101 protein-coding genes and 2 pseudogenes (1 of these 103 only partly in view) are annotated in these 115343 nt (G+C 48.8%); 60 read left to right on the forward strand and 43 right to left on the reverse strand.

The genetic code is table 11. From position 1 onward, the window contains the following. Positions 1 to 186, reverse strand: partial view of an FAD-binding domain-containing protein gene (locus tag IC617_RS04975; protein WP_191143882.1) — the start only. It extends 1275 nt beyond the left edge of the window; 186 of the gene's 1461 nt are visible here — the first part of the coding sequence; the start codon lies at positions 184 to 186; its stop codon lies off the left edge, out of view. Between the two features lie 142 nt (positions 187 to 328). Here IC617_RS04975 and IC617_RS04980 point away from each other — a divergent pair, with 142 nt between their 5' ends. Beyond that, on the forward strand, positions 329 to 1186 hold the full coding sequence (locus IC617_RS04980; protein WP_191143883.1) for a DMT family transporter: 858 nt from the start codon (positions 329 to 331) through the stop codon (positions 1184 to 1186). Positions 1187 to 1305: 119 nt separating this feature from the next. After that, complete coding sequence (locus IC617_RS04985; RefSeq protein WP_191143884.1) at positions 1306 to 2538, forward strand: AGE family epimerase/isomerase; 1233 nt, start codon at positions 1306 to 1308, stop codon at positions 2536 to 2538. A 49-nt stretch (positions 2539 to 2587) separates the two neighbouring features. Here the strand turns inward: IC617_RS04985 and IC617_RS04990 are convergent, their stop codons facing one another. From IC617_RS04990 to IC617_RS05020, 7 genes are all read right to left on the reverse strand, one after another. Then, the gene (locus tag IC617_RS04990) at positions 2588 to 5035 is read right to left on the reverse strand and encodes a glycoside hydrolase family 42 (protein WP_191143885.1); all 2448 of its coding nucleotides are present in this window, start codon (positions 5033 to 5035) and stop codon (positions 2588 to 2590) included. A 309-nt stretch (positions 5036 to 5344) separates the two neighbouring features. Continuing rightward, the gene (locus tag IC617_RS04995) at positions 5345 to 5794 is read right to left on the reverse strand and encodes an Hsp20 family protein (RefSeq protein ID WP_191143886.1); all 450 of its coding nucleotides are present in this window, start codon (positions 5792 to 5794) and stop codon (positions 5345 to 5347) included. Between the two features lie 168 nt (positions 5795 to 5962). Beyond that, positions 5963 to 6553 carry a GNAT family N-acetyltransferase gene (locus tag IC617_RS05000; RefSeq protein ID WP_191143887.1) on the reverse strand — a complete coding sequence of 197 codons (591 nt, stop codon included), beginning with the start codon at positions 6551 to 6553 and terminating at the stop codon, positions 5963 to 5965. Further along, positions 6554 to 7498: a hypothetical protein gene (locus IC617_RS05005; RefSeq protein ID WP_191143888.1), complete on the reverse strand. Its 945-nt coding sequence runs from the start codon at positions 7496 to 7498 to the stop codon at positions 6554 to 6556. It abuts the gene before it with no gap. Between the two features lie 181 nt (positions 7499 to 7679). Then, positions 7680 to 8243, reverse strand: coding sequence for a DUF3750 domain-containing protein (locus IC617_RS05010; RefSeq protein ID WP_191143997.1), 564 nt, complete (start codon positions 8241 to 8243; stop codon positions 7680 to 7682). Between the two features lie 116 nt (positions 8244 to 8359). Beyond that, positions 8360 to 9352: a glutathione S-transferase family protein gene (locus IC617_RS05015; protein ID WP_191143889.1), complete on the reverse strand. Its 993-nt coding sequence runs from the start codon at positions 9350 to 9352 to the stop codon at positions 8360 to 8362. A 27-nt stretch (positions 9353 to 9379) separates the two neighbouring features. Next, positions 9380 to 9823 carry a DoxX family protein gene (locus tag IC617_RS05020; RefSeq protein ID WP_191143890.1) on the reverse strand — a complete coding sequence of 148 codons (444 nt, stop codon included), beginning with the start codon at positions 9821 to 9823 and terminating at the stop codon, positions 9380 to 9382. A gap of 148 nt (positions 9824 to 9971) precedes the next feature. Here IC617_RS05020 and IC617_RS05025 point away from each other — a divergent pair, with 148 nt between their 5' ends. From IC617_RS05025 to IC617_RS05050, 6 genes are all read left to right on the forward strand, one after another. After that, entirely contained in the window at positions 9972 to 10865 is an 894-nt protein-coding gene (locus IC617_RS05025) for a LysR family transcriptional regulator (RefSeq protein ID WP_191143891.1), read from the forward strand. Positions 10866 to 11059: 194 nt separating this feature from the next. After that, on the forward strand, positions 11060 to 11815 hold the full coding sequence (locus IC617_RS05030) for a substrate-binding periplasmic protein (protein ID WP_191143892.1): 756 nt from the start codon (positions 11060 to 11062) through the stop codon (positions 11813 to 11815). 175 nt (positions 11816 to 11990) lie between these two features. Continuing rightward, complete coding sequence (locus tag IC617_RS05035; protein ID WP_224745806.1) at positions 11991 to 14438, forward strand: beta-galactosidase; 2448 nt, start codon at positions 11991 to 11993, stop codon at positions 14436 to 14438. 8 nt (positions 14439 to 14446) lie between these two features. Continuing rightward, positions 14447 to 16849 carry an alkaline phosphatase D family protein gene (locus IC617_RS05040; RefSeq protein ID WP_191143893.1) on the forward strand — a complete coding sequence of 801 codons (2403 nt, stop codon included), beginning with the start codon at positions 14447 to 14449 and terminating at the stop codon, positions 16847 to 16849. A 15-nt stretch (positions 16850 to 16864) separates the two neighbouring features. Continuing rightward, the gene (locus tag IC617_RS05045; RefSeq protein WP_224745807.1) at positions 16865 to 19078 is read left to right on the forward strand and encodes a glycoside hydrolase family 3 C-terminal domain-containing protein; all 2214 of its coding nucleotides are present in this window, start codon (positions 16865 to 16867) and stop codon (positions 19076 to 19078) included. A 236-nt stretch (positions 19079 to 19314) separates the two neighbouring features. Next, the gene (locus IC617_RS05050) at positions 19315 to 19971 is read left to right on the forward strand and encodes an NAD(P)H-dependent oxidoreductase (protein ID WP_191143894.1); all 657 of its coding nucleotides are present in this window, start codon (positions 19315 to 19317) and stop codon (positions 19969 to 19971) included. A gap of 67 nt (positions 19972 to 20038) precedes the next feature. Here the strand turns inward: IC617_RS05050 and IC617_RS05055 are convergent, their stop codons facing one another. Further along, entirely contained in the window at positions 20039 to 21871 is a 1833-nt protein-coding gene (locus tag IC617_RS05055) for a choice-of-anchor I family protein (protein WP_191143895.1), read from the reverse strand. A 158-nt stretch (positions 21872 to 22029) separates the two neighbouring features. On the opposite strand from IC617_RS05055, the gene IC617_RS05060 reads away from it, so the two are divergent. Beyond that, a complete protein-coding gene (locus IC617_RS05060) occupies positions 22030 to 22380 on the forward strand; it encodes a hypothetical protein (protein ID WP_191143896.1) in 351 nt (116 codons plus the stop codon). Positions 22381 to 22382: 2 nt separating this feature from the next. Here IC617_RS05060 and IC617_RS05065 read toward each other — a convergent pair whose 3' ends face one another. Beyond that, a complete protein-coding gene (locus IC617_RS05065) occupies positions 22383 to 23459 on the reverse strand; it encodes a PepSY-associated TM helix domain-containing protein (RefSeq protein ID WP_191143897.1) in 1077 nt (358 codons plus the stop codon). Positions 23460 to 23584: 125 nt separating this feature from the next. Beyond that, positions 23585 to 25714, reverse strand: a complete 2130-nt coding sequence (locus IC617_RS05070; RefSeq protein ID WP_191143898.1) for a TonB-dependent siderophore receptor — start codon at positions 25712 to 25714, stop codon at positions 23585 to 23587. Positions 25715 to 25979: 265 nt separating this feature from the next. On the opposite strand from IC617_RS05070, the gene IC617_RS05075 reads away from it, so the two are divergent. Then, the gene (locus tag IC617_RS05075) at positions 25980 to 26279 is read left to right on the forward strand and encodes an ArsR/SmtB family transcription factor (protein WP_191143899.1); all 300 of its coding nucleotides are present in this window, start codon (positions 25980 to 25982) and stop codon (positions 26277 to 26279) included. 61 nt (positions 26280 to 26340) lie between these two features. On the opposite strand, the gene IC617_RS05080 is transcribed toward IC617_RS05075, so the two are convergent. The 4 genes from IC617_RS05080 to ettA form a co-directional block, all read right to left on the reverse strand. Then, complete coding sequence (locus IC617_RS05080) at positions 26341 to 28500, reverse strand: hypothetical protein (protein ID WP_191143900.1); 2160 nt, start codon at positions 28498 to 28500, stop codon at positions 26341 to 26343. Positions 28501 to 28710: 210 nt separating this feature from the next. After that, positions 28711 to 29478, reverse strand: a complete 768-nt coding sequence (locus IC617_RS05085; RefSeq protein ID WP_191143901.1) for a CPBP family intramembrane glutamic endopeptidase — start codon at positions 29476 to 29478, stop codon at positions 28711 to 28713. A gap of 136 nt (positions 29479 to 29614) precedes the next feature. Beyond that, a complete protein-coding gene (locus tag IC617_RS05090; RefSeq protein ID WP_191143902.1) occupies positions 29615 to 29983 on the reverse strand; it encodes a PilZ domain-containing protein in 369 nt (122 codons plus the stop codon). 118 nt (positions 29984 to 30101) lie between these two features. Then, the gene (gene ettA, locus IC617_RS05095) at positions 30102 to 31769 is read right to left on the reverse strand and encodes an energy-dependent translational throttle protein EttA (protein ID WP_191143903.1); all 1668 of its coding nucleotides are present in this window, start codon (positions 31767 to 31769) and stop codon (positions 30102 to 30104) included. A gap of 309 nt (positions 31770 to 32078) precedes the next feature. On the opposite strand from ettA, the gene glyA reads away from it, so the two are divergent. From glyA to IC617_RS05140, 9 genes are all read left to right on the forward strand, one after another. Continuing rightward, complete coding sequence (gene glyA / locus IC617_RS05100; protein WP_191143904.1) at positions 32079 to 33332, forward strand: serine hydroxymethyltransferase; 1254 nt, start codon at positions 32079 to 32081, stop codon at positions 33330 to 33332. A 73-nt stretch (positions 33333 to 33405) separates the two neighbouring features. Then, positions 33406 to 33855, forward strand: coding sequence for a transcriptional regulator NrdR (gene nrdR / locus IC617_RS05105; RefSeq protein WP_191143905.1), 450 nt, complete (start codon positions 33406 to 33408; stop codon positions 33853 to 33855). A gap of 2 nt (positions 33856 to 33857) precedes the next feature. Next, complete coding sequence (ribD, locus tag IC617_RS05110; RefSeq protein WP_191143906.1) at positions 33858 to 34982, forward strand: bifunctional diaminohydroxyphosphoribosylaminopyrimidine deaminase/5-amino-6-(5-phosphoribosylamino)uracil reductase RibD; 1125 nt, start codon at positions 33858 to 33860, stop codon at positions 34980 to 34982. A gap of 8 nt (positions 34983 to 34990) precedes the next feature. Then, positions 34991 to 35647: a riboflavin synthase gene (locus IC617_RS05115; protein ID WP_191143907.1), complete on the forward strand. Its 657-nt coding sequence runs from the start codon at positions 34991 to 34993 to the stop codon at positions 35645 to 35647. 61 nt (positions 35648 to 35708) lie between these two features. Continuing rightward, positions 35709 to 36818, forward strand: a complete 1110-nt coding sequence (gene ribBA / locus IC617_RS05120) for a bifunctional 3,4-dihydroxy-2-butanone-4-phosphate synthase/GTP cyclohydrolase II (RefSeq protein ID WP_191143908.1) — start codon at positions 35709 to 35711, stop codon at positions 36816 to 36818. A 253-nt stretch (positions 36819 to 37071) separates the two neighbouring features. Then, positions 37072 to 37539, forward strand: coding sequence for a 6,7-dimethyl-8-ribityllumazine synthase (gene ribH / locus IC617_RS05125; RefSeq protein ID WP_087504995.1), 468 nt, complete (start codon positions 37072 to 37074; stop codon positions 37537 to 37539). A 13-nt stretch (positions 37540 to 37552) separates the two neighbouring features. Further along, positions 37553 to 37954 (forward strand): transcription antitermination factor NusB, encoded by a 402-nt coding sequence (gene nusB, locus IC617_RS05130; RefSeq protein WP_191143909.1) that lies wholly within the window; start codon positions 37553 to 37555, stop codon positions 37952 to 37954. Between the two features lie 35 nt (positions 37955 to 37989). Then, the gene (gene thiL, locus IC617_RS05135) at positions 37990 to 38964 is read left to right on the forward strand and encodes a thiamine-phosphate kinase (protein ID WP_191143910.1); all 975 of its coding nucleotides are present in this window, start codon (positions 37990 to 37992) and stop codon (positions 38962 to 38964) included. Further along, a complete protein-coding gene (locus IC617_RS05140) occupies positions 38961 to 39455 on the forward strand; it encodes a phosphatidylglycerophosphatase A family protein (RefSeq protein ID WP_191143911.1) in 495 nt (164 codons plus the stop codon). Before thiL ends, IC617_RS05140 begins: the two co-directional genes overlap by 4 nt. Before the next feature lie 79 nt (positions 39456 to 39534). Here the strand turns inward: IC617_RS05140 and dxs are convergent, their stop codons facing one another. From dxs to xseB, 3 genes are read right to left on the reverse strand one after another with little or no spacing between them, the layout of a single operon-like run. Beyond that, a complete protein-coding gene (gene dxs, locus IC617_RS05145) occupies positions 39535 to 41406 on the reverse strand; it encodes a 1-deoxy-D-xylulose-5-phosphate synthase (protein WP_191143912.1) in 1872 nt (623 codons plus the stop codon). A 42-nt stretch (positions 41407 to 41448) separates the two neighbouring features. Continuing rightward, positions 41449 to 42348: a (2E,6E)-farnesyl diphosphate synthase gene (gene ispA / locus IC617_RS05150; protein WP_369410364.1), complete on the reverse strand. Its 900-nt coding sequence runs from the start codon at positions 42346 to 42348 to the stop codon at positions 41449 to 41451. After that, positions 42345 to 42587 (reverse strand): exodeoxyribonuclease VII small subunit, encoded by a 243-nt coding sequence (gene xseB, locus IC617_RS05155; protein ID WP_191143913.1) that lies wholly within the window; start codon positions 42585 to 42587, stop codon positions 42345 to 42347. Before xseB ends, ispA begins: the two co-directional genes overlap by 4 nt. Positions 42588 to 42782: 195 nt before the next feature. Here xseB and pomA point away from each other — a divergent pair, with 195 nt between their 5' ends. The 3 genes from pomA (at position 42783) to thiI (ending at position 46075) form a co-directional block, all read left to right on the forward strand. Next, positions 42783 to 43547 (forward strand): flagellar motor protein PomA, encoded by a 765-nt coding sequence (gene pomA / locus IC617_RS05160; protein WP_191143914.1) that lies wholly within the window; start codon positions 42783 to 42785, stop codon positions 43545 to 43547. Between the two features lie 4 nt (positions 43548 to 43551). Then, positions 43552 to 44478: a flagellar motor protein MotB gene (locus IC617_RS05165; protein WP_191143915.1), complete on the forward strand. Its 927-nt coding sequence runs from the start codon at positions 43552 to 43554 to the stop codon at positions 44476 to 44478. Between the two features lie 142 nt (positions 44479 to 44620). Continuing rightward, on the forward strand, positions 44621 to 46075 hold the full coding sequence (thiI, locus tag IC617_RS05170; RefSeq protein WP_191143916.1) for a tRNA uracil 4-sulfurtransferase ThiI: 1455 nt from the start codon (positions 44621 to 44623) through the stop codon (positions 46073 to 46075). Between the two features lie 104 nt (positions 46076 to 46179). Here thiI and IC617_RS05175 read toward each other — a convergent pair whose 3' ends face one another. The 5 genes from IC617_RS05175 to IC617_RS05195 all read right to left on the reverse strand — a co-directional run bounded on the left by IC617_RS05175 (position 46180) and on the right by IC617_RS05195 (position 48898). Further along, positions 46180 to 46326 (reverse strand): DUF3012 domain-containing protein, encoded by a 147-nt coding sequence (locus IC617_RS05175; protein WP_191144001.1) that lies wholly within the window; start codon positions 46324 to 46326, stop codon positions 46180 to 46182. Between the two features lie 35 nt (positions 46327 to 46361). Then, positions 46362 to 47018 carry a DJ-1 family glyoxalase III gene (locus tag IC617_RS05180; protein ID WP_191143917.1) on the reverse strand — a complete coding sequence of 219 codons (657 nt, stop codon included), beginning with the start codon at positions 47016 to 47018 and terminating at the stop codon, positions 46362 to 46364. 14 nt (positions 47019 to 47032) lie between these two features. Beyond that, positions 47033 to 47911, reverse strand: coding sequence for a ketopantoate reductase family protein (locus IC617_RS05185; protein WP_191143918.1), 879 nt, complete (start codon positions 47909 to 47911; stop codon positions 47033 to 47035). Continuing rightward, positions 47908 to 48294 (reverse strand): VanZ family protein, encoded by a 387-nt coding sequence (locus IC617_RS05190; RefSeq protein WP_191143919.1) that lies wholly within the window; start codon positions 48292 to 48294, stop codon positions 47908 to 47910. Before IC617_RS05190 ends, IC617_RS05185 begins: the two co-directional genes overlap by 4 nt. Positions 48295 to 48358: 64 nt before the next feature. Beyond that, positions 48359 to 48898 carry a 3'-5' exonuclease family protein gene (locus tag IC617_RS05195; RefSeq protein WP_224745808.1) on the reverse strand — a complete coding sequence of 180 codons (540 nt, stop codon included), beginning with the start codon at positions 48896 to 48898 and terminating at the stop codon, positions 48359 to 48361. Between the two features lie 303 nt (positions 48899 to 49201). Between IC617_RS05195 and IC617_RS05200 the strand changes: the two genes are divergently transcribed. Next, the gene (locus IC617_RS05200; protein WP_191143920.1) at positions 49202 to 50497 is read left to right on the forward strand and encodes an AmpG family muropeptide MFS transporter; all 1296 of its coding nucleotides are present in this window, start codon (positions 49202 to 49204) and stop codon (positions 50495 to 50497) included. Here the strand turns inward: IC617_RS05200 and IC617_RS05205 are convergent. The 5 genes from IC617_RS05205 to IC617_RS05225 form a co-directional block, all read right to left on the reverse strand. Continuing rightward, on the reverse strand, positions 50494 to 50841 hold the full coding sequence (locus IC617_RS05205; protein WP_191143921.1) for a hypothetical protein: 348 nt from the start codon (positions 50839 to 50841) through the stop codon (positions 50494 to 50496). The genes IC617_RS05200 and IC617_RS05205 overlap by 4 nt on opposite strands. 27 nt (positions 50842 to 50868) lie before the next feature. Then, on the reverse strand, positions 50869 to 51438 hold the full coding sequence (locus tag IC617_RS05210) for a peptidylprolyl isomerase (RefSeq protein ID WP_191144003.1): 570 nt from the start codon (positions 51436 to 51438) through the stop codon (positions 50869 to 50871). Between the two features lie 58 nt (positions 51439 to 51496). Beyond that, a complete protein-coding gene (locus IC617_RS05215; protein WP_191143922.1) occupies positions 51497 to 52624 on the reverse strand; it encodes a methyltransferase in 1128 nt (375 codons plus the stop codon). A 78-nt stretch (positions 52625 to 52702) separates the two neighbouring features. Beyond that, entirely contained in the window at positions 52703 to 54202 is a 1500-nt protein-coding gene (locus IC617_RS05220) for an ATP-binding protein (protein WP_191143923.1), read from the reverse strand. Then, positions 54165 to 54890, reverse strand: coding sequence for a response regulator (locus IC617_RS05225; RefSeq protein ID WP_191143924.1), 726 nt, complete (start codon positions 54888 to 54890; stop codon positions 54165 to 54167). The genes IC617_RS05220 and IC617_RS05225 overlap by 38 nt, the downstream gene beginning before the upstream one ends. A gap of 152 nt (positions 54891 to 55042) precedes the next feature. On the opposite strand from IC617_RS05225, the gene IC617_RS05230 reads away from it, so the two are divergent. The 19 genes from IC617_RS05230 (at position 55043) to IC617_RS05320 (ending at position 70076) form a co-directional block, all read left to right on the forward strand. Further along, on the forward strand, positions 55043 to 55654 hold the full coding sequence (locus tag IC617_RS05230) for an alpha-ketoglutarate-dependent dioxygenase AlkB family protein (RefSeq protein WP_224745809.1): 612 nt from the start codon (positions 55043 to 55045) through the stop codon (positions 55652 to 55654). 46 nt (positions 55655 to 55700) lie between these two features. Next, entirely contained in the window at positions 55701 to 56009 is a 309-nt protein-coding gene (locus IC617_RS05235) for a BolA family protein (RefSeq protein ID WP_191143925.1), read from the forward strand. 228 nt (positions 56010 to 56237) lie between these two features. Beyond that, positions 56238 to 56747, forward strand: a complete 510-nt coding sequence (locus IC617_RS05240; RefSeq protein ID WP_191143926.1) for a TRAP transporter small permease subunit — start codon at positions 56238 to 56240, stop codon at positions 56745 to 56747. Further along, positions 56744 to 58117 carry a TRAP transporter large permease gene (locus IC617_RS05245; protein WP_191143927.1) on the forward strand — a complete coding sequence of 458 codons (1374 nt, stop codon included), beginning with the start codon at positions 56744 to 56746 and terminating at the stop codon, positions 58115 to 58117. The genes IC617_RS05240 and IC617_RS05245 overlap by 4 nt, the downstream gene beginning before the upstream one ends. Before the next feature lie 9 nt (positions 58118 to 58126). Next, positions 58127 to 59215, forward strand: a complete 1089-nt coding sequence (locus tag IC617_RS05250; protein WP_191143928.1) for a TRAP transporter substrate-binding protein — start codon at positions 58127 to 58129, stop codon at positions 59213 to 59215. 404 nt (positions 59216 to 59619) lie between these two features. Continuing rightward, the gene (locus tag IC617_RS05255) at positions 59620 to 60957 is read left to right on the forward strand and encodes a Na(+)-translocating NADH-quinone reductase subunit A (RefSeq protein WP_191143929.1); all 1338 of its coding nucleotides are present in this window, start codon (positions 59620 to 59622) and stop codon (positions 60955 to 60957) included. Next, on the forward strand, positions 60957 to 62165 hold the full coding sequence (locus tag IC617_RS05260; protein WP_191143930.1) for an NADH:ubiquinone reductase (Na(+)-transporting) subunit B: 1209 nt from the start codon (positions 60957 to 60959) through the stop codon (positions 62163 to 62165). The genes IC617_RS05255 and IC617_RS05260 overlap by 1 nt, the downstream gene beginning before the upstream one ends. Continuing rightward, positions 62158 to 62949, forward strand: a complete 792-nt coding sequence (locus IC617_RS05265; RefSeq protein WP_191143931.1) for a Na(+)-translocating NADH-quinone reductase subunit C — start codon at positions 62158 to 62160, stop codon at positions 62947 to 62949. Before IC617_RS05260 ends, IC617_RS05265 begins: the two co-directional genes overlap by 8 nt. Next, on the forward strand, positions 62942 to 63574 hold the full coding sequence (locus IC617_RS05270) for an NADH:ubiquinone reductase (Na(+)-transporting) subunit D (RefSeq protein WP_087504968.1): 633 nt from the start codon (positions 62942 to 62944) through the stop codon (positions 63572 to 63574). Before IC617_RS05265 ends, IC617_RS05270 begins: the two co-directional genes overlap by 8 nt. Next, positions 63574 to 64185 carry an NADH:ubiquinone reductase (Na(+)-transporting) subunit E gene (gene nqrE, locus IC617_RS05275; RefSeq protein ID WP_191143932.1) on the forward strand — a complete coding sequence of 204 codons (612 nt, stop codon included), beginning with the start codon at positions 63574 to 63576 and terminating at the stop codon, positions 64183 to 64185. Before IC617_RS05270 ends, nqrE begins: the two co-directional genes overlap by 1 nt. A gap of 29 nt (positions 64186 to 64214) precedes the next feature. After that, positions 64215 to 65441, forward strand: a complete 1227-nt coding sequence (nqrF, locus tag IC617_RS05280) for an NADH:ubiquinone reductase (Na(+)-transporting) subunit F (protein ID WP_191143933.1) — start codon at positions 64215 to 64217, stop codon at positions 65439 to 65441. Between the two features lie 9 nt (positions 65442 to 65450). After that, positions 65451 to 66479: an FAD:protein FMN transferase gene (locus IC617_RS05285; protein ID WP_191143934.1), complete on the forward strand. Its 1029-nt coding sequence runs from the start codon at positions 65451 to 65453 to the stop codon at positions 66477 to 66479. Between the two features lie 54 nt (positions 66480 to 66533). Further along, positions 66534 to 66758: a (Na+)-NQR maturation NqrM gene (gene nqrM, locus IC617_RS05290; protein ID WP_191143935.1), complete on the forward strand. Its 225-nt coding sequence runs from the start codon at positions 66534 to 66536 to the stop codon at positions 66756 to 66758. 143 nt (positions 66759 to 66901) lie between these two features. Continuing rightward, complete coding sequence (locus IC617_RS05295) at positions 66902 to 67939, forward strand: acyltransferase family protein (protein WP_191143936.1); 1038 nt, start codon at positions 66902 to 66904, stop codon at positions 67937 to 67939. A gap of 57 nt (positions 67940 to 67996) precedes the next feature. Further along, positions 67997 to 68482, forward strand: a complete 486-nt coding sequence (locus IC617_RS05300) for a DUF3429 domain-containing protein (protein WP_191143937.1) — start codon at positions 67997 to 67999, stop codon at positions 68480 to 68482. Further along, positions 68482 to 69195: an SDR family NAD(P)-dependent oxidoreductase gene (locus tag IC617_RS05305; protein WP_191143938.1), complete on the forward strand. Its 714-nt coding sequence runs from the start codon at positions 68482 to 68484 to the stop codon at positions 69193 to 69195. The genes IC617_RS05300 and IC617_RS05305 overlap by 1 nt, the downstream gene beginning before the upstream one ends. Positions 69196 to 69287: 92 nt before the next feature. Then, complete coding sequence (locus IC617_RS05310; protein ID WP_191143939.1) at positions 69288 to 69521, forward strand: hypothetical protein; 234 nt, start codon at positions 69288 to 69290, stop codon at positions 69519 to 69521. Between the two features lie 11 nt (positions 69522 to 69532). After that, on the forward strand, positions 69533 to 69727 hold the full coding sequence (locus IC617_RS05315; protein WP_191143940.1) for a hypothetical protein: 195 nt from the start codon (positions 69533 to 69535) through the stop codon (positions 69725 to 69727). Between the two features lie 61 nt (positions 69728 to 69788). Continuing rightward, positions 69789 to 70076: a peptidylprolyl isomerase gene (locus IC617_RS05320; protein WP_191143941.1), complete on the forward strand. Its 288-nt coding sequence runs from the start codon at positions 69789 to 69791 to the stop codon at positions 70074 to 70076. Here IC617_RS05320 and IC617_RS05325 read toward each other — a convergent pair. Then, complete coding sequence (locus IC617_RS05325) at positions 70051 to 70560, reverse strand: LEA/WHy family protein (protein WP_191143942.1); 510 nt, start codon at positions 70558 to 70560, stop codon at positions 70051 to 70053. The genes IC617_RS05320 and IC617_RS05325 overlap by 26 nt on opposite strands. Positions 70561 to 70957: 397 nt before the next feature. On the opposite strand from IC617_RS05325, the gene yfbR reads away from it, so the two are divergent. After that, positions 70958 to 71593, forward strand: coding sequence for a 5'-deoxynucleotidase (gene yfbR, locus IC617_RS05330; protein ID WP_191143943.1), 636 nt, complete (start codon positions 70958 to 70960; stop codon positions 71591 to 71593). A gap of 62 nt (positions 71594 to 71655) precedes the next feature. Here the strand turns inward: yfbR and IC617_RS05335 are convergent, their stop codons facing one another. Beyond that, positions 71656 to 71982: an isoamylase early set domain-containing protein gene (locus tag IC617_RS05335; RefSeq protein ID WP_191143944.1), complete on the reverse strand. Its 327-nt coding sequence runs from the start codon at positions 71980 to 71982 to the stop codon at positions 71656 to 71658. Between the two features lie 151 nt (positions 71983 to 72133). Further along, positions 72134 to 72802 carry a DNA mismatch repair endonuclease MutH gene (gene mutH / locus IC617_RS05340; protein ID WP_191143945.1) on the reverse strand — a complete coding sequence of 223 codons (669 nt, stop codon included), beginning with the start codon at positions 72800 to 72802 and terminating at the stop codon, positions 72134 to 72136. A 705-nt stretch (positions 72803 to 73507) separates the two neighbouring features. On the opposite strand from mutH, the gene rppH reads away from it, so the two are divergent. Together rppH and ptsP are read left to right on the forward strand one after the other, a co-directional pair. Next, a complete protein-coding gene (gene rppH, locus IC617_RS05345) occupies positions 73508 to 74050 on the forward strand; it encodes an RNA pyrophosphohydrolase (protein ID WP_191143946.1) in 543 nt (180 codons plus the stop codon). Further along, a complete protein-coding gene (gene ptsP, locus IC617_RS05350; protein ID WP_224745812.1) occupies positions 74040 to 76313 on the forward strand; it encodes a phosphoenolpyruvate--protein phosphotransferase in 2274 nt (757 codons plus the stop codon). Before rppH ends, ptsP begins: the two co-directional genes overlap by 11 nt. Before the next feature lie 54 nt (positions 76314 to 76367). On the opposite strand, the gene IC617_RS19145 is transcribed toward ptsP, so the two are convergent. Further along, positions 76368 to 76466: a hypothetical protein gene (locus tag IC617_RS19145; RefSeq protein WP_500793313.1), complete on the reverse strand. Its 99-nt coding sequence runs from the start codon at positions 76464 to 76466 to the stop codon at positions 76368 to 76370. Between IC617_RS19145 and lgt the strand changes: the two genes are divergently transcribed. Together lgt and IC617_RS05360 are read left to right on the forward strand one after the other, a co-directional pair. Further along, positions 76437 to 77258 carry a prolipoprotein diacylglyceryl transferase gene (lgt, locus tag IC617_RS05355; RefSeq protein WP_191143947.1) on the forward strand — a complete coding sequence of 274 codons (822 nt, stop codon included), beginning with the start codon at positions 76437 to 76439 and terminating at the stop codon, positions 77256 to 77258. The two genes, IC617_RS19145 and lgt, sit on opposite strands and share 30 nt — an antisense overlap. After that, positions 77255 to 77923: pseudogene (locus tag IC617_RS05360) on the forward strand (thymidylate synthase); the annotation flags it as partial. The gene lgt and the pseudogene IC617_RS05360, both read left to right, overlap by 4 nt. A 280-nt stretch (positions 77924 to 78203) precedes the next feature. Here the strand turns inward: IC617_RS05360 and IC617_RS05365 are convergent. Continuing rightward, positions 78204 to 78455: a helix-turn-helix domain-containing protein gene (locus tag IC617_RS05365; protein ID WP_191143949.1), complete on the reverse strand. Its 252-nt coding sequence runs from the start codon at positions 78453 to 78455 to the stop codon at positions 78204 to 78206. A gap of 196 nt (positions 78456 to 78651) precedes the next feature. Here IC617_RS05365 and IC617_RS05370 point away from each other — a divergent pair, with 196 nt between their 5' ends. The 8 genes from IC617_RS05370 (at position 78652) to IC617_RS05405 (ending at position 92515) form a co-directional block, all read left to right on the forward strand. Further along, positions 78652 to 79866 carry a hypothetical protein gene (locus IC617_RS05370; protein WP_191143950.1) on the forward strand — a complete coding sequence of 405 codons (1215 nt, stop codon included), beginning with the start codon at positions 78652 to 78654 and terminating at the stop codon, positions 79864 to 79866. Positions 79867 to 80427: 561 nt separating this feature from the next. Then, the gene (locus tag IC617_RS05375; protein ID WP_191143951.1) at positions 80428 to 80817 is read left to right on the forward strand and encodes a hypothetical protein; all 390 of its coding nucleotides are present in this window, start codon (positions 80428 to 80430) and stop codon (positions 80815 to 80817) included. A gap of 110 nt (positions 80818 to 80927) precedes the next feature. Then, positions 80928 to 81164 carry an HTH-like domain-containing protein gene (locus tag IC617_RS05380; protein ID WP_191143952.1) on the forward strand — a complete coding sequence of 79 codons (237 nt, stop codon included), beginning with the start codon at positions 80928 to 80930 and terminating at the stop codon, positions 81162 to 81164. Between the two features lie 2 nt (positions 81165 to 81166). Next, on the forward strand, positions 81167 to 84439 hold the full coding sequence (locus tag IC617_RS05385; RefSeq protein ID WP_191143953.1) for a helicase-related protein: 3273 nt from the start codon (positions 81167 to 81169) through the stop codon (positions 84437 to 84439). Positions 84440 to 84441: 2 nt separating this feature from the next. Further along, the gene (locus tag IC617_RS05390; RefSeq protein ID WP_191143954.1) at positions 84442 to 85230 is read left to right on the forward strand and encodes a DUF4391 domain-containing protein; all 789 of its coding nucleotides are present in this window, start codon (positions 84442 to 84444) and stop codon (positions 85228 to 85230) included. Positions 85231 to 85248: 18 nt separating this feature from the next. After that, positions 85249 to 87420 (forward strand): ATP-binding protein, encoded by a 2172-nt coding sequence (locus IC617_RS05395; RefSeq protein WP_191143955.1) that lies wholly within the window; start codon positions 85249 to 85251, stop codon positions 87418 to 87420. An 11-nt stretch (positions 87421 to 87431) separates the two neighbouring features. Then, complete coding sequence (locus IC617_RS05400) at positions 87432 to 89333, forward strand: site-specific DNA-methyltransferase (RefSeq protein ID WP_191143956.1); 1902 nt, start codon at positions 87432 to 87434, stop codon at positions 89331 to 89333. 8 nt (positions 89334 to 89341) lie between these two features. Then, positions 89342 to 92515 (forward strand): type III restriction-modification system endonuclease, encoded by a 3174-nt coding sequence (locus IC617_RS05405; RefSeq protein WP_191143957.1) that lies wholly within the window; start codon positions 89342 to 89344, stop codon positions 92513 to 92515. A 158-nt stretch (positions 92516 to 92673) separates the two neighbouring features. On the opposite strand, the gene IC617_RS05410 is transcribed toward IC617_RS05405, so the two are convergent. The 5 genes from IC617_RS05410 to IC617_RS05430 are packed head-to-tail and all read right to left on the reverse strand — an operon-like array spanning position 92674 to position 99053. After that, a complete protein-coding gene (locus tag IC617_RS05410) occupies positions 92674 to 93525 on the reverse strand; it encodes a thymidylate synthase (RefSeq protein WP_191143958.1) in 852 nt (283 codons plus the stop codon). Next, on the reverse strand, positions 93522 to 93962 hold the full coding sequence (locus IC617_RS05415; RefSeq protein WP_191143959.1) for a hypothetical protein: 441 nt from the start codon (positions 93960 to 93962) through the stop codon (positions 93522 to 93524). The genes IC617_RS05410 and IC617_RS05415 overlap by 4 nt, the downstream gene beginning before the upstream one ends. After that, complete coding sequence (locus IC617_RS05420; protein WP_191143960.1) at positions 93955 to 95817, reverse strand: site-specific integrase; 1863 nt, start codon at positions 95815 to 95817, stop codon at positions 93955 to 93957. Before IC617_RS05420 ends, IC617_RS05415 begins: the two co-directional genes overlap by 8 nt. Before the next feature lie 7 nt (positions 95818 to 95824). Then, on the reverse strand, positions 95825 to 97948 hold the full coding sequence (locus IC617_RS05425) for a site-specific integrase (protein ID WP_191143961.1): 2124 nt from the start codon (positions 97946 to 97948) through the stop codon (positions 95825 to 95827). Continuing rightward, entirely contained in the window at positions 97941 to 99053 is a 1113-nt protein-coding gene (locus tag IC617_RS05430) for a tyrosine-type recombinase/integrase (protein ID WP_191143962.1), read from the reverse strand. Before IC617_RS05430 ends, IC617_RS05425 begins: the two co-directional genes overlap by 8 nt. 241 nt (positions 99054 to 99294) lie before the next feature. Between IC617_RS05430 and IC617_RS05435 the strand changes: the two are divergent. After that, positions 99295 to 99486 (forward strand): annotated as a pseudogene (locus tag IC617_RS05435) (thymidylate synthase); the annotation flags it as partial. Positions 99487 to 99563: 77 nt separating this feature from the next. On the opposite strand, the gene IC617_RS19035 reads toward IC617_RS05435, so the two are convergent. Both IC617_RS19035 and IC617_RS05445 read right to left on the reverse strand, forming a co-directional pair. Beyond that, positions 99564 to 101150 (reverse strand): sulfotransferase, encoded by a 1587-nt coding sequence (locus IC617_RS19035; protein ID WP_191143963.1) that lies wholly within the window; start codon positions 101148 to 101150, stop codon positions 99564 to 99566. 95 nt (positions 101151 to 101245) lie between these two features. Next, entirely contained in the window at positions 101246 to 103615 is a 2370-nt protein-coding gene (locus IC617_RS05445) for a TonB-dependent receptor (RefSeq protein ID WP_224745813.1), read from the reverse strand. Between the two features lie 524 nt (positions 103616 to 104139). Between IC617_RS05445 and IC617_RS05450 the strand changes: the two genes are divergently transcribed. Then, entirely contained in the window at positions 104140 to 105453 is a 1314-nt protein-coding gene (locus IC617_RS05450) for a DUF1800 domain-containing protein (protein ID WP_224745814.1), read from the forward strand. A 2-nt stretch (positions 105454 to 105455) separates the two neighbouring features. After that, positions 105456 to 106610: a DUF1501 domain-containing protein gene (locus tag IC617_RS05455; protein WP_369410366.1), complete on the forward strand. Its 1155-nt coding sequence runs from the start codon at positions 105456 to 105458 to the stop codon at positions 106608 to 106610. On the opposite strand, the gene olsF is transcribed toward IC617_RS05455, so the two are convergent. The 3 genes from olsF to IC617_RS05470 all read right to left on the reverse strand — a co-directional run bounded on the left by olsF (position 106607) and on the right by IC617_RS05470 (position 110363). After that, the gene (olsF, locus tag IC617_RS05460; protein WP_191143966.1) at positions 106607 to 108337 is read right to left on the reverse strand and encodes a bifunctional ornithine lipid synthase OlsF; all 1731 of its coding nucleotides are present in this window, start codon (positions 108335 to 108337) and stop codon (positions 106607 to 106609) included. The genes IC617_RS05455 and olsF overlap by 4 nt on opposite strands. Positions 108338 to 108468: 131 nt before the next feature. Then, positions 108469 to 109473, reverse strand: a complete 1005-nt coding sequence (locus IC617_RS05465) for a helix-turn-helix domain-containing protein (RefSeq protein WP_191143967.1) — start codon at positions 109471 to 109473, stop codon at positions 108469 to 108471. Further along, positions 109467 to 110363: a diguanylate cyclase domain-containing protein gene (locus IC617_RS05470; RefSeq protein ID WP_191143968.1), complete on the reverse strand. Its 897-nt coding sequence runs from the start codon at positions 110361 to 110363 to the stop codon at positions 109467 to 109469. The genes IC617_RS05465 and IC617_RS05470 overlap by 7 nt, the downstream gene beginning before the upstream one ends. A gap of 278 nt (positions 110364 to 110641) precedes the next feature. On the opposite strand from IC617_RS05470, the gene IC617_RS05475 reads away from it, so the two are divergent. Continuing rightward, positions 110642 to 113191: a TonB-dependent receptor gene (locus IC617_RS05475; protein ID WP_191143969.1), complete on the forward strand. Its 2550-nt coding sequence runs from the start codon at positions 110642 to 110644 to the stop codon at positions 113189 to 113191. A gap of 12 nt (positions 113192 to 113203) precedes the next feature. Further along, positions 113204 to 115099 (forward strand): phytase, encoded by a 1896-nt coding sequence (locus IC617_RS05480; protein WP_191143970.1) that lies wholly within the window; start codon positions 113204 to 113206, stop codon positions 115097 to 115099. The last annotated feature ends 244 nt before the right edge of the window (positions 115100 to 115343 follow it).

Genomic DNA, 115343 nt, shown 5'->3' on the forward strand with positions numbered 1-115343 from the left:
GTCCATTAGAGACTGCCAGACAAAACGCCAATGGCGGCTGCTGTAATGGGGATCATCGAGTAGTTCCGGTTCGAAAATATAAACCAGCAGGGTGGGTAATTGGTGCTGTTGTGCGGTGTGTAGCACCGGATTATCAGCCAGCCTCAAATCCCGCTTGAACCAAACGATCTGGATGTCTTGCTTCACCTTGATTCACTCTATGGTTGTGACTTAACCACTCATTACGAAAACGGCGCGAGATTGGACTAGGCGCGAACGAATGCATTGCCACTCGCGGCAACTTTCTCTAGCCTGTGCAGGTGCCAATTGGCAACGCAAAGGAGCGCCAATGCGTTTGTTATTTTTGACTCTGGTTGCACTGATCGCCTTTGCTGCGAATTCGGTGTTGTGCCGCTTGGCGCTTGGCTCCGGCATTATCGATGCGAGTAGTTTTACCGCTATCCGGCTGTTCTCTGGTGCCGTCGTGTTGGCCTTGTTGCTCAGTTGGCGAGCAAGTCGCAGAGAGTGCTCCTCTGAACGTTTTCACCCTGCGGGAAGCTGGCGAGCAGCGATCTATCTATTTGTTTATGCGGCTGCATTTTCTTATGGCTATTTAACGTTAGATACCGGCAGCGGTGCACTCATCTTATTCGGTGCCGTGCAAGTCACCATGATTTTAGTGACGCTGGTCGATGGCAATAAGCTTACCGCAGCAGAATGGATTGGCGTGATTTGCGCGTTTACTGGATTTGTCTATCTGTTATGGCCGAATCTGGAGCTGCCATCATTGACCGGCTTCTTGCTCATGGCGGCAGCCGGCATTGCTTGGGGCCTGTACACCCTTACCGGCCGGCAATCTGAGAAACCGCTGAGCGATACCGCTTGGAATTTCATCCGTTCGCTGCCGTTGGTGATGTTGCTGGCGATTGCCGCTTTGCCGGCGGCGGCATGGTCTAATGCAGGGATCTGGTTAGCGGTTGCATCGGGAGCTTTGGCATCTGGCTTGGGATACGCCATCTGGTATCAAGCATTGAGTCAGTTAACGGCGACTCAAGCTGCAGTCTTGCAATTACTGGTGCCGGTGCTGGCAGCTCTCGGCGGGGTGTTATTTGTCGATGAGCAGATTTCGCTGCGATTGCTGATCGCCTCAGCAGTAGTGCTTGGCGGTATCTTGTTGGTGGTTCTCAGTAAGCAGCAGGCTCATTAGTGATGGCAACAGGAGCCCTTGATTCGCTATACCGAATGGTGTTTTTGTTACTCGCTGTTTTTCCGAGTCCATAGGGCCGATAAGCTAAGGCAATTTGGCGTGGTCGTAAGGAAAGGGAAATGGTTTGGCAATCACTATTGCTGGTGAGCATGTTGCTATGGTCGGGCTCGGTGCAATCGGCTCCGTTGGAGCAGCAAGCATCGGCCCACGTTGATCAGCTGTTAGCATTTCATACTGCTCACCCAGTTAACTGGCAACAACATCCGCAAGCGGTTGCTTACTTCTCCGAGTTGGATAATCAAGGTAAACCCATTTCCGATAAAGTCTATACCGTGGCATTAAGCCGGTTGATTTACGGCCTTGCCTATCAATCAGCAGATAATCCGGCCAATCTCGCTAAAGCCAAAGCGGCGGCGTCGTTCCAATTGCAACACATGCTTGGCGAGGATCGTCACGGCCAGTATTTTTTGTCATGGGTGAGTGAATCAGGGCAAGACAACAGTACGCGGCTAGATATCTGGCAGCAATCCTATGGTTTGTGTGGCTTAGTTGAGTTGTATCGGCAAACTGGCGATCAACAATTACTGCAAACCATTCATCGCTTACACGAAGCACTCGTCAGCCGTTTTCAAGATCAGCAATACGGTGGTTTTTGGGGCGCTTATGAGCTGATTGACGGACCTGAGAAAGGCTCTAAATCACTGCAATCCTTGATGTATCCGGTGACCGCCTATTTAGCCAATTTGTGGCTGGCCGATGCAGCCAATCGAGCATCTTACCAAGCGATTTTGCAACAGCACATTGAGCTGCTGGCTCAGATCGGCTGGAATCAGCAACAGCAGTGGGTCAATGTGGAGTTTGACGATCAGTGGCAGCCGTGTGAAAGCACCGAGGAGGCTGTTTGCAGTGCAGTCAGTCCCGGACACAATTTTCAGCTCGCGGCATTGTTGCTCCGAGCATCTGATTGGCCATTCATCGGCGCCTCACAACAGCTGCAATTGCGAAGCCGAGGCGATCGGATTATTACGGCAACGCTAGCCAAGCCTATCTACGGCCAAAATGGCATTGCTGGTGGTTTTGCTCGGTCTTTCGAGCCACTGAGTAATGAGGTTGTGGATTCAAGGAAGGCCTGGTGGCAGCACTGCGAAGCAATTATCGCGTTGAGCTTACTGCCAGCACAACGGGCGAATCGAGATCTGTTGTTGGCGTTCTTTTTGGCCCACTTTCAGGACCAACAATTCGGTGGTGAATACTTTTTTGTTGACGCGGATAATCAGCCAGTGACAAAGGAGCTAAAAGGCAGCATTGGCAAGTCGGCTTATCATTCGGTGGAAATGGTACGTTTTTTATGAAGTGATGGTGGCACCGAAACGAAATCCGGCACCACCAACGGGGGAGAGATTACTTAGGTACGACTTGCAATAACAGGACGCCCTCAGATTCCAGTTCAAACGAAGTCTGCACTGGGTTGCTGGTCATTAGATCGGTCATCGACGCAATGTCGCCATCAATCAGAGACAAGTCCAACTTCGCCGTGTCATGGCCAAGGTTGAAGATGTTGACCAAGTAGCTGCCATCGGCTTGCTTCACCGAGCGCCAGTGTGTGGTTTTGAACGGCTTGCCATTGTCTTCGGCAATGGTCACCGCAGGCATGCTGTCAGCAATTTCTGCCATTGCCACATCTTTGATTGCGGCGATATCAGAACCTTCTGGCATCACAATCAACTTACCTTTGCTAGCTGCCAGTTTGTCGGTGCGCGGCTGACCGTACTCATTCATCGACAAGCTGTATTCTGAATCGACAATCACCGTGCCGCCTTGATTCAAGAAGCTTTGCAGGGCAGCAAATTCGCTATCTTTAACATAGGGGTTGTTGTAAACCACCACAGTGTCCCATTTGCTGTTGTCTTGTTTCTCAATGATGTTCTGAGTGACAAAGCCCATTGGAAAGCCTTCAAAGAAGAACTGCTCGTAAAACTCAAAACCTTTGGTCATGTAATCTTTGGTGTTGATTGCCGTTGTCTCTGAGTAGAACAAACGCAGTGGTCGTTGTTGTTCACGCAGGGCAATAATTTCTTCTGAGAAGCTGTTGAGGTCATACATCACCTGAGTCACTTCATTAGTGACGTGTGGCTGCATGTTGTTAGAGCCAGCATACGCCCCGCCTAAGCCTGGATCGAAGAAGTCGAGTTCACCTTCTAAACGATCTTCTGGTGAGCCATCTGGATCGCGAGCCCAGAACCAGCCCATGTTGGCATCCATACCTTGTAGCGTTGCTAACCAGTAAACGTTACGGATATAGCTGGTGCGAGTATCGAGATCGCGCCATTGGCCTGATGATAGAAAGTGAGATTCCGAGTTGATGTTGATTTTCTCTGGTGCGACCGACTCCATGAAATCATGGAACATGCCAACGCCATCCCACTTATAAGCGTACTTTTTCAGCCACTCATTGGACTTACCTGGGCGGATGTTCGCGCTGCCGAAGGCTTTAGCATCGTGACCAACCATGGTGGTTAGCTCGGCCAATGCCTCAACATCAATACCGCCGGAGCGAGAGTTATACATAAACATCCGCGGCATGACTTTGATGTGGGTATCGGCATCTGGGTTCACTGCGTGCAGCTCGTTTTGCATGAAGGTGAACCAATCAGTACCACGGTCCATGTTGTAGCGCATCCAGTCATACCAAATTGGCTTGCCCTGCAACGCGGTGTTCATTGGGATCTCAACTTCAACCTTATCGAAGCTGGCGAACGAGGTACCCCAGTTGGCATTCAAGGTAGCCAGATCGCCTTGGTATTTGTTGTCCAACCAAGTTTGGAATTTAGCCAAGGTGTATGAGGAAATTTCATTCATTTCCTTAAAGTTATAGGTCCAGTGGCCTTTTTCTGAATACCAGTGCGGTTCGTTGGCCAGAACAAAACCAAGTTCGGTCACTTTTTTGCCTTTGGTCAGTTCGCCGGTGTGACGAATGATGCGGCTCCACAGGTCGCGAGCCGTTGGGTTATCGACGTCGAAGCCAGTAAACAAGGAGCGGCCTTTGCGCACTTCTGGCTCTAGCGCCTCAACCCACTCTGGAATACCCATGATCCAATACACCAAGAAACCAATGTTGGTGTCCGGAATATCAGTTAAGTTTTTGAGTAAATCTTCATCCCAAGTGCCGTCTTCTTTGATCAGGAAGGAGTTGATAGCGCGGTCATGATCCACTTCGTACAAGTGCTCACCGCCATGGTAGAGGGCACCCAAGTGGTCGTTGTAAATATCTTTATTGGTCAGCGGTTGGCCAACTGTTTTAGAGAAGTAGTCATACGGGAAAATTGGCTTACCGTTGCTGATAAACATGTTGTCAGCGGCTTTGGTGTTTTGCCAATCAACCTTATTAACTGGGCGACGTTTGATCTCACCGGCCAATTCTTTGCCTAGTTCAACAATACCTTTATCAAGGATCTCGATGACTTTGGTGCGCTCAAAATCGGGTAATTCGGCAGCTAAACGCTCTTTGTCATCGGCATAATAGCGCTCATAGCCAAAGGCCATTTCAATAGCTTTGGGGTTGGCTTCATCCCAATTGGCAAACTTCAGAAACTGCTCGGAAAACCACATGATGGTTTCTTCACGGGCAACATCAATACCTTTTGAGCGTGCGTCATCCATCATTCCTGCGAGCTTATCCATCTTGGCACGAGCTTCCTGCTCGAGCGGACTGACCGCGACTGCGGCAATTGGCGCTGCCGCTTGTTCGTTCACGGCAACGGTTTTGGTCGCGGGGCTATCTTGTTCTGAGCAGGCAGTTGCCAGCAAAACTAAAGGAGTGAGTGCTGCTCCTAAAAGGTGGCGTTTCATTGTCTTCTCTCATTGTGAAGGCAGATCTGTATGACAACAGAGTGAGCCTAGTTTACCGAATGTGGGTGTCTGAGTTGTTATCAAACGTTTAGCAGGATATTACAACAAAGAATGTGTGCAAACATCATATGTATAAAAATTTGTGAGCTATAGTCCGTTATCTGAACGCAGTGACCAAGATCACGATTTTCTGGGGGGGTAAACCGGCGGAATAAAGCAAAAAGGGCGAGCTAACCGCTCGCCAAATCAGAAAAGGGAGAATTCAAGGAATGGTTGCGCCCAGCGGGGGGAAGAAGGGCGCAATTGGCATTAATTGGCGCTGGTGTTTTCCAACAGGGCGCTGTTGCCAATGGCAATTTTCCTTGGTTTGAGTGCTTCGGGGATCTCCCGCTGCAGCTCGATATTCAGCATGCCGTGTTCAAGGTTGGCACCAATGACTTTGACATGATCACCGAGTTGGAATTTGCGCTGGAAGTTGCGTTCAGCAATGCCGCGGTAGAGGAATTTGGCTTCTTCCGCTTTCTCTGCTTTCTTACCGGTCACGATTAAGTGATTGTTGGCAAATTCAATATCCAATTCTTCTTCGACAAACCCTGCAACTGCCATCGAGATGCGGTAGTTGTCCTCGCTGAGTAATTCAATGTTGTAAGGAGGAAAAGAGGTTTGTTTACCGTTTTTAGCTGCCGCATCCATCAGCGATGCAAGGTGGTCAAAACCAATGAAAGAACGGTATAGCGGTGAAAAATCAATGTTAGTCATGGTTGCTTATCCTCAATCAAGCAATAAAAGGGTGCTGGCATTACGCCCAGCGATATCAGTTGTGCCGCAAGCGTTTGGCGGCGGTGCGGACCCTCTTAGAGGCCTCCGCTAAAATAGATATCGGGCAGCAAATCGGGAATTCAAGGCCATCCTTAAATTTTTTTTGGGCTAACCCCGAGTAGCGATTGCTTGTTTGGCTTTGACTGACAGCGGTAAGCACAGGTTACTGATTTGGGTTGGCGAACCGGACAGCGAGATGCCCTGCTCAAGGACGATGAAACCGGCAGGCAAAAATACCTTGTTAACCAGATCAGGGTTGGTTGACGACAACAGCCAATCAAATTGCTCAGCTCGGTAGTAATTGCTGGCATAGTGCAGCAAGGCGCTGCCGAGTTTTTGGGGTTTAGGGCCAATGGCGTATTGTTGGCCTCGATAGGGTTTTCGGACACATAGGGCGTTGAGACTAACCGAGCGACATCCGTTCAGTAGCGATTGCTGACGTTGGAATAACGAAGCATGGGGAAAAGCGATTGCGGTGTCTGTACCGCGCAGAAAACCGACGACCTTATCGTCAATGACGGCGGCAAAGAATCGGCTGAATCCATCATAGTCATCCAGTAAGGCGATACCTTGGGCTTGGTCAACAGCGAGCGCGTGCCAGCCATATTCCTGATAGAACACTTGGTATTTAGCTTGTTGATAAGCCAGTAATAACGATTTCTCTTTAGCGGGCTCAAAGCAAATAATGGTTGCTGTCATTTAGAGAATTTCTCGCACCGAAACGGTGGCGATGGATTTATATTCATCGATGTTAGATTCGCCACATTGAAAACCTTCGCCGATAATCATTTTTCCTTCATATAAACCGGATTCGTTTTGCTTTAAACACACTTCAAAAGAGGCTGGATCTCGGGGGATATAGCGAGAATTAAATTCAATCGCCGATGCGCTTTGATCAAAGCGGAATGAAATATGTTGGTCGTCAATCATTCTGCCGCTGATTTGCAAAATGACTGGCCGTGTTTCTTTCGGAAAATAATAACTGGCGACCCCTTCATAATGATTTTTATCCACTGATACATAAAGTTCACCTTTACCAATGCCATTGGAAGCAGATTTATTTCGATGGTAGCGACCGAGTACCGATTTACATTCGCTGAATACCGCTTGAATGGAATCGTAACTGGAGATGCAGGAGCGCTTTTCATCATTCAGGGTGTCCAGCCAAACCGTCACTGCGTCCTGAAAACCATTTTGTTGGGTCAGATCAGATAACACGGTGTAAGTGTTTACGTACCCCTCGCATCTGAAAAATGAGGCAAGTCGGTTGGGTTCATGAAAGGAGTCGAAGCAGCTGCGCTGATAACCTTGAATACGGTCGACATAGCCGGTAATCAAATCAGAATATTTGATTTCCATGGCGTATTTCTCGGCCTTTTTAAACTCAAGCTTGGGCAGTGTTTGATAGACGCCAATAAAAGCGGCAGTCAATTCAACTAATAAAGCACCCACTAATATCTTTTTGTAAGAGTCTGATACCGCTTTAAATATACCAATTTGTAGAATACCGCCGAGGGCGACGATGGCCGTGGCAGCAATGATGGCCATGACCAAAAAGTGGTAATAAAAAATGAGATCACTCTGTTCCATGTGGTTCTCCTTGTGATGCAAAAGAACAATGCTGAGAACAGCAAATAAGTTCATTTTGAAGCGTCACGAATATTAATTTGTCGGCTATTTGCTGTGGTGTAGAACTGCCAATTAATTAGGCGCTGGAACAATACAAACAGCGATACGTCAAAGGTATTAAGGAGAGCGTCTAGAACATTAAACTAATCGATACCAAAGCCCGCTAATTATGGTCGATTAGATCCAGTTGATCCAATTATTGATAGGGTACAGTGGCTGTTGTATCTTCGCTGGCATAGCCACTGCCAATCGCACTGAATGGTAATTCAAGTTCTAATTCAGGTACTTGGATGGCAAGCCAAGCTGGGAAAGTATTGCTATTGGGGCCTGGGAATACGGTGTATTGATCACGCCAAGGATAGCGCGCTACCGACTGCTCAATTTGCGGGATCAGGCGAGCGGCTTTGTCACCGCGGATCGACAGTAGTTTTTTGGGTTTGGCGCCAAACCAATAACGATCCGGAGTCGCGGTCTGATATGAATATAGTGCAGGCAATCCACGGTTGAGGCGCCAGCCAACCACTTCGTAAACGGTGTATTCGTCATCATCAATGCCTTTGGTGGCCACCCAAGTATGCACCGCAAACCAGCCCCGCCAGCTAAACGCATCGGCCGCATAGACTTCAATGACGGCGCTTTTTTCAATCACAGGATCTGGCGCAATGCCGGCCGGTTCGCGGCTGGCGGTACGCCAATCTGTGTTGCTACAAGCGGTTATCGCAACCAGCGATAGGATCATGACGACGGCAATGTGTTTCATCAAAGTTATATTTTTCATGACTGAATTCAAACTCGAGTCTACATTGGCCGAAATGCGCGCTTCAACGACCACTTTGTTAGCATTCTTTTCACGACTTGAATGGATACTGCTAGATTTCACTCCGCTTCTCTAAATTGCTGAGCACGGCGGTGTTCACTGAAGTAGTCGACTTGCGGGCCTTCGGGTATCACTTGCGTTGGATTAATCATGGTATGGCTGAAGTAGTAATGGCGTTTGATGTGGTAAAAATCGACCGTCTCGGCAACGCCAGGATACTGATACAACTCGCGCAAATAACCAGACAAATTATCGTATTGCTCAATGGTTTGTTTGTTGCATTTAAAGTGGCCAACATAAACAGCATCGAATCGGATCAGTGTGGTAAACAAGCGCCAGTCCGCTTCGGTGATGGTGTCGCCAGTTAAAAAGCGCGATTGACCCAAGCGCTGCTCAATGTCATCAAGGGCAGCAAACAATTGCTGATAAGCATCGGCGTAGGCTTGTTGTGAGGTGGCAAAGCCTGCTTTGTAGACGCCGTTGTTAATCTTGTCGTAAACAAATTCATTGAGCTTGTCGATTTCGGCGCGAAGCGCTGCTGGGTAGAAGTCTTGCTGATCGCCGGTGATGTCATCAAACGCACTATTGAGCATCCGAATGATCTCCGATGATTCATTGCTGACGATACGATTTTGCTGCTTATCCCAAAGTACAGGTACCGTCACCCGACCACTGTATTGTGGATTGTTACGGGTGTATATCTGATGCAGGTATTGCGCAGCAAACAAGCTATCACCAGTGCTGTGGTTGCTGGTGTCAAAAGTCCAGCCATCGGACAACATATCGGGACTGACCACAGACACGCTGATGTGAGGAGCTAGGCCTTTGATGGCTCGGAAGATCAGGGTGCGATGAGCCCATGGACAAGCCAAGGATACATAAAGATGGTAGCGGCCTGATTCGGCTTTAAAGCCGCCATCGCCGGTCGCTCCGGCAGAGCCGTCGGCGGTGATCCAGTTGCGTAATTGAGCCGCTTCGCGTTTGAATTGGCCGCTGGTTGATTTGGTGTCATACCACTGATCGTGCCAGACCCCATCGACGAGTAATCCCATGGTTGCCTCCAAGTCTTGTTGTTGATATTACGCCAAACGCTTGGCGATGGTTTGATCAATGGCGAATCGACCAGAGCCTGATAGTGCCAATGAGACGCTCGCTGCGAGCAGCGCCAAGCCAAATTCATAACCATTGTTGGCCATAAACAGGCCATTGCCGATATGAACCGAGAAAATGGCCACTACCATGGTCAATGCTAGCGCCACTGCTGCTGGGCGGGTCAGCAAGCCCATTACAATCAAAAGTCCTGCGAAGAACTCTGCACTACCGGCAAGTAAAGCCATCAGATATCCCGGACTTAGGCCAATTGAATCCATCCACTGACCGGTGCCATCCAGCCCATAACCGCCAAACCAGCCAAATAGTTTTTGCCCACCATGTGCGGCGAAAATAATCCCAACCGGAATGCGCAGGGCGATGGGTGCAATACCGGCGTTTGAAGCTGATACTTTTTGAATGAGTGTTTTCATGGTGCTGTCCTCAAATTTTTTCATGATTTGTGAATGTGTTTGAGGCTTTGTCTCAAACGATATCAGGCATGTTAGAAGAGCCTTCTTGAATAAAAAATCGGAACATGTTGAAGTGAGTCTTCAAATTATTTGAATTTGGTGGCCGCCGATGTTTTCTGGTATTTCAATTGAGGCGCTAAAAGCGCTGGATGCGATTGATCAGCATGGCAGTTTTGCCGCCGCTGCTGCCGCTTTGTACAAAGTTCCCTCCGCGTTGACTTACACCATCAGAAAACTTGAACAAGACATCGGTAGCCAATTATTTGACCGTACAGGCCAGCGTGCGCAGCTGACACCTGCTGGCAAATTGGTGTTAGAGCAGGGCCGCGATATTTTGTTGGCAACCCAGCGCATGGTGGACTCGGTGAAGCAATTGGAATCGGGCTGGGAAAGTGAGTTGCGCATTGCTCGCGATACCGTGATCCCTCCGGCTCCGTTGTTTGCTGTGGTCAACGAATTCCTGCAAAATCAGCCCCCCGTCGATATCAGTCTGGGCGTTGAAGTACTCGGTGGCGGTTGGGATGCTTTGCATAGTCAACGCGCGGACATCGTGATCGGGGCGTCGGGCGAGTTGCCCAAAGGTTTGTTTCACACCAAAGCGATTGGCTTGCTCGAGTTTGATTTTGTGGTGGCGCCAGAGCATCCACTCGCCGCCAATGCGGGTGTCATTGATGTTGAGCAGCTTCGCCAGTTTCCTGCGGTTGTGGTGGCTGATACCTCCCAACGCCTGCCTGTCAGAGACAGTGGCTTATTTAAAGCAAGGCAGGTGCTCAAGGTCAATTCCATGGAATCGAAAATAGAAGCCCAGCGGCTTGGCCTTGGTGTTGGTTTTGTGCCCAGACATCTGGCCGCCCCACTGATCTCGGCTGGCCAGTTAGTGCGTAAACCCTGTGCGTTTCATCGCCCTGCACAACCCCTGTTAATGGCATGGCGAAAGCAACAAGCTGGCAAAGCTCTGGCTTGGTTTGTCGAGCGCTTAGGGCACCAATCATGGCAGCTTTAGCGTCGATTTGAGACCTTCGCAGTTGTCAGCTTCGATTCAGCTCTATAGTGGTAGTGTGGTCCGCTGGGGGAATTATTGTCCCAACGCTGGGTCCAATAGCAGTAGTCGATGCCTGATTAGGCCAATAGTGATAGGGTTATTCATTGATTAAAGTCGTTGCCAATTTACTCTTGTTGTGGGGGATAAGCACTGCGGTGTCTCAGTCGCAAGCCGAGCCCCATGGCAGCGTCCAGCAACAATCTTGGCACATGGCGGCAGCTCACTGGTGCCCTTACATTTGTGGTGATGATGAATACCCAGGGATCGCGGTTGAATACATCCGCACGTTGCTGGGCACTGAACAGATCCAGCTAACCGTCACTATCCTGCCTTGGACCCGAGCCATTCGCATGACCGAGAAAGGCCGCTTCGATGGCTTGTTAACCGCGGTGCCAGAAGAAGCCCCGACATTTATTTTTACCGGCCAGCAGTCGGGTGATTATCAGATGTGTTTTTATCGCCGCAAAGGCGATTCAGCACGTTACATTCAGATTGAAGATTTAAGTGACCTTCGGCTTGGCGTGATTCAGGATTATGGTTATGGCGAGCCGCTCGATAGCTATATTGCAGATCATAAAAACAGCGCATCGGTGGTTTCTGTTGCTCACGAAAACTCACTGTCGTCGCTGGCCGAAATGTTGCGGCTTAAGCGCATCGACTTGCTAATCGAAGATCCTAATGTGGTGGCATTTAATCTGACCTCAGCGGCACAAGATTCAATGGCGCAGGCAGGCTGCCTGTCGGCCAACCCGTTTTACACCGCGTTTAGTCCTGCGGTAGTTGCCTCTGCGCAACGGCAACAAGTGCTGGACAGGTTATTGGCTAAACCCGAAAGCAAAGCGATTTACCAACAAATTCTCCGAAAATACCGCCAGCGCCAACCTCAATCGAACCCATCCCAAAGTCGTTAGGCTCGGATCAAAAATGACGGTCAGTTATCATTATCAATTGGCGATTGTTGACAATTAACATAACGAGTGGGTAGCGTAGGCCCAGAACTTCACCTGTTAACAAAAATGTTACCGCTACACTCGGCGCTAACGCTTTGTTTTTACGAACCCATACAACCGTTAGTGAGATCGTCTTATGCAACTCATGAGAGCCGGTAGCCATGTGCTATTGCTGTGTTCATCGCTAGTTTTACTGAGCTGTCAAAAAGCAGACGAGTCGGCACCTGTCGACCATTCGGGCAGCCTCCCTGAAAGCGCCTCAGAGAGGCAAAAAATCACTGAAAAGCAAGGCTCGCAAGTGCTAGCGCGTTTGTTTGATTTTGAGCAACAGGTGATCCCCGAATCCTTTCAACTCCACAATGCGACAACCAGTTTTGTATCCAACGAGGGTATGGTGACCTCGGGCGAGTATGGTCTTCGGGTGCAGTTCTCGTCGAAAACTGATGAGCATAATGCAGTTGCCATCGTGCCAGAGCAGCCATTTGACTGGAGTGAATATCAGGATTTCAGTCTGGTGTTTGATATCGCCAACCAGGGTGATTATTCAACCTTTTTGTTTGTCAGCATTGAAGATAGTCAGGGCCAGTCGTATACCCGCGCCATCAATATTCCGGTTGGCGGCAGCCAGTCGTATTACAGCAAAATGGATGGTCACGATATTGGTTCTGCCAGTAACAACGAAGATCAATCCATTGAACTCAATTTAAGCTCTGGCCTGCGCTCCAACCCTGAGACTTGGCAAAGCGACGATACTCAAATGGTATGGATGTGGGGCACCAAGAATCTCGATTTAGCGGGCATTCGCCGCATTGTACTGCGCACCGAATACAACCTCCACGATACAGAAATCACCCTCGATAACATTCGCTTAGAAGCGAACCCTCCGATGGATACTGATTTCCTAGTTGGCATTGTCGATAAGTTTGGTCAAAACCCCAACGCTGAGTTTGCCGAGAAAGTGCATTCGGAAGCTGAGTTAATAGCCAAAAAGGATGCTGAACTTCTAGCCCTAAATAATGGCGCTCTGATGGCTGAACGCTCCAAATTCAGCGGTTGGAAAGCCGGCCCGAAGTTGCAGGCAACAGGGTATTTCCGGACTGAAAAAGTCGATGGTAAATGGTGGTTGGTTGACCCTGAAGGTTACCTCTATTTGGCGACCGGCGTTGACATTATTCGTTTGGCCAATTCCACCACCATGACAGGTTACGGTTTCGATGAGAAGACGCTGCAAAGCCGCGATAGCGAAGATGTCACGCCAGAAGATTCGCAAGGGCTGAACCCGGTTAATCAAGCGGCGCAGAAAACCCGTACTCTAATGTCGCCAACTCGCGCCAACATGTTTGAATGGCTGCCTGCGAGTTACGATGAGCCGCTTGGCAATCACTTCGGCTATCGCAAGGATGTCCATTCCGGGCCCATCAAAAGCGGCGAAGTTTATAGCTTCTATAGTGCCAACCTAGAGCGTAAGTACGGCGAAAGCTCACCGAACTCATTCCTGCAGGATTGGAAACAAGTCACCATTGATCGGATGCTGAACTGGGGCTTTACCTCACTCGGCAACTGGACCGATCCGATGTTTTATGACACCACTAAAGTGCCGTACTTTGCCAATGGCTGGATTATCGGCGACTTTAAAACCGTGTCCAGCGGCTCTGATTTTTGGCGTCCGCTGCCTGATGTATTTGACCCAGAATTTGCCCGCCGAGCCGATGTTACCCTAAAGACCATTGCCGATGAAACTCAAGGTTCGCCTTGGTGTGTCGGCGTCTTCATTGATAACGAAAAAAGTTGGGGGCGGGCGAACTCACGTCAGACCGAGCTAGGGATCGTGATCAACACCTTGACTCGATCTGGTGCTGAGGTGCCAACCAAAGCTGAGTTTACTCGGGTCATGAAAGCCAAATACGCAGATATCGATAAACTCAACGCCGTTTGGGCAACCGACTTTGATTCATGGCAAGCGTTTGACCAAGGCGATTTTGACAGCCAATTGTCTGCTGAACGCGAAGCAGATTACAGTTTGTTGCTGACCACTTATGCCGAGCAGTATTTCCGCATTGTTCGCGCTGCGCTGAAACAGCACCTGCCTAATCACATGTACTTTGGTGTTCGTTTTGCTGATTGGGGCATGCCAAAAGAAGTGGTTGCAGCGTCAGCTAAATATTCTGATGTGGTGAGTTTTAACAACTACAAGCAAGGTGTGACTGAGGGCAAATGGTCATTTTTACCAGCGCTCGACAAACCCATCATGATCGGAGAGTTCCACTTTGGCGCAGTAGATTCTGGTTACTACCACCCAGGCCTTGTTTACGCCGCGAATCAAACTGACCGAGCACGCATGTACCAAGACTATATGAACTCGGTATTCGACAACGACTACTTTGTTGGCGCTCATTGGTTCCAATACATGGACTCGCCGCTGACCGGCCGTGCGTACGATGGTGAAAACTACAACGTCGGTTTTGTCACCGTTGCTGATGTGCCCTATGAAGCCATGATCAAAGCTGCCAAAGCACTTCACGGCGATATGTATCAGCGCCGCTATCACCGCCGCAATAACCGCCCCGCGCAATTGAAAAAATAAGGATTCCCATGACAAAGCAATTTTCCCGTCGAGACGCATTGAAAATTCTGGCCGCTGGGGTGGCGACAACAACCGCTGGCTGTATCAGTCGCAGCGGAGCCCTTAACAACAATGCCTTTAACAAGGGCGCCGTTAGCAAAGACACAACGGATCGTGCGCCACTGACTCGAACCGTGGTCGATGGTTGGCGTCAGCGCCATAATCGAGTGTGGTTGGGGGGCGAGTACTGGGCCAATCCAATGGAAGATTGGCGCTTGATTGACGGCGGTGCGGAGTGCATCGACAACGGTGGCAACCGCTCAGTTCATTTGTTGACTCACCAGCTGGTTGATCCAAAACAGCGCTTCACCATTACCACTCGTCTGCAGCAGCTTGATGTTGGTAGTAATGACGGTGGCGCTAGCATCCGCATCGGTGTCCGTAGCGAACTCAACGAATACCGCAGCAACGTCTTTGCTCAAAATGGTGTTGATGCTGGTGTAGTGGGCGACGAATTAGTGATCGGCAATAAGCGCGGCAAGCTCAACCAAGCGATCGCCGATCAAGCCATTGAGTTAACCCTAACTGGCACGCCACAGGTTGGTAGCTCAGCGCTTAAGTTGCAAGTTCGTTTAGTTAGCAGCAATGAGTTGATTGGCGAGTTAGAACATTTACTGGCCGCGGAAGATATTGTGGGTAATGTTGCGGTGGTGAGCAATTTCACCATTCCTGTGGTTGAGTATGGAGATGATGCCAAGACCTCAGAAGGGCGCTATCGCTTTAGTGATTGGCATTTGTCTGGTGCGGCATTCAATAACAAACCAGAGCAAAAATTTGGTCCAATTCTCTGGACCATGTATACCCTGAGCGACTCGCGCTCAGAGCAGGGCTTTGTCATGAGCCTTAGCGCCTTGACCGGTCCGATGGGTGAACAAGACAATCACCAAGTTGAATTGCAAGTTCAACAGGATGGAAAGTGGCAATCGGTTGGCACTGCAACGCTCGATCCAGATGCTTGGACCGCGACGTTCCGCATCAATAATTGGAATGAAAAGCAACAAACGCCATACCGAGTGATTTATCGCGAGCAGCTTGTTGATGGCTCTGAGTTACCCGATATTTATGAAGGCGTGATCAAGGCTAATCCTGTCGGTCGCCCCCTCAGAATGGCCGGTCTGACTTGCCAAAATGACTACGCTTTTCCATATGAGCCAGTCGCTAACAACGTCGTCAAGATGGACCCAGATCTGGTGTTCTTCTCTGGCGACCAACTCTATGAATCCCATGGCGGCTTTGGTGTGGTTCGGGCTCCAGCTGCCCCTGCCATTCTTAACTACTTGCGTAAGTTCTATCAGTTTGGCTGGGCCTTTGGCGACGCCATGCGCAACCAGCCAACTGTATGTTTGCCAGATGATCACGATGTCTTGCAAGGCAACTTGTGGGGCGAGGGCGGCTCGCCAATGCCTGAACGTGCCATTGCCGAGGATACGGTGGATAAAACCGGCGGTTACATTGAGCCGGTGCGTATGGTGAATGCGGTGCATCGAACCCATACTGCGCACCACATGCAGCCGCATGATCCGACGCCAGCTAAACGTGGCATGAGCGTTTACTATGGTGAAATGATTTACGGCGATGTCAGCTTTGCCATTGTTGCCGATCGACAATGGAAAAGCGGTCCGGAGCATCTGGATATTATCGTCGGTACTTCGGGCAACGATGAAGAGCCAAACCACTTTAACCCGGCATTTGACGATCCGTCGCTGTCGTTACTTGGCGAACGCCAAGAGCAGTTTTTACAGCAGTGGAGCGAGGATTGGCGCGGCCATAAGATGAAAGTGCTACTTAGCCAAACCATCTTTGCCAGCCTAGCAACGCACCAATGGAAAGCCGATTACTACCTCAAGTACGATTTCGATAGTAATGGCTGGCCAGCATCGGCGCGCAATCGGGCCATTGAAGCGATCAAAGCATCAAAAGCACTGCATTTATGTGGCGATACCCACTTGCCGAGTCTGTCGCAGTATGGCGTCAACCAGCAGCGCGATAGTAATTGGGCGTTCTGTACACCGGCTATTGCCGTGGGGTGGCAGCGTTGGTGGTTGCCCGATAGTGTTGGCCTCAACAATCGAAATCGGCCGCAACATGGTTTAGCCAACACCGGTGAGTACCTCGACAGTTTTGGCAACAAAAACTACGTCTATGCCGTGGGTAACCCTGTGGTGAGCGAAGCGCGCAATCGTTATGTTCGAGCCCACGAACGCAGCAGTGGTTTTGGTTTTGTGTCGATTGATACTGACGCTAAAACCTACACCCTCGAAGCCTATAAGTTCATGGTTGATGCCACTGATGGTAAAGCCAGCAATCAGTTCGATGGCTGGCCGGTGACTATTCATCAGCAAGAAAATACTGGCGCGAATAAGCTGAGCTAGAGGGAGTTGTAACCGATGAATTTTGTTTCAAGTTTTAAGCTGGTGGCTGTTGCATGTTCTGCGCTGATGGCTCTTGCATGTTTAACGCTGATGGCTCTCGCTAATCCCGTAGTCGCTCAAGAAGATGCTTGGCGTGACCAATCATTAAGCTTCGAACAGCGCAGCGCGGCGTTAATTGATGCCATGACACTGGATGAAAAGATCAGCCAGTTATCGGACGAGAGCCCTGCCATTGAGCGTCTTGGAATCGTTAAGTACAACTGGTGGAATGAAGCCTTACATGGTGTTGCGAGAAACGGCAAAGCTACGGTGTTTCCGCAGATCATAGGCTTGGCTGCAACCTTTGATCCTGAGCTGTCGTTTCGGATGGCCGATGCCATCTCCACCGAAGCGCGGGCCAAGTTCAACATCTCTCAGGCTATGGGGAACCGGGAAAAATACACCGGACTGACCTTCTGGAGTCCCAACGTGAACATCTTTCGTGATCCGCGTTGGGGAAGAGGGCAGGAGACCTTTGGCGAGTCGCCTTTATTGACGTCACTGATGGCCGATGCGTTTGTCCGCGGGATTCAAGGAGATGACCCAAAGTATCTGAAAGCGACTGCCGCCGCTAAACACTTTGGTGTTCATTCTGGCCCAGAGGCGTTGCGTCACTCTTTTGATGCCAAGCCGACGGCAAAAGATTTGCACGAAACCTACTTGCCAGCCTTTGCTCATTTGGTCACTAAATCTAAGGTGGCAGGAGTCATGTGCGCTTATAACGCTGTCTATGGCGAGCCTGCTTGTAGCTCTGATCTATTACTCAACGAGCTACTCAAACAGCAGTGGCAGTTTGATGGTTATTTGGTGTCTGATTGTGGTGCGCTGTATGACATCCATCATGGTCACAAAGCGGTTAAAACCCCTGAGCAGGCCGCTGCTGCTGCACTCAATGGTGGTGTCAGTTTGAACTGTGGTTTCACATACAACGCCGCGCTAAAACAAGCTGTTGAGCAAGGCTTGGTATCAGAAAACACCATTGACGAGCGGTTGCAGGAGCTGTATCGCCTGCGATTTAAGCTGGGCTTGTTCGATACGGCAGAATCAAACCCGTATAACCAAATCCCAGCTGATGTGATTAACTCGCCGGAACACGTGGCTTTGGCTAAAGAAGTGGCGGCTAAGTCCATCGTGTTGCTGAAAAACAACAATCATGTTTTACCGCTCGCCAAAGATATCAAGGTGCCTTATGTCACGGGTCCATTTGCGGCCTCCAGCGATGTGTTGATGGCCAATTACTACGGTATCTCCGGCAACATGGTGACTATTTTAGAAGGCATCGCCAACAAGGTGTCCATGGGCTCTGCATTGAACTATCGGATGGGAGCTCTGCCGTTTAATGACAATAAGAACCCGAAAAACTGGGCGCCTTTCGTGGCCAAAACCGCCGATGCAGTCATTGCTGTCGTTGGCATCTCTGCCGATATGGAAGGTGAAGAAGTCGATGCCATTGCTTCTGCCCACAAAGGTGATCGGATTGATTTGCAGTTACCGCAAAACCAAATCAACTACGTCAAGCAGCTGGCTGAAAACAAAAAGGGGCCGTTGGTGCTGGTGGTGGCCAGTGGCAGCCCTGTCGCGTTGGGCGAGCTGTACGATTTAGCCGATGCCATTGTCCAAGTTTGGTATCCCGGCGAGCAAGGTGGTAATGCGGTGGCGGATGTGTTGTTTGGTGATGCTAATCCGTCGGGACATCTGCCGCTGACATTTCCGAAGTCGGTGGCTCAGTTGCCTCCATACGATGATTACCGGATGCAAGGCCGCACCTACAAATTCATGACCAAGGAGCCGCTGTTCCCATTTGGCTTTGGTTTGTCGTATTCCGCGTTTGAATACCGCAATTTGGCCATTGAACAAGATGATAGTGCTTACCGAGTAAGTTTCGAGTTGCGAAATAGTAGTCAGCGAGATGGTAGTGATGTTGCTCAGCTGTACTTAGCGCCAGTTGAGCCGAAAGCGCAGGAAGCCTTGTTTGAATTGAAAGCCTTTAAGCGCCTCGATGTTGCTGCTGGGCAACGGGTTCAGCATGAGTTTGTGATTGCCAAATCAGCACTGACGCGAGTCGATGACAACGGCAAATCAGTGCCATTGCAGGGCAAGTATCAGTTGTTTGTTGCCAATGCGCTGCCGTCTGAGCGCAGTGCTAAACTCGGCGCCGCGGCGCCATTAACTCAGCTGATTGAGTTTTAACCCTTGTTGTTTCTAAGCTGGCGGCGTTTGTGCTCCGTCAGCTTGGTGGGAACTCAAACTGCCCTAGCGCAGTATTGGTTATTCAATAAATTGATGCCTAAAAATCTATTCTTATCGAAATTATCAATTTTTTGTTGAAAGTATTTCTGTTGGTTGCTCAGTTGTTGTCGCGCTCATTCAGGACTAAATTTACCTGCATTCATCGCTCCGTCTGCCTGACAACTTGAGGAATTATCATGACTCACCCAATTATCCGAGATTTGAACGCCCGCTATACCGCCAAGAAGTACGATCCAAGTAAGCGTATCTCGGAAGAAGATATTAAGGTGATCAAAGAAGCATTACGGATGTCGGCTTCGTCGATTAACTCGCAGCCGTGGAAATTCATCGTGATTGAGTCTGATGCGGCAAAACAGCGTTTTCACGATACCTTTGCCAACATGCACCAGTTTAATCAGCCCCATGCTAAAGCGGCATCGCATACCATCTTGTTCGCTTATGATCCCAAGTTCACCAAGGAAAAATACGCCAAACGTGTCGATGCCGAAGTTGCCTCTGGTCATTTACCAAAAGAAATGTATGACCAAATGATGGGCGCTTATGCGTTCGCTGAAGCCAATACCGATGAAACAGGTTTTAATGGCAGTTGGACCAAAGCTCAGGTCTACATTGCCTTAGGTAACTTGCTGCACGTGCTCGCGCGCTTGGGTATTGACTCAACGCCGATGGAAGGCGTTGACCCAGAGTTAATCGGTAAGGAATTTAACCAAGAGCTCGATGGCCATGTGTGTGAAGTGGCATTGGCAATGGGCTATCACTTGGAGTCGGAAGACTATAACCACGGCTTGCCAAAGGCGCGTCTTGATTTAGACGATGTGGTGACAACACTGTAACGACAAGTTCTGCTAACAAAAAGGCCTCCAATTGGAGGCCTTTTGCATATTTGTTGAGGGCAATAACTTAGTTTGGCGTCACTTGCCAAACGGTCAGCGAGCCACTGACTTCGTTACCCACAAGCAGTAATGCGTTGCCTGTTGGGCTATCTGCTTGCTCAACGAAGACTAAACTCTCCGGTGCCAGGTCACCCATTTGCTCGGCGTTGTCGTCAATATTGAAGCCTTCGGTGAAGTCACGGTTATTGACGTAGTTGACGAAGAACGCGTTGTACGGGTTGGTGATATCGTAAACCATTACCCCACCGGTGCGCTCCAAGCCAACGAAAGCATAGGTGCGATTGTTTAAGGTGCCGACGGTCAGCGCTTCTGGCTCTGGGCCTTTGTTTTCTGAGCGATCGTCATTGGCGTTTTCATCGTCGGTGTTGTTAAACGCTGCGCCATGAACCGCTGCGGTAATACGCTCCATGTCATCGCCTGAATCAAACACCACCATGCCATTTTGATCCCAGATGGTGAATGAGCGAGCGCCATAGGTGTAGGCAGCATCGTATTCACCATCGCCATCGGCATCACCTAAAGCATTGGTCACTTTCAGATCTTCGATCACGCCCATTGCTTGCAGTGTTTCAAGCTCACTGCCCGGTTCGGCATCGAGCTTTTTCACTTTGCTTTCTTCAGTGAAAGCAAGGCAATCACCGTCATCAAACTCCATGCCGCCAGCAGCTAAACAACTTGCTTCGTCATCAGCACCAAAGATGTACTCGCGAGCATCACCTTCATTAGCTGTGACGAGGAACATGGCGCCATTCCAGCTGAATGAGGAAATGGTGTCAGGCATGTAAACGCCATACAGACCCGGGTATTTGCCGAAGCTCACTTCGCCATCTTCGGTACCGTCAATGTACAAATCACTCCAGTCTTTGAAGCCCAAGCCGCGAATTTCAACACTGTTGTCCGTTAAATCGACAATTGCCAAGCCATTGTTTTCTTGCAACGTGACATAGGCCATGGTGTCTGATGTGGTGATGTATTCAGGCTCTAAATCTTGTGCCACTGTGGTATTAATCGTGACGCCATTAATGGTGCGGCCGGTTGGATTTGGAAAGTGCATTCCCATCGCTTCTAGGTCCGCCTGCATACCGTTGTAGGCTTTGAAATCAAGGATGGTGGCAGTCGCGGCTGGGGCACCGTCAGTGATTGCAATAATCGCAATCGAACCTTCTGGGTCGTTGGTGTAGTCGTCACTTGGCTCACCTTCGTTGGCAACGATTACTTTGCTGCCGTCTGGAGTGAAGGTCACCATATCTGGCAGATTGCCAACTTCAACAGCGCTAACAAATGCCGGTACGCCAGCATTCAGGCCGTTGTAAAACACAATAAAACCGTTATCAGCTTGCGAATCAGCTTCAACGGCGACCGCCATTAAGTCGCCATGAACAGCAATACTGTTAGCGCCACCGAGTGCCACTCCGCCAGCTTCAGCTGGCAAATCCATTGACGTTGCAGACAAGGTGTTGTCTGTTAGCGGTGCGCTCAAAGCGGTTGAGGTCAGATCTGAAATGTCGATCATCGCCACTGAGTCTTCCGAGCTGTTCACCGCATATATAGTTTGCGTGGCGGCGTGGTATTGAACGATTTCAGCGGCTGCCAAATCACCAGCATCAGCGGCACCTTGGTTTAACACGATACGACCAACTGCGGTCAAGTCGACGCCCATACTGGCGTCTTGGCCATCGCTACCGTCGGCGCCATCTTGGCCATTTGTACCGTCCATGCCCGGCGCGCCGTCAGCACCATTGGTACCGTTGACGCCATCTTTGCCATCGTCTCCGTCACAGCCAGTTAGCGCCAGCGCAGATAGTACCCCTAGTAAAATCAGATTCTTTTTGAATTGCATTGTTCTATCCCTAATCTCTGTATTCTTGTTTGGGTGAGTCACTGCGCATTGTTTGAAATCGATGTGACGATGGCATGAACAGCAGATGACAATGGTGTGGCAGATAAATGACAATGAAGTAAAACTTGGTGTTAAAGGGAATCGTGATGGAGCGGTCAATGGCGAAGATTATTAAAGGATTCGTTGCAGGACTGGCTGTCGGCTGGTCGAATGCCTGCTTAGCAGGATGTGGCGAAGGCACTGAACAATGCTTAGTGATCAGCGAGCTCGGAGAGCGTTGGTTGTCGTGCCAGATCCGAATTTGCGCCAATGCCAATGAATATTCATCGGATTGGCAGTTAGTCGATGGTAGCAGCGTGAGCCTTTATCGGGGGGCTTCAGAGCAGCGTCTATTGGTTGACGGCAAACATGGTCTGGAACTGCCTAATGCCATCTTGAAGGATGATTTGAGCTGCTTTGGCACAGCAACTTTAGACAGAGTTTACTGTACCAAAGCGATCTCCTATTAAGTTTATCCTGCGTTTATTTTCCGCTTGCGGATCAAATACATGACCAACCCAGTAATGCCCAGTAATACCGGCATCAAGCCCAGCACACACCAGATGATCCGACTCGGCAAACCGGCAAAATAACCAAAATGGAGCTTGCGAAAACTGTCTAATACGACCGCCGTATTGCTGGCTTCTCGAATATCAAATGTGGCAATCAATTCGCCGGTTGATTTATCAAAGGTCACCGTGCTGGCGTATTCGCTGGTCAGAGGGTTACCGGTGGCCACTTCGCCCCAGAAGGTAATTTGCTCGTCCGGCTCGTGAGGAATGCTCAGGTAGCCAGCTTTGAAGGTCGCCAGCTCTTGTTCTGCCTGCAGTCGTAGCGCTTCGAATGAGATCTCGGGGCTGTGGTAGGGCGCTTCAATGTAATGGTGCCCTTCGAGGGCATGCTCGGCTTCGTGCTGCAGCACCACAAAATTCCAGTAAGCGCCGGTAAAGGCGATGATGATTAACACGGGCGAACTGATAATGCCGGTGAATTTGTGGAAGTCGCTGTATAGGATGCGTTTGGCGGCACTGAGCCGCAAGGTGAATAATTTTGCCCAAAAGCGGCGGTACAACACGACTCCACTGATGCCAAGGAACAGCATCACCAGTGCGACAACAAAGCCAACCACGGCACCTTGGGTATGCAGTAAAAAGGTGTAATGCAGATCGAGTAGCCAATCGGTCAGGTAGTGCCCCATCGGTTGTGGCTCGGAGAGTAGCTTGCCTTGGTACTGATCGAGGTAAATTTTGTACCAGTCGTCGGTACCGCGCATCATCAGGTAGCCGGCATCAGAGCGTCGCTTATCATCGAATAATTCCCAGCCTGCCAGCTCAAAATCAGTATGCGTGGTGACGACTTGCTGCATCATTTGATCGAGCGGCATTCTTGGCGCGTTTGGCTGTGCGGCAACACTCATGTGCTCGGGGCGGAGCAGGGTGTCCAGCTCCACTTTGAATACCAGAATTGAGCCGGTGATGGAGACAATGAAAATTGGCAGCAAGGCGATAATTGCGCCATATGAATGCCATTTGAAAAGCTTTTTTCTCATGCTGTCGTTCTTAATTTGTTATCAAAAAAGGAAACCGCCTGTGACGGAAAAGGCCCGTTGCCAATAACGACGAGAATCGTCACTGGCAGCAGGCCTGTATTTAACAGTGAGTTAGTGCTGACTGCTTATAGCTTCCACATTAACGTTGCGCTGTAGTTTGCCGGCGCACCGTAATACCCTTGCGCCCAGTACAGGCTATTGAGGTATTTTTCGTCGGTGACGTTGTAGACATTGAAGGCCAATGAGATTTTGTCGTTGAACTGATAACGAGCCATCAAGTCAACAATGGCATAACTACTTTGCTTGGTGACGATCTCTTCACCGGCATTGGCAAAGCCTTCGCCGACCACACCTTGGACACGAGAAATGTCATCTTGCCAGCGCATGTTGCCACCGAAAGAAAAGCCTTCGATCATTGGCACATCATAGACGGCGGACAATTTGAATAATTTTTCTGGGGTGTAGTCGGCCACCATGTCATCACCGCTAATGCTGAAATCGGTGTAGCCGACACTCATGTTCAACCCTTCGACCACTTCACCGGCAAGGTGAAATTCGAACCCGTCACTGCTAATACCATCGGCACCGCGATAACGAACTTCCGTTGGTGGTGCATCTTCGTAATCGGGGTGGACCACTGCGACATTGGTTTGCTCAATGTCGAAGTAGGCAGCGCTAGCCAACAGGCGGCCGCCAAATAATTCCGCTTTGACGCCGATTTCTTTGCTTTCACCGGTAATCGGATCCAGCGTTTTGTCATCAATACCCAGCTCAGTTTGTGACACGAATGTCTCGGTGTAGCTGGCATATGCAACGACATCAGGCAACACGCGGTAGATTAAACCAAGGTACGGAATGAACTCATCGGCGTTGGCATCTTGCGATACATCATAAGAAACCCCATCCACTTCCCAATCGTTATAACGGCCACCTGTGGTTAGGTGCAGGCCATCAGCTAACTCAAAGCGAGCAGTGGCATAAACCGCCTTTTGAGTTTGTTCAACATCGGCGCCGGTTTCGCCATCAGCAAATACAGGTTTTGGGGTGTCGCCGTTCCAGGTGTTTAAATCCGGCATTACAGGGAAACCATTGCCTGTGGTGTAGTCATACAACGAGCGCGACTGCCACTCCATGGTGTCGTAGGTCGCCCCAATTACGACTTCATGATCGCGGCCAAACAGACCAAAATCACCGGCGACGTAGATATCAAACAAGTCGCTAGACTCATCATTCACGTACTCACTGGCATAGCCAAATAAGCCCAATTCGGTCTCGCTGTCGGGTGTGCCGTAAACGTAGAACAATTCGCTGTCTTCATCATGGTCACGGTGTGAGTAAGTGGCGCGCAAGTTCCATTGATTATTGAACTGGTGAGCGAGTTCAACCACAGTATTGTTTCGGGTGACTTCCCAGTTTGACCAGTTAGCCGAAGTGCTGGTTTCGCGAGCATAGTTGGTTGCACTGCCATCAGTGTAGTAGAGCGGCAGAGCGCCCCAGAGGTTGCCTTCGGCATCGTTGCGCGTGTAGGCGTGGCTGATCGATAGCTCGGTGTTTTCGCTGATATTGGCTTGCAAGAACACATAGCCAATGTACTTATCGGTGGAGTAACGATCCAAGTAGGATTCGGCATTGTCGGCGGCGGCAACGGCGCGAACAGCAAAGGTATCGTTGATTTGGGTGTAACCATCGACTTCAACTCGAGTGCTGCCCCAGCTGCCATAGGTGCCAGCCATCGCAAGGTTGGAGTCCTGGCCTGGACGTTTGCGAATATAGTTGACGGTGGCCGATGGGTTACCAACGCCAGTCATCAAACCATTGGCACCTGAGATCACTTCAATGCGATCATAAATGACTGTGTCATCGCCAGCTTGGTTGTTGCCATAAGCCAATGGCAAACCAACACCGTCAATTTGGAAATTGGTGACATCAAAACCTCGAGCAGTGTAGTAGGTCCGATCGGTTTCGATGCTTTCAACATGAATACCGGTCGCGGCATGGAGTACATCGTTGATGTCTGTTAGTCGGAAATCTTCAATTTGCTGAGCAGTGATCACCGTAACTGACTGCGGGATTTCGACGATTGGTAGTTCAAGTTTAGAAGCGCCACTCGCAGAGTGGGCATTGTAGCCTTTGATATAACTGCCACGAACTTCAATGCGCTCGGCTTGATCAGTTGATTGATTTTCCTCGGCCACAGCATGTGATGCCGATACCAATGCCAGCAAAACAGCTGTTGCAAGTGTGCTTTTATTCATACTTCTTCTCCCAGAAAGTCCCCCAGCGCCACCGGGGGCAAATACGGAGCGAATGATATATGTCACACAAGTTAAAGTAAATACAAATGAGAGTAATTATCGTTACGTTGACTGAAATCAATTAATGACTGTTTGTTGAGCAATGCGATTTGGTGTGGTTTAAGTGAATTATCGGCCAATCCAACTGACTCTAATATATTTCTGGTAACATCGAAATATTATCGGTGCTGGCGTGGTATTAAAACCTGTTGAGGTAGGCATAGCCATGAAATTGGAATTGGTCGCAAAGACGTTGAAAGAATTGGGGCACCCAACTCGCTTGGCTGTTTACCATGCGGTGGTTCGAGCTGGTCGTCAGGGCGTTGCAGTCGGTAGCTTGCAGCAAAAACTCAATGTGCCGGGCTCTACTTTATCTCATCATTTGTCGGGCTTGCTGTCAGTGGGGTTGATCAGTCAGCGACGCGAGGGCCGAACACTATTTTGTGTCGCCGATGATGAGCGTTTTAATGCCATGGTGAGCTTTCTTCAGAATGAATGTTGCGCCGATGAAGAGCCCAATCAATAAAAAAGCAGCCAAGTGAATTGGCTGCTTTTTTGCTACTGATCATAGTGTCTAGATATGGTGTCTACAGTAGTTCTGTTGGCTTGTTATCACTAAGTGACAGTATTTTGGTCCGACTGATACGGTGACGATAGATTTCACGCAAGTAACGGATTGTCTTCTTAATGTTCTCTGAAGATAACCGAATGTCGTTAATTGACTGGAATTTATTGTCGTCTCGAATCAGCTCTCGATATTTCTTCTCGTACATGGGTTTGATGGCAAACCAGTTGGTATCGAGGATTTTGGCTGGACTTTCAAACTGATTGACCAGCGATTCAATCTTTTCTTCATCAAAAGTTTCGGCTTTGATGAGCTCGATAATTGCCTGATCTAACGTGCTGTCGTAGCGATACTTGTCCTTAGCGAAGCAGCGCTTGATGTAAGACACAATCAGGGTAATGAAGTCATCACTCAAGCACGGGCTTTTCGCTACTAGGGTGGTCAGCGATAGATTGGCCGAAGTCCCAATGACCAACGCATAGCGTTTCAATGTGGTGTTCGGGAATAAGGCATTGAGGTGGCTCTTCAGCCGGTTCAGCGCCACGTAGGACAGTTTGTAATCTTTTGGTAGCGATACGATTGACACCACTGACGAACAGTTTTTGAAAAAGTGTAGGTTGTTCAGCGCATTGGCGTCGTAACTGCCGCTTTTATACTTGGCCAGCGCATCTCGGTAGCGAGCCGATTCAATGGGTAACAGGCTAATGCCTTCGATGGCTTGGGTGTCTTTGTTAAAGTGAGGCAATTCAATCGAACGATAGAATAAATCGTCGATATCAATGCCATTGTGCTTGTCACCAAACAGAGCTTCTTTCGATTGCGGTACCACGCTTTCGGCATACGCCACTGCGACAGGGCCAGCCAAACTCATGAACAAATCGTTGGCATCTAAACGGATGGTCTCACCAATATCAATACCAGCGCGACGGAAGTAATTTTCATCGTAATCCGTGGTAACTGCTTGGGCAGTTAGAATGTTGAAGATCTGCTGCGAAATGTACTGGTTGGCGTACTTCTCCATGGAGTTGACGTCTATTTCTTCTGCCTTAGCGTCGTCAGTTTCTTCGGCATAACGCATGATGTCATTGGAGATCAGCATCATCGCATTCCATGGCCGAATGCGTTGCATCACGCTCGCTTCGCTTTCTGCTTCGTCATCGTAGTTGTAGGAAAAGTCCCATTCTTCCGATAAATATTTACAGAGCAGGCGACCAGCGTTGATGTGCAGTGCTTCTGAGACACTCACTTGTTGATTGGTGATGTTTGGCAGAATACAAATGCCGCTGGTGAAAATTGGTTCAAATACAAACGAGCGATGACGATCGTCATCAAGCGCTTCATTGGGGCGCACTTCAAATGTTTTGCGCATGTAGGCGTATTGCTGGGCCAGACCAAATTCCGATGCCATGCCCGAGCCGGTCCCGCCGCCAGCACTGAATATGTAGAAATACAAACGGCTTTGGTTGGCTTTAATGCCGCAAGAATCAATCAAATATGAGTGAATGAATTTCCAATCGGGGTTGCTGAATTTTTCGGTATCTTTATTGAGGATGATTTTGGCCAAGTACTGGCCAAGAATTGGCGCGTTACCGGCGCCGCCAGCATGGACCTCGGACAGATCCATGATTTTCATTTTGGTGTAATTTTCGAGAAAACGGCCATCTTCGGTTTGTGACGAATAGCGAATGCGGCCGGCGATGTCTTTGTCTAGATCGCCGAGCATCACAATTGGCTCGATGAGAAAAATAGGTTTTAGCGCATTGGTGGCATTTAAGTGCAAGCTGCGGCGGATCCAGCGCAGTGGTCGGCCGTCTTTCTCCAACCGCTGCTTCTCCATATTCTTGAACTCATTCAAATAATAAGAGCGAGCTCGATAAACTAGGGTGGCCACTTCCAATGCGATATTTGAACCACAGCGTCCCAAGCCGATGAGGCAGACCGAAGGAAAGCTATGGTTGGCAGGGATTCGCTCTTGTTCAGAGCCGACCTGTGGGTAAACATCATCACGCAGTGTGTCCAAGTTGGACAGGATCTTCTCCAGTTCTCGTTCAGTGAAGAAGTTGTAATTTGTTGGCGCAGGCGCAGGAACCATTTCATCGGCAATAATGACCGTTGGCTCTTTCTCAGGTTTGTTTTCAACTTGAGGCGTTGGCGTTTTTGCTTTGGTACGGTTGGAGGTCATCGCTACTCCCTCTTTACTGTCAAATATCAGACCCGCACCGATGGTTCCCTTACCGGGTGTGTTGAGCGTACAACCAGTTCGCGCAGTGCTGGTGTGTCCATTATTGGTACAACTAACTCGATAACTATAGCAGGGCGCTAGAAGTCAGTAGATGTTTACAGATCTCAGATTTCAGATCTTTCATAGAGCATTAACCGTGAGTACTCAGAGTTAACTTGTAGAGTCGATGAACAGCATCAGCGTGCTCATGCAATTAAGCGCCATGTGGGCAGCAATGGCATAGCTTATGTTGTTGTAGCGCTGTCGGAGCATGCCGAGCAGCAAGCCAACTACAGCAATGAAAGCGAAGGTATACCAAGACTGATATTGGGCGTGGATCAAGGTAAACAGTATTGTGGTGATAAGCAGCGGCCCATGTTGGCCGCCGACTCGGGCATCCAGCAAGCGACCGAAAAGCCAACCGCGAAATACAAATTCTTCAACAACCGGTACCACCAAGCAAATCGTCACCATGAGCAGGACAATGTTGGCCGGAGAACTCAATCCAGCTTGCAATGTTTCCATAAATGGCTCTGGTGGCAGTGCAAAGAGTTGGCTCAACACTGAAAAGCTCACAAATAGCAGCAGCATGGCGCCAATGGCTTTTATCATTGGCAAACGCGCCACATGACCAACACGATAATAGCGCAGCGCATCTTGCCAACTGCTGCCTGCCGTGGCGCTCTTTAATAAGGGTAAAGTCAGCAATGATGCACCGAGCATCATGATTAAGCTCAGTGGCGGGCTGTTAATGAGTTGGTCAAACGCGGCTGGCTCCATATCCGTGGTCATGCCTGTTTGAAAGCCAGCGTAGATGCCAACTGCCATGCCGGCGATGATGCCGGGGACAAATAACAACGCAATGAGCCAAACGGCGATTTTCAGGAGTTCGTTCTTGGAACGCTGGGGTAGATCTTCCTTGATGATAGCTTCAGTCATGTCAATTCCTTTTGATATGAGAGGATGAGGGTTCAGTTTTAAGCTAGCACGAATTTCAATTTTTGCCCGTCGTCTTTTGTTAGGCATAAAAAAACGCCGGACCAAGCCGACGTTTGCAGACCATAATTTTAATCCATTAACTCACTTGCAGAAGTTGCTCTAAGTCCCGTTGGAGTAGGGCATCGTTGCCGATATTGAGTTCGATGGTGCGGCGCAATTCACTCATGGTATCAATATCGACAGTGTCGATTTGCATTGCGAAGTTACCCGCCGAGGCTCTCACAACGTGTGCTTTGAAGTTCATCGGGCTGTCAGATTCAGGGTTGTGTATTTCAACATCAACCTTTTCATCAACCGGAAGCTGCATGGTGTCGCTATGCAATAAAAGGCCTTTGAACGATAAATCAATCAACACCGCGGGTGTTCTGACTTCACCGACGACCACCTCTACCGGCCAATCAAGGACAATACGAAAAAACTTGCGACGTTCATCTTGAGTTGTCATTTCAAAGCCTTAGTTCAAATCTGCAAATCTAAATATAAATCCGGATGGATGGGCCGCCTACCATTTAGAGCCCGAACCGTGACTCCGGTTCAATGCTCAGCAAACGGCCGCGACCGATTTATTTGTGAATACGCTTGTATTTTAAGCGGTGTGGCTCAGTGGCACTTTGACCTAGCGTATCACTTAACCAAGCTTCGTAATCAGTATAGTTGCCCTCATAGAAGTTGACTTGGCCTTCATCGCGATAATCAAGGATATGGGTCGCTACGCGGTCGAGGAACCAACGGTCGTGCGAGATCACCATGGCGCAGCCTGGGAATTCCAGCAGTGCTTCTTCCAGTGCACGCAAGGTTTCAACGTCCAGATCATTGGTTGGCTCATCGAGCAACAACAAGTTGCCGCCAGCTTTAAGCAGTTTTGCTAGGTGTACTCGGTTGCGTTCACCACCGGAGAGTTCACCAATACGTTTTTGCTGATCGCTGCCCTTAAAGTTAAAGCGCGATACATAGGCCCGAGCGTTGATCTCAAAGTTACCAATGGTGAGGATTTCTTCACCTTCGGAGATTTCCTGATACACCGTGTTTTTATCGTCCATGCTGTCGCGGAACTGGTCTACCGAGGCCAAACTCACGGTTTCGCCTAAGGTGACAGAACCAGAATCAGGCTGCTCGGTACCGCTAATCATCTTGAACAGAGTCGATTTACCCGCACCGTTAGGGCCGATAATGCCGACGATCGCACCTTTGGGTACCGAAAAGGACAAATTGTCGATAAGAACGCGCTCGCCAAAGCTCTTGGTGAGGTTTTCCACTTCAACCACTTTGTCACCCAAGCGTGGTCCAGGTGGAATGAACAGCTCATTAGTTTCGTTGCGTTTTTGGTGATCCGAGCTTTGTAGTTCTTCAAAACGAGCCATCCGCGCCTTGCTTTTCGCTTGGCGGCCTTTTGGATTTGAGCGAACCCACTCCAATTCTTTTTCGATGGTTTTCTGACGTGCTTTTTCTTGCGCTGCTTCTTCTTTCAAACGGGCATCTTTTTGCTCCAGCCAGCTGGAGTAGTTGCCTTCCCACGGAATACCGTGGCCGCGGTCAAGTTCGAGGATCCAACCGGCTGCGTTATCAAGGAAATAACGGTCGTGGGTAATTGCAACAACGGTGCCGTTGTAATCAACTAAGAAGCGCTCTAGCCAAGCAACAGATTCGGCGTCGAGGTGGTTGGTTGGCTCGTCGAGCAGCAGCATGTCTGGTTTTTCCAGCAGCAAACGGCAGATCGCCACACGGCGACGTTCACCACCAGAAAGGTGTTTAATCTGGGCATCCCACTCGGGCAAGCGCAGGGCATCTGCGGCACGTTCCAATTGATTCTCGAGATTGTGGCCATCGTGAGAATTGATAATGGCTTCGAGCTTGCCTTGCTCTTTAGCGAGCGCATCGAAATCGGCATCGGGCTCGGCGTAGGCGGCGTAAACCTGATCCAATTTGGCCATGGCGTCTTTTACGTCAGAAACCGCTTCTTCGACTGCTTCGCGGACGGTTTGCTCTTCGTCCAGTTTCGGCTCCTGCGGCAGGTAACCGACTTTGATGTCAGGCATCGGCCGCGCTTCACCGTCAATGTCGGTATCAATACCGGCCATAATGCGCAGCAGGGTCGATTTACCGGCACCGTTTAAACCGAGAACGCCAATTTTGGCGCCGGGGAAGAAACTCAAAGAAATGTTTTTCAGGATTTCACGCTTGGGTGGCACGATTTTGCTCACCCGGTTCATGGTATAGACGTATTGAGCCATGGGATCTTCGAATCTTTTTTGAGATGGAAATTGGCGCAGATTGTAGCCCATAGCAAACTGCCTTTGTAGGTATCTCGCTCAACAATTGCAGTGAATCATGGTTGCCGAAGGCGCTGCCCAAACAACGAAACCGTCTCGCCGCAACAAGGTGGCGCCGCGGTTTGATTGGGCTCTGCAAATAAACTGATCCAAACAGTCGAACAAAAGGTAGGCATATTCAGCGATTGCAGGTAGAATACGCGCCCTAAATTTTTGCTTTTTATGCTTTGTGTGAGCCCTTTGCTCACGCCTTTGTCAGTGGGAGTGACCATGTTAGAACGCAATATGAACATTGCTGATTTCGACCCAGAATTGTGGGAGTCCATGCAGCAGGAAGTGAAACGTCAGGAAGATCACATCGAGTTGATCGCTTCTGAGAACTACTGCAGCCCTCGTGTACTAGAAGCGCAAGGCTCTCAGCTGACCAACAAATATGCTGAAGGTTACCCAGGCAAGCGCTACTACGGCGGTTGTGAGTACGTTGATGTTTCTGAGCAACTGGCTATCGACCGTGCTAAGCAGCTGTTTGGTGCTGATTATGCCAATGTCCAGCCACACTCTGGCTCACAAGCCAATGCGGCAGTGTTCCAAGCATTGCTGAAAGGTGGCGATAAAGTACTGGGCATGAGCTTGGCCCACGGTGGTCACTTAACGCACGGTTCACACGTTAACTTCTCTGGTAAGTTGTACGAAGCGGTGCAATACGGCATTGATGAAAATGGCGTCATCGATTACGAAGAAATCGAGCGTTTGGCCGTTGAGCACAAGCCAAAAATGATCATCGGCGGCTTCTCTGCCTACTCAGGTATTCTCGACTGGGCTAAGTTCCGCGAAATCGCAGACAAAGTTGGCGCGTACCTGTTCGTTGATATGGCACACGTTGCTGGCTTAATTGCTGCAGGTTTGTATCCAAACCCACTGCCACATGCCCACGTTGTAACTACCACAACTCACAAAACGCTGGCTGGTCCTCGCGGCGGTTTGATCTTGTCTGCTTGTGGCGATGACGACATCTACAAGAAACTGAACAGCGCGGTTTTCCCTGGCGGTCAGGGTGGTCCTCTGTGTCACGTGATTGCTGCCAAAGCCGTTGCTTTCAAAGAAGCGCTGCAGCCTGAGTTCAAAACTTATCAAGCACAAGTATTGGAAAACGCCAAAGCAATGGCTGCTGTGTTCATCGAGCGCGGCTTCAACATTGTTTCTGGTGGTACTGACAACCACTTGTTCTTGGTTGACCTGATTGAGAAAGACATCACTGGTAAAGATGCCGATGCTGCTTTGGGCCGCGCCAACATCACCGTGAATAAAAACTCGGTACCAAACGATCCTCGCTCACCATTCGTGACCAGTGGTCTACGCGTTGGTACGCCAGCAATCACTCGCCGCGGTTTCCGTGCCGATGAAGCACGTTTATTAGCCGGCTGGATGTGCGATGTGATCGATAATCTCGAAGACGAGGCGGTAATTGCTGCAACTCGTGATAAAGTCGTTGAACTGTGTCGTAAATTCCCTGTTTACGCCTAATTCGGCTTAAATGAGTAAACGGAATAAAGGGCTGGCACTTGCTGGCCCTTTTGTTTTGTAAAGGACCCACAATATGCATTGCCCATTCTGTAATCAGACCGATACCAAGGTGATTGATTCACGTTTGGTGTCCAACGGTTATCAAGTTCGCCGCCGGCGCGAATGCACAGCTTGTCATGAACGTTTTACTACCTTTGAAGGCGCTGAGCTGGTGATGCCGAGGCTGGTTAAACGCGATGGTTCACGCGAACCATTTAATGAAGATAAGCTGCGCTCGGGGATTCAGCGGGCATTGGAAAAGCGGCCGGTTAGCACCGAGCAAACCGAGCAAATCCTCAGCGATATCATGTCAAATTTGCGCGCTACCGGTGAGCGAGAAGTGCCCAGTGAAATGGTTGGTCAGCAAGTCATGGAAGCGTTAAAAAACGTTGATAAAGTGGCCTATATCCGCTTTGCTTCGGTGTACTTTTCTTTTGAAGACTTGGATGACTTCGCTCAGGCCATTGCCAAACTGGAACGTTAAACATGAATATGCCTGCTACTGATCAAGGATGGATTACTCACGCTATCGTGCTGGCCGAGCAAGGTTGGTACACCACCACGCCAAACCCGAGAGTCGGCTGCGTGATTGTCAAAGATGGCGTGATTGTTGGGGAAGGTGCCCACCTTAAAGCCGGACAACCGCATGCCGAGATTTATGCCTTGCAAGCTGCAGGCGAACAAGCCCAAGGTGCCACTGCCTATGTCACCTTAGAGCCATGCTCCCACACGGGCCGCACTGGGCCTTGCGCACAAGCGTTGATTGACGCAGGTATCAAGCGCGTGGTGATCGGCATGACCGATCCCAATCCGCAAGTTTCTGGCCGCGGTATTGCTATGCTGAAAGCCGCCGGTATTGAGGTTGAGGCCGATGTCGCCAAAGCCGAATGTGAGATGCTCAATCCTGGCTTTATCAAACGAATGTCAACCGGAACGCCGCGCATTACGCTAAAAATGGCCGCTTCGCTTGATGGTCGAACCGCCTTAGCCAACGGCGTTAGTCAGTGGATCACCTCGGATGTTGCGCGCGCCGATGTCCATCGGTTCCGAGCGGAGAGCTGCGCAGTTTTGTCATCGGCAGAATCAGTGATCGTCGATAAAGCACAAATGAATGTCCGGCCCGAACAATTTGGCATGACGGCAGCTGATTTTGGCAGCCCAGAAGCCAGCGATGGCATGCGCCAACCAGACCGTGTGATCTTAGATGGTCGCTGCCGCTTGACCGGCGAAGAACCAATTTTTAATGATCCCGAAAGTCTGGTGTTAGTATTGCCACCCAAAGCGAAGCCTCCTGTGGCTGGCGTTCGCACGTTGCATTTAGATTACGGCGTCACTGGCTTTGATTTACCGTCATTGCTGGCCGCTTTGGGTCAGTGTGAATACAATGATGTCTGGGTTGAAACTGGCGCGGCATTAGCCGGCGCATTTGTGTCTGAAAAACTGGTCGATCGAATGGTGGTGTACATGGCACCTAAACTGATGGGCCACCATAGCCGCGGTATGCTCGGCTTGCCAATGATGACCACCATGGATGATGTGCTTGAGCTTGAGTGGCAGTCCATTGATACCATCGGTCCTGATCTACGGCTTATTGCCAAATTTTCTAAGTAAAGGTTGTTGTGTTTACAGGAATTATTGAATCTGTTGGCCATGTCAAAGGGTTACTAAAATCCGGCTCTGATATGGTCCTGACCATTGCCGTTGGCAAACTCGACATGAGCGATGTCCAGCTGGGCGATAGCATTGCGGTCAATGGCGTTTGTTTGACCGTCACGCAATTTGATAGCGGCAGCTTCAGCGCTGATGTTTCGGTTGAATCGCTTAGTCGCACGGCGCTTGCTGGTTTGCAAATCGGCTGGTCAGTCAATCTTGAAAAAGCGGTGACACCCACAACCCGCCTTGGCGGTCACTTAGTCAGTGGCCACGTTGACGGCACCGCGCGACTGTTGTCTGCCGAGCAGCAAGGTTCGGCTTGGCAATATTGGTTTCAAGCCCCTGCCGAACTGGCCAAGTACATTGCCGAAAAAGGTTCGGTGACCATTGATGGCATTAGCCTGACCATTAACGAGGTTGATGGCGCTAAGTTTCGCCTGACCATTATTCCCCATACTCGTGCCGAAACCACTTTGATTGAACGAACCGCAGGTGATCTGGTTAATTTGGAAGTGGATCTAATTGCGCGTTATTTAGAACGTTTGATGACGGCATCGAGCGAACAGTCGCCGCACGACGGGGTGACAATGGCTCTGCTGGCTAAATCTGGTTTTATGAAATAAGTAACGGCCGCAACCTAAGCGACTAAACTGGCAACACATCTGATAGTTCAGAGGTACTAACATGAAATTTTCTCCGGCTGCTGAAATCATCGAAGAAATTCGACAAAAGCGCATGGTGATTTTGGTTGACGATGAAGATCGTGAAAACGAAGGCGATTTAATTATTGCTGCCGAGGCCGTCACACCTGAGGCGATTAACTTTATGGCCACCTATGGCCGTGGCCTGATCTGTCTGACGCTGACAAAAGAACGCTGCATCCAGCTGAATTTGCCACTGATGGTGGATTCCAATACCGCGCAATTTTCCACCAACTTTACCGTGTCGATTGAAGCGGCCGAAGGGGTAACCACAGGCATATCCGCGGCCGATCGTGCGCGCACTGTGCAGGCGGCGGTGGCAAAAGATGCCAAAGCTGCTGATTTGGTTCAGCCTGGCCATATATTTCCGCTAATGGCACAAGATGGCGGCGTGCTGACCCGTGCAGGTCACACCGAAGCGGGCTGCGACTTAGCTCGTATCGCCGGCTTTGAAGCGGCAGCGGTGATTGTGGAGATCCTCAATGATGATGGCAGCATGGCTCGACGCGACGATCTGCTTAAGTTCTCCGCTAAGCATGGCGTCAAAATCGGCACCATTGCAGAGCTGATTGAATATCGCAACTTGAATGAGACCACCATTGAAAAAGTTGCTCAGTGCAAATTGCCAACGGAGTTTGGTGAGTTTGAATTGCACACCTTCCGTGACACCATTGATAACCAACTGCATTACGCCATGCAAATGGGCGAGATCAGCGAAGATTCACCAACCATGGTTCGAGTTCATTTGCAGAATTTGCTAAATGATGTGCTACATACGGATCGGGCTTCGGATCGCAGTTGGGATCTGCCGCGGGCACTCGGACGGATCGCCGCTGAAGGTGGCGTGCTGGTGGTGCTGGGGCGCGAAGAAAGTAATGAAGAAATTCTCGCCAAACTGAAAAACTTCGAGCTTGAAGATAATGGTGAACGTCCGCCGGCCGCCAAATGGCAAGGGACATCTCGCCGCGTTGGCGTCGGCAGCCAGATTCTCGCGGAGCTGGGCGTCAAGAAAATGCGCTTGCTCAGTTCGCCCAAGCGCTACCACGCGCTGTCTGGCTTCGGTCTTGAAGTGGTTGAATATATTTCGGATTAATTGGTTCCCTCGGTACGAGGGGCTGCTTGGTTGTTGGCCGCGCGCTTTCGCCCTAATCTCGTCGTCTGTCGATGTTCATGGGGTCTAACTGGCTCGCCGCCTACAAGCACCTCCAACTACTTTGGGTACACACATTTAACATGCGATATAGCAATTAAGAAAGGTATAGCCGGTCGTTCGGCTGTGCTATGATTCGGCCAGAATTTTAGCCGATGCGCTGATCATGCAAGAATTAACGTAAGTGAGCACATACATGAAGGTAATTGAAGGCGGTTTGGTCGCCCCAAATGCACACATCACCATTGTGGTAAGCCGTTTTAACAGCTTTATTGTTGAGAGCCTAGTTGAAGGCGCACTCGACACGCTAAAGCGTGTCGGTCAGGTCAGTGATGACAACATCACCATTGTTCGCGTCCCGGGCGCTTATGAATTACCGGTTGCGGCGCAGCGGGTGGCGAAAAAAGGCGGTACCGATGCCATTATCGCATTGGGTGCGGTGATCCGTGGCGGCACTCCGCACTTTGATTTCGTCGCTGGCGAGAGTAACAAAGGTCTGGCGCAAGTGTCGCTGCAATACGATATTCCGGTCGCGTTTGGCGTCTTGACCACTGATACCATCGAGCAAGCCATTGAGCGTGCGGGCACTAAAGCCGGTAACAAAGGCGGTGAAGCCGCAATGGGCGCGCTGGAAATGGTTAACGTACTCGCTGAAATTGGCTAATTAGGAGCTCGACTTGAATCCCAAAGCTCGCCGTAAGGCACGTGAATTAGCCGTTCAAGCCATCTATAGCTGGCAGTTGAGCGGCGATCCAATGGCTGAAGTGGAAGTCCACTTTATGACGGATCAAGACATGGATGGCGCTGACATTGAGTATTTCCGCGAATTACTCAGTGGTGTTGCCAGTCAAGTAAAAAGCTTGGATGCACGTTTATCGGCGTTAACGTCTCGACCACTCGATGAGGTTGATCAAATCGACAAAGCGATTTTGCGATTGGCGGCCTATGAATTGTCGGCTCGCCAGACACCATACAAGGTCGTGATTAACGAAGCCATTGAACTGGCTAAGGTGTTTGCCAGCGACGATAGCCACAAGTTCGTCAATGGTGTGCTCGATCAAATGGCGCCTCGCGCTTAATCGAGTGTGCACTCTCTTCTGCTAAGGGAACTGCTGTGAACGAGTTTGACCTCATTCAGCAGTTCTTTTCTAAAGCCCATTCTAAACGCGCTGATGTCGTCCTCGGCATTGGCGATGATTGTGCGTTACTGCAACCCAAGTCCGGCTATCAAATTGCCATTACCACCGACACTATGGTTGATGGTGTTCATTTCGATGATCGCCTTAATGCTGCCGATTTAGCTCACAAGCTGGTCGCGGTAAACCTGTCTGACTTAGCCGCCATGGGCGCCGAACCTTGCTGGGTGAGCCTCGCGCTAACCTTGCCAAGCAGTGATACAAACTGGCTAGCGGAGTTTGCTACTATGCTGGCCAATCGCTTGCAGCATTATGGTGTTAGCCTGATCGGCGGTGATACCACTCGTGGTCCGTTAACCTTGAGCTTGACTGCTCAAGGGCAGTTACCGGCCGGTTCGGCGATGACCCGTTGTGGCGCCAAAGCGGGTGACTTGATACTTGTCTCTGGCTCGTTGGGCGATGCTGCATTGGCGCTTCAGCAAGAGAAGATAGCGTCCTTGCCTGTGGCTGATATTGCCGCGTTGGAGCGGCGCTTGTTTCGCCCCATACCTCGAATCGAATTGGGGTTGGCGATTCGTCAGTTCGCAACCTCCTGTGTTGATATTTCGGATGGTTTGTCGGCTGATCTGGGGCATATTCTGGCGCGCTCAAGTCGCGCTTCTGGTCATGCGCTGGGGGCTACCATTAATACCGATCAATTGCCCGTTTCTGCCGCCGCCATGCTTGCTCTCGGTGCAAAGCAAGCGGCGTTAAATGCACTCAAAGGCGGTGATGATTACGAGCTTTGCTTTACCGTCTCGCCAGACTTGTTGCAGCAGGTATTGGCGGCTGCCGAGCAAAGCAATACCCCAGTCACCGTGATTGGCGAGATTAATCAGACGGGTAAACTAACGATTCAGTATCAACAGCAACACGTTGATTGGCGGGCACAAGGATACTTGCATTTCTCATGACTGACTCAGCAAACAATTCAGCAAAACCTAAGTTACAACCGCGCAATTTAACCCACTGGGCTGCTGTTGGTTTTGGCAGTGGACTCGCTCCTAAGGCGCCAGGGACCTTTGGCTCACTGGCGGCAATTCCACTGGTGATGTTGATGATGCAACTGCCACTATGGGGTTATCTCGCAGTGACAGTGCTGGCTTGTGTGATTGGTAATTACCTGTGTGGCCGTACCGCCGATGATTTCGGTTACCACGACCATCCTGCCATTGTCTGGGATGAGTTTGCCGGCATGATGGTGACTTTTATTGCTATTCCATTGAGCTGGCAGAATCTATTGCTTGGTTTTGTCCTGTTCCGCTTTTTCGACATCATCAAGCCATGGCCTATTCGCTGGCTTGACCGCCACGTTCACGGCGGTTTCGGCATTATGGTTGACGATCTATTGGCCGGCGCCATGGCGTGGCTTGGCTTGATGTTATTGCAAGGTTATGTGCACTAATTAGAGCCAGTCATTTCAGCCAAAAGCAGCGCTTGGGCGCTGCTTTTTTGGATTTTGCAATTGCTGGTTGCCAAGAAGCTTAGCTTTGGCAATAACGGCGAATCCTTTGCTCGATACCGGCTGCATCAAGTCCCAGCTCTGCCAGAATTTCTTCCTGGCTGCCGTGCTTAATAAACTGATCAGGTAAGCCCAGTTGTAGCACCGGCTTGGCAACTTTGTTGGCCATCAATAGTTCGACGACTGCCGAGCCTGCGCCGCCCATAATGGCTTGGTCTTCAACCGTGACTAACACATCGTGACTTTGGCCTAATTCAATAATGCGCTGCTCATCCAACGGCTTGGCAAAGCGCATGTCGATAAGGGTGGCATCAAGGCTGTCTGCGGCAGCTTTACACTCGTGAAGTAATGGCCCAAAGGCCAGAATCGCGACTTTGGAGGCGCTGCTTTGACGAACCGTTTTGGACTGGCCAATAGCAATGGCCTGCATCGGTTCGGCGAGTGATACGCCAGTGCCTTTGCCGCGGGGGTAACGAACGGCAGCGGGTTTATCGAGTTGATAACCGGTGTAGAGCATGTTTCGGCATTCGGCTTCATCCGATGGCACCATGATTACCATGGTTGGAATGCAACGGAGGAAGCTGATATCGAACGCACCTTGGTGGGTAGGGCCATCAGAACCGACTACGCCAGCGCGGTCAATGGCAAACAATACCGGTAAATCTTGGATCGCGACATCGTGAATGACTTGATCATAGCCACGCTGGAGGAAGGTCGAATAGATTGCTACCACCACTTTGCTGCCTTCACAGGCCAGACCGGCGGCTAGGGTCACCGCGTGCTGCTCCGCAATGGCTACATCAATGTATTGTTGCGGGAACTGCTTGGAAAATTTCACCATGCCGGAGCCTTCACGCATGGCTGGGGTAATGGCCATCAGGTTTGGATCTTGAGTGGCGACTTCACAGAGCCAGTCGCCAAATACCTGTGAGTAGGTTGGCACGCCAGGTTTGCTGCTTGGTAACGCAGTCGTGCTGGGATCAAATTTCGGCACCGCGTGATAGCCAATTGGGTCTTTCTCGGCAGGCTCGTAGCCTTTACCCTTAACGGTTTTGATGTGCAGCAATTGAGGCCCTTTCAGGTGACGCATGTTGTGCAGCGTTTCAACCAAGGTTTCAATATCGTGGCCGTCAATGGGGCCAATGTAGTTGAAGCCCAGCTCTTCAAAGAAAGTGCCCGGAACCACCATACCTTTGAGGTGTTCTTCGGTGCGGCGAGCCAATTCTTTAATTGGTGGCAAGCCGGACAAGACTTTTTTACCGCCTTCGCGAATGCTGGAATAGAAACTGCCCGAAAGTAATCGAGCAAAGTGGTTATTCAAGGCGCCGACGTTTTCGCTAATCGACATTTCATTGTCGTTGAGGATCACCAGCATGTTGGGGTGAACATCGCCGGCGTGATTTAACGCTTCAAACGCCATGCCAGCGGTCATCGCACCGTCACCGATGATCGATACCACTTGTTGTTCGCTACCCTGATGTTTAAACGCCATCGCCATGCCCAAGGCGGCACTAATGGTGGTGCTGGAATGGCCAACATTAAAGTGATCATAGGGGCTTTCTTGGCGCCAAGGAAACGGATGCAAGCCGTCTTTTTGCTTAATGGTGTGCAAGCGGTCGCGGCGACCAGTTAAAATTTTGTGTGGATAGGCTTGATGACCAACGTCCCACAGCAACCGATCATCCGGCGTGTTGTAGACGTAATGCAGCGCAACGGTTAATTCCACCGTTCCCAGACCAGAAGCCAGATGACCACTGCTGCGACTAACTGATGCCAGCAGATACTGACGCAACTCCCGACACACTTGGGGCAATTGATCCTGAGATAACAGCCGTAAATCGTCAGGGCTGTTAATTTTCATCAACAGGGGGTAGTCAGCAGGTTGTATGGTCATGGGCAGTTACGTAGCTTTGTTGTTGTAATAATTGGTTTGCCGTTAATGGTCGCGAGAGACGATGTAACGAGCAAATGCTTCAAGTTGAGCACTATTGTATGGCAAAGTTTGCAAGGCGTGTAGCGCCGATTGTAACAAGCTGTCAGCTTTTTGGCGCGCGCCAGATAATCCGAGCAATGCTGGGTAGGTCGATTTATTGGCCGCTTGGTCTGAACCTTGGGGTTTGCCCAAGGTTTCGGTGTCCGAGGTGACGTCGAGAATGTCGTCTTGGACCTGAAACGCGAGGCCAATATCGCTGGCGAATTGCAGCAAGAGTTCGGTTTGTTGCTGAGGCAATTGGCCGACAATCGCGGCCATTTCAACCGCACATCTCAGTAACGCGCCAGTTTTGGCGGTGTGAATTTGTTCAAGCCGTTCCAGCGTGACTGGTTGATCGGTTGCCGCTAAATCCATGCCCTGGCCACCGCACATACCGAGGTAACCACTGGCACGCGATAAACTTTGGATTAGCCGGATCTGGATAGCAGCGGTTAATGGTGAATCAGCGCGACTCAGTAACTCAAAGGCAAGGGTTTGCAAGGCATCGCCAGCTAATACTGCGGTTGCCTCATCAAAGGCGACATGGCAGGTCGGCTGGCCGCGACGCAACTCATCGTCGTCCATGGCGGGTAAATCATCATGAATTAACGAATAAGCATGAACACATTCAATGGCGGCAGCGACTGGATCAACGTGGTCGAGTGGCACATTGAGCATATGGGCGGTGGCATAAACCAGAAATGGTCTAGCGCGTTTGCCGCCAAGCAGCAAACCATGCCCCATCGCTGCCTTTAGCTTGGTGTCTTGAGCAGGCAGCTGGTCAATCACTTGGCTCAGGTATTGGTTAATGCGCTGTTGGTAGTGGCGTTGAATCTCGGCCAAATCAGCAAAATCTGCTATCACGAACCTTGCTCTTCAAATGGGCTCAGCGGAGCTTGATCGTCCTGGCTTAGTAAAATTTTGACTTGCTGCTCGGCTTGATCAAGTTTGTCGCGGGTCGTGCGAGCCAATGCAATGCCCCGCTCAAAGCGCTTTAGCGCTTGCTCTAACGGGATGTCACCAGACTCCAGTTCGACCACCACTTGCTCTAGTTCAGACATGGCTTCGTCAAAGCTCAGATTTTCCGGTTTTTTCACAGCCATTGCTTACTCCTTCACAATATCGCGCAAAGGTATCGCAGCAGTGCCGCTGAATCAATCTGAATGCACAATATTGTGCCAAAATTAGGGCCATAACTTGCGTCAGTGGGAGTATGCATTTATAACCGTAATCTGCCACAATGAGAGCAAGAACCAACTGAATGCAAACAAAAATCACGTCGGTAAAGGAGTAGTTAGGTGGATTTAGCAACGCTCATTGGTCTTATCGGTGCATTCGCATTCGTCATCATGGCCATGGTATCTGGCGGTAGCATCGGAATGTTTGTCGATGTGCCATCGGTTCTTATCGTGCTCTGCGGTTCACTGTTCGTGGTGTTAATGAAGTTCAACATGGGCCAATTTCTCGGTGCCGCAAAAATTGCCGGCAAGGCGTTCATGTTTAAAAACGACAAGCCTGACGACCTCATTGAAAAAGCCGTTGAAATGGCTGATGCCGCCCGCAAAGGCGGCTTTCTTGCGTTGGAAGAAGCCGAAATTGACAACAATTTCATGCAAAAAGGCGTCGATTTGCTGGTCGACGGTCACGATGCCGATGTCGTTCGCGGCGCCCTTTCGAAAGACATCAAATTGACTAACGACCGCCATGAAATGGGGATCTCAATCTTCACTAAATTAGGCGACGTGGCGCCAGCGATGGGGATGATCGGTACCCTGATTGGCTTGGTGGCGATGTTGTCGAATATGGATGACCCGAAAGCGATTGGCCCAGCGATGGCGGTTGCTTTGTTAACCACTCTCTATGGCGCCATGTTGGCTAATATGGTGGCGATTCCTATTGCTGATAAACTAGCGCTCCGCAAAGAAGAAGAAATGCTCAACCGTCGCCTGATCATGGATGCCATTCTCGGCATTCAAGATGGCCAAAACCCTCGTGTGCTCGATGGCATGTTGAAAAACTACTTAGCCGAAGGCAAGCGCAAGATCGACACCACCGAGGAGTAGGGAGATGGAAGAAGAAGAGTGCAAATGCCCCGCCGGGATCCCCGCCTGGATGGCAACATTTGCCGACTTGATGTCGTTGCTGATGTGCTTCTTCGTGCTACTCCTCGCCTTCTCGGAAATGGATGTTCTGAAATTTAAACAGATCGCTGGTTCAATGAAGTATGCCTTTGGTGTGCAAAACCAGATCGAGGTGAAAGACATTCCAAAAGGCACCAGCGTGATTGCTCAGGAATTCCGCCCTGGCCGACCCGATCCAACTCCGATTGATCAAATTACTCAGCACACCATGGACATCACCAAGCCATCGCTGGAATTCCAAGAAGGACGCGACACCACCTCCGGCGGCCAAAGTCAGTCCGATGCTCAGCAAAAGTCTAATCCGTCGTTTGAAGTGACGGATGCCGAAAGCGACTCAGTGGCACAAGAGCAGCAACAGGAAATGCAAAAAGAAACCGCTGAAACGGCGAAACGAATGGCGGCGCAGCTGGAAGATGAAATCGTTGATGGCGCCATCGAAATCGAAGCGCTGGGGCAACAAATCATCATCCGTATTCGTGAGCGCGGCGCGTTTCCATCTGGCTCGGCGTTCTTACAACCTAAGTTCAAACCGATCGTTCGAGAAGTGGCAGCGCTGCTGAAGGACATTCCGGGCGAAGTGACCATCTCTGGCCATACAGATGATGCCAAAATTAGCTCGGAGCTGTATCGTTCCAACTGGGATTTATCAAGCCAGCGCGCCGTTGCGGTAGCCCATGAAATGACCGCGGTGGATGGCTTTGACGATGATCGCATGGTGGTCATGGGGCGAGCGGCGTCAATGCCGCTAGTGCCCAATGATTCGGATGAAAACCGCCGGAAGAATCGTCGCGTTGAAATCTCAATCATGCAAGGTAAAGCGAAGAACTCTCGCGAGATTCAAGTCACTCAATAATGGCTTTTGGGGGCTGATCAACAAAGCAATATTTGATCAGCCTGTCAAAAGCGACATTGCCTCAAGCACTACCCGTGAACCCTTCTAAGATGTATACTGCCGCGCCTATTTTATCACCAGTTTGCTGAGAGCCCTGTTTGCTATGAAGTTTGTGATCAAGCTGTTTCCCGAAATCGTCGTCAAGAGTAAGTCGGTACGTAAGCGTTTTATCAAGTTGCTGGAAGGCAATTTACGCAACGTATTGAAGCGCGTCGATGACGGTGTTCGCGTCAAGCAAACCTGGGATAAGATCGACGTCAATTGTCCTGATGACCTCGCTCCTGAAACCGTTGAGCGTTTAGTCGAAGTCATGTGCAAAACGCCCGGCATTGACGCGGTGCAACAAGTCGAGCGATACGATTACCAGACCATTGATGACATATATCAGCGCGCGTTGGTGATTTATGGCCCGATGCTGGCCGGTAAAACCTTTTGTGTTCGAGTCAAGCGCACCGGCAAACAGGACTTTTCGTCGCTTGACGTCGAGCGTTATGTCGGCGGCGGCCTCAATCAAAATTCTGATGCCAAGGGCGTGCAGCTGAAAAATCCTGATCTGGAGATCCGCTTGGAGATCGCCGGTGATAGTGTGTCGATGATCACGCGCCAGCTAAAGGGCTTAGGTGGTTTTCCGATCGCGACCCAAGAAAGTGTGTTGAGCCTAATTTCCGGCGGCTTCGACTCGGCCGTGTCATCGTTTCAGTTCATTAAGCGCGGTTGCCGGGTTCATTATTGCTTTTTCAATTTGGGTGGTGATGCCCATGAAGCGGGCGTCCGTGAAATGGCCCACTTGTTGTGGAGCCAGTATGGCGCATCTCACCGAGTGAAATTTATCGCGGTACCCTTTGATGAAGTGGTCGGCGATATTTTAGAGAATGTCGACAATGGCCACATGGGCGTGATCCTCAAGCGCATGATGATGCGAGCCGCAGCGCAAGTGGCTGACAAGGTTGGCATCAAAGCGCTGGTCACAGGCGAGGCGGTGGGCCAGGTTTCTAGTCAGACCATCACTAACTTGTCGGTGATTGATGAAGTGACTGAGCATGTCATTCTGCGCCCGCTGATTGTCACCGACAAGCAAGATATCATTGATCAGGCGCGAGCCATTGGTACCCAGCAGTTGTCAGCAAGTATGCCAGAGTACTGCGGAGTTATTTCCAACAGCCCGACGATTAAAGCTGACTTAAACCGAGTTCGTGAAGAAGAGAGCAAGCTCAACATGGGCTTGTTGAATGAAGCGGTGTATCGCGCCAAAGCAGAAGATATTCGTGACATCATGAACAAGCCGAAGCCGCAGCAAGATGTTGATATTGTTGCGAGCCTGCCGCTTCATGCTCATGTCATTGATGTTCGCTCCGATGAAGAGGTTGAGCGCGATCCTCTGGAATTAAGTAACGCCTTTGTCGAACACATTCCGTTCTTCAAGCTGGCGACGGCATTCGCAAATCTTGATGCCAATGTTGACTATTACTTGTATTGCGATCGTGGCGTCATGAGTCGACTGCAGGCGATCCATCTTACCGAGGCCGGTTACAGCAATGCCAAGGTTTATCGGCCATAGCTCGACAAAAAAAGAGCTCAAAAAGCGCCATACCGGGCATTAAAGAAAACAAAAAAGCGAATCGGAAGATTCGCTTTTTTGATCGTGTTGGCTATGAGCTTAGCTTAGAACACGCAGTGTTTGGTGAAATCAGCTGTTTCATTCGCAGTCCAATCACCCTTTGGTTTTTCTTTCATGTCTTTGCACCAAGCTTCGCTACCTACTTCTGGGGCGCACGCAGCAAGCAACAACACGGTTGCCAATACACTCATTAATTTTGTCACAACAACTCCTTGATGTTTTTTTGTTAGTGGTGATGACTACAACATGAACTGGGGTCAGAGTCTAGCGCTTCGTCGTTCAGGTCTTCGCCGTCAAGCTCTTCGTCTTCTAACTGCTCCAATAGCATGCACAGTGGTTGTTCCACCTCGATGGCAGCTTCTTCTCCGAGTATCACGTCAACCAGTGTCAGAGCGAAACGCATTGCCGTGCCAGGCCCTTGGCTGGTGACCAGTTGGTGGTGCTCATCAACGACCACCGCTTCTTCAGTCATGCACAACTCAGGACTTAGCAGATGTTGAAAGTTAGGGTGGCAGGTCACGTACGCGTCGCGGATCAGCTCATGGTGCTGCAACACGACCGCAGGCGCAGCACAAATAGCGCCGATCCATTTACCTTGCTGTTTTTGCTGGCGCAGGCGATCAGCCAGTGCGCTGCAGTCGCGCAATGCTTCGGAGCCAGGGATGCCGCCGGGCAGGGCAATCAACGCAAAATCGTCGTTGATGACATCGTCGAGCAAGGCATCGGCGGTAATTTGAATGCCACGCGCTAAGGTCAGTTGTAGCGAACCTGAAACGCTGGTTACGACCACTTCTAAACCTGCACGACGCAGCACATCGGCAATGATCACCACTTCCATGTCCTCGCTGCCATTAGCAACCGGAAGTAATATTTTGTTAGTCATGAATGTTCACCTTGTTATGAATCTGTCAGTTGCGCGACCAGTGCTTGATGCGCAGGGCAAGCCAAACCGAGCCGTTGCGCTTGTTTGATCAGATAGCCATTAATGTAGTCGATTTCGGTCATTCGGCCTGCGGTGACATCTTGCAGCATGGATGAGCGGTTGGAAGCGGTTGCCGCGGCCACGTTCAGCACTTGTTGAAAAAGCGTCTCGGGCTGAATGTCAATATGACAAGCTTGGGCGATTTGGCAGGCTTCTGCACAGAGTTGTTTTAACTCGGTTTGATACTGGTGGCCGCACAGCTCGCCATTGGTCACGCGATCGCGAGCTGTGAGCGGGTTGATCACCGAGTTGATCAGCAACTTATGCCATAAGGGTTGCAGTACCTGCTGGTGCCAGTGGCAGTCCCCAATACTCTGCTGAAACAGCGCCAGAATCGACTCGTTCATTGCTGATGAACCTTGCAACAAACCTAGGTCGGTGGCTCCTAAGCCAGTATGTTTTACCTGTTTCGAAGCCATTCTTAGCGCACCTTGGCGCGAGCTGGCCAGGATCAAGGGTGTTTTAGCGGCTAAGCGCGCGGCAATTGCCTCATGGGGCCCTAATCCGTTGTGTAACAAAATAACCGGAGTCTGGGGTGACAGCTGCTGCTGCGCTAATAGCGTGATGACCGCAGATTCTGCCTGATAAGCTTTGGTGCAAATGATCACGATTTGCGGCTGCTGGACATCTGAACTGTGCCAGCTCAGCAAAGTGCCGTCGCGCTGCTGCAGTTGGTATTCAGCTGCTGCTATCGGGCCGTTGGCACCATAGAAGCTGACTTGATGGCCAGCAGCGGCGAAAAGAGCGCCGTACAGCTGGCCAATTGCTCCAGCGCCGCTAATCAGAATATTCATGAAGTGTGCTGTCGCTGGCTTAGTGGCGACGCCATTCGCAACACCAGTGGTCGCAGCACTAGTGCCAGCAGAATACCGCTGCCATTGGCTAACATGTCTGCCCAACTGCCGGTGCGGTAGCCGGTTTGTTGCTGCACAAGCTCAATAACGCCGCTGTAGGCCAGCAGCGCCAACGCTCCCCAAGGCACAAATCTCTCTGGAGCGGCTCGCTCGAGTAATAGGCCAAGTGCCAAATAGGCGAGCATGTGCAACAGTTTATCGCCATGATTGATATCGATCGGAGGTTGTTCAAGTGGCATCAAGCAGGTCCAACTGACCGCAATAATGGCCAGTATGAACATGCTCTGAAATAAACGGCGGTGATTAAGTAATGAAGACAGCATACAACGACCGAGTAATTAATTGGCTCGCTAGTGTAACCAAAATCGCTGGGCTGATCTGCTCAAGTTAGTCAGTCTTGGTTTGCACAATTGCCAGCGCATGCTGAATCACCTTGGCGTCGGTACTGGCTCGGTGGCGTTTGAGGTTGAGTTGCTCGGCAGCCTCCTGATAGCTGTCGTGATAGTGCTCGCTTTGCGGTTCGGTCATCAGGTTGCGAATGGTTTCAAGTTTAAAGCTGGGCCAGCAATCTGCGGCATCATACAGGCGCATTAACCATGACTGATCTTGGCCCCAAGCGTCCGTGTAGACGGTGCAGCCGTGCAAAAATTCATTCAACTCAAGCGCCACGTCGCGGACATCGCGGCCATTTTGCTCGAGCAATTGGCGACTGATTCCGTGAGTGTGCTCGGCTTCTTCGGTCCAGTGAGTCCAATCAGGTTGCGGTTTGATGAGATAACAACGGCATTCGCCATTGCTGCGACAGACGCCGATTTCGACCGGATAGCTGCCACGGCCAAAGCCAGACGCTTCGATATCAATGACATCGACATACTCGATTTGAGTTTGCTCGGCGGTGGTTTGATCAATCGTTTCTGCAAATTCCATCTTACTGCGGTCCAAAGGTGGTAATAGGTTCATATGACGACTGGGTTTCGTTGCTTTTACTGGTGCCGATTGTGCAGTTGACGATAAAAAACAACTCAATCCAGATCAGACAAATAGGTGATATTCGTACTACTTGCAATGTTTTGCTCAGGAATATGACATTGGATCACTGTAAACCTTGCTGAAGCTTGAAGTGGGGCAACAATCCGCTGTTATCCGGCCGAGCAATTTACCCGAATCGCTTGCAAATCTGAGACAAACCAAAGATGCTTCGGTTCAGACCCTGACAAAACTGTTTTACTCATGAGCCCAGACTGGCTAACTCGCCTTCAACAAAGTCAATTCGTTAACGCATTACTGAACCGGCGCACGGTTATTTGTATCTTCACCGGATTTGCTTCGGGTCTGCCGCTGTTTATTTTGGTGAACTTGGTGCCAGCTTGGCTGCGCGATCTCAATGTCAGTTTAGAAGAAATTGGTCTGCTGTCATTGGTGATGATGCCGTTTGCTTGGAAGTTTTTGTGGGCGCCTTTGGTTGATCGGATTGAGCTGCCGCTGCTTGGATTGCGGCGGGGCTGGATGCTGGTCACCCAAATTGCATTATTGATAAGTGTCGCTTGCTTGCCAATATTCGATGTCCATGAGCAAATTTGGGGAATTGCCGCGCTGGCGACGGCGGTGGCATTTTTCAGCGCCACTCAAGACATCGTACTGGATGCTTATCGCCGAGAAATCCTGCCGGATGAAGAGTTGGGCTGGGGCAACTCGGTGCATGTCAACGCTTATCGAATCGCTGCGTTAGTGCCAGGCTCGCTGGCTTTAGTGTTGGCGGATCACATGGATTGGCTGCAGGTCTTTATCATTACCGCAGCATTTATGTTGGTCGGGATTGTGCTTACCTTATCGATTCGCGAACCACAAAAAAGTTATCACCCGCATAGCTTTACTGCGGCGGTGGTTGAGCCATTCGCGGAATTTATTAATCGCAAAGGGATGCGCCAAGCCTTGGCCGTATTGGCGTTTATTTTTCTCTATAAGCTCGGTGATAACCTTGCCACCGCGCTGTCTACGCCGTTTTATCTCGACATGGGCTTTAGCAAAACTGAAATTGGTTTGATTTCAAAAAGTGCCGCTATTCCAGCCATGATTATTGGTAGTTTGATGGGCGGCATCATCATGATCCGAACCGGTATCAACCGTTCGCTGTGGCTGTTTGGTGTTGTTCAATTGGTTTCAATTCTTGGTTTTGCCCTGCTGGCCCATGTTGGCCATGATCCATCATTGCTAGCGGCGGTGATTGCCTTTGAATACTTCGGTGTGGGGTTGGGAACGGCAGCGCTGGTGGCTTATATGGCGAAGATGACCGATGTCCGTTACACCGCCACTCAGTTGGCGTTATTTACCGCCATCGCGGCGCTACCCAGGAGCGCGGCCAATGCATCCACCGGCTTTATTGTTGAGGCGATTGGCTGGGAGCAGTTTTTCTATTTTTGTACCCTGTGTGCGATTCCGGGCATGTTGATGCTGATATGGGTGGCACCGTGGGGCAGAAAAGATAAGCCGACAGAGCAAGCAGCAACGGATGTCGCTGCCGATTAAGGTCGCACGCCTAAGCACTGATGTAGCATTGGCCCTTGCTGCTTGAGAAAGAGGCAGCCGTCTTCGAGTTGCTTGCGCAAAAAGACATTGCCTCGCAGGGTATTTTCAGGCCAACGTTCGAGTAAGTGGAACAAGTGCCACATGACCTTTTCTTTTTCACAGATGTAGTGGCTATCAATGTCGAGTTGATGCCACTCTTCTAGGGTGTCCCAGATAAATATTTGCAGTTCTTCGAAGGGCAAGGACCCAGCCAGCATACCTTCAACGTAGAAGCTGGTGGCGGTCGATTTGTCGGTGACGAACTGGCGCACCCGACTTGAGCTGGCTGAGTATTTCGTTTGCATATCTTCGAGTATAGAAGAATTTCGCCGTTATGCCTCTGGTGGCAGTAAAGTTGCCTTTCTTAATATGACGGTGTTCACAGGAACGTCTTGCATTGATAGGTCGGCGTTAAATTCAGTGGCCACTTCAGCCATTTTTTCGACCACATCTTCACCTTCAATGATCCGACCGAACACGGTGTAACCCCAGCTGCGCGGGCCAGGATCGAGGCTTTTATTATCATCAACATTGAAATAGAACTGGCGCCCAGCGCTGTGCGGGTGTGCTTGACGAGCCATGGCGATGGAATATTGATCGTTCAACAGGCCGTTGCCGGCTTCATTGGTGATGGTGCCAAAGGTGTCATCAAGCGAATTGTATTTCTCATCCATCCCGCCGCCTTGAACCACAAAGCCTTCAATAATGCGGTGGAATGCTGTGTTGTCGTAACCGCCAGTGACCACGTATTTCAAGAAGTTATCAACAGTGACTGGCGCTTTCGGACGGTCAAGCTCGACTAAAATAACCCCCATATTGGTTTCCATTTTGACCACTGGAAACAGGTTGTCGGGTTGCAGTAGCTTGGCATCGACGTCGTCAGTGCTTTTTGCTTGCACCATGGTTGATAGCACCAACAAGCCGCAAGCAACGGCAAGGCGGAAATAATTGGTCGCGAGACTAATCACGTTTTTCTGACTCCAAAATTACAAATTTGGCATTTGCAGCAATGCGACTGACACCGCCGAAAATACGTTTTAGTTTAATGTGGTAACCCAAATGTCGGTTGCCAACTATGCGTAATTTGCCGCCGCTGCGCAACGCCTTGTGGGCTTGGCTGAACATTTGCCAAGCGATTTCATCGGTAATGGCTTGTTGTTGATGAAAAGGTGGGTTGCAGATCACAAAGTCGACACTGTGATCAGCGAAACCAGTAAGGCTGTGCTGACACAGAAAATTGAATTTCAGCTCATCAAGATTGGCGAAGTTAGCTTGAGCATTGGCTTTGGCTGATGCCACCGCCATATGCGATTCATCCACCAAAATGTACTCATGGCTCGGATTTTGTTTCGCCATTGCTAATGCTAAGACGCCGTTGCCACAGCCTAAATCGACCACTCGGCTGGGCTTCGTCAATTGTGGCAGATGCTGCAGCATGAACGCTGCGCCAATATCGAGGCTGGCGCGCGAGAACACATTGGCATGATTGCTCATTTGCAACTGGTGTTCAGCGATCTCCCATTTGCTGGCGGCCGGTTCAGCCATGGTGGTTTCGGCTACTGTTGCATGCATGATGCGCGCTTTGCGTTTGGCTAGCTCGGGCACCACATTACCAAAGGCTTGTTTGAGCAATTTAATGGCTTTGGCCGGTAAATCTTTTAAGCGAGCACCAATGACGACTGGCGTGTCTGTTGGCAACTGGCTGATCCGAGCCAATTGATGCTTCAACAACGTCAGATTTTTCGGCACCTTGATGATCACTTGGTCTGGCGCGTCAGGCCAAGGCTGAAGACAATCGAGCAAATGGATTCGGCTGGCGTCAAGCTGATTATGTTTGACGTTATTCAATAGAGCCTGCTGGGCTAGAAACGAATCAGAGATGTGTTGAATGTGGTTACTGCTTTGCTGACTAAAGAAGCAACTCAGTGCGCCGAAGCTGTCATTTAAGATCCAAAGATTCTGCCAGCGTTGCGGATGACGGTGCCACCATTCCATGATCAACTCATCGGCGGCATCAAACGGCAGCAGGGTTTCGCGTTTATCCAACGGAAAACGGGCAAGCTCCAAGGTTGGAGTTGCTAGATTCAAAGGGCTGTACATCTATACGGCTATAACTGTAGGAATTGCAGTCTATTCTAGGAGTGCGCCAAGGTTTCGCAAGCCCGATTAATTGTTTTCTTTAAAGGCGAGTTGTCTTGGTAACAGAACTCGGACAACCAAACCTCCGTGGGGGTGATTGTTGAGCGCAATTTGGCCGCCATGACCATGGACGATGTTGCGGACAATACCTAGACCTAAACCGCTACCGCCTTCGCGATTGGCTGATGTATCCAACCGGACGTAGGGCTCAAACACGCGCTCTCGATCTAAAGTGGGGACGCCCGGCCCTTGGTCATGAAAATACAGATAAAGGTTGTCTTCTCGGTCGCGCACGATGACGTGCACGCTGTCGCCATATTTAATGGCATTATCGGTCAGGTTGGACAATACCCGCTTGAGCGCCAAGGGCTTGCCGACAAAAGGATACTTGGTCGTGCCGCTAATTTTCATGCGCCAGGAATCTTTGGCCAAATCCAATTTGATGGTCTGTAACAAGTGGTCGATGTCGACCGGCTCTGGGTTTTCGTGAATATCGCTATCTTTTACCGACTGCAGCGCGCCTTTGACCATTAAATCCAGCTCATCCAAATTGGCGATAAAGCGCTCCCGATGCTCATCATCTTCGAGTAATTCGGCCCGCAGCCGCATCCGGGTAATTGGTGTTTTCAAGTCATGGGAGATGGCCGAAAACAAATCTTCACGGTCTTTGATAAATCGCTGCAAGCGGCCTTGCATGGCGTTAAAAGCGCGAGCCGCCATGGTCACTTCGATACTGCCCGATTCGGAAATCGGCGGACTATCAATATCTCGGCCCAGCAAGTCGGCGGCTTGGGCTAATTGATTCAATGGTCGGATTAAGCGCCGAGTGGTGATCATGACGATGATGACTAATACCACGGTGGAGAGCAGCATAAAGCCCCACTGAGGGACGGCAAATTGCAGTGGCTGCAGCTGAATATATGGCTCTGGCATGAGCGTCGCCAACAGCAACCACTGTTGGTCGGGCATGGGTACTTGCACCGTGATAATCGGGGCATTTTCAATGGGCAGTAGCAAGCTTCGTTTGGCCCAAGTAAACGCTTGCGCGGACATATGAATATTGCTGTCTTGGGTTTGTAATTGCTGGTTGCTGTTAATGCTGATTTGCGCTGGTCGGCCCGGATGCAGTGCCGCAATAAAGTATTCGGCCAGAGTTTGTTTGACGATGGTTCGTTGCGGCGTTTCAGGTGCTGCCGGAATGGCTTGATAATGATCGCTCAACATCAAAAAAAAGCGACTGTTGCCAGTATTGGTGAGCGCTTGTAACACCCGCTCTCGTTCGAGCGCAGGCATATTGGCAAAGTTGTTGATGGTGATGGCAATTTGCTCTGCCATCCACTGACTCGCTGCGCTTAGGCCTTCGTTTTCCTGCCGTTGTTGCTGGGCATACCACAATGTACTGATCAGCAGCTGCGAGCAGATCACCGCAAACAAGACCAGCAGAACCACTCGCGCTGGCAGTGATTTGGGTGACCAGCGTTGCAGCAGATCAATCATGGATAAATTGGATTTCGGCGGTAAAGACATAGCCCTGACCACGCACGGTTTTAATTAACTTAGGATGCTTGCCGTTGTCTTGCAGGCGTTGTCGGAGCCGGCTGACCTGCACATCCAGACTGCGATCCAAGGGTGAGGCTTCGCGGCCACGAATGGCATCAGAGATGGCGTCGCGATCCAATACTTGGTTAATGTTGTCGATAAACAGTTTCAACAGGCTGTAATCGGCGCCAGAAAGCTCTTGCAGGCCAAATTCGGGGTGCTCAATGGTGCGATTGAGCGTATCAAAGCGCCAATCGGAGAATTCGATATAGCGGGCCGGTTTGGATTCGACAGAGCTTAATTGCACGCGGCGAAGCAGGGCTTTGATGCGGGCTTGTAACTGGCGCGGGTTAAATGGCTTGGCAATGTAGTCGTCGGCACCGATTTCAAGACCGATAACCTGATCCATGTCATCGGAACTAGCCGTCAGCATGATCACTGGCACATCCGACTGTTGCCGCAATTTTTGACACAGGGTAAAGCCATCATCGCCGGGTAAATTGATATCAAGAATGATCAAATCAACGGCGCTTTGATTAAAGCACTGAAACATTTCAATACCATCTTCGGCACCGCTTACCTGATAGCCCGCACGGCATAAAATAGTCGTCAGTAAATCACGAATTTCAGCGTCATCATCGACCACCAAAATATGGCCTTTACTTGGTTCCGTCACCTGTTTTAATCCATGGTTAATCGTCTTAACGGGCCTATCCTATCGCAACTCAGGTGGTTTGGCATGGCTATCACCTTGAGATAAATAATGACCTTGTGATAAACAAAAGCCGTATCACAATTAGCACAAGTCATTCGGGAGAGCGATTAGTCATGGCGAACGGTGCGGCGCAACAGTCGAACCATCAGATAATGACCGGCTGGCAAACTTTAGGAGACAGTCAGTTTGGTTGGTGGCCTGATTTTGTTGCCGAACAGAGCTGCCAACTGTGGCAGCAACTGATGGCTCAAGTGACACTGCAAACCGGCATCATTACAGTCTTTGGAAAACGCCATCGCATTCCTCGTCTACAGGCTTGGTTCGGCCCTAAACCCTATCGCTACAGTGGCGAAACGCTGCCGCCGCAAGCATTACCGCCGGTGCTTGAACTGCTGATGGCGCAAGCAATGGAGCGAGCCCAAGCCCGCTTCGATTCTGTGTTGGTAAACTATTATCGCGACGGCCGAGACCATATGGGATGGCATAGTGATGATGAGCCCGAGCTGGGTGCCAATCCGGTGATCGCATCTTTATCGCTGGGGGCGGCGCGCGATTTTGATTTGCGCCATCGTCACAGCAAACAACGGATCCGGCTCAGTTTGAGTGACGGCAGCTTGCTGGTGATGGCGGGTCGATGTCAGCACGAGTGGCAACATGCGTTGCCGAAAAGATTGCGCATTCAGCAACCTCGGATTAATCTCACGTTCCGAAATCTTGCTGGATAAACTTAATCGAGCATGTCCCTCTTTTGCCTTCACGGAGAAATGCCTTATGTCGATGCAACAACGGATCACTGCGGCTTTGCATCAACAGTTCGATCCCAGCCATTTAACTGTTGAAAACGAAAGCCATCAGCACAACGTGCCAGCAAATAGTGAAACCCATTTCAAAGTGGTGGTGGTTAGCGCCAACTTTGCCGGAATGCGCCTGTTGCAGCGCCACCGAGCCATCAATAGCTTACTTGCCACCGAATTTGACGCAGGTTTGCACGCGTTGGCAATGCATACCTACACGCCAGAGGAATGGGCAGCCAAACAGCAAGCGCCGGCCAGCCCACAGTGTATGGGTGGTGGCAAGTAATCCTTGTTGTGCATAGTTATCCACTTACTTTGCACAAAAATATGTTTGTTAATAGCTGCTAACTTGCACGTTATTACAGCTAGTTAGCAGTCTTGTCCGGTTATTCTCTGCTCCTACCTTTGAATGAAAATGCAGAATTTGCGTCGATTTAATGTATCATCGCGAATAATTAACATTTTCATAACCAAATTCTGAGTTTGGCTAGGTAGTGGAGAAGTTGTGGCGGCCATGGACGCTCTTCGCACAGTTTTAGATCGTAGCATTGAGGCGCTGGCAAAAAAGCTCGCCTGGGCTAGTGTGATTTTGATGTTGCTGATGGTCGCCATCGTGTTGCTACGATACGGCTTTAACATTGGTTGGATCGCGCTCCAAGACAGTACCTTGTTTGTTCATGCGTTGATTTTTATGGGCGGCGCAGGATACACGTTACAACGCGATAAGCATGTTCGAGTTGATGTGTTCTATCGCCACTTTGAGCGCAAAACTCAGGCTTGGGTCAACCTCCTTGGCGCGTTATTTCTGATTCTCCCTGTGATTGGTTTTATTGCTGTCAGTAGCGAGCCTTTCATCATGATGTCGTGGCAAATGCAGGAATCTTCTCCTGAAGCCGGCGGCATGCCGGGGTTTTTCATTCTAAAAAGTTATCTCTGGTTATTGTGCGGCTTAATGGCACTGCAGACCATTGCTGAAATTATCAAAGCGATTCAGCACATTCGTCGTGGTGGAGTTGAAGCATGACTGAACTCTGGCCCATTGCCTTATTTGTCTGTGTGATTGCGGTATTGATGAGCGGCTTACCGGTGGCGTTTGTCCTAGCCGGTGTCGCCCTTATTTTTGCAGCTCTTGGCTCTTGGTTTGGCGTGATGGACATGAGCTTCATCATGCTGCTGCCGAATCGGCTCTACGGCATTATGGTGAACCCAACGTTAATGGCGGTTCCGCTGTTTGTGTTGATGGGCGTGTTACTGGAAAAGTCGCGTTTAGCGGAATCGTTGCTCAGTGCGCTGGCATCCGTGTTTGGTCGCTTTCGGGCGGGAATGGCGATTTCTGTGGTGCTGGTGGGCATGCTATTGGCTGCCAGTACTGGGATTGTCGGCGCGACCGTGGTGACCTTGGGCTTGCTCGCGCTACCGAGTATGCGCAAACAGAATTACGACATGAAGCTGGCAACCGGCACCATTGCTGCCACGGGAACCTTAGGCCAGATCATTCCGCCATCGATTGCGCTGGTGCTGCTGGGCGATGTGCTGTCGTCAACCTATCAGCAAGTGCAGCTCGATCTTGGTAATTTTTCACCGAAAACCGTTTCTGTCGGCGACCTGTTTGCTGGTGCCATCATCCCAGGTTTGTTGCTGGTGGTGGCGTATCTCGGTTATATCCTCCTTCGTGGTAAAGGTCAGACCGAGGAGCCGGCCTGCGACGAGCCTGTCGCCGCGACTAGTTTGTCATTGCCCAGCATTATCTTGGCCCTAGCGCCGCCGCTGCTGCTGATGGTGGTGGTTTTGGGCTCAATTTTGTCTGGGCTGGCAACACCGACGGAAGCTGCTGGCGTTGGCGCCTTTGGGGCCGCCATACTCGCGATGTGGCGTGGCAATATGACGCTATCAAAGTGGCAAGCCTGTGCCATGGAAACGCTGCTGGTGACCAGTATGGTGTTTCTGATTTTGTTTGGCGCCTCGCTGTTCTCCGCGGTTTTTTACGGTTTGGGTGGCGAAGAAATGGTTAAACATGCGCTTGGCCAACTGCCCGGCGGCGTCATTGGTGCCACGTTGCTGGTGATGGTGCTGATCTTTTTGTTGGGCTTTATTCTCGACTTTATTGAAATCACCTTTGTGGTGGTACCGATTGTTGCGCCTGCTTTGTTAATGATGGGGTTAGATCCAATCTGGCTTGGCATCATGATCGCGGTCAATCTGCAAACCTCTTTTCTAACCCCGCCGTTTGGCTTTGCCTTGTTTTACCTGCGCGGCGTGGTGCCAGAATCGGTAGCAACCTCAGATATCTATAAGGGAGTTGCGCCGTTTATTGTTCTCCAACTATTGTTACTGGTTGCTATGGCTATTTGGCCGCAGTTGGCAACCTGGCTGCCATCTCAGATCTACGGTTAAGGAAACAACATGAGAATCGCCATTTTTGCTGCCGTCCTGTCTTTGCTCGTTACCGCTTGTGGCCAAGAGCAGGCAACATCAACCGCCGGTCAGCATCCCCAGCAAACCGTTAAGTGGAAATTAGTGACCTCTTGGCCTAAAAACTTCCCCGGGTTAGGCACCTCGCCAGAGCGTTTCGCCGAGCAAGTCAATGCAATGAGTGGCGGCCGTTTAGAAATCAAAGTCTACGGAGCCAACCAATTGGTGCCGGCGATGCAAGTCTTTGATTCGGTTTCCAGCGGCACCGTTGAGATGGGCCATAGCGGCGCCTATTACTGGAAAGGCAAAGCTCCGGCGGCGCAATTTTTCTGTGCAGTACCATTCGGTATGACGGCACAAGAGATGAGCAGCTGGTTGCATTACGGTGGTGGTATGGAGCTGTGGCGAGAAGTCTACGCGCCGTTTAATCTTGAGCCTCTCGCTGGTGGTAGTACTGGCGTGCAAATGGGCGGTTGGTTCAATACTGAAATCAATTCAGTCGATGATCTGAAAGGCTTAAAAATGCGCCTGCCGGGTTTGGGTGGCGAAGTGCTTAGCCGTTTGGGCGGCGTCCCCGTGTCGTTGCCGGGGGGAGAGATTTTCACCTCGCTGCAAACGGGCGCCATTGATGCGACGGAGTGGGTTGGACCCTATAATGACCTCGCTTTTGGTCTCCATGAAGCCGCTAAATACTATTACTACCCTGGTTGGCATGAGCCGGGTTCAACCATGGAATTTATCGTTAACAAAGATGCGATGGCGGCATTGCCAGCTGATCTGCAAGCCATTGTTCGCACTGCAGCAAAAGCAGCCGCGCAAGAGATGATTGATGAATACACCTATCGCAATATCGCTGCGCTTGAGCAAATACAGGCAATGGACGGCATTACCATTAAACGATTCCCTGAACCTGTGTTGGCAGCGCTGCGCCAGGCTAGTGAGCAATTGCTCGCTGAACAAGCGGCGGCAGATCCACAGGTCGACAAAGTTTATCAGTCGTTTAAGTCGTTTAAGCAAGGTGTTGCCAAGTATCATGACTTAACTGAACGGGCATACTTGAATTTACGAGACGGCCAATAATCTATTTTGTCTCGACATTTGATAGAAAAAGGCGCAGTTAGCGCCTTTTTTGTTGCCTAGCTCTTAAAAATTGAACCTCGCGACCCAAACCGCCTCAAACAAGCTACTATCATCAAGTAATTGAGCAATGTCAGTTGATTGTTCAAATCCCGCCCCTCTGAAATTAAACTTCCTATTTAATGGTTTCTAGTCATGGTATCGATAGCACGATTAATGCTAGAATGCCGCGCCGGAAAGTGCGCCCAATTTTTCGAACTTAGTTGTTTGATAGAAAGATTTCCGCTGGTCCCCCAAGCTTGTAGCCAGAATGAGCTAAGATCTCAAGGGGCCAGAATTTCGTTCACATCAACAGATGAACGAATTCGGTTTAAAACAAATTTATAACTAACCAAGTACTTACGATTATGATCACAATAAAGAAAGGACTGGATATCCCCATTTCTGGGGCTCCCGCTCAGGCGATCCAAGAAGGTCCAGCGATCACTCGAGTAGCCATACTCGGCGAAGAGTACCATGGTATGCGTCCCACCATGCGCGTGCGTGTGGGGGACCGTGTCAAGAAAGCTCAAGTCCTATTTGAGGACAAAAAATCGCCAGGTGTTGTCTACACCGCGCCCGCCGCCGGGACCGTGGTAGCAGTGAATCGTGGAGCTAAGCGAGTTTTGCAATCTGTCGTCATTGAAATTGACGGTAATGAAGCCGAGCCGCTAACTGCCTATGATACCGCTCAACTTGACCAATTGACCGAGCAGCAAGCACGTGAACAGCTGATTGCTTCCGGGTTGTGGACTGCGCTGCGTACTCGCCCATTCAGTCGAGTACCCGCTGTTGATGCAACTGCCGCAGCTATCTTCGTCAACGCAATGGATACCAATCCGTTGGCAGTCGACCCAGCCATTGTGATCAACGAACGTGTTGATGATTTTAAAAATGGTCTGAAGGTACTGGCCGCCTTGTCTCAAGGCACCGTTTACGTGTGTAAAGCGGCTGGCGCTGATATTCCAGCCTCTGATGTCGCTGAAATGCATGAATTTGCTGGCCCTCACCCTGCTGGTTTGACTGGCACTCATATTCATCATCTTCGTCCGGCCAGTGCCAATGTCGCTGTTTGGTCGATTAACTACCAAGATGTGATTGCGTTCGGTAAGTCGTTTACATCCGGTGATCTTGATGTTTCCCGAGTGGTGTCAATCGGCGGTCCTGAAGTGAAGCAACCGGTGATTGTGCGTACTCAAATTGGTGCGTCTACCGAAGAGTTGATTGCTGGCAACGTCAATGACAAAGACATTCGGGTCATATCTGGTTCGGTTTTGGCGGGCAGAAAAGCTTCTGGCGGCCACGCTTACTTGGGCCGTTATCACCTGCAGGTGTCTGTTTTGCTTGAAGGAACAGAGAAAGAATTCCTCGGCTGGGTTGCACCAGGCGCAGATAAGTTCTCTGTGACTCGCAGTTTCTTGTCTCACTTATTGCCGGCTAAGTTGTTTGATATCACCACAAGTACTGGTGGTAGTGATCGGGCCATGGTGCCAATCGGTAACTACGAAAAAGTGATGCCACTGGATATCTTGCCAACCTTGTTGTTGCGGGATCTGATTGCCGGTGATCTGGAAAGCGCGCAGTCTTTGGGCTGTCTTGAACTTGATGAGGAAGATTTGGCCTTGTGTACATTTGTCTGCCCTGGCAAGTACGAATTTGGGTCGATTCTGCGTAATTGCCTCACCACGATTGAGAGGGAAGGCTAATGAGCTTGAAAAGTCTTTTTGAAAACTCAGAGCACCTTTTTGAGAAAGGTGGCAAGTACGAAAAGTGGTATGCCCTGTATGAAGCGGCATATACCCTGTTCTACACCCCTGGTCTGGTGACCAAGAAAAACATTCATGTGCGCGATAATATCGACTTGAAGCGCATCATGATTACGGTTTGGATGGCGGTATTCCCAGCCATGTTCTTCGGCATGTTTAATGTCGGCGATCAAGCCGCAGCGGCGTTGGCTGCTGGTTACTCGCTTCCTGATACTTGGCAGGTAGGCTTGTTTCAAATCTTTGGTGCGGAGCTAGGTGCAGAAGCGGGTGTGCTCACCAAAATGTGGTACGGCGCTTGTTTCTTCCTGCCGATTTACGCCACTGTGTTTATTGTTGGTGGCTTCTGGGAAGTGCTGTTCGCCATGGTCCGCGGCCACGAAGTGAACGAAGGCTTCTTTGTTACTTCGATTCTTTTCGCCTTGATCGTGCCGGCAAGCCTGCCATTGTGGCAAGCCGCTTTGGGTATTAGCTTCGGTGTTGTTGTTGCCAAGGAGTTCTTTGGCGGTACTGGCCGTAACTTCCTTAACCCAGCATTGGCTGGCCGTGCATTCTTGTTCTTTGCATACCCTGCGCAAATTTCAGGTGACTCTGTGTGGACTGCGGTCGACGGCTTCTCTGGTGCCACTGCGTTATCGCAATGGGCTGCCGGTGGTCTCGATGAAGTCGCTGCATCAGGCCTGACGTGGACCAATGCATTCCTTGGCCACATGCAAGGTTCGATTGGTGAAGTCTCAACCCTAGCAATCCTGCTCGGTGGTTTACTTATTATGTACACCGGTGTTGCGAGCTGGCGTATTGTCGCTGGTGTCATGATCGGTGCGATCCTGACCAGCATGCTGTTCAATGCCATTGGTAGTGACAGCAACCCAATGTTCAGCATGCCTTGGCACTGGCATTTGGTACTGGGTGGATTCGCCTTCGGTATGATCTTTATGGCCACTGATCCGGTGTCGGCATCCTTTACTGATTCTGGACGCTGGGCCTACGGTATCCTCATTGGCGTCATGGTCGTTTTGATTCGAGTCGTCAACCCCGCTTTCCCAGAAGGCATGATGCTGGCCATCTTGTTTGCGAACTTGTTTGCACCATTGTTTGACCACTTTGTGGTTCAGTCCAATATCAAGCGGAGGCTGGCACGGAATGTCTAGTAATAACGATACTATTTCAAAAACGCTGACCGTTGTTATTGGCTTGTGCTTAGTATGCTCGCTAATTGTGTCAGTCGCTGCAGTCGGCCTCAAACCGACTCAGCAATACAACAAAGCGTTGGATAAACAACGCAACATCCTTGAAGCTGCAGGTTTGTTGGATCAAGCGGGCGAAGATATTTCCGGTACCTTCAATAAGTACATTGAGGCCAAAGTCGTTGACTTAGCCACCGGTACTTATGTTGACATGACCTCGGAAGAAGCGGCTGCCTACGACCAACGTAAGATGTCGAAAACAGCTGGCGAGAATATTGTATTGTCGGCTGATCAAGATGTTGCTGGTATCAAGCGCATTGCCCAACAGGCCAATGTTTACTTAGCCAAAGACGATGCTGGTGAAGTGACCAGTATCATTCTGCCCGTTCATGGTTATGGCCTGTGGTCAACCATGTACGCGTTCTTAGCAATTAAGCCAGACACCAATACGGTGCAAGCGCTGGTCTACTACGATCAACTGGAGACTCCAGGCTTGGGCGGTGAAGTTGAAAACCCATCGTGGAAAAACCTGTGGGTTGGTAAGAAGCTGTTCGATGATGACTGGAATCTAGCGATTCGTGTTGTCAAAGGCGGTGCTACTCCTGGCGATATCCACGGCGTCGATGGTCTGGCGGGTGCAACCCTGACAGCAAACGGCGTGCAAAACACCTTTGACTTTTGGCTCAGCGATGATGCGTTTGGACCTTACTTGGCGAAGGTTCGTAGCGAGGGCGTGAACAATGGCTAATGCAAAAGAAATGAAGCAAGTGACGTTCGGCCCTGTGCTGGACAACAACCCCATTGCCCTGCAGATGCTTGGTATTTGTTCGGCCTTGGCGGTGACCTCAAAAATGGAAACTGCGTTTGTAATGTCGCTGGCGTTAACCGCCGTATGTGCGTTTTCAAACCTGTTTGTTTCTTTGATCCGTAACCATATTCCAAATAGCGTGCGAATCATCGTACAGATGGCAATCATTGCCTCGCTGGTAATTGTGGTCGACCAAATCCTTAAAGCCTATGCCTATGACATTGCCAAGCAGCTCTCGGTGTTCGTTGGCCTGATCATCACCAACTGTATTGTGATGGGCCGCGCCGAAGCATATGCCATGAAGTCGCCACCAATGATGAGCTTCTTAGATGGTATTGGTAACGGTCTTGGTTACTCAGCATTGCTGCTGGTAGTTGGGTTCTTCCGTGAATTACTCGGCTCCGGCACCTTGTTCGGTGTTGAGATTTTGCCACTGATCACCAACGGTGGTTGGTATCAAGCAAATGGTCTGCTGCTGTTGCCTCCTAGCGCCTTCTTCATTATTGGCGGCATTATCTGGGCAATTCGCACCTACAAGCCTGAACAAGTGGAGGCTAAAGACTAATGGAACATTACATTAGCTTATTCGTCCGCTCTATTTTCGTTGAGAATATGGCGTTGGCGTTCTTCCTCGGGATGTGTACCTTCCTGGCGGTATCGAAAAAAGTGAAAACTTCTTTCGGCCTTGGTGTTGCGGTGATCGTGGTCTTGACCATTTCGGTTCCGGTCAACAACCTGATCTACAACAACGTACTGCGCGAAGGCGCTTTGACTTGGTTAGGTCTGCCGGCGTCGGTCGATTTGAGTTTCCTTGGCTTCATTACCTACATTGGGGTAATTGCTGCTTTGGTCCAAATCTTAGAAATGACCCTCGATAAGTACTTTCCACCACTCTATAACGCGCTGGGCATTTTCCTACCGCTGATCACAGTGAACTGTGCCATCTTTGGTGGCGTAAGCTTCATGGTAGAGCGTGACTACAACTTCACTGAGAGTGTGGTTTACGGCTTTGGTAGTGGTGTTGGCTGGATGCTGGCTATCGTCGCTTTGGCTGGTCTACGCGAGAAAATGAAGTATGCCGATGTGCCAGATGGCTTACGTGGTCTGGGCATTACATTTATTACGGTGGGCCTGATGGCCTTGGGCTTCATGTCTTTCTCCGGCGTACAGCTGTAAGAAAGCATTAGCGAGAGGAATTTAAAACCATGCAAGAAATTGTACTCGGTGTTGTATTTTTCACCTTGATTGTACTTGCGCTGGTGCTGATCATCCTGTTTGCGAAGTCCAAGCTCGTGAGCAGTGGTGAGATCACCATTGATATTAACGAAGATCCAGAAAAAGCGATTAAAACCCAAGCCGGTGACAAACTGCTGGGGGCGCTAGCTGGTTCAGGCATTTTTGTGTCGTCTGCTTGTGGTGGTGGTGGTTCATGTGGCCAGTGCCGCGTTCACATCAAAGAGGGCGGTGGTGATATTTTGCCAACCGAACTTGACCACATCACTAAACGTGAAGCCCGTGAAGGCTGTCGCCTGGCTTGTCAGGTTGCCGTTAAAAGTGACATGAAGATTGAGTTGGAAGAAGAGATCTTCGGCGTCAAGCAATGGGAATGTGAAGTTATCTCAAACGATAACAAGGCGACTTTCATCAAAGAATTGAAGCTGAAGATCCCAGACGGCGAATCAGTGCCGTTCCGTGCCGGTGGTTATATTCAGATTGAAGCGCCAGAGCACCATGTGAAGTACTCTGATTATGACATCGAAGAAGAGTATCGTGGAGACTGGGAACGCTTTGGTTTGTTTAAGCTTGAGTCGACCGTGAATGAGCCAATCATTCGAGCTTATTCAATGGCCAACTACCCAGAAGAAGAAGGCATTATCATGTTGAACGTGCGTATCGCTACGCCGCCGCCAAATGATATGAGCTTGCCTCCGGGACAAATGTCGTCGTTCATCTTTAACCTGAAAGCAGGGGATAAGGTGACCATTTCGGGTCCATTTGGTGAGTTCTTCGCCAAAGATACTGACAACGAAATGGTGTTCATCGGCGGTGGTGCAGGTATGGCGCCAATGCGCTCTCATATCTTTGACCAACTGCGTCGTCTGAATTCGGATCGTAAGATCAGCTTCTGGTATGGTGCTCGTTCTAAGCGTGAAATGTTCTACGTTGAAGACTTTGATATGCTGCAGGAAGAAAATGAAAACTTCCAATGGCACGTGGCATTGTCTGATCCTCAACCAGAGGACAACTGGGATGGCTACACTGGTTTTATTCATAACGTGTTGTATGAAAACTACCTGCGTGATCATGAAGCGCCGGAAGATTGCGAATACTACATGTGTGGTCCACCGGTGATGAACGCGGCAGTGATTAACATGCTCAAAGATTTGGGCGTGGAAGACGAAAACATCTTGTTGGACGACTTTGGTGGTTAATTTTTACCAATGACAAAACCGCAAAAACTACTATGGCTGGCCCTGATCGGGCTGGCCATTTTTCTTTTCTGGTGGCGCTTACCGGCAAGCCTTGAACAAGTTGAAATTCAAGGTCAGACCATGGGCACTTATTACGTGGTCAAGCTGGTTGTTACTAATGCTGACGAGATCGATGCAGACGCCATCAAGCTAAAGATCGATGAGCGTTTAATTGACTTGAACCGCAGCATGTCAACCTATGATCCAGAGTCAGAATTGTCACGCTTTAATCAGCAGAGCAGCACTGACGCCGTGGTCATTTCTAATCAGTTAGCATTTGTCCTTGATGAAGCGATTCGTCTCGGCGAGTTAACCGATGGTGCGCTGGACGTGACGGTTGGGCCGCTGGTCAATTTGTGGGGCTTTGGCCCCGAAGGCCGGCCTGAACAAGTGCCATCTGCTGAGCAAATCAGCGACGCTCGGCGCCGAATTGGGCTGGATAAAATCGAGCTTTCCGGCGGCGGCCTACGTAAGTTTAATGATGATGTCTATGTCGATTTGTCCGCCATTGCCAAAGGCTACGGCGTGGATGAGATCTCGGACTTAGTCACCCGTCTTGGTTTTGACAACAGCATGGTTGATATTGGCGGTGAGCTTCGCGTCAAGGGCCACAATCGCAACCGCAAGTCATGGCGCGTGGCGATTGAAAAGCCAGTGACCACTGAACGTGCGGTTCAGCAAATTGTTGAAGTCAGCAATTTGGGCATGGCGACCTCCGGTGATTATCGCAACTACTTCGAGCAAGATGGTCAGCGCTTTTCACACACCATCGATCCGGCCAGCGCAAAACCGATTGCCCATAAATTGGTGTCTGTGACGGTGCTGCATCCGTCGAGTATGACTGCCGATGGCATTGCGACTGCGTTGATGGTCATGGGCGATGAGCAAGGTCTAGCATGGGCTGAAAGTATTGAACTTCCGGTCTATATGATCATCAAAACAGATGATGGTTTTGCGGCGAAATACACCCAGTCAATGGCGCAATATCTGGTGCAATAGGGCGCTTATTTATTTGGACTTATTCAGCAATGCGGTAACACCGCGGGAGTAATTATGCTGACATTTGTAATCACATTTGCTGTTCTGCTACTGATTGTTGCTGCCATGTCGATTGGCTACTTAGTGCAACGTAAAACCATCAGCGGCAGCTGTGGTGGCATTGCGTCGCTAGGCTTAGACAAGGTCTGTGACTGCCCTGAGCCTTGCAAAAAACGCAAAGCACGCGAAGCGAAAGCGGCGAAGCGGGAAAAGCTAATTCAGGAAAACCGCATTATTTAATCATTCAGCAGCGGCCATGGGATTTACTACTGGCCGCTGTTTTCTTTATCGAGCAAGGCGGACTAGATCTATTGGCCGGCTTGCGCTTCGACTAGCTACTCCCCTAGACTGGATAGCAGTTTCTCTGGGCCAAGGATTCGACTGTGTTTCTCCATTCATTCAATTATTTCCGTGGGATCGCCATTATCTTCGTGGTGTTGGCGCACAGCTATATACCTGCAGGCTGGCAGCCCGGCGAGTCAGTGTTTGATCGCTTCCAATTCAGCCTGATGATGAATGGTACGGTGTTTTTTGTCTTTATCTCTGGCTTTCTATTTCATCATGTCTTTGTCCCGCGCTATCAATACAAAAAATTCATGGTGAAAAAAGCCAAGTTTGTGCTGATGCCCTATTTGTGTCTGTCGGTATTGCCCATTCTGTTTTGGTTATTCTGGGCGCCCATCGACGCACCGCACGAATCGCTCTATAGCGGCCATGGCGATTGGCAAACAGCAATTTGGTATTTGTGGACGGGGCGGCAGTTGACGGCTTATTGGTATATTCCAATGGTGATGGTGCTGTTTTTAATCTCGCCGCTGGTTGTTTGGCTGACCAAGAAAAATTTGTTGCTGTGGCTGGGGCTGCCGATGTTGGTCGTTGCCAGTTTCATTCATCGGCCGGAGGGTAATTTACAAGCCTTTCAATCGTTGGCTTATTTCTTTCCGGTATTTTTAATTGGCGGCTGGGCTTCTGCGCACAAGGACTGGCTGTACCAAAAGTTGGCCAACCGCGAGATTTGGTTGCTACTCGTGGCGATTGCGTTGGCAGCAATTCAGGCACTTTATACTGATCAAGTTGGCAATTCTCACAAACCAGCGCTGCAGTGGGGCGGCATTGATTACAGCCTTTATCAGAAAGTCTTGCTGTGTTTTGCTCTGATGATTTTCCTTCATCGTTTTGAGGACAAAGAGTGGCATTGGCTCAATACCTTGGCCAATGTTAGTTTCGCAATTTACTTTATACATCCGTGGTTTACCACTTGGTGGAGGATGTATCACCCAACTCCAGATACCTGGCCAACCAGCGGTAATTTGCTCTACACGCTAGCGGTTTGTGCGTTGCTGATTGTGTTGAGTGTGGTCGTTGCCAAGGTCTTTAAAGCGATCTTTAAGACCCGCAGTCGCTATATCATTGGCTGGTAAAAATTGAACTAACTGCCATCATTGTTCGTACTCTAAAAACACAACAGAGGACAAACTATGACACGCCACTATCAATCTAAAGCGGAACGCCAACAGCAACATCAGGCGGAGCATCGCCACATCAGTGAGCGACTCGCTTATGCTGGGGCTATTCCATTTATTGCGCTTGCAGGGTTGCTGTACTTGCCTGCCGACATGCTACCTGGCAACCAAGAGCAATGGGTCTCTGCGTTGATGACCTACAGCTTGATCGTCGTGAACTTCCTCGCCGGTTCATTGTGGGGCAGGGCGATTGATAACATGGAGCGGAACCATCGCGGTAATGGTCAATTGTTCGCGGTGCTCATTTCCCTGCTGAGCTGGATGACGATTATGCTGCCGCCGCAGCTTGGTTTTGTGCTGCTTGCCTGCCTGTTGGTCAGTTTACGGCTGCACGAAATGTACGGGTTGAGCTCTGACTCTGCGGTGAAATGGTATAGCAAAGCGCGCAGCCGCCTGACAGTGGTTGCTTCTGTCGTGTTATGCTTGGCTGCAGCGAGCTAGTGCGGGTCGTTGTTACAGGAGCGACCGGAGGTATTGGTAGAGCACTGGTCGCTCATTATCTAGACCGAGGCGATGAGGTCATCGCCGTCTCCACTCAAAAACACCAACATATTGCTGACACTATCAATGGTAATTGCCATTGGTTGTGGCAATGTCCACCTGAAGATTACGTTGGCCGCCTTTCCCCTATTCTGCAATCGCGCCTACCTGATCGTGTGTTCCACTGTAGTGGCATACTTCACGCCAACGGCAAAATGCCGGAGAAGGCGTTAAAACAGTTCTCGGCAGCTCAGTTGCAAGACAACATGCAGGCCAACTGCATTGCCGCGGTCAGCTTACTGCAAGCACTGGAGCCCTTTTTAAACCGCTACAGCCAATGCATTATTGCGGTGTTGTCGGCCAAAGTGGGATCGATTGAAGACAATTATCTTGGCGGCTGGCACAGCTATCGAATGAGCAAGGCTGCGTTGAATATGGCGATCAAAACGGTGTCGATTGAGTGGCGTCGGCGGTTCCCTCAAGTGGTGCTTGCTGCGGTTCATCCTGGCACCACTGAATCAAAATTATCTCAGCCTTTTCAACACAATGTGCCGACACAACAATTAGCTTCGGCGACCGTAACCGCTGCGCGATTGGCGACTTTGGCTGAACGTTTAACGAATCAAGATTCCGGTGCGCTGTTGCATTGGGACGGTAGCAAAATCCCTTTTTAATCCAATTCGATCACACCTTTTTCCTTTAAAAACTCCACAAACTTCCCATCGGGAACTATATTTGTTTTAATGACTTCCCATGGGGAAGTTTTGTGTTGTTTAGAATGGATGAGAAGTTTAAGCAGGAGTTGTTGTCGAGATGGATGAAAGACTGGCAACTGCGCAGTAAAGATGCCGCACTAGTGTTAGCTGTTTCGCAGAGCAAGTTGAGCGAATACTTGAGCGGCAAGCGAAAAGTACCACGTTACATCATCAGTCATATCGATACCTTTTCGGTGCTGTCGAAGAAACAAGGACAAGCACTGATCCGCCGCCGTACCGGATAAAGGTTAGCTACATGGATTCTGGTCACTTGTTACATGTCGTTGTCGTAACTGGCCTGCTGGTCGCACTTGTGTCTGGCGTAGCGATGCTCGGCTTAATTTTACTCAGCGTATGGCGCGGACTGAAGGAAATGGGCAGTTGCCGTAATAGCAATCAGCTCGGCACCGATGTGAGTTACTCTGACCAGCACGGCGATCCGAGAGGCTAAAGCGGCTATCCGCTGGTATAGTATGGCGATTGACGATTGCTAATTGACGGAGTTACGCCACATGGCCAGAGCGCGAGCCCATGCTTACCACATCCTTGTTTCATCAGAGAAAAAAGCCAAAGAAATCCAAGACAAAATAGCCAAAGGCGCCGACTTTGCGGATATGGCACGACGCTTCTCGAGCTGTCCATCGAAGAAGCATGGCGGCGATCTCGGCGAGTTCCGCAAAGGCGACATGGTCAAACCGTTTGATCAGGCGGTTTTCTCCGGCGAGCTATTCAAAATTCTGGGGCCGGTTAAAACCCAGTTTGGCTATCACCTGATTAAAGTGATTGATCGTTCAATTTAGAGCCAAGCAAATCTTCACCGCTGATTTGGCCTGCTTCAGAAAAACGAATGGCAGGCCATAGTCCGCCGGCATCTAGCTTAATATTCACTTCGTAGTCGATTTGTTTCGGTTTGGACTTTAACAGTGACGTGGCTAACCGAATGCCATCAAATAAACTCAATTGCGCCGGTAGTTTGAACTCAGCTTCGCCATAGGCCGGCACTGCCGGTAAATCATTTGTCGCACCGGCTACCAAATCATAACCATTGAGTGCCAGGCTGTAAGCGGCACCGACAAGCTCTAGTGGACGATCATTAGGGTTAACCACGCGCACCGACAAAATAAAACTCGGTGAGCTGTCGTTGACCACAGGTGTGATCCCAACCAAATTGACTTGTGGCGGATCGGTTGGCGGTAACGACGCGCATCCAGTCAACAGCATAAGCAAAACGGCGAAAGCGACTTTGAAACGGTTGAATGCCATACGCACTCCAATTGTTGTCATTTCAATTCCATTAGAGCCTGTTGAACTTTGGTGTATGAATTTTGTAAAGCTCGTCCATGAGCTTTACCGCTGTGCGGCTATCGCGATAGTTTGTTCCAAACAAACTGTTGTTCGTTCAAAATGCTCTTTTGAGCAAGCAGCGAGCTATGCCGTATAGCAATCTATACAAATAGCGAGCGACGTAGCGAAATGAGCATTTTGACGAACCCTTCGGGCAGCGTTTATTGGCAATTTATTCAGCGTCAGCGATTATTCATTGACGGCCGGTCAACTTCATAACCGCTTCCTTGCCTAAATCACCAATAAATTGCTGCAAAAACACACAGCAAAGATCAACAGGCTCTAATTTGTCGTATGATGAATTCAGATTCGGACGTAATCAATAGAAGGGGAGTTGATGCCTCATAAGAATGTGTTTTTTGCGCTATTGTCGCGGATGCAGAACATTCAACGTTGGAGTAAGTCCAATGCGACCCGTTCAGAGAATGTCGCTGAACACAGTTTGCAGGTTGCTATGTTTGCCCATTGTCTCGGTTTGCTGCGAAATCATGTCTTTACTGATAAACCGGCGGTTGATGAGAATAAACTAGCCACCATGGCGCTGTATCACGACGCACCAGAAGTGCTGACCGAAGACGTCAATAGCCTGATTAAATACAGTGATCCGAAAATGCTTGAGCTGTGCCGAGAGATGGAAAGTATGGCCAGCGATATGTTGATGAACTCCCTGCCTGATGAACTAAAGCCTCATTTTGATGGGTTGATTCATCAGCACGACCAAGTGCTTCATCAATTCGTCAAAGCGGCGGATTTGCTATCGGCTTACGCCAAGTCTTTGTCAGAGCTGCGGGCCAATAACACCGAGTTCATCGGTTCGAAAAATAAGCTGGAAAAGGCATTGGCCAGATACCGCCAAGAGTTACCGGAAGTCGATTATTTTATGCAGCGCTTAATGCCAGCGTTTCAGCTCACCATTGATGACTTAATTGATGGCGCATTTATCGACATCAACCAACAGGAATCCTTGTTTTAACACGCACAGTAAAACGCCGTCGAAAGACGGCGTTTTACTGAGTGCTTTAGCGTTTGGCTAGATTAAGCGGCAACAACGCTAACAACTGAGTTGTCTTCGCCACTGCCGTTTGGCCGGTAGCTTTCTGCTTCCCAATCGTTGTCGTATTTTTCTGAGCCGTCTTCCATGACTAAACAATAGCGATATTCATAATCGTCTTTGTCGTCAGTTGGTAAATTCAGTGTGGCCTTAAAGTGGCCTGCTTTGAATTTTTTCAGCGGTTGCTTTTCCCAGTCGAGTGCTTCGCAAAGCACATAGACTTCAGATGCGCCTTGGGCAGCCTCGGCTGATACTTCAAAAGTCACCTTTACAACGGGTTTAGTTTTCAGGAATTGTTTTTTTGTGGCCATGTCTCAGCCCTCCGTGAACGAAAAATAGCAAGCAAAGTGGTGTGGTTATGCAAATGTCTATGCAAAGCCCGCGCCGAAGTGTAAAGCGCGTTTATGACTCGTTGATGAACATTATATCGCACTAAAAATAGACAATGATCTTGTTCCCTGTCTAATTTGGTGCAAATTGTTCCCTTAATATCCAACTGGTGAAACAGGTGCGTAAGTAAAAACCTTTGGGCTGTGCCCAGACCTGTTGACCGTTTTCGCCAATCGCTTGAGTGCGTATTTTGCCATTGGCTGCTTTAGGGCGAAGTTGCAGGTACTCGCCAAGATGAGCATTCACTTGCTGAATCTTACCCAGTGCTAACAAGTCTGTGAGCTCTTGCCAATCTTGCTGCAATGCTTGCTCCTGTGCTGCTGAAGGTCGCCACAAAAAGGGACTACCAATTTGGCGTTGGGCTGGAGATAAGCCTTTGTCGGCCAAAACCGGAACCCAAAGAACATGCGCTAATTTTTTGCGCAAGGCGCTGGTTTGCCAAGTTTGTTGGCACGCATCGGTCATCGGAGCAACACAAACGAAGGTTGTTTCCAAAGGCTGGCCAGTCGCAGATATCGGCAGAGTCTTTAACTCGACGCCCAAATCTGGGAAGTCCGGCTCGGGTTTCGAGCCTGCTGAAGCGCCAAGTGCCAACTCGATCAACATGCCGCCCCAGCCTTTATGACGACTGAAGTCGGCAGGCACAGGTTGCTGCAATTGCTGAGCGAGATCAGCAAAGCTTAAACCCGCTAAATCACGAGCTGCGTCAGCAAGTTGGGTAATTGAGGTTGGTTTTGGCATGGGACAAGAGCAAAGCGAACGGTGAGCCAATGGTACGCAAGGGCAGCCCGAAAGTCATCTTGCATAGAAACTGCACAACAAAAATGAAGCGGCAGTTTTTGATTTTAACTAATTGATAATAATTAAATAAATATAGTTAGGATGGGGTTTTGGGCAACTTTTCTGCCAGTTATTCACAGAACAAGCCACAGGAGTGTTGGATAACTGGATCTATCACCGGATCTGTTGGCTCTGAAACCAGTTTTTATCGGCAAAATTGATCTGGATTAGTTGACATTGGTCGCAGTTTGACCGCTTTCTGTGAGTAACTTTGCTATTGGATAGATCTTGTTCGCTCTAAGTTGTTGGTGCCGTGATGCAATATCCATGAAATATTTATTATTAATTAAATCTATTTATAATCAGTGGTTTGTTGTCTTTATTTGGCCTTTGTGAAATGGCTTTGGCAAATTCTAAGGCCATATATTCAACTGTTTAATCCACTTATGCACAAGGTTATCCACCGTTGATGTGACTAACTGATCGGCTGCGATCGACTTAGAGATATATTTTGTGTGGATAAGTTTTTTATATGTCCATTTTTATGCACAGATGACGCCGTGAAACAGTTGTGAGAGTTGTGTCAAACCGCAGCATAATGGGATTGCCGCAATGTAACCTTTGTGGAACAATCAGGTCATTCAAGATTCACTCAGGATAATGAGAGTGATTGATTCCGACGGTTATCGTTCGAATGTCGGGATTATCATCTCCAATCAAGCTGGGCAAGTGCTTTGGGCTCGCCGAATCGGCCAACATTCTTGGCAGTTTCCGCAAGGGGGCGTCAATGAAGGTGAGACACCAGAGCAAGCAATGTATCGAGAGCTATACGAAGAAGTAGGGCTCAAGCGCGAACATGTAAAAATTATCGCGGTCAGCCGCTCATGGCTGCGTTACAAACTGCCAAAACGCTTGATTCGTGAAGGTTCTAATCCCGTCTGTATTGGACAAAAACAGCGCTGGTTTTTATTGCAATTAACCAGTAACGAAGACGCAGTAAATTTGGAGGCCAGCGGTCATCCTGAATTTGATGAGTGGCGATGGGTAACCTATTGGTATCCGGTGCGTCAGGTGGTTTCTTTTAAGCGCGAAGTGTACCGACGCGCGATGAAAGAATTTATCACGCCACTTCAGCAAACTATCAGAGATGGTCGTCCATCAAAGGATAAACGTCGACGCCGACGACGACCACAACCGAATGCCAATTAATATGCTTCATACCCTGCGCCAGATTGTGCAGGGTGTTAACCAGTCCGAAGCGCTCGATGATGCGCTTCAGTTTCTTGTTACCCAGACCAAACAGGCGCTAGAGACCCAGTGTTGTTCGGTTTATCTTGCCAACGTTGAGGCTGGCCATTTTACCTTGATGGCGACTGACGGCTTGGCACAATCTTCAGTCGGAAACGCTGTCATTGGTTTCCATGAAGGTTTGATTGGCTTGGTTGGCGAGCGCGAAGAGCCGATCAACCTCGCCAATGCTCATCAACATCCACGATTCAAATTCATTCCACAAGTCGAAGAAGAACAATTAAATGCCTTTTTAGGCACGCCGATTATTCATCAAGGCCGAGTATTGGGCGTGTTGACTATTCAGCAAGCCGATGCGCGCCAATTTTCCGAACAAGAAGAATCCTTGTTGGTCACTTTGTCGGCCCAACTTGCCGGAGTGTTAGCGGCGGCGAAAGCCAGAGGGCAATTGACCGCAGCGTCGAGTCACCAGCGCAGTATGGTGGTGCTACAAGGTGTAGCTGGTTCGCCGGGCATCGCTGTGGCGCAAGCTTGGGTCGAACGGGTTGCCGTTGAGCTCGAAGATGTCGTTGAAGGTCAACACCAAGATCTCGATGCAGAATTAGAGCGCTGGCAAAATGCCGTGTTGCAAACACGAGAATACATCGAGCGGTTGAGCTTGCGTTTGGGCGAATCGCTTGATCGGGATGTGCTGGCGATTTTCGATGTGTACCAAAACATTCTCAACGACAACTCGATCAGCGGCGCTGTTGAGCAGCATATTCGAGCCAATGCTAGTGCTGAAACGGCGCTGGTGCGGGTGGCGAAGGACTACATTGGTCAGTTCGCGGCGATGAAGGATGCCTACTTGCGCGAGCGGGCAACGGATATTCGTGATTTGGCCCAACGTCTGCTGTATTTCCTTCAGCAGCGCGCCCATGAGCTGACCGAACATGAGCAGCCGCTGGTGCTGGTGGCCGAAGAAGTCACTGCCTCCATGTTGGCATCAATTCCCCGCGATAAATTGCTGGGCATTGTCTCGGTCCGAGGCTCTAGCAATTCCCATGCAGCGATTTTAGCCCGAGCGCTTGGTATCCCCGCGGTGCTGGGGATTGCCGACCTACCACTGAAAAAATGCGCGGGTCGAGATGTGATTCTCGATGGTTATAGTGGCCGACTCTATTTGTCGCCCTCAGCGGCGGTGAAAGAAGAATACGCGCGACTATTACGACAAGAATCTGAACTGCAAATTGAGTTTGAGAAGAATCGCGAACTGCCTGCGGCGACGGCTGATGGCCGCCGTTTGAGTGTGATGATTAATGCCGGATTGGCGGCGGATACCGAGCATTACGGCGGGGGCGCCGATGGTGTCGGCCTATTTCGAACTGAAATCCCTTTTATGATTCAGGACAAATTCCCGTCCGAAGAATTTCAGTTTCAAACCTACTGCAATATTCTCAATCGCTTCCCAGGACAGCCAGTGACCATGCGAACGCTGGATGTCGGTGGCGACAAAGCGCTGCCATATTTTCCTATCCGTGAAGAAAACCCGTTTCTTGGCTGGCGTGGGCTGCGCATGACGCTCGATCATCCAGAGATTTTTCTGGTTCAAATGAGAGCGATGCTCAAGGCGCATCACAAATGCCGTAACCTGCGGATCATGTTCCCCATGGTCACCAATATTGCGGAGCTGGAGCAAGCCAAGAAGTTATTGCGCAAAGCTCATGCAGAGTTACAGGATGAGTTGGGTGAGCATTTTGCGCTGCCTCCGCTCGGCATCATGATCGAAGTGCCTGCCATGCTATACCAGCTGCGAGCGGTGGCTGATCAAGTGGATTTTGTGTCGGTCGGTAGTAACGATTTAACCCAATATTTGTTGGCGGTTGATCGCAATAACGCGCGGGTTGCTAATCTCTATGATGAGCTGAATCCGGCCGTGCTCAACGCTCTCAACTCGATTGCTCAACAGTGCCGTCAATATCAACTTAATTTCTCGATTTGTGGTGAATTGGCGAGTGATCCTCTCGGCGCGATCCTGTTAGTTGCCATGGGTTATAAAGTGTTAAGTATGAATGCGGCCAATATTGGCCGAGTGAAATGGGCGCTTGCCAAGGTCAGTATGTCGCAGTGTCAGCACATGCTGCAAAAAGCATTAAATCTGTCGAGTGCCGATACCATCCGACGCCAGCTTTATGTGGATATGGATTCGTTTGGCTTGGGCGCATTGATCCGCCCTGGTCAGTAATTGCGCGTCTGGTGACCGGTCGTTAATCGCTGACATGGCCATTTACAAATCGAGTCATTTTCTTGTCTTGGCGTCATGATATGATGGCGCCCCAAATCGATAACCCCAATTGGAATACCACGAATGCTCACTGCGTTGATCAGCTTTCCGCAAATTGATCCCATCTTGTTTGAACTCGGGCCTCTGAAGATCCGCTGGTATGGCTTAATGTACTTGATTGGCTTCGTCGCAGCGATGTGGTTGGGCAACCGAATGGCGCGTAAGCCCAACAGCGGCTGGACTGAACAACAAGTCAGCGATTTATTGTTCTACGGCTTTCTCGGCGTGATCCTTGGTGGCCGTTGCGGCTATGTGCTGTTTTACCAGTTTTCACAATTCCTCTCCGATCCGCTTTATTTGTTCCGCATTTGGGAAGGGGGCATGTCATTCCACGGCGGCGTGTTAGGCGTCATGGCTGGAATGGCGTTTTTTGCTCGTAAGTATCAGAAATCTTATCTAGCCGTCGGTGATTTTATTTGCCCACTATTACCCATTGGTCTGGGCGCTGGGCGCATTGGTAACTTTATCAATGGTGAATTGTGGGGCCGACAAACTGATTTGCCTTGGGGCATGGTGTTTCCAACCGATCCGTTGGGCTTGCCGCGTCACCCTTCGCAACTTTACGAATTTGCGCTTGAAGGCGTCGTATTATTCGCCATGCTGTGGTGGTTTGGCCGTAAACCGAGACCAGCGGGGACCATAGCCGGCTTGTTTTTACTGGGGTACGGTGCGTTCCGTTTCTCGGTTGAGTTTGCTCGCGAGCCAGATGCCCACTTAGGTTTACTACAACTGGGTATGAGCATGGGGCAATGGCTGTGTTTGCCAATGATCATTGGTGGCGCAGGCCTGTTGATACACGGTTATCGCCACGCCGAAGTAGCAGTTAGTCGAGGAAAAAAAGCATGAAGCAATATCTATCACTGTGTCAGCGCATTATTGATGAGGGCCAATGGGTCGAAAATGAACGGACTGGAAAACGCTGCCTGACTCTGATTAATGCCGATTTGGAATACGATGTTGCCAACAACCAGTTTCCGCTGATCACTACTCGCAAGAGCTTTTGGAAGGCCGCTATTGCTGAGTTTTTGGGCTATATCCGTGGCTTTGATAATGCTGCGGACTTTCGCCAGCTAGGCACCAAAACGTGGGATGCCAATGCCAATGAAAACCAAGCATGGCTCAACAATCCGGCCCGAAAAGGCGTGGATGATATGGGGCGGGTTTACGGTGTTCAGGGCCGCAGCTGGCAAAAGCCAGATGGTACTCACATTGATCAACTGGCCAAAATTGTCGACAACCTTACCAATAAAAAAGATGATCGCGGCGAGATATTAACCTTCTATAATCCCGGTGAATTCGACTTGGGTTGTTTGCGCCCGTGTATGCACACCCATACCTTTTCTCTGCTAGGCGATACCTTGTACCTGACCAGTTATCAGCGCTCATGTGACGTGCCGCTGGGTCTTAATTTTAATCAGATTCAAGTGTTTACCTTCTTGGCGCTAATGGCACAAATCACCGGTAACAAGCCCGGCAAGGCGTATCACAAAATCGTCAATGCCCATATTTTTATGGAACTAAAAAAAGAGACTATCCACTGATTCTAGTGGTCTCAGGGGCTTTTTTCTTCCGGTTTTCTCAACTCTCAACATACAAAAAAATACAACTCAGCGTGTTTGGTTGGACTTTTTAGCCAATCCATTGTGTCATTCAGCTACCAGCCTTAAATGTTTACGTCCATAAATACGCTAAGTCGTTAGCGAGCTGATAATTAGGTGAGGTTACTCTTCACTTTCAACTACGTCTAAACGTATATGGGTTAGTATATCTAACGTCAGTATACCGAAAGACTTAAACTTCCCCCTTCGAAGTCTGCCTTAAAAGCGCGAGCCCGTCATTGGGCTCCACCCCAAGAACTTCACAGTACTGAACAAATTCGAACACATTCAGCCTGCGCTGCATGGTTTCGACCTTATTCACAAACTGATGTGTCTCTCCAAGCATTCCACCAAGCTCACGTACAGTGAGGCCTCGTTCTTCTCTGGCTCGCTTCAACCACGCTATCAAGCGCTCATATTTTGGATGGTTTATGTGTTTGATCATTCGTGCATTATCTAACGCACACCCCTTGTCCCCGAATTGGGGACAAGGTATAGTGCTAATTGTCCCCAATATGGGGACGGATATAATATATATAGAAATAACAGTAATGTCGTTACTCTTACAGGGGGGATTAGACGTGATTGACGAACACTTAGACCTTGCTCACCAGCGTTTGTGTAGAGCTGGAGCCATGCACATGCTCATGAATGTAGAAAATGGCTTCGATTATCGCGATGGAGTACTGGCTGTAATGCGCGACTTCAATCGAGAAGAGCTCGAAGATAGGTTTACAGTTCGACATTACTATGATTACTGCTGCGACCTATATGAAGCGTTGGGGCTGCCAGCTATGATGCCGCTAATACAAGGTCATACTGCGCCATATCTTGGCGAGTTGAACAATGAAGCATCTCCGGAAACGATTCGGTCTCGCATTTTTACCCTTCTAGACTTTTTGGCGCATGAAGATGGACGACCGCTGGACTACTGGCTTTTTCATGCTGAAATTGAAGGTTGCCAGAAAAGCGTTGCTGAGATGCTAGAACACGCAGAGGGGCAAATAGAGTTGCTGTTGGCACTGGAGCAGGCCGCGACCGAATATAACCTCTCAGAAAAAGCTGTCGTAAAAAAGATAGTCGAGCCAACCTGCAACGAGAGCCAGGATAGTGAGGAGTTTTCACATTGGTCATTACTGCACGTCTGTGCCTACCCGTTACCTAGTTATTACTGCATTTATGCCATAACAGGAGAGCGCCGATGGAGGCTGATCATCTGCCAAGGTTCTCCCGCTGATCTATCCGACGAAGAAGAGCATTGGATATGGCCCCAACAGGCAGGGAAAAATATACGCCTGCTTAAGACTGGCGCTATGCAGGCTGCCAGTGTCCATCAGCGCATCATTTCCCATGTGATAAGCTCCATGGAGGAAGGGGATGTCGAGGTAACGCAGATTAATCCGTCATTACCCATCATGATATTTGAGGATCTCAGTGCAATCGAGTGGTTTCGATTTAGTGAGATTTGCCTACTTGCCAAAAAAGTTCTGCCAAGCACAGAATCAGCAGCAGCATGGTTTTACCGCCCTTTAAAAGTTAGACCCGGAATCGTTCAAATACCTTTAGATTTCTGCGCTGATGCAGCAAAGCAAGAGCGGCTCCAATCTCTTTTGGAACGCGCCTTGGCTGAAAAAATCAGAAAATGTAGTGAAGCGTTTTGCTCCCTCACACAGCCTGAAGGGGTATTGTCAGAAATCGGTCTCCTCTTAGGCGCTACATTTAACTCCCCGGTAGCTGCTAGAGAATGGCTTGAGTCTGGCAATGAACTGCTAGAGGGACTGTGTCCGGCAGATGCAATACGAGCCCAACCTCAGGCAGTACAAGCTATTCTCAAGAGGATGATGGCGGGTAACTGACATGATATCCCTAACAGTTCATCACTCTGAACGTCATGCTCCATACATCTTGAAATGTGATCTTGAAACAGCCATCAAGCACAGATACCAAGACGGAGCTCAATCTCTTATAAATAAGCTTTTATGCAGAAATGTTAACCCAATTGTTCATCTGGACAATGGAGACCAAGCTCTTTACGTAATTGGAGTCGCCACGGTTGCTAGGCACTTCGAGGTTGATATCTGTTACGTTAATCCGAGAGGGCAAATTCTCAATTTGGATTTGCTACTCGATCCGTTTAACCAAGACTGGGAGTGGTGGAGCTGAAAACTCTCAACCGTATGGTAAGCATGCCGACCTATTTAGCTTGGATTTAATAGGAGAGATAAAGGTGAGTCACAGCGTTTCATTAACAGAACGAGAAGTGGAGATCCTCTTGTATCTCATCAACAACGAGATGGATGGCTTTTGTGGAGATCGCGGGTATGAAGAGTTATACAAACTGAAAACTAAACTCAGTGATTCTTCGAACCACGACTCCAGTCTTCCCTTAGAATAGCTAAGTTGTTGGTAGCGTATTAATGCCAAAGAAAAAGAGCCAAGGCCGTCAATTACTGTTGTCTGAAGTGAACCCTAAAAACATCGGGGTTACGATGGAGGAATCAAAAAAGAGGCTTAAAGAAAAATTAAAACGGCGAAAAGCTATTAACCCTGTTTCAGGTGGCAGTGAAAATCTCTGCCAAGATCAATATCAAAGCTCATCGACCGATCAAGAGTATCAACTGGCTATTGAAGAGCTCACAAAAAAGGTTGTTCATCATTTTGAGTCTGACATCCAGGCTCGACAATGGCTCACTAACCAACCCCTAGCGTCCTATGGCTGCCTAACCCCGCTTGAAGTTGCAAAGTGGTTTGGCTCCGGTGAGCTTCTAATATACTTGCAAAGCAAAGAACTGGGTGCATTCGAGTAACCGCCAGCTGTTTTCTACAGACTAAGATAAAAAACATCGATTGCATCAAGCACGAATTAGCTAATTTTGCTAAATTAGCTTTCTTGTGACAGCCAAGGCTGAGAATTTCCATGAATAAAGTAATCAAACAGAGCATTCAAGAAGCGCTTGCTGCCGCGCCTCGTAATCAATACATGATCGAATTGCATCTGCAATGTATCAAGTATGCGGATGAGCTCAGGAACATCACGGCTCGAGAGTTCGTTGAGGAGTTAGGGCTTAGGCCCAGTTATGGCACAGAGTTCAGCAAGATGCGCAATCTAACTTCCCGCCTCAAAGCCGCAGGCTTAAACACTAACGAGATTTAAGCATGCTGATTGATAACGCTTCAACAACGGTCGCTAACATCCTTTCATCAGAGATTGAGCAGAACGATAAGCTGTCAATCATGACAGGCCTGTTCTCAATATATGCCTATGATGCACTAAAGTCAGAGTTCGATAGACTCTCATCAACCCGTATCTTATTTACTCAATTCAAGGGCTTCGGTAGCCTTGAAGAGTCATCATCTCCGTTCGGATCATTGCTTGGTGGAGAGCATGAGACCAAGTTCCGAAATCAGTTAAACCAGAAGCAGATAGCTAAAGAGTTTGCGGCATGGCTTGAGCAGAAAGCACACGTAAAATTAGTGAACCAAGCTGGTGCCGTCAGCAAGCACATCATTGCGTTAGAGCAAGAGAAAACTGAAGCCATTGACGGAGCTCAATTCAATGGTGCGGGGCTGGGATTAACCGAATCGTCCGGCTTTGACATGATAACTCGTGTAGCTGCACCTCAGTCCGAAGATATGCTGGCCTACTTTAATCGTGTTTGGGGGGCGAAAGGACAAGTTGAAGAAGCTAAAAGCGAGTTGCTCCAACAATTACAACTCTTAACCCAAGATCAGTCGGCTAACTTCATTTACTTCATAACGCTGTATAACTTATTTAAAGACTTTGTTGGCGAACTTCATGAAGAGAGCATTATTAACTCTCGTACCGGCTTCAAAGATACAACTGTCTGGAACAAACTCTATAAGTTCCAGCGTGATGGAGTGCTGGGCGCAATTGATAAACTTAGCAAGTACAACGGTTGTATTATCGCTGATAGCGTAGGCCTTGGTAAGACGTTTGAAGCACTCGCGGTAATCAAATACTTTGAACTAAGAAACCACCGGGTGCTGGTTCTGTGCCCTAAGAAGCTGCGAGACAATTGGCTGGTTTACACACAGAACGATAAGCGGAACTTACTGGCCGGTGATCGCTTCAACTATGATGTTCTCAACCATACCGATCTCAGCCGATATAAAGGTCACTCAGGTTCAATTAATCTTGAAACGATAAACTGGGGCAACTATGACCTCGTAGTGATTGATGAAAGCCATAATTTCAGGAATAACAATCCAAAAAAAGATGGTAAAAACCGCTACCAAAGGCTGCTAGACGACATTATCAAAGCTGGCGTAAAGACTAAGGTCCTTATGCTCTCAGCGACTCCTGTAAACAACCGCCTGAATGACATGAAAAATCAGGTGGCGTTTATCACCGAAGCTGATGATTACGCCCTTGCCGACCAAGGTATTAAAAGCATTGAACGAACGCTTATGCAGGCGCAGCAACACTTCAATGCGTGGTCCAAACGCCCACCAGAAGAGCGTACGTCGCAGGAACTGCTCGATACCATCAACTTTGATTACTTCAAGCTGCTCGACATCTTCACCATAGCTCGCTCCAGAAAGCACATTGAAAAGTACTATGGCACCGCAGATATAGGGAGGTTCCCGACTCGTTTGCTCCCCCAAAATGTAAAATCAGATATAGACATAAAAGATCAGTTTCCGCCTCTTAAAGAGGTTAATGACACTATTCGCCGCTTAACGCTAGCTTGCTATTCGCCGATGAAGTACGTCCGGGGCGACAAGAAAGCAGAATACGCACGTCGCTACGATCAAACGGTTAAAGGTGGCTCTGTATTCAGACAGGTAGACCGAGAAGAAAGTCTGGTTCACTTAATGCGAGTCAACCTGCTCAAACGCATGGAGAGCTCCATCTACTCGTTTCACCTAACGTCAGGCAAGTTGTTGAACCAGGTTGAGGCGATCCTAGGACAAATCGAGCACTTTCATCAGCATATAGCACCTAAACTGGGTGGGGAGCTGGCGGAAGAGTTTGTTGCCCCTCCAATAGAAGAGATAGAAGATCTAGAGTTAGAAAGCCCAGAGTTAGCGCCATATATGGTAGGCAAGAAGACTAAAGTGCGTCTTCAGGATATGGACCTAGTTCGCTATGCCCAAGATCTGGACGCAGACAGAGCTTTCTTGCAGTCGATAGTTAGAGAGTCAAAAGATGTTGAGCCAGTTCGCGATGCCAAGCTTCAAGCGTTGAAAAACGCACTTAGCGAGAAAATCCAAAACCCGATCAACGGTAACAATAAGAAGGCCATCATATTCTCTGCATTTGCTGATACAGCGGAGTACTTATACGCAGAGCTATCTAAGTGGGCAGAGGCAACTTTTGGGATTAAGACCGCTTTAATTACTGGTCAGAAAACGGAAACTACCTTACTCGAACCAAACGGTAAGCGAGTTAAAGCTGATCTCAACACTATGCTGACTCACTTTTCTCCGCGCTCAAAAGAACGCGAAAAAATCTTTCCAGAATTTACAACTGAAATCGATCTGCTCATTGCAACCGATTGTATTTCTGAGGGCCAAAACCTACAGGACTGCGACTACCTCATTAACTATGACATCCACTGGAACCCGGTTCGGATCATTCAACGCTTTGGGCGAATCGACCGACTGGGGTCAACCAATGAGCAAATTCAGCTCGTCAACTTCTGGCCCAATATGGAGCTTGATGAATACATCAACCTCGAAGCGCGAGTCAGTGGTCGCATGGTATTGCTAGATATCTCAGCGACAGGTGAAGAAAACGTCATTGAGCAAAACGGTGATATGAATGATCTGGATTACCGTAGAAAGCAACTAGAGCAACTTCAGAATCAGGTTGTCGATCTCGAAGAAATCTCCGGAGGCGTATCTATTACAGATTTGACACTCAACGATTTTAGGATGGATCTAACTGAGTTCATGAAGGAACATCTGGAAGCGCTAGAACAATCGCCCACAGGATTGTTTTCACCGTTCTCCGTATCCTGTGCGAAGTCGGAATTGGGTGATTTATCTAGCGAACTACAACCCGGTGTCATTTTCTGCCTCAAGGACAAGAAAGGTACCGTCCAGGTCGATGAAAGCTACGCGCTTGCGCCTTACTATCTTGTGTACGTATCCAATGAAGAAAACATCGTTTTCTCCTTCACCCAAGCTAAACACATCCTCGATCTGCTTAAAAAGTTCTCAGCAGCTGAGGTGGCAACAGAAAGCACCACAGAGTCACATCTACAGTTCGCTCAGCTAACCGCAAATTCTCAGGATATGTCCTTATATCAAAGCCTACTAGAAGTAGCCGTACAAGAAATAGCGGGGAAAAGCGAGGAAAAAGGTGCCGCTAGTCTGTTTTGCAGGGGCGGAACAACCCTAACCGCTGGAGCCACTCAGCATGTGAATGACTTTGAGGTTGTCAGCTATCTGGTGGTGCTCTAGGTATGGAACAAACATCAATGGCTAATGCAGGCTTGGCAGAACAGTTTCTGGAGTCTTTTGCTCTACCCAAAAGCACTCTTCTTGGGGTTAAAGTTCCAAAGAAAACACTAACAGATAACGTTAGCTTGGTGGCCACTGACAAGGGCATCGTTCGTGATGTCCTTAAATCAGTAGAGTGGAGCCATACTCTCAAGCCTGAAACAGCAAACATACCGGTTTTTGTCGATGGTACTCATGAATATCAAGAAATAGCGGTCTTAACTGTCACCGTGAAGAGTAGATCTAAAACCAAGCAGTTGTGTCGACTGCTGCATCTTCACATTCCATACCCATTACTCTTGATTGTGAAAGACGAAAAAGGCTTCGCGTTAAGCTTGGCTGATAAGCGTGTAAACCAATCCGATAGCAGTAAGCTGACCATTGAACACCAATATGACATCGGTTGGCTGGAGGCTCCCGTGAGCTCAATACAGCAGGCTTTCCTGGAAGACATAACTTTCTCTGGCCTATCCAAGATCAGCTTGTACGATTTCTATCTTGATCTAATCGGCAAATTCAATCGTCTCGAAGCTGCTACGTTCACAGGTCAATACTCAAATAAAGCTAACGATGCACAGGCCACAGCTGAACAAACCAATTTGATCGTTGAGTTAAAGGCTCTCGAAGCAGATCTTAGCTCTCTGCGTAACAAAATAAAAAAAGAAGTGCAGATGAATAACAAAGTGAAGCTGAATTTGAATGCTCGAGAAATCAAGAACAAAATCAAGAAAATAACGGAACAGCTGGACTAGCTGAATTAGGGAGGATTCATGAAACTAAACCTTGAGTTGAGCAATTGCTACGGCATCAGTCAGCTGTCCAAGGAATTCAACTTCGTTAAGACCCAACACGATGATGGTGTTAATTCCTTGTACGCACCAAACGGAACACTAAAGACATCATTAGCAAAGACTTTCAAAGACGTTGAGACAGGCAGCACCACGAAGGATCTGATCTTCCCTGCGAGGGCAACGAGTAGAGACATTAAAATCGATGATGTCGATATAACGCCAGAGCAGGTTATGGTGATCGATTCATACAACGAGAGCTATAGCTCTCAGCAAGTCTCTACATTGCTGGTCAATGATGAGCTGAAGCAACAGTATGAAGCCGCTTTGAAAGAGGTTGATGACACCCGAACAAACTTACTTAAGGCTTTGGTAAAGGTATCTGGCAAGCGCGATATAGCATCCCTGCTATGTGAAGTTTTCGATAAACCAGAAAAATCACTATTAGAATTGCTAACTGAGTTGTCTGAGCAATCTTTTTCAGATCAAACTCCGTACAGCGGGTTCAAGTTTACAGACCTGTTCAACCCTAAAGTTGTAGAGCTCATCTCTTCTGGAGACTTCAACCAGGAGCTGGCGGAATATGTCGATACCTACGATAAGCTGATACAAGAGTCTTCGGTATTGTCTAAGACTTTCAATCATCAGAAAGCAGGCGTCGTTTCAAAGAGTTTGACCGACAACGGTTTTTTTAGTGCCTCGCATACCGTCAACATTTCCGTAGATGGTGAAAAACAGGAAGTTGCCTCTAAAGATGAACTCAATCAGCTGCTTCAAGAAGAACAAGAAAAAGTCTTACAAAGCCCGGAGCTGAGAGAGAAGTTCAGCCGTGTTGACGGAAAGCTTAAAAACAAAGAGACACAAGCATTCCGGGACTTCATCGCCGAGCATCAGGAGTTGCTGCCTGAGTACCAAAACCTCCAGGACTTCAAGCAAAACGTGCTTGTCGGCTACCTTCAGTCCCAGCAATCAGCGTGGGATGAGTTAGTAGCAACCTACAAACAAAATCAGGAACTCGTAGCAAACATTGTTCATCAAGCTCAACAGCAAAAAACAACCTGGGAAAGTGTTGTCGACACCTTTAACAAACGCTTTAAGGTTCCGTTCAAACTTAGTGTTGAAAACCAAGATGAAGTGATACTCAATGGCGCTGCGCCATCGGTTCAGTTTGAGTTTAATGATGGGCGAGGTGATTCCGAGCAAGTTAGCCACTCAAGCTTAATTAAAGCGTTGAGCCAGGGCGAAAAACGTGCGCTTTATATCCTAAATGTATTGTTTGAAATCGAAGTTAGGCGAGAAAATACTCAAGAGATACTCATTGTTATCGATGATATTGCCGATTCATTTGACTATAAGAATAAGTATGCCATCGTTGAGTACCTCCGCGATATTGCCAAAAAAACCCACTTCAACCTGCTTCTGCTCACTCACAATTTCGATTTTCACCGGATCGTTAGCAGCCGATTAGGCGCAAAGCGTAGCAATCGACATATCGCAATTAAATCGCCTGAAGAGATATCGGTTAGGCAAGAGAAATATCAAAAAGATGTATTCAATGCGTGGAAGCAAAACCTTGCAACTAACGAGTTGTACCTGCTCGCTAGCATCCCGTTCACCAGAAACATCGCAGAGTACTGTGGCCACGAAGCTCATTTCTTACGCCTGACTTCATTACTTCACCTCAAACCAGATACAACAGACATTAAAGTGAGCGACCTCCAGTCGCTGTACCGGGCGGTCTTCACAGATCAAGTTGAGTTAGAGCTGCCAAACGGCAATGAGCTTGTGTTCGACAAGGTGATGCAATGCAGTGATAGCTTGCTCGCTGCCAATCGCGAGTCTCCGGAGCTCGAGAGTAAAGTTATTCTGGCCATGGCGATTCGGCTAAAAGCAGAGCAGTACATGATTACTGAAATTGCCGATGACGCATTTGTAACAGCAATCTCCTCAAACCAGACCCGCGCATTGTTTGATAAGTATGTTGAGACCTTCCCAGATGAGCTGGAAACCATAAGCCTGCTGGATCAGGTCAATCTTATGACCCCTGAGAACATACATCTCAACTCATTTATGTACGAACCTATTTTAGACATGTCCGCCCACAGCTTGTACCAGCTATATGCGGATGTGAAACAGTTATCAGTTACCGAATAAGGCCCAAGTCAATGGAACAAATAACAAACGAATCTCCAGAATCGAAAAGTATGGATATCACTAATGACAACATCCAACAGCTGAAAGAGATATTTCCGGATGTTTTCACCGAAGGAAAGGTAGATTTTGATGCCCTCAGAGCTGTGTTGGGTGACGCTATCGACGATTCAGATGAACGCTATAATTTTACCTGGAATGGTAAAAATAGAGCGAGGCAAATAGCACAAACGCCATCAACTGGGACATTACGACCTTGTAAAGAAGAAAGTGTTAACTGGGACTCTACTGAAAACTTATTTATTGAAGGTGATAACCTTGAGGTGCTCAAACTTCTACAGAAGTCCTATCACAAGAAAGTGAAAATGATCTACATTGATCCGCCTTATAATACAGGTGGTGACTTCGTTTATAAAGATAACTTTCATAACAATATTAAGAACTATTTAGAGATATCTGGTCAGTTAGGGGGGAGTGGAAAAAAACTATCTACAAATGTAGAGACTTCAGGTAGATATCACTCTAACTGGCTTAATATGATATATCCCAGGCTGAAGTTGGCTCGCAACCTACTTAAAGATGATGGGGTTATTTTTATCTCTATTGATGATTATGAAATAGATAATCTAAGAAAAGTTGCCAATGAGGTTTTTGGCGAAGACAACTTTCTCGCAAAGCTTATCTGGAATCTTACGAGTGGCCCTCAAGCTGGACACTTTACCAGATCTCACGAGTATGTGCTTGCATACGCAAAGAATAAAGCATCTCTTAAGTACTTCAAAGATACTTCCGGGGGGACTATAAAACATGGCGCTTTAAAGAAAATCAGTAAAGCAAATCCTTCTAGTGAAGTTACTTTCAAAAAAGGAAGTATTCGATATGAAGGTGACAATGCGGTCTTTCATGGAGAATTGGGAGGTTCAGAGAAGCAATATATTAAATCAGATTCCCTCAAGTTCGAGAATGGGATGTTGGCTGAAGATGTTACAATAGAAGCTGGCTGGGCAATGAAAAACCAGCTTTTAAGCTGGCTTGACGGAAAGGAAACCTTTGACTCTAAAGGGCAAAAAGTTCTGAGGTTCTATTTTAATTCCAAAGGCATTTTGTTTTATGAAAAGGAAAGGGGTACTTATCATCCTAAGACTGTTATCCCCACAGAAGTAGGAAACACGAAAACTGGCTCTGATCAAGTAATAGAATTGCTAGGCGAAAAAGTTATGGACTTTCCTAAGCCTACGCAGCTTGTTGAGTTTTTAATTAAGACTGTTAGTCATGATGATGATGACATCATTCTTGATTTTTTTGCTGGTTCAGGAACGACAGGCCACTCTCTTATTAACCAATGTGTAGAAGACGGGATCAAGAGAAAGTTCATTCTTGTTCAGCTACGAGAGAAGACTAATGAAGATAGTGCAGCTTTTAAGTCCGGGTATGATTATGTTTCCAAGATTACTTTGGCAAGGTTAAGTTCTATCATAAAAAAATATGGCCTTAAAGATGTCGGCTTTAAATTCTATCGCCTTTCCGAAACTAATATTAAGAGTTGGGATGCTGACTTTGATGATTTAGCGCCTGCTATAAAGCTTGCTGTAGACACCATAAAAGAGGGAAGAACAGATGTAGACGTTCTATATGAGATTCTACTTAAGTACGGAATAGAGCTCACAACGCTGGTAGAGGAGGTTGATGTCGCAGGTAAACGAGTGTTCTCTGTTGGTGCTGGAGCATTAATGGTTTGCTTAGATGATGATGTTAATGAGTATGTCATAGAGGGTATTGCTAAGCTAAAGCAGGAATTAGATACAGAGAATACTCAAGTCGTATTCAAAGACCAGGGATTTTCTAATAGCGTTGTCAAGACAAATGCGATTCAGATACTAAAACAGTATGGCATTGACGATGTGAAGAGCATCTAGGAGGCGGTATGAAGATTCAGTTTAAATCTGACTTATCGCATCAAGTAGATGCGGTAGAAGCTATCGTAGGTGTGTTTGAAGGTCAGGAAACCTTTCAATCAAATTTTACTGTTGCGGATCGTGCTTTAGCACTTCAGCAATTTGATATGTTTAGTCAAAATAACGATATAGGAACAGGAAATGCGCTATCTCTCTTGCCTGATGAAATTTACGCCAATACACGTAATGTCCAGCTAAAAAATGGGCTTTCACAAGTAGAGAATGCCAAACAAGAGCTGCCTAGCCTTGACTTCAGTGTTGAGATGGAGACCGGCACAGGTAAAACCTACGTTTACCTTAAGTCCGTATTTGAGTTAAATCAGCGATACGGGCTAACGAAGTTCATTATCGTAGTTCCCTCCGTCGCGATTAAAGAAGGCGTTTATAAGTCGTTACAGATTACTGAGCAGCACTTTAGAGATGACTACAAAAACGTTCAGTACGATTTCTTTGTTTACGATTCCGCTAAACCAGAAAAAGTCCGAGATTTCGCCACTAATGATTACATCCAGATCATGGTGATTAACATTGATGCGTTTAGCAAATCCTTTACTGACCCTAGTAAGGAAACCAAGGCAAACTTAATTCACCGCTCGACTGAAAAGCTGAGCGGCGCTAAACCCATCGAACTTATTCAAGATGTTAGGCCAATCGTCATCATAGACGAACCTCAATCCGTTGTTTCGACACCGAAACGAAAAGAAGCTATCGCTAGTCTCAAGCCGCTCAGTACATTCCGCTTCTCGGCCACACTCAATGAAGCGCCGAATCTGCTCTATAAACTTGATTCCATTGATGCTTATGAGCGCAAGCTTGTGAAGCAAATTGAAGTTGCCTCACTAGATGTAAAGGATGGGCATAATCAGGCCTACATTAAGTTAATCAGCGTCGACAACAAGAAGTCACCCATTTCAGCCAAGATCGAAATCGACGCTCAAACCCGCACAGGTAAGCTTCAGCCTCGTAAGCAGATCACCATTAAAGACGGTCAGGTTAATGACCTCTTTGAACTATCAGGCGGTCGTACTGTTTATGAGGGGTATGTTGTAAACGACATTTACTGTGAGGAAGGGAACGAGTACATCGATTTCACTAGTCGTGATGAGATCATTCAACTCGGCCAGGCAATTGGCGAAGTAGATCAGGATGCGTTTAAGCGAATTCAGGTGGCAAAAACGATTGAAGAGCATTTGGAGAAGGAGCTCACGTTTTTCCACAAAGTGACCATAGGTCACGACCCTCTTGACCACTCAAATATTCTTAGCCAAAAGGGTATTAAGGTACTCAGCCTATTCTTTATCGACAAAGTCGCCAACTACCGTGGCTACACTGAGGGTGGCTTGCCTAAGCCAGGTAAATTTGCCGAATGGTTTGAAGAAGAATTTGCTAAGCAGGTACGTAAGCCTAAATACCGCGTGCTCTATCCAAAGATTTGGGATAACACCGGTAAAAAGTACGAAATCAATGAACAAGCTCTGAAAGAACTGACAAGTGCCGTACATGATGGCTACTTCGCGCAGGATAAGAAGAAAGATGCGGCAGGCAACCCGCTGTTTGCCGAATCCAAGCTTTCAGCAAAAGGCGAAGGCGGAAAAACCGCAGCAGATGAGTCGGCTTACAACCTGATCATGAAAGACAAAGAAAAGCTCTTATCAATGGATGAGACACTTCGCTTTATCTTTTCACATTCAGCACTCAAAGAAGGCTGGGACAACCCTAACGTATTCCAGATTTGTACCCTCAACGAGACATCATCAGTAACAAAGAAACGCCAGGAAATTGGGCGTGGACTCCGTCTTGCTGTAGATCAATCTGGAGAGCGCGTTCCTTACGGGTTCGAAGTCAACACGCTGACAGTCATGGCCAATGAATCCTACGAGAAATTTGTATCTGATCTACAGACTGAAATCGAAAAAGAAGAAGGAATCAAGTTTGGTGCGGTCGAGTCGCATCAGTTTGCCAATATCGTAGTATCTGGTGAGTATGATCAGAAGGAGTTCTTAGGCGCGAAGAAATCTGAAGACATATTCCAGCACTTACTGACTCAGGGTTACATTGATAAGCACGGTAAAATTCAAGACGTGCTCAAAGAAGCTATCGACAACAATGCTGTCAGCCTGCCAGACCATGTGTCAGAGCACGCAGAAGCCATTGTCGCTACGCTCCAAAAGTTGGCCAAAGGCCTTAACGTTAGGAAGCATGAAGAGAAGCGCACTGTCCAATTAAAAGAAGGTTCAGATGGTAAGCAGGTTGTACTGGGCAGTGACTTCAAGGCCTTGTGGGATCGAATCAAGTACAAGACAACTTACCGCGTGAACTTTGTTGAGACGGACCTAATCGAAAAGTGCATCAAGGAGATCCGTGCCAGCGTTGCTGTAGCAAGTGCGAAATTTCAGTACACCAAGGTCAAAGTGGCTGTAACGGAAGCTGAGCTGGAAACCTACGATGAGAAAACCAAGATCCAGTACTACCGCAACCGAAACTTCCAGTTGCCGGACATTGTTACCTATTTAACTGACCAGACTAATCTGACACGCAAAACCATAATCGACATTCTGCTTGGCTTAGGAGACAAGCTAGAGGCATTTAAGAACAACCCTCAGCGCTTTATTGAGTTAGCTGGCGAAGTGATCCGCAAGCAAATGCGTATCGCCATTGTTGATGGTATTAAGTACCAACGTATTGGGGATGACGCATACTATGCTCAGGAGCTGTTTCAGGAAGAAGAGCTGACTGGTTATCTGAAGGATATGGTGAAAGCTGAGAAATCTGTTTACGACTATATCATCTGCGATTCAGATACAGAGTTCAGCTTTGCCGAACGACTCGAGAGCGCAGAAGAAGTGAAGCTTTACGCCAAGCTGCCACCTTGGTTCAAGATTGACACTCCGCTGGGTAACTATAACCCAGACTGGGCGGTGTTGATTGACAAGGACGATGGCACTGGCGAGCAGCTCTACTTTGTCGTAGAGACTAAATCGAGCATCTTCAATGATGATCTTCGAGAAGCCGAAAAGGCCAAAATCAAATGTGGTATTGAGCATTTTGACGCCTTGGCAAAAGACGAAAACGACGACCCAATCCCTGGGGCTGCGAAGTTCGTAAAAGCAGACAACTTCGATACTTTCAGTACCGAGTTCTAGCTTGTCTACCAGAGTTAGGCTCCTGAAAATGGGAGCCTACTCGTCTATGTACAGCCTATCAATCTAGTATTTTATTGTGGCCAATTTAAACGTTAATGCAGTATGGGGGATGGAGGCGGCCAGGCAGACTTGGCAAACGAGCCTACCTAGCCATAGAGTTACTCAGAAAAAGGGTATTTAATGGCATCGTGGTGTTGGTAGCCAGTAACCTCAAAGTCTTCGAGAGTTACCCATGTTTCAATATCCTCTAATGACTTAATCTTGGGATTGATACTGAGTTGAGGGGAAGGGAATGGATCCCGTTTAAGTTGAACATCTCGAAGCATTGGAAGCTGGTCAGCATATACGTGAGCATTAGCAACTTTATGGAAGCAGCGTTTTGCTTGTTTGCCCGTAATTTGAGCAACTAACGCGAGTAGGGTGAAGCACTGAACCTGATTAAAGTTGAGACCCAATGGAACGTCGCAGCTGCGTTGATAGGACGTTAGATAGAGATCATCTCCCAATAAAGAAAATGTGTGTGTGTGCATACATGGTCGGAGGCATCCTAAATGAAACTCTCCAGGGTTGTAGAATGAAAGGATTTCTCCGCGATCATCAATACCTTTTGATAAGTTATCGATAAGTTTACGCAATTGATCGACATGGCCACCGCCTGGTTTTGCCCAGGAACGGCCTTGTACGCCATAAACACGGCCCATATCGTCTTCGCCTTTTCGGTTAGGGTTTTCTAGCCATGCCTTGGTTTGATTTGCATTAGCATTCCAAGTATTACAGCCAATTGCTCGGAACTGAGCTGCATTGTCATAGCCGCGCAAATAGCCTAGAAGTTCGGCAATCGCCGCTTTCCAAAAGCTCTTTCGTGTCGTAATAAGCGGAAATTGGTTGTTCTCAACGTCGTATTCTAGTGACGCATCAATGACGGTTAAACACTTCTTACCTGTACGTTTGTTTTCAACCCAAACGCCGTCATCTACAATTCTTTGGCATAAATCTAAGTACTGTTTCATGTTTGTGAACCTGCTTTATTGTTAGTTGCAATGCTTAGCTTTCTTGCCAATGCATTGTTTTCTCTATTTAAACGCGATATTTCTGAGTTTAATCCTATAATTTCTTCGTAAAGAATCGCGTTTTCAGCTCGTAAGCTTGTAATTCTTTCTTCTAGCCGTTGTTCGAAACTTGGCTCTTTTGGTTTTGTCTTTAAATTTTCTAGTTGTTCTTTCCTAGCAGCTTTTATATCTTTCAGCTTTTTCTTCGCCCAATAGCGAGCTTTAACTGCTCCTGAAGATAAGCCGCAAAGCTCACTGATAGCCATAATAGAGGGCTTGGCTTCACCTTCAAGTACGGCGGTTTCTAGGAGAGCAAGAGCATCTTTAATTAACTTGTCGTTATGTTCTACTAAATCAATACCGTGTTTTTTTAGATGTTCAGGGCGCTTGTCAGCCATCTTTGGGCTCTCCTTCAAACTTACTAACATGTCTGCCTAGCTGAATGGCTAAACCAGACCAGACATGTTCGCTTAAGCCTTTTTCATTTGCCTTTGATTGAGCGTGCTGTTGCCTGTCTTTTAAAGCGAATGCACACCCTTCGGAGATTAGGTGATTGTCGCAGTCTGGATCACACCCATAGTCTCCGTAACATGGAGGGGGAAGGGAGCCATCTTCAGCTTCTTCAAAGTTGAATGTACAAATTCCAATAGATGTTGGCATGAGTGAAATATTGGATCGTGCCAATTTCTTGATATAGTTCTGCCGGTCTTCTCCGAACAGGCCTTTCCCCTTAAACCAAGCATCAATTCTCCGAGTGTGCCCTTCTGCTCCTCCGCCAGCAAAGTTCTTACCTTCACCGTATATATCGGTGAGAACTTCTTCTCTTGAATCAGCAATACGTTTTTGTATGGACTTGTCTAGCTCCTTTTTATAGTTGCCATACCCTGCTGTTACGGTGTTTGGAAGCCTGCTGAAGCGGCTATAGAAATGTTTTAGCTGTTTGGTAATAAAGGGTAACCCTACTTTGTGCTTTGCGAGTTGGAAAGCTAACGTGTTTCTCCCTTGTTGCACCGAAAAGCGGTGATTGGCGAAAGCTCCACGCTCATCAAATGATTTAATCCAGCGATTAAAAGTTGTATTTAGGCTTGTATACCCATGGTTTGGGCTTCGTTCAATTTGCCTTGGCGAAGAAAATAGCTGTTTGTTACCGGTTTGGGCACAAGCGTACATGAGAATCTCATGGGCATCTTCTGTTAGAGGGACGACTAGCCATCGTTCGCGATGAGGCTTGTCTTTGTCTTTATGTTTTATAACTTTTGAAATTATGAACTTATTGTCATCAAGAGTTTCTAGAGGAACGGCTTGAATAAGAGAGAACTCACTATCTCGCATGCCGCTTAAAAGTAAGATGACCATCATAGAAGCTTTGTGTGCCTCTTTATAAAGTCTGGTTATCTCTCCTGCCGAATACCCGTATACATCGAGAAATTTTTTGGGTGCGATTTCAGGATTCTCACTCCAGAGATAATCCTCAAGGGGTTTTTTTATCTTTTTTAGTCGCTCTCTTATCTCGGGTCTGACTAAAGGTAGTAGATCTTCATCGTGCAGAGTCATTTCCATTGCAAACTTAAACTCTGCAATGCATTGCTTGCAGTAATTCAAAAGGTAGACAAATTGGAAGTCGGAAAGAGTATCGATGCCTGTATGCGAAGATTGCTCTCCCCAAAAAATGGATTTGGAATTGATATCTGCAAGCTGCATTGAAAAAGGCCTGCCTATATTTTTTATTACCACCTCGTGATAGAGCATTTTCATCGCTCTTTTTAAGTGAGATGGCCTTCCTCCAATAAAGGCAGCATGGTTCTTGAGCATGTCAAAAGTTATATCTGCAAATGATTCTATGACTAGACCATCTTTACTTTGTTCAGTTATAAAGTATGAACCGATTTTGGCTAACTCAATGACTCGCCCCTTCACTGTTTTACCATCTACTTTGTTTTTTTTTCCTCTACTCGCCCTTAGTAAAGCTGGGTAATTGGCATAAATAAAGGCGGCGAGTTTCAGCTCTGAAATCATTTGCTCTGTGAGGCAGTATTGATACTGCTTCATGTGATGAGCAGGGGCATCACTCGCTGCAAAGTCATCCCAATCGATCATAGAAGACTTATCGCCTTTAAATAGAGGATCTGAACTGAGCAAGAAAACCCACTTCATGCTGCTATAAGTAGAATGCCAGATAGGGGTATCCGGCGGAAGAATCGCGTTTCCCGTGGTGAAGTCGTTGACAGTTGGAGCTTGCGATGCAGTATTCATAGTTACCTCATAGCCCCATATAAACCAGTTGATCTATTTCTTCGTCATCAAGCTCAATCGCAAGTGATTTTGACTGTTTTAGTACATCTTCAGGAAAGTGATGATCGGGGGTTAGCAAGTCATTGATAACTAAAAGGACAGCTCTGTATAACTCATTTCTCTTTTTCATATTTGCCCGGTTCTCTTCTAATGAAAGCTCTAACTTCCATTTGTATGCGATGAGCTTAGGCAACCCTCCTTCATGCACTGATGACTGTTCACACAATAAGCACATGTTCCAGAATTTGCATGGGGATCCATCGATGTGTTTTGTGAGCTGGCGGACTTTAGCGCTTGGGTTAAAAGCATCTTTGCAACGCAGCCCAGAAAGGGTTTCTGTGACCCCAGTTGGGTTCTTATCAGAAGCCTTAGCGTCTGAGTGGCGAGCGGAGTCTTTGCTCGGCTTGGAGTGTGAAATTTCTACTAATGCTGTTCCTATGGTCGTGTGGAACTCATTCTCAAGAAAATTGTCATCAAGATACGTTGATGTAGTCACCAGGCTATTGTGGCCAGCTGTAGCTTGTATCTCGAATATGTCTGCTCCTGCTTTGACCATATTGTTGATTGAAGTACTGCGGAAGCGACTGAAGTTGAACATGAAATCTTCACCTAAAAGGGCATACAAATTATTCTCCTTGCAAAACTGTTTAGCCCAAGGTGTTGCCGTTAAGGCATCTGAGTTATTTGCCTTGTGTTGTTTAGTTGGACCTCTCCAAATTATGTGGGTTACTCGGTGAATGAGCGCATTGCTTGGATTTTGGTTCCAACAATCATGTTCATAGATGAATAACTTGTTTGTCGCATCTCCTTTGGCGTGGGAACGAAGAGGGGCTGTAAGCGTTTGGGTCAATGCGATCAGATCCGACACTCGACGTTGGAGCTCATCCTTAATGAAATGCTCTCCTTGTTCTAGCAGAGTTAAATGTAATTCTTTGTCTTCAGATTGATTTTCATTGCCTGCTCTTACCTTTGTATATGCAATGAATGGTTGCCCAGTTAATGGATGATGAGGCTGATAACTATCAAGTGTCAAAGACGCGACAGATTCAGCATTTAGACCTGTTAATCTAGATAACTCTGCCGCTAGAGGCAGAATTAGTCGCCTATCCACAAATGGCCAAACACCTATCCGAATATAGAAATTCATTAGTGATTTGATGGTGATCGAACGATCTTTCTTTACAGCGAGTAGCATCCTCAGCGGATCACAGCTATAACGCTCTTCAAATTCAAAAAGAGTGCTTTCGAAGCTTCCCCTTTTGCTCACCAATGGCTCAAGGCCAAAAGCTTGCTCCGGCCTATATCCAGTTGCCAGTCTGCTGTTTGCTAGTGAAGCGCAGACCTTATAGTTTCTAGCTGCTGAAGTTATAGACGGCCACTCTACGCCTTCTACTGTTACTTTTACTGGTTTTCCGTTTTCAATGTTGCGTTCGGGTGGAGGAGCTAGTCCAAGACACTGTTCGTCCGACCAGCCTTTTCTCCTTCGTTCGGTGATTGTATTTTGCGGTATGCCGTACTTCCCGCTGGCATCGATGACAGATAATTCTTTACCTTGGACAACAAGAGGATCCTTGTTCGGGCGACAATATGGAATACCTAGATTTGTCTTTTCATATGGTTCAGATACTCGCTTGGCGTGCACTAAAGCTCTGCTTAAAGCAACATCAATGATTTCCTGTTCAGCCTCTGAGTAAGGTGCTCGCTCGTTGGTTTCAGGAACGCCTTTGAATATCGGAGCATGGTAAACAACAGCATTAATTAACCCTAGTTCATAGGCCCAGTCCATGGCCTGCCTTACTAGCTTGTAAATAGAGTAACGAGTTAGTGACTTTATGCGCTTTTGGAGAACAAGCCATTTCGTGAAGCGGAGTAGAGCATCTGCTTCCCAGTATTCTTGGATGAAAAAGCGTTGATCTTGCTTTAACCTTCCATAGCCCCCATTTGTCTTGGATAGGTATTCAAGGTACCAGTTCAGTGCTTGGTCAACATTAGCAGTGGGCTTCTCTCGCTTGAGTAGCAGAAATAGCCATTGCAATTGCTTGTGTGGCTCCCGCGTGGTTGGTTTCGGTACTAGTAAAGTCGGGCTAGTCACGATAATGCCCCCGCTTCTCTGTATGTTTTAATGGGGGGAGGTATGTAGCCTCACGAATAGCTTCTGCCTCTTCAAGTCGGTTTGTTTTCTGCCCCTCTGAGTTCAATTTTGCTAGAACAGCTGGAGGAATCTGGGTGTAGATTTCTGTTGTCGATATGTCCGCATGGCCGAGCATTTGCTGAATAGTTAGCATGCGGTCTTCATAATCTTTCCCCATATCTGAGCCTAGGACTGAATAAGCTGTTCCGTGCCTTAGCCAGTGGCTTTTCATTTCAATTTGGATGCCTGAGCGGAGGACTGCGCTTTTGAATTGCTTTGATGCATTTCTACTAGCCCATGGTTTCCCATTGCTAGTGAGAAAAACAGGCTTGTTGGGATCATTTACTCTCCAACCTGTGGCGAGTTTATACTCGGGAGAATTGTGATACTTACGTATTCGATTTAGAACAGCCCTCGAAATCACCGTGTTTCGAGTTTTCAATCCAGTGACTCTTCCTTTGTTGCCATTTACTAAGAGAGGATAAAGTTCAAACTCTTGGTTTGAATAGATCGAACTCGAAGGTAGGTCCCCCTTTTTTAAGTTAATCAGCTCCGATAAGCGTAGCCCAGTATCATATTGAGTATGGAACATGCAACGCTCACATTCATTATGCATTGCTGATAACACGCTGATGACCAGCTCTTTCGTAATGTGCTTAGGACTCTTCTTATTCGCTTTTCTTACGGTGTATCTTAGAGTGTTTGATCGCCCCCACGGAGAGTCTTCTAAGCTCCTGATGTTCCCTCCTTCACTTGTCGTTAGCCAAGTTAAGAACTCTTTGATAGCTGCTTCTCGGCCACTTCGGGTTGAGTTACTGCACCCCTTTTCTTGTTGGTAACTTTGCCATTCAACTATGTCATCACGGCTAATTATTTCTAGGGCTTGGTCAAGTGATAAGTTTGGAAAGTAATCGGAAGTTTCTAGCCATTCACAAAGATAAGATAGTGACCGTCCGTACTGTTCAGCAGTGCTACTTGTAATGGAACGGCCAATAGACCTATTTAAATAGCTGAACCAGTTATGAGCGTGATAAACAATCCTTTCTTCTTTACTAAACAGAGTCATGATCTGCGTACGTTTGTGAGCATGCTTTAGCTCTAGAGTCTGTTCTTGGGACTCTACAGTTAACTGCTTGTCAACCTGCGATGCTCTGACTAAAACGAATTGGACCATGAAAAATAAGGATGTGATTTGTTTGAAAGTCCTTTTATTATGGTTCCATATAAAAAGTCAGTCAAGAAGGAAGTTTATTTGCTTAGCCCTTTGAGTATAATGAAGTGTCTTTTTTGTAGTTTGGTTCCTAAAACATATTTATGAAGATCAATTGCCGATGATGCGCGATGTTCAGCTCAAGCGAGAGCCATTCCCGTCGCCGCAACTGAACATCAATCCAGATATTAAGTCACTGAAGGATTTGGAAACCTGGGTGACCATGGATGACTTTGAAGTCGTTGGCTATCAGCACCACGATCCGATTAAGTATCCGTTTGCGGTTTAACCCCGTATTGATATCGCCAGTAAGGTGCTGCTCTTCATATAAAAACCGGCTTCTTAGCCGGTTTTTTAATTGCAGAATTACTCGATGGTTAACCCGCCTTGTCGCAATAGTTGCTGCAGGGCTTTTGTTTGCTGATCATAGCGCCGCCAACGGCCTATCGAATCGCTGTTAATGGGTTGCCGCACTTGCACCGCACTGGCGGTCGAAACGGGCGCTTGATTCAAATGAAAATTGACGCATTGTGGTTCAAAATCTAAGCCGCAATGGTTCAATATCCGGCGTATCTCACTATCTGGGCTGGCTACCAAGGATTCATATTCGATTCGTAACAGGCGTTCCCCAAGCCGTTGCTGCCAGAAATCCATCAGGCGGCGAAATTGCAAGTAATAGCGGCCAGTATCGAGCAAATCATAGGAATAGTTGTAATAACTGAAGTTAAGTGCAAATAGCTGCCTGAAGTTGCTGATACAGGTATCCATGGGATTTCTGTCAAGCCAGATTAACTTGGCGTTCGGCAGTGCTTCAGCGATGAAACCCAAGTAGAAAAAGTTCAGCGGCATCTTGTCAGTAAAATGTGCTGTTTGACCGGTTTGCGGTCTGGTGCTGTCGATATATCGTTTGCCGATGGCTGCTAAGTCGAGTTGGCAAGCTTTGCTAATGGTTGGCGGATCAAGCACCCGATTTGACTGGGTGGCACAAGCTCGCTTCAACTCGACGCCGAAGTTCTGTAGTTCTCCGGCAGTGGTGACTTTGGAGTGATTTGAGATGATGCGATCCACTAATGTCGTGCCCGAGCGAGGCATGCCGGTGATGAAAATAGCCTCGTCATTTGGGTCACCATTTGAGCTGTGGCTGGCGCGATGTTCAAATGCTTCAATCATTGCGTCAAACAACGCCTGATCATCACTGCTTTGGTAGTTGAGTTGCTGCTTTTTGCGCTCGTTTGCTTCTGATAACGCAGTGAATGCTTGGTCATATTGGCCGAGTGCTTCATGCTCTTTAAGTAGAGCATGGCCCAAATGGACATGACCGTCGACCGAATGGCAGTTTGCTTTTGTCTTGGTCAAGCGGTCGATGTGATTGTGAGACTCGCTAATGCCACCTAAATCGGTCAGTGATGAATGGGCTGGGTAATGGTTGGGATTTAAGCTAATTACCCGTTCATAAGCTTGTCTAGCCTCATCGAAGTCGCCATTAAAGCGTGCCGAGGCTGCCAGATTAAACCAGTAACTCGGCTGTTTAGGGCGAAGTGCGCAAACGCGGCGAAACAACTCTGCAGCCAATTGGTGTTGGCCGACTCGACTAAATACCACGCCAATGGTATCGAGCGTTAATGCGTCGTTGTCTGAGACCCATTTGCGAGCCAATTCGGCACTCTGACTGGCTTCAGATGGACGGTTTAGCTGCGCTAATATGCGGGCATGTTGAGCCTGATATTCTGCCGTTTTGGGTGCTAAGGCCAGCGCGCGTTCCACTAACTCTAACGCTTTTGTCAATTGCTGCATCGAAGCGGCGATCATGGCGAGCAAAAAATAGCTATCGGCATGCTCTGGCTGTTGCTGCAATACTTGCAAGCAAAACTGGTGGGCCGCTTTAAAATTTTGTTGATTGAGGGCTTGTTGGGCAGCTTTGTGGAGCTGTTCAATCGATGGGATAGAACTCACTGGGTATCCAGACGACCAAGGGTAAAGAATGATTTTGGCATATCAACAGGGGGCATGATAGCCCCCTGTGATCATTGGCTTATGTGTCTCGACGATCAGTTGGCAAAGTTGTATTTCACTCGCAAACCAATTGTTCTAGGGGTATTGATGTACTTACCATAGCGGCGCAGATCGAAGCCATTTACCTCACGAACGTTACTAAAGTCGGTTCGCACCGAGGTGACGGCATACTTATCGGTAAAGTTATCGGCAAACAAGGTGAAATCCCAGTTTTCATAACTCATCTTGGCCGACAGGTTATGAAGGGTATAACCACCCAGAGTTTCGCCATTGTCATGGTTACCCAGCTTGGTATAGATATCTCCGGTATATTGCATGTTGTAGCCAAACTCTAATGGCATACCGTTCAACTCAGTTGTATAGGTACTGCCAAATGAAGCTTGATGTTCCGGTGAGCCTGGCAGTCGATCGCCATCATATGCATGCTCTCCGCCAACAGGGCCATTACCATCATCGGGATCTTGCTGAGATTTTAGCGAATCTTCAGTCAACTCAGCATTTGTGTATGCGTAAGTGCCGAACAACATCCAATCCTCGGTCAACAAATAACGGCTCGATAACTCGACACCTTTACTCTCTGCCTTTGGACCATTGGTGGTGATGTTGACGCTGCCGTTTGTGGTAACGGTTGGGACTTGCGGTTTATCCCATTTTATTAAATAGATTGCGGCATTGAACTCGAGAGTGTTATCCAGCAATGTACTGTGAGTACCAAGCTCAAAGTTGAGAGTTTCGTCAGGGTCGTAGAATAGCTCATTGGGTAATGCACAGACGTTTTGCTGTAATTCTAAATCTTCATCGCAAGGTGCCACCGCGTTACCACCGCCAATTCGATAGCCTTCGCTGACGGTGAAGTAAGTCAGAATGTCATCAGTTGCTTGGTATGCGGCATTAAACTTGAACAAAGAACCATCATCATCTGCCGAACCTTCTGACGTGTTAAAGATTATATCGATAGGCTCGCCATCGAGCAGAGGTAGGGCAAATCCTTGCTTGACGTCATCTTCGTAGTCATAAACTCGAGCCCCTAATGTGACGGTGAGGGCTTCGGTGACATCGTAGCTCAGCTCGCCAAAAATAGCTTTTTCTTTAATGGTCTCATCGAGGAAGGACATGTACTCTAAGTTGTCTGGGCGATCGATGTCCCAGAACTCAGGAATGCCGGGAGTGAACTCTTCTGATGTCGAATCGACTTCAAATTTGTTGTAAAAGGCGCCAACAATCCACTGTAATTTGCTATCAGCCTGCGACACCAAGCGAACTTCTCCGGTAAAGGTGTCTTCATCGGCCACTTCACGAGTGAATGCCGCAAACGAAGGGAAACCTTCGTAGCCGTATTCAAAGTTCAGCAACAAATCGGTTTGGTCGCGCTGTCCAATTTCGTCGTAGTCAGTTTTGCCTAAAGCGACAACTAAGCTGGCAAAGTCAAGGTCGGCTTCGACTTCCAAGCTGAACACCTGGTTTTTCATTTCATTGGGTTCTTCAAATCGGTAGCCACTTTCGTACTTGCCAGTGCCAAATGATTCGCGGTGAACCAGTGTTCGCCCTTCTGGTTTATCTTTTTGGTAGTAATAAGTGAAATTGACATCGACATTGTCAGCGGGCGTCCAACGTAAACCGACTCGACCGAACAAGGTCTCATCGCCGTTGGCATCCTCTTTCGAGCGCAGATTGGCGGCGACATCGGCAGGGTTACTAAAGTCGGGCTGCGGATTGGATACCCCAGCTTCGCGAACCAAATAGTTGTAATCGATAAAACCAGCTGTTTTGTCATAACCAACTGAAGCCCGTAAAGCCAGCGTGTCGCTTAGTGGCAGGTTAACGATGGTGCTGGCTTCGTAGTTTGGGTCATCGCTCTCACTGGTCTGCGAAAGACCGCCATTGGCAATTACTTCAATGCCATCGAATGATGGTTTGTTGGGTAAATAACGAATCGCACCAGCCAGTGTGCCAGCGCCGTAAAGCGTGCCTTGAGGGCCAATTAACACTTCAATACGATCCATGTCATACATGTGCAAGTCAACGTATACCGGCACGTCACCTAAGTAAGTGCCGACGGTGCCGCCTCCGCCATTCTCACCGGTAGGCCCGAGGCTACCCGTATTCAAACCGCGAACAATAATAGGTGATGGCGCGCGACCTCCTTGGTCGACTACTGTCATCCCTGGCACCCATTTAGAGATATCAACCAAGTCGGTGATGCGATTATCTTCGAGGACATCGCCTCCAAGCGCAGTAATGTTAACTGGGATGTCTTGTACCGTGTTAACTCGGCGTGTGGCTGTGACAGAGATTCGCTCTAACCCTCTAAAGGCCTCGGCATCATCGTCAGCTTGAACTGGAGTGGTGATAGCACTACTAATGGCAGCAAATAGCGCAGTGTATTTCAGATTTTTTAGTGACATGCAAAACATCTCAAGTAATTTGACCGGAATGGGTGACCTGCAAACAGCTCAGAACTGTTCTCTGTTTGCCGGCCACTTTTCAGCGTTTGTAAGTACTTCAATAGCGCTGTTGGCGCGCTTTCATGTTGTTCTCAGAGAGGCGTATCGCAATTATCATTCCAAGTTGAAAGACGGTGCTTACGGAGAGGTTTTGTTGTAAATGTTAGAGTTTTTAGTCAATTTTGTTATTAATTGAATCAAATTGGTGCGTTTGTTTGTGTCGTTTTGGTGCTTTAATTTGCTTTCTGCGGCACGAGTGTGCGCTGTGATTCGGCTAACAGTACTGATTGGAGTTGATACAAAGATCACAAATGACAACTGTTCGAAGCGAGAGCCAGAAAAGTAAATTTTGGTAAAGATGGGCGCGAAGGCCGGCTTTTATCGCTGGTTTTTTTATATGCTCGGCGCATCATCAGGATCCGATGGGCGGATCTGAGAGAACGCTGTCTGCAAAGGTTGAGATGCCCGCTTACAATCAAACGAATATGGCTGTTATCGCCGCCAATCGGTTTGGCTACGGCTTTCGAGCCGGCGATAACTTAGCGCCAGAACAGGCCCAAGCTTGGCTCAAACAAGGACTGATCACCCCTCAATTTGGTAAGCAATTACCATCAACAGAGACTTTATTACTCAACATTGCCAATAATCGGGCGGAAAAAAAGCGTCTGAAAGCGGCAGGGAAAGAGCTAGACGACGACAAGAAACGATATCCGCGTCAGCAAAATTTCGCCTTTGTTGAGGATCAGCTGAACACGATATTAAGCGCTGAACACACCATCCAATGGCGCCTGTTGGCCTTTTTTGCCAATCACTTTTCGGTGACTGCGCAAAACGATTTGATGTGGGTTCTGGCACCAGCTCTTGAACGCGATGCCATTGCACCGAACTTGCTGGGCTCGTTCGAGTCACTATTGATGGCGGTGGTGAAGCATCCGGCAATGCTCATTTACCTGAACAACGAGCGCTCCTTTGGACCAAATTCAAAGCTGGGCCGACGCGGCAAGGGTATGAACGAAAACCTCGCCCGCGAGATCCTCGAATTACACACTCTGGGCGTTGATGGGGGTTACAGCCAAACCGATGTGATTGAACTGGCCAAAGGCATTACCGGCTGGAGCGTGGCCAACCCAAATAAAGATAAAACCACCGGCTTTCGCTTTCGCGCGAGCGGCCATGAACCTGGCCGGCGAGAGCTGCTTGGCAGTAATTATCGCCAAGCAGGCGTAAAGCAGGGCGAAGCCATGTTAGTGGCGTTAGCTCGTCATCCGGCAACCCGTCGTCATCTCTGCACCAAGCTGGCTCGCCACTTTATTGCCGATGAACCATCCGAAGCGCTGATACAACAACTGGAAGCCGCTTGGCAGCAAAGTGGCGGTGAGATTAAGCAAGTGATGCTGGCGCTAATTGACAGTGATGAGAGCTGGCGATCTGAGCGGCAGAAATTCAAAACGCCGCAGGAATTTCTGTACTCATCATTACGCTTGTTGCAGCCTCCAAATCTTCCGGCGAAGAAGTTTGTGGCTACTTTGAAACAGCTCGGCCAGCAACCCTATAGCGCAGGCTCTCCAGCTGGCTATGGCGATTCGCAAGCCGATTGGCTCGGCTCCAGGGCACTGATGGCTCGGATTGACTGGGCGACGCTGGTCGCCGGTCGTTATCGCCGTAACGCCGATAGTTTGCTGCAAACCGCATTAGCTGACTCCGCTTCGCAACGGACCTATCAAATGGTCAATCGAGCCGAGTCAAGAGCGCAAGCAACGACCTTGTTGCTGATGAGCCCAGAGTTTCAGTGGAGGTAATTGTGGATCGCAGACGTTTTTTACAACTATCAGGGGCCAGCTTAATGCTGTGGCCAACGGCGCCGGTCTGGGCGCAAACAACCAATTCCGCAACATCCACCGCGGGCAAGAAGTTGGTGTGGGTGTTGCTCCGTGGCGCGCTTGATTCGCTGCACACCGTGATCCCTGTTGCTGATAACAACTTGCGCCAGCATCGTCCTAAACTGACGGACGGATGGCTGCCCTCGGCACTGCCGTTGTCATCGGAATTTGCCCTGCATCCATCATTAAAAAACCTGCACAGTTGGTACCAATCTGGGCAATTTTCGCCGATTGTTGCCGTTGGTTCAGGGTATGACAGCCGCTCTCACTTTGATGGTCAGGATTTTCTCGAATCGGGCCTCGGCCAAATCGACCACGACAGCGGTTGGTTAGCACGAGCGATTAATAGCCGTCATGCGCAAGGGCTGGCGATAGCACAAACCACCCCCATCGCTTTTCGCAGCGCCGAGCAGGTGATGGAATGGTTTCCAAGTCGCTTCCGGCTCAGCAAAGAAGACACTTACGCCGCATTGATGGACATGTATGAAGAAACACCGTCGATGCTAACCTCTTTGCAAGAAGGTTTAGCGGCCCGCGATTTACTGGCGCTGGACCAAGCTAAAGAGAATAAAAAGGCAACATTTAAGTCGTTGGCGGCCGCCTGCGGCACCCTTATGACGAGCGACAATGGCCCTGATTGCGCCATGCTCGAACTGGGGGGCTGGGATACCCATAACAATCAGGTCAATCGCCTTAACCGCCAACTGACCGAGCTTGACCAAGGGCTGGCGGCACTGAAAGAAAGCTTAGGGGACGAGTGGCGTAATACGGTGGTGGTGGTCTCAACCGAGTTTGGCCGCACGGTTCGAGAAAATGGCACGGCGGGCACCGATCACGGCACCGCTAGTTGTATGTTGGTCGCCGGTGGCGCCATGAAAGGCGGTAGTGTGTTAGGGGCTTGGCCTGGGCTTGAGGAACAACAGCTATTCCAAGGCCGCGATCTGATGCCAACTTCTAGCGCATTTCGCTGGTGGGCGACCATACTGGCGCAACATTGGGGGCTGACTGAGAGCCAATTGCAAACCGTATTGCCAGGCAGCCCGAGATACGAAGTGAACCTAATGCGCCAATCTTAACTGGCTTTACTAACATCTGCCGCGCCCATATAACGGGCGCGTTTTTTGGCTTTCAGCTTGGCAATATCGACTAACACCAAACCATCGACGCAATCGGCAAAATCAGGATCAATACCAAAATCGAGAAACTGCACGCCGTCTTGTTCGGCCACTTCGGTGTACTGCTTGTACAGCGTTGGGACCGACACGCCCATATTAGCCAGTAGGTGCTTTAACTGAGTAAAGTCTTCTTTGTAATCCGCCCCAGAAAATGTCGCTTTGAGGGTCTGCAGGGTGTCATCGGCAATACCATAGGGTTGCCGCGAGTGGGCAATGGGCTCTTTGCTAGAAAAATAAAGCTTGTAAAAAAATACCAGCAAGTCGCGCGCTGGCTTTGGAAAGCTATTGCTGATGCTGACCGGCCCAAACAAATACCGGTAGCCGGGGTACTTCACCAAAAATGCGCCAATGCCATACCAGAGGTAGTCGAGCGAGCGCTTGCCCCAATAGCGAGGCTGCACAAATGACCGACCCAGCTCAACACCCTGCGGTAGGTATTTGTCCATTTGTTTATCAAAATCGAACAATGAACTGGTATAAAGACCCTTCAGGCCTTTTTCATCAATCACTCGCTGGGTATCGGCTAAACGATAAGCGCCGACAATTTCTAAATCTTCCCGATCCCAAAGTACTAGGTGTAAGTAATGGGCATCGTATGAATCCATATCGCGACGCTCGCCGGTTCCCTCACCAACGGCACGAAACGACACTTCCCGCAAGCGGCCAATTTCACGCATGATGGGCGAGCTTTCGGTAAAGCGGTAAAGGTAGATTTGCTTGCCGTCGGCGGTTTCACCCAAGCGCTCGCATTGTTCAATGGCATGTTTGAGTTCGGCTCGGCTTTCCGGATGGGCGATGGCAGAAAAGGTCTTGAATAAGCCCTTGCGTCCCTTGGCGATTCGGTACAAGTGCCGTTTGAACAACTTGACTCGCTCGCGATTGGGCATATTCAGGCTGGAATAGCTTTCGTATGGAATGGGCTCGCCAACCTTAACGGTGAGGCTTTTATCGCGTTGGCGGAACATTTCCTTAACCAACAGGACGGTAGATAACGGCTTGTAAATCATTGAGGCACTGTAGAACAGCGCAGAGTTTCGGCCGCTGACAAACATCGGCACAATCGGCGCTTGGGTTTGCGTTGCCATTTTCAAAAAGCCTGAGCGCCAGCGGCTATCTTTGACGCCAGTAGGATGCAGGCGCGACACTTCACCGGCGGGGAAAATGATCAAAGCGCCATCAGTTTGTAGATGACTTTCGATGTTCTTTAGGCATTCCTTGGCCGTGTTTCCGGTCATGTTATTAACCGGCAGCAGCATCGGCGTCAGTGGTTTAACGTTCATCAGCAACTCGTTCACCACGGCTTTGACATCGCTGCGGATCTCGGCAACCAGCTTTAGCAAAGCGAGACCGTCGAGCGAGCCGATTGGGTGGTTGGCAATAATAACCACCCGACCGGTGGCCGGAATGCGAGCTTTATCGCGATCACTAATGCTGTAGCTAAAGCAGAAGTAGTCGAGTACTTTTTCAACAAAATCAAGACCATTGAGGTGAGGATACTTCTCGGCAAAATCGTTAATATCACGCTCATGAAGCAACCGCCGCAAGACACCTTTTAGCGGCTTTGCCAGCCATGGTTTTTGCTCCAGTGCGGGGTAATTATCTCGAATGACTTGATCAACGGTAAACATAAACATTCAACCTCGGAATCAGCTAACCTGGCACACGATATGACGCTTGTGTGACGGAAATATCGCATCAGGATTTCAGATTTATGAAGCTGTTCGCTCGTTGTACCTAGCTCACCATGACTAGAGGTTCGCTAGGCTTGTTTAAGTTGGCTCGGGTTGCGCCCTGTCCAGCGCTTAAATGCTCGACGGAAGTTGTTGATATCAGATATTTCAAAGTAGCTGGCCATCTGCGCATTGCTCCAATTGAGGTCGATGGCCAGATGAAGCGCCTGATGGCGATTATAATTATCTTGTAATTGACTGAAATTAGTCCCTTCATCTTTCAGTTTTCGCTTCAGTGAACTGCTGCTCATGCCAAAGTGTAAGGCAACCTGCTCTAGTGATACATGAGCATTGCCCGCCAATTGTTCATAGACAGCGTTGAGTATGTAATGACCTAGCGGTAATTTCGACATGCTGTGTTGGCACTGCTTGTTCAATTGCTGCATTGTCAGATCAGGCGACGGGGCTTGATGCTTGGCGCTCGGCAGCGCCATGGTTGCCCGTAAATGAGGGTGACCATAAGTAATGTTAAGACCTAAATAGCGTTGCCACAGCCGATGTTGTGGTTGCAAATGGCTGGGCAATTGCCAGTAGATATCGATTTGCCGGTGACGGCACCAACCAGACAATGCGGCGGCACTAACTTGTCGCCAGAAATCGTTCAGATCGTGTTGAGGCAAGATCTCCCAACTATTGAGATGAAACTGTCCGTCGCTCACTTGCCCTTCATAGTGGATTGGCACCTGCCATAACGCCTGGTAACAGCGCAAGCTGGCTAGGGCTTGGATAATGTTTGTTTGAGCGTTTAGTAGTTGAGCCAATGGATCGCTGCTCTGAATTAGTCGTTGCCCAAGTAGAAATCCCAGCTCTTGATCGGCGCAGCGTAAGGCGTTATTGACCAGTTTGCTCAGTTGTTGCGGTGCGATCAGACGATCGTCAGAGGCAAAGTCTTGGGCAAACAGCTTGGTGCCCGATAGGTACATGCAAGCATCATCGGTTCGGCTTTCTAGCAACTCATAAAGCAGTTTTGCTAGCAGTGGCGGGACGAATTTGCACCGCGAAGTAAACAGTGCAGCCGGCGCAGGTACTAACATAGGGTCGATGCTCGATTTTGGGACTGCAGCGCGTGCTCGGCATTGGCCAGAAAGGAATCGGCTGGTTGTTGGCCCGTCCAGCTTCGCTGAATATGAGTGATGTTAATGGTCATGTGCCGCGAAACCTGTTGCACCAGCTGGACAAATTGCTCGCTGGCCTGAGCTGGAGCAACATTGGTCATCACCAACGCGAATCGATTGGCGCCACAACGGCACAAAACGTCATTGTCTTGTAGCTGGCTGAGCATCAATTCGGCGAATTGCTTTAGTTGTCGTTCATCCACCGCTGCGTAGGCTGGCGAAGCACCAACAGGCGGATTCAATTCAAACATCACTAATTCAATGTCATTGGGCGACTTTCTTAATCGATGGCCTTGCAGCTGTCTTTGCAAATAGGATTCGCCGTAAAGCAGAGTCAAGGGATCGAGTAATTGATATTCGCGATGAACCAACTCTCGCTGCCGAAGCTGGCGATTGATTTGCTTTTGCTCTTTTAGCCAATGCCAAAGGCCAATGGTGACGACCAGCATGGCAATAGGTATAGCGAGCGACTCGATATCAGCAAACAAGCGATATTCAAGTGGATAGCGAACAAATTCATCAAGTACATCGAGTAAACAAGCAAACCAATACAGTAGGGCGCCGGCATATAGCAAGTTGGTTACTCTGCCTGCTGGGCGCGCGCAAAGCAGTAAAAGCAACCAACATAACGCCAACAATGCTGCAGCACCTTCGCCGGCAACATCGAGCCAGTGAATCATTGGTTTCGGTTCGCTACTTTGTATCGCCGAACCGCTCAACACAATTGCGCCGACAAGTGCCGCCAACAGCCGCTGACTGTGGTGACGCCAGACAAATCGGTAGTACTGAGTTAATTGATAGATAAGCATGCGCTCAACCTAACCAGACAGTATGACAGTTTGGTGACTTGTACCGCGGTTGCGTTGAGCTAATTTGACCCCGTCCTTTCGGCTCAAGCTCGATGAATTGAGTGTTTTTAGTTTTTATGTGTTTTATTTGATTGATTTGTATAGAGTTATTTGAATTTATTACTAGATTGTTGCGCAACTAGTCGCAATTGACGGGCCTCCTTGCAACATAACTGTCATTTCAAACACTTAGTTTTCGGTGTCATGCAATTTCAAACACACTTATTGAGACACCAATAATGAACGTAACGAACAGAAATAGCGGTTTGCGCTTGAGTCCAATTGCTTTGGCGCTGCTGACTGCAATGTCAGTATCGGCCACAGCAGCAGAAGAAACGGCTAAACCAGCTCCTGCTGACGACAACATTGAACATATATATGTGATTGGTCAGGTGGCAGCGACTGAACGCTCGTTGCAAGCGCAGCGCGAGGCCGACAACATGATCACTGTGGCAACGGCTGATGCCATCGGTGATTTTCCCGATGCCAATGCCAGCGAATCGCTACAGCGGATGGTGGGCCTATCAATCGAGCGTGATCAAGGCGAAGGGCGCTTTGTTCGAGTCCGTGGCTTGTCGCCAGACTATAACGCCGTGACGATTAACGGCAGCCGCATTCCTTCGCCCGAAGCAGGGCGTCGTGCGGTCGCTCTGGATGTGGTGCCCTCGGACTTGATTCAAACGTTGGTGGTGACCAAGTCTTTGACTCCGGATATGGATGCCGATTCACTCGGTGGTGCTGTCGATATTCAAAGCGCATCTGCATTTGACCGTGATGGCCCGTTCTACAAGATCAATGTCGAAGGGGGTTACAACGATTTGCAAGAGCAATATAGCCCTAAAATTACCGGCGCTTACTCCACCACCTTCGCTGACAATACCATGGGGATCGCGCTGGCAGGCAGTTGGTTGAAACGTAAATTTGGCTCAGACAACGTCGAAACCGGCAACAGCTGGGATTTTGATGAAACACCCGCGTTGCTCGAAGAGCTCGAGCAGCGAGATTATCAAATCACTCGTGAACGAATCGGCTTAGCTGCCAATTTTGACTGGCGTCCAACCGACTCCTCGCGCCTTTATTTGCGCTCACTATACAGCGAGTTTTCCGATGATGAGCAGCGCAACGCCATTGTCAGTGAGTGGCAAGACGGGCATAGCGCGACTGGCGAAATGCTCGATGCCGAAGTGAGCCGAGAACTCAAAGATCGCGAAGAGACCCAAACCATCACATCAGTGGTCGTTGGCGGCCAACAGGTTTTTGATGACTGGATTATTGATTATCAGGCCGGGTGGAGTGAGTCAGATGAGGATAACCCCGATTACGTGGTATCCACGTTTGAACTCAACGAGAGCGTACCGCTGACCTTAACTGGCTCGAAAAAGCCACGCGTTGGCGCGCCTGCCGCTTACTACAACTACGATCACTACGAATTAGACGAGATCGAAGTTTCTGATACCTACACCGATGATTCGGAATACAACGGCAAACTCGACTTTACTTACTTGACTCAGTGGCAGAGCTACGATGTTGCACTGAAGTTTGGTGGCAAAATGAGCCGTCGAGACAAAGACAACCGAGAAGATGTCTGGGTGTTGGAGGACCTTGATGACGCAGGCGTTGATGATGCCGAACTGGTAATGAGTGGTCATTTAGGCCAACCCCTAGATTACGGTCTTGGTAACTTTGGTCGTGCTATTGCAGCGAAAAGCATCCGCGATTTAGTGAAACGGGTGGGCGTTGATGGTTATCACGATGAAGTGGAATCGCAAATCAACAACTACTCGATGACTGAAGATGTTGATGCCGCTTACCTGATGGCGACCATTACCCTGACTGATATGACAGTGATAGCTGGTGTTCGATTTGAGACCACCGACTTCAGTGCGAAAGGTTGGCAATACAACGACATCAATGAGCGTTTTACCGAGCGTAAAGTCAGCAACGACTATAATCACTGGCTGCCTTCGATACAGTTCCGTTACGATCTTAGCGAAGAAATGGTGCTAAGAGCTGCTTGGACTAATTCGATCGTCCGGCCGACCTTCGAGCAAATGGCTCCGGGCTTTGTGCTTGAAGACGATGATGGCGATGTCGAGGCCGAATTTGGTAACCCCGGACTCGAAGCGTTGGAGTCGATGAACTTAGATTTGGCGCTTGAATATTACATGGGCGAGGCGGGAGTAGCGTCTGCGGGCTTTTTCTACAAGGATATCGAAAACTTTATTTACGGCTCTGATATAGCGGGTAGCGAAGGTTATGAAGACTTTGCCAAAGCCGACACCTTTGCCAATGGTAAATCAGCCGACATTTATGGCCTAGAGCTTAATTGGGTCAAGCAATTTGCCGAGTTACCAGCGCCTTGGAATGGCCTCTTAATGAGCGCCAATGCCACTTTTACCGATTCTGACGCTGATATTAGTTATTACGACGATGGTGTCCGGCAGACGCGTTCAATTCCGTTTCCAAGTCAATCAGATGAGACGGCGAATTTCGCAGTTGGCTACGAAGATAACGCGTTGAGTTTACGGTTGTCGGCGGCTTACAAGTCAGAGTATTTGCTGGAAGTCGATAGTGTTGACGACAAAACCTATGACGTTTATGAAGACAGCCATCTGCAAGTTGATTTTATTGCCAAGGCTTATCTTCAGGAAAACATCCAAGTTTATTTCAACGCCCTCAATCTAACGGATGAAGGTTACTACGCCTACGCCAATGCTGACCGTTACAACGTGCAATATGAAGAGTACGGTCGTAGCTATCAACTCGGCGTGACGATTACCGGACTGTAAGGAGCCAGCAAGTTGTTTTCTATTTCTCATAATTTCATTCAAGGTATCGTCGGCCGGTCCTCTCGGTTTGGGCTTGCCACTGCTGTTATCGGCACATTGACGATCGCTGGCTGTCAGCAGGAGCAGTCCCAACCAAAGGCGCTGGAGCTGTTGCCAAGCGCAAATGTGAGCTGGCTTGATGCCACCAATCGCAATGCTCAGTCTCGTCAACTTAAGGGCGCCGTGTGGCAAGCACAATTGCTTGATGATGGCCGAGCAATGCTGGTGGAACGCCAGCCGGACAATGCCGCTCGAGCCGAGCGGTTGCAGATAGAATTTGCCGATATGCTCGCTGATGAGTTTTGTCTATACGCAAGTCCCATCAGTGATAATTTGTACGCCTTTGTGCAAGACGGCCGCGCTCGCAGTGAGCAATGGCTATTGGCCGAGCGGGGCAAGCTGCTCAACGACGCGATTAAAGTTCGGCAGTTGCCGGTAGGTTATGACACCAGCTTGTGCGTGGTCGATGATCGTCGAGGACACTTGTACATGACCGAAGAGGCGGTCGGGGTGTGGCGTTACCATGCCGAGCCCGAGACCATGACTGAGCGTCAACCTGTTGCGATGGAACAACCGTGGGGAACTTTACAAGGTAAAGTAGAGGCAATGTCGTGGTTATCCGATGGGCGGCTGGCCTTACTCACCAGTGATGAACTGCAGTTATTGAGCACGGAGTCGAGCGATTTCTCTGGACCAATGACGGTTGCTCGTTGGCCTTTTGACGTTGCCGTTAACAATGGCCACGATCAAGTCGAGTTCGAACGTATGTGGTGGTCGGATACTGATACTGGGCAGCTTACCGTGGCTTTAGGCAACGATGACGTTGCCGAAGTTTGGACAGGCCAGCTAGCTAAAGATCAAACGCTGTTGGCGGCCTATCAACAAGCGGGCATGGATGCCATTGCTGAAGTCCAGCCAAGTTATCAGACTGCCCCGGCAGAGCAAACGGGCGATGCCATGGATGATCCGGCCATTTGGTTTAACCCAAATAGAGCTGCACACTCTTTGGTATTAGGCACGCACAAAAAGCACGGCTTGTATGTGTACGATTTACAAGGAAACACGCTGCAGGTATTGGCTGATGGTCAGCTCAACAACGTTGATGTCCGTTCTTTAGAACAACCGATTGGGCCTTATTATGGTATTGCTAGCGCCAGTCGGCGTGATGACAATACGGTGGTGCTTTACGGGATTAGAGCGGATCGCAAGGTAATTAAACTCGCTAAGTTTGAAACACCATTGAGCAAAATCTATGGTATTTGCATGGGCTTTGTTGAGGGGCAATTGGCGGTGTTTCCCAATGATAAGGATGGCCGCGTATTGCATTACCAAGTTGGTACCGACCAAACTGCTCAGAGTTGGCAACCCAAGCTCATGCAAACTTTTAAACTAGGCTCTCAACCAGAAGGTTGTGTCGTTGATGATGTCCGTCAGCAACTCTTTGTCGGCGAAGAAGATGTTGGGGTCTGGATGATGCCATTGAATCAGGATGATGCAAATTGGCAAGCCATCGCTCAAGTTGGTCAACAATTGCATGCGGACGTTGAAGGGGTTGCGATCGCTCGTGGCGAGCCCGACTTGTTAGTGGTGTCGAGTCAGGGCAATGATAGCTATGTGTTGTACCAAGCAAGTTTCCCTTATGAGTATGTTGGCCGTTTTCGAGTGGGCTTAAATGCCGAGAAGGGCATTGATGGCAGCTCAGAAACTGATGGTTTAGACGTCTTAACGATGCCACTCAATACTGATTTTCCTAACGGCGTGCTGGTGGTGCAAGATGGCCGTAATTTGATGCCAGATCAGCCTCAGAATTTCAAATTTGTTAGCTGGGCTAATGTCCTAGATCGCTTGCGAACTGCTGATCAACAATAAACTCGCTAGTAAACCTGCGGGCAATGACGGCTCGCAGGTTTACTAAGTGATGCAGGCACTTTCTTCCTACTTTGTTTTGCCAAATCTGTGATCCTTAGCGCTGCTAGAGGCGTAACGGAACTTTAAGAGATGATCTGGGTCTATAAAACCAGTAACCAAAGTTTTATCCGGCAACATTTTTGATAACTATTGGAGATGTTAATAATCTGTTGGCCCGATGCAGTTGGCTGTGGTTTGAGGTGAA

This window comes from Neiella litorisoli (assembly GCF_014773395.1).
GTDB classification, from domain to species: domain Bacteria; phylum Pseudomonadota; class Gammaproteobacteria; order Enterobacterales; family Neiellaceae; genus Neiella; species Neiella litorisoli.

Bases quoted from the DNA above. Each gene is read 5' to 3' on its own strand.
- IC617_RS04980 (WP_191143883.1), top strand. From the start codon at position 329: ATGCGTTTGTTATTTTTGACTCTGGTTGCACTGATCGCCTTTGCTGCG.
- IC617_RS04985 (WP_191143884.1), top strand. From the start codon at position 1,306: ATGGTTTGGCAATCACTATTGCTGGTGAGCATGTTGCTATGGTCGGGC.
- IC617_RS04990 (WP_191143885.1), bottom strand. From the start codon at position 5,035: ATGAAACGCCACCTTTTAGGAGCAGCACTCACTCCTTTAGTTTTGCTG.
- IC617_RS04995 (WP_191143886.1), bottom strand. From the start codon at position 5,794: ATGACTAACATTGATTTTTCACCGCTATACCGTTCTTTCATTGGTTTT.
- IC617_RS05000 (WP_191143887.1), bottom strand. From the start codon at position 6,553: ATGACAGCAACCATTATTTGCTTTGAGCCCGCTAAAGAGAAATCGTTA.
- IC617_RS05005 (WP_191143888.1), bottom strand. From the start codon at position 7,498: ATGAACTTATTTGCTGTTCTCAGCATTGTTCTTTTGCATCACAAGGAG.
- IC617_RS05010 (WP_191143997.1), bottom strand. From the start codon at position 8,243: ATGAAACACATTGCCGTCGTCATGATCCTATCGCTGGTTGCGATAACC.
- IC617_RS05015 (WP_191143889.1), bottom strand. From the start codon at position 9,352: ATGGGATTACTCGTCGATGGGGTCTGGCACGATCAGTGGTATGACACC.
- IC617_RS05020 (WP_191143890.1), bottom strand. From the start codon at position 9,823: ATGAAAACACTCATTCAAAAAGTATCAGCTTCAAACGCCGGTATTGCA.
- IC617_RS05025 (WP_191143891.1), top strand. From the start codon at position 9,972: ATGTTTTCTGGTATTTCAATTGAGGCGCTAAAAGCGCTGGATGCGATT.
- IC617_RS05035 (WP_224745806.1), top strand. From the start codon at position 11,991: ATGCAACTCATGAGAGCCGGTAGCCATGTGCTATTGCTGTGTTCATCG.
- IC617_RS05040 (WP_191143893.1), top strand. From the start codon at position 14,447: ATGACAAAGCAATTTTCCCGTCGAGACGCATTGAAAATTCTGGCCGCT.
- IC617_RS05045 (WP_224745807.1), top strand. From the start codon at position 16,865: ATGAATTTTGTTTCAAGTTTTAAGCTGGTGGCTGTTGCATGTTCTGCG.
- IC617_RS05050 (WP_191143894.1), top strand. From the start codon at position 19,315: ATGACTCACCCAATTATCCGAGATTTGAACGCCCGCTATACCGCCAAG.
- IC617_RS05055 (WP_191143895.1), bottom strand. From the start codon at position 21,871: ATGCAATTCAAAAAGAATCTGATTTTACTAGGGGTACTATCTGCGCTG.
- IC617_RS05060 (WP_191143896.1), top strand. From the start codon at position 22,030: ATGGCGAAGATTATTAAAGGATTCGTTGCAGGACTGGCTGTCGGCTGG.
- IC617_RS05065 (WP_191143897.1), bottom strand. From the start codon at position 23,459: ATGAGAAAAAAGCTTTTCAAATGGCATTCATATGGCGCAATTATCGCC.
- IC617_RS05070 (WP_191143898.1), bottom strand. From the start codon at position 25,714: ATGAATAAAAGCACACTTGCAACAGCTGTTTTGCTGGCATTGGTATCG.
- IC617_RS05075 (WP_191143899.1), top strand. From the start codon at position 25,980: ATGAAATTGGAATTGGTCGCAAAGACGTTGAAAGAATTGGGGCACCCA.
- IC617_RS05080 (WP_191143900.1), bottom strand. From the start codon at position 28,500: ATGACCTCCAACCGTACCAAAGCAAAAACGCCAACGCCTCAAGTTGAA.
- IC617_RS05085 (WP_191143901.1), bottom strand. From the start codon at position 29,478: ATGACTGAAGCTATCATCAAGGAAGATCTACCCCAGCGTTCCAAGAAC.
- IC617_RS05090 (WP_191143902.1), bottom strand. From the start codon at position 29,983: ATGACAACTCAAGATGAACGTCGCAAGTTTTTTCGTATTGTCCTTGAT.
- ettA (WP_191143903.1), bottom strand. From the start codon at position 31,769: ATGGCTCAATACGTCTATACCATGAACCGGGTGAGCAAAATCGTGCCA.
- glyA (WP_191143904.1), top strand. From the start codon at position 32,079: ATGTTAGAACGCAATATGAACATTGCTGATTTCGACCCAGAATTGTGG.
- nrdR (WP_191143905.1), top strand. From the start codon at position 33,406: ATGCATTGCCCATTCTGTAATCAGACCGATACCAAGGTGATTGATTCA.
- ribD (WP_191143906.1), top strand. From the start codon at position 33,858: ATGAATATGCCTGCTACTGATCAAGGATGGATTACTCACGCTATCGTG.
- ribBA (WP_191143908.1), top strand. From the start codon at position 35,709: ATGAAATTTTCTCCGGCTGCTGAAATCATCGAAGAAATTCGACAAAAG.
- ribH (WP_087504995.1), top strand. From the start codon at position 37,072: ATGAAGGTAATTGAAGGCGGTTTGGTCGCCCCAAATGCACACATCACC.
- IC617_RS05140 (WP_191143911.1), top strand. From the start codon at position 38,961: ATGACTGACTCAGCAAACAATTCAGCAAAACCTAAGTTACAACCGCGC.
- dxs (WP_191143912.1), bottom strand. From the start codon at position 41,406: ATGACCATACAACCTGCTGACTACCCCCTGTTGATGAAAATTAACAGC.
- xseB (WP_191143913.1), bottom strand. From the start codon at position 42,587: ATGGCTGTGAAAAAACCGGAAAATCTGAGCTTTGACGAAGCCATGTCT.
- IC617_RS05165 (WP_191143915.1), top strand. From the start codon at position 43,552: ATGGAAGAAGAAGAGTGCAAATGCCCCGCCGGGATCCCCGCCTGGATG.
- thiI (WP_191143916.1), top strand. From the start codon at position 44,621: ATGAAGTTTGTGATCAAGCTGTTTCCCGAAATCGTCGTCAAGAGTAAG.
- IC617_RS05175 (WP_191144001.1), bottom strand. From the start codon at position 46,326: ATGAGTGTATTGGCAACCGTGTTGTTGCTTGCTGCGTGCGCCCCAGAA.
- IC617_RS05180 (WP_191143917.1), bottom strand. From the start codon at position 47,018: ATGACTAACAAAATATTACTTCCGGTTGCTAATGGCAGCGAGGACATG.
- IC617_RS05185 (WP_191143918.1), bottom strand. From the start codon at position 47,911: ATGAATATTCTGATTAGCGGCGCTGGAGCAATTGGCCAGCTGTACGGC.
- IC617_RS05190 (WP_191143919.1), bottom strand. From the start codon at position 48,294: ATGCTGTCTTCATTACTTAATCACCGCCGTTTATTTCAGAGCATGTTC.
- IC617_RS05195 (WP_224745808.1), bottom strand. From the start codon at position 48,898: ATGGAATTTGCAGAAACGATTGATCAAACCACCGCCGAGCAAACTCAA.
- IC617_RS05200 (WP_191143920.1), top strand. From the start codon at position 49,202: ATGAGCCCAGACTGGCTAACTCGCCTTCAACAAAGTCAATTCGTTAAC.
- IC617_RS05205 (WP_191143921.1), bottom strand. From the start codon at position 50,841: ATGCAAACGAAATACTCAGCCAGCTCAAGTCGGGTGCGCCAGTTCGTC.
- IC617_RS05210 (WP_191144003.1), bottom strand. From the start codon at position 51,438: ATGGTGCAAGCAAAAAGCACTGACGACGTCGATGCCAAGCTACTGCAA.
- IC617_RS05220 (WP_191143923.1), bottom strand. From the start codon at position 54,202: ATGTCTTTACCGCCGAAATCCAATTTATCCATGATTGATCTGCTGCAA.
- IC617_RS05230 (WP_224745809.1), top strand. From the start codon at position 55,043: ATGGCGAACGGTGCGGCGCAACAGTCGAACCATCAGATAATGACCGGC.
- IC617_RS05235 (WP_191143925.1), top strand. From the start codon at position 55,701: ATGTCGATGCAACAACGGATCACTGCGGCTTTGCATCAACAGTTCGAT.
- IC617_RS05240 (WP_191143926.1), top strand. From the start codon at position 56,238: ATGGACGCTCTTCGCACAGTTTTAGATCGTAGCATTGAGGCGCTGGCA.
- IC617_RS05245 (WP_191143927.1), top strand. From the start codon at position 56,744: ATGACTGAACTCTGGCCCATTGCCTTATTTGTCTGTGTGATTGCGGTA.
- IC617_RS05250 (WP_191143928.1), top strand. From the start codon at position 58,127: ATGAGAATCGCCATTTTTGCTGCCGTCCTGTCTTTGCTCGTTACCGCT.
- IC617_RS05255 (WP_191143929.1), top strand. From the start codon at position 59,620: ATGATCACAATAAAGAAAGGACTGGATATCCCCATTTCTGGGGCTCCC.
- IC617_RS05260 (WP_191143930.1), top strand. From the start codon at position 60,957: ATGAGCTTGAAAAGTCTTTTTGAAAACTCAGAGCACCTTTTTGAGAAA.
- IC617_RS05265 (WP_191143931.1), top strand. From the start codon at position 62,158: ATGTCTAGTAATAACGATACTATTTCAAAAACGCTGACCGTTGTTATT.
- IC617_RS05270 (WP_087504968.1), top strand. From the start codon at position 62,942: ATGGCTAATGCAAAAGAAATGAAGCAAGTGACGTTCGGCCCTGTGCTG.
- nqrE (WP_191143932.1), top strand. From the start codon at position 63,574: ATGGAACATTACATTAGCTTATTCGTCCGCTCTATTTTCGTTGAGAAT.
- nqrF (WP_191143933.1), top strand. From the start codon at position 64,215: ATGCAAGAAATTGTACTCGGTGTTGTATTTTTCACCTTGATTGTACTT.
- IC617_RS05285 (WP_191143934.1), top strand. From the start codon at position 65,451: ATGACAAAACCGCAAAAACTACTATGGCTGGCCCTGATCGGGCTGGCC.
- nqrM (WP_191143935.1), top strand. From the start codon at position 66,534: ATGCTGACATTTGTAATCACATTTGCTGTTCTGCTACTGATTGTTGCT.
- IC617_RS05300 (WP_191143937.1), top strand. From the start codon at position 67,997: ATGACACGCCACTATCAATCTAAAGCGGAACGCCAACAGCAACATCAG.
- IC617_RS05315 (WP_191143940.1), top strand. From the start codon at position 69,533: ATGGATTCTGGTCACTTGTTACATGTCGTTGTCGTAACTGGCCTGCTG.
- IC617_RS05320 (WP_191143941.1), top strand. From the start codon at position 69,789: ATGGCCAGAGCGCGAGCCCATGCTTACCACATCCTTGTTTCATCAGAG.
- IC617_RS05325 (WP_191143942.1), bottom strand. From the start codon at position 70,560: ATGACAACAATTGGAGTGCGTATGGCATTCAACCGTTTCAAAGTCGCT.
- yfbR (WP_191143943.1), top strand. From the start codon at position 70,958: ATGCCTCATAAGAATGTGTTTTTTGCGCTATTGTCGCGGATGCAGAAC.
- IC617_RS05335 (WP_191143944.1), bottom strand. From the start codon at position 71,982: ATGGCCACAAAAAAACAATTCCTGAAAACTAAACCCGTTGTAAAGGTG.
- mutH (WP_191143945.1), bottom strand. From the start codon at position 72,802: ATGCCAAAACCAACCTCAATTACCCAACTTGCTGACGCAGCTCGTGAT.
- ptsP (WP_224745812.1), top strand. From the start codon at position 74,040: ATGCCAATTAATATGCTTCATACCCTGCGCCAGATTGTGCAGGGTGTT.
- lgt (WP_191143947.1), top strand. From the start codon at position 76,437: ATGCTCACTGCGTTGATCAGCTTTCCGCAAATTGATCCCATCTTGTTT.
- IC617_RS05365 (WP_191143949.1), bottom strand. From the start codon at position 78,455: ATGATCAAACACATAAACCATCCAAAATATGAGCGCTTGATAGCGTGG.
- IC617_RS05370 (WP_191143950.1), top strand. From the start codon at position 78,652: ATGCTCATGAATGTAGAAAATGGCTTCGATTATCGCGATGGAGTACTG.
- IC617_RS05375 (WP_191143951.1), top strand. From the start codon at position 80,428: ATGCCAAAGAAAAAGAGCCAAGGCCGTCAATTACTGTTGTCTGAAGTG.
- IC617_RS05380 (WP_191143952.1), top strand. From the start codon at position 80,928: ATGAATAAAGTAATCAAACAGAGCATTCAAGAAGCGCTTGCTGCCGCG.
- IC617_RS05385 (WP_191143953.1), top strand. From the start codon at position 81,167: ATGCTGATTGATAACGCTTCAACAACGGTCGCTAACATCCTTTCATCA.
- IC617_RS05390 (WP_191143954.1), top strand. From the start codon at position 84,442: ATGGAACAAACATCAATGGCTAATGCAGGCTTGGCAGAACAGTTTCTG.
- IC617_RS05395 (WP_191143955.1), top strand. From the start codon at position 85,249: ATGAAACTAAACCTTGAGTTGAGCAATTGCTACGGCATCAGTCAGCTG.
- IC617_RS05400 (WP_191143956.1), top strand. From the start codon at position 87,432: ATGGAACAAATAACAAACGAATCTCCAGAATCGAAAAGTATGGATATC.
- IC617_RS05405 (WP_191143957.1), top strand. From the start codon at position 89,342: ATGAAGATTCAGTTTAAATCTGACTTATCGCATCAAGTAGATGCGGTA.
- IC617_RS05410 (WP_191143958.1), bottom strand. From the start codon at position 93,525: ATGAAACAGTACTTAGATTTATGCCAAAGAATTGTAGATGACGGCGTT.
- IC617_RS05415 (WP_191143959.1), bottom strand. From the start codon at position 93,962: ATGGCTGACAAGCGCCCTGAACATCTAAAAAAACACGGTATTGATTTA.
- IC617_RS05420 (WP_191143960.1), bottom strand. From the start codon at position 95,817: ATGAATACTGCATCGCAAGCTCCAACTGTCAACGACTTCACCACGGGA.
- IC617_RS05430 (WP_191143962.1), bottom strand. From the start codon at position 99,053: ATGACTCTGTTTAGTAAAGAAGAAAGGATTGTTTATCACGCTCATAAC.
- IC617_RS05445 (WP_224745813.1), bottom strand. From the start codon at position 103,615: ATGTCACTAAAAAATCTGAAATACACTGCGCTATTTGCTGCCATTAGT.
- IC617_RS05450 (WP_224745814.1), top strand. From the start codon at position 104,140: ATGGCTGTTATCGCCGCCAATCGGTTTGGCTACGGCTTTCGAGCCGGC.
- olsF (WP_191143966.1), bottom strand. From the start codon at position 108,337: ATGTTTACCGTTGATCAAGTCATTCGAGATAATTACCCCGCACTGGAG.
- IC617_RS05465 (WP_191143967.1), bottom strand. From the start codon at position 109,473: ATGTTAGTACCTGCGCCGGCTGCACTGTTTACTTCGCGGTGCAAATTC.
- IC617_RS05470 (WP_191143968.1), bottom strand. From the start codon at position 110,363: ATGCTTATCTATCAATTAACTCAGTACTACCGATTTGTCTGGCGTCAC.
- IC617_RS05475 (WP_191143969.1), top strand. From the start codon at position 110,642: ATGAACGTAACGAACAGAAATAGCGGTTTGCGCTTGAGTCCAATTGCT.